Genomic DNA, 115343 nt, shown 5'->3' on the forward strand with positions numbered 1-115343 from the left:
AAGGAAGTGATGCCCGAAGGTCTGCGCGTTCTGGAGACCGCGGCGAAGAAGCACGGAGTGTCCCTTCATTTCGATCATTTCGACTTCTCGTCCTGGGACTATTACGAGAAGCACGGGCAGATGATGCCGGACGATTGGAAGGATAAGATCGGCAAGCACGACGCCATCTATTTCGGCGCGGTCGGCTGGCCGGCCAAGATTCCGGATCACGTCTCGCTCTGGGGCTCGTTGATCAAGTTCCGCCGCGAGTTCGATCAGTATGTGAATCTGCGCCCGGTACGGCTGATGCCGGGCGTGCCGTCGCCGCTGGCAAACCGCAAGCCCGGCGACATCGATTTCTGGGTGGTGCGCGAGAATACCGAGGGCGAATATTCCTCCGTCGGCGGCCGCATGTTCCCGGACACCGACCGTGAGTTCGTGACGCAGCAGACGGTGATGACCCGCATCGGCGTCGATCGCATCCTGAAGTTCGCGTTCGAGCTCGCGCAGTCGCGGCCGAAGAAGCACCTGACCTCAGCGACCAAGTCGAACGGCATCTCCATCACCATGCCCTATTGGGACGAGCGCGTGGAGGCGATGGCGAAGAAGTATCCAAGTGTGAAGTGGGACAAGTACCACATCGACATCCTGACCGCGAACTTCGTGCTGCATCCGGATTGGTTCGACGTCGTGGTCGGCTCCAATTTGTTCGGCGACATCCTGTCCGACCTCGGGCCGGCCTGCACCGGCACCATCGGCATCGCGCCGTCAGGCAACATCAACCCCGAGGGCAATTTCCCGTCGGTGTTCGAGCCGGTGCACGGCTCGGCGCCCGATATCGCCGGGCAGGGCATCGCCAATCCGATCGGCGCAATCTGGTCAGGCGCGATGATGCTCGAGCATCTCGGCGAGAAGCAAGCCGGCAAGTCGATCGTCGAAGCGATCGAGCGCACGCTGGCAGAGCGCACGCTCCGCACCAAGGATCTCGGCGGCAACGCCGACACCACGGCTTGCGGCAAGGCGGTTGCGGATATGGTGGATTAGAGCGCTGCTTTCCCTCCCCCCTTGTGGGGGAGGGTCGCTTCGATGCGAAGCATCGAAGACGGGTGAGGGGTTGTCTCCGCGGAGACAGACCTCTCAATTGTGCATTTCCCTTCGCGGACAGAACCCCTCATCCGGCGCTTCGCGCCACCTTCTCCCACAAGGGGAGAAGGTAAGAGCACCGTGCTCCGCCTCACGACCCCGCGATCTTCTCGATCGCCGCCTGATCCAGCCCGAACTTCTTCCCGGCCTCCAAGATCTCCTGCCAGGTGGTCGGATCGACCGGAATGCCTTCAGCCAGGCGCTTCTGCTTCGTCTCGCGCTCCGGCTCGCCGGCGATCTTCACCTTGTCGACGCCGACGGCGGGCGGTGAGCCGGTGTGCCAGGCGACGAAGCTCTCGACTTCGCGCGCGAGATTCTCCGCGGTGCCGAGCTTGGTCGGATCGATGATGATCGAGAGCATGCCGTTGAGGACGTTGTACTTGCCATCGGACGGGCCCTTGACCACCTGCCCGCCGGAGAGCGCGCCGCCGAGGATTTCGCACACCAGCGCGAGCCCCGACCCCTTGTGCTCGCCGAACGGCAGGATGGCGCCGTGCGGCGGGATCACGGTGTAGCGCGGGTTGGTGGTCGGCTTGCCCTCATTGTCGATGATGGTGCCGGGCTCGAGCTCGACGCCCTTGTTGTGGGCGACGCGGGTCTTGCCCTGCGCGATCCTGCTGGTGGCGAAGTCGAGCACGATGGGGTCCTTGCCCCCGCGCGGGATGCCGACGCAGAAAGGGTTGGTGCCGTGGCGCCCATCGCTGCCGCCCCACGGCGCCACGATCGGGCGCGAGATTACGTTGACGAAGTGAATCGAGACCAGTCCGTGGTCGATGCACTGCTCGGCCCAGTGGCCGATCCGGCCGATATGGTGCGAGTTGGAGAGGCCGACGAGGCACACGCCGTTGCGCTTGGCCCGCTCGGCAGCCAGCTCCATCGCTTCATGGCCGATCACCTGGCCGTAGCCGGTGAGGCCGTCGAGGGTGAGCAGCGGACCGGTGTCGAGCACGATCTTGACGTGCTGGTTCACGGCGAGGCCGCCCGTGGTGACGCTCTGGACATAGCGCGGAATCATGCCGACGCCGTGGGAGTCGTGTCCCTTGAGATTGGCCTCGACCAGATTGGTGGATACGAGCTCGGCCTCGCGGTCCGTGGAGCCGCCGGCCTTGACGATGGCACTGATGGCTTCGATGAGCGGCTGTGCCTTGATGGTGCGATAGTCGGCCATTGTCGGTGCTCTTATCCCTTTACGATTCTACGGCAGTGCTCCCACGCCGCATGAATGAGGTTCTCGCTCGCCTCCGGCGTGCGGAACGCCGAATGCGCCGACAACGTCACGTTCGGCAGTTTCGTCAGAGGATGATCGCCGGGCAGTGGCTCGATGTTGAAGACGTCGAGGCCGGCATGGCGGATGTGGCCCGACTTCAGCGCATCGATCATGGCGGCCTCGTCGACGACGGCGGCGCGGGCGGTGTTGATGAGGATGACGCCCGGCTTCATCTTCGCGATCATCTCGCGGGTGATCATGCCGCGCGTCTCGTCGTTGAGCAGCAGATGCAGCGATACGACGTCTGCTCTCGCCAACACCGTGTCGAGATCGGCGAATTCCACGCCCGGATAGCTCTTCGGCGAGCGGTTCCAGGCGATCACCTTCATGCCGCTGCCTGAGGCAATGCGCGCGACTTCCGCGGCAATGCCGCCGAAGCCGATCAGGCCGAGCGTCTTGCCGGTGAGCTGCATGCCGTCTTCGCGCAGCCAGTTTCCGCCGCGCATCTCTCGGTCCATCATCGCGATGACGCGGGCCGAAGCCCACATCAGCGCGATCGCGCATTCCGCGACCGCCGTGTCGCCATAGCCCTTGATCAGGTGCACGGAGATGCCGAGCTCAGCGAGCTCCTCCGGGTTCATGTAACTGCGTGCACCGGTGCCGAGGAACACGACATGTTTCAGCCCCGCGCACTTCTTTGCGACCTCGGTCGGCAGCGCGGTGTGGTCGACGATCGCGATCTCGGCGCCGTCGAGGATTTCAGGATATTGCTCGGGCTTGATGTCGGGATCCCTGTGGATCCGCACCTTGGGATCGCCGGGCTGCTCCAGCCGATCCATGATCACGGCCAAGGCTTCGTTGGCGTCGACGAAAACTCCGCGCATGACTCTCTCTCCGGTCAGGATGCGACGCCGGCGATCGCCAGCACCGTGTGCATGAGGACATTGGTGCCCGCGGCGCAATCGGGCTGCGTGGCGTCTTCCAGCTCATTGTGGCTGATGCCGTCCTTGCAGGGCACGAACACCATTGCGGCCGGCATGATTGTGTTGAGATTGCAGGCGTCGTGGCCGGCGCCGGAGGTGATGCGGCGAGAGGAGTAGCCGAGCGTCTTCGCCGCGTTCTCGACGGCCGCAATCAACTTGGGATCGAAATGCGTCGGCGGCTTGCGCCAGACCAGGTCGATCTTCACCTCGACCTTGCGGCGTGCGGCGATCTCGGCAATCGCGCTGCGCAGATCGCGATCGAGCGCATCCATGATCGCGCCATCCGCACTGCGGCAATCCATCGTGAAGGCGATCTCGCCGGGAATGACGTTGCGCGACGGGTTTGCGATCACGGCCTCGCCGATGGTGCCGACTGCCTTCGGCCCGTGCTTGCTCGCAATGGCCTCCATCGCCAGCACGATCTCGGACAGCGTCGCCAGCGCATCGCGCCGCAGCGGCATCGGCGTCGACCCGGCATGGCTCTCGAAGCCGGAAATCTTGCCGTCGTACCAAAGTACGCCCTGGCCGGAATCGACGACGCCGATGGTCTTGCCTTCCGCTTCCAGGATCGGGCCCTGCTCAATGTGCAGTTCGACGAAGCAGCCGAGCTTCTGGAACCCGACCGGCTTGTCGCCGCGATAACCGATGCTGTCGAGCGCCTGGCCGACGGTGGTGCCATCGGCATCCTTGCGCGACAGGATGTCGTCGGTGGTGAAGTCGCCGACATAGGCGGCGGAGGCCATCATCGCGGGAGCGAAGCGCGAACCCTCTTCGTTGGTCCAGTTGACGACGCAGATCGGCGCCTCGGTCTCAATGCCGGCGTCGTTCAACGTGCGGATCACTTCCAGTGCTCCGAGCGTTCCCAGAATGCCGTCATACTTGCCGCCGGTGGGTTGCGTGTCGAGATGCGAGCCGATGCCGACAGGCGGCTTCGACATGTCGCGTCCCTTGCGCAGGCCGAACTGCGAACCGAGCGCATCGGTGTACACCTCTAAGCCGGCGTCCTCGCAGGCCTTGCGGAACCAGTCGCGCACCTGCTTGTCCTCCGCGCTCAGCGTCAGCCGCCGCACGCCGCCCTTGGCCGTCGCGCCGAACTGCGCGGTCTCGTGGATGGAGCCCCAGAGGCGGGCGGAATCGATTTGCAAATTGGTGGCGGCTCGGCTCATGCGGTCAGTCTCTCAATTGTCCGGCGCCTGTTTCAATGACGCGCCGGCGCGGGCGCGTCAACTGTAAGGCTGCCCTGCGCAATCTGACATGCAAGCTCTGCGACCCGCTCCACCGCCACGACATCGGGCGAGGCGAGCCAGCTGGCGGTGAATGTCAGCGGCGCGATTTTGAGATCGGTATCGAGCAGTTGCAGCCGCCCGTCCGCGAGCTCGCTCTCGACGATGGCGTCGGGGATCACGGCGATGCCGAGGCCCTCGACCGCCATGTGAATCACGGTCGCAAGCGAGGCGGAGGCGTGCAGCCGGATCGGCGGCAGCTCCGGCCGGTCGAACACTTCGCGCACGACCTCGTAGGGCCGCGTCTTCCGCGGAAATGTAATGATCGGAAACCGCGCGAGCTCGGCCCGCGTGACCGGCCCATGGCCGAGGCCGAGCGATGGGCTGGCGAGAAATCCGATCGGATAGTCGGCGAGAACGCGATTGTGCACCCCGGAGGCCGAGAGCGGACCGACGACGAAAGCGAGCTCGATCTCCTGTGCAAGCAGGCGCGCGGTCAGGTTCGGCGTGATGTCGACCTCGATCTCCAGCGATAGGTTCGGGTAGACTTGGTTCATGCTCTTCACCAGCCGCGGCAGCCAGGTGTGCACGATGGTTTCGGCGACGCCGAGCCGCATCACGCCACGCATCGCCGAGCGGTCGCCGATCTCGGCGATCATCGCGGCCCGTAAGCCGATCAGCTTCTCCGCGTAGACCATCATCTGCCGGCCGCTCGGCGTCGGCGAGGCCACGCGATGGTCGCGATTCAGGAGCTTCACCCCCATCTCGCGCTCGAGCTGGGCGATGCGCTGGGAGATCGCCGGCTGGGTCGTGTTGAGGCGTGCTGCGGCGCCGCGAAAGCTGCCGAGCTTCACAACCCAAAGGAACGTCTCGATCGATCTGAAGTCCAGCATTGGAAGGATTTTCCCGTCCGATAAATGAAATTTATCGATATTGATTAGAAAGGAAGATTAGACTTTATAGCACGCGTGGTGTTGGCTTGTCTTTGTCGAGTTTATAGGCAGGTCGATCCCATGACTGTTTTGGTGGCAGTGCAGCAAACTGAAACGCCCGACACGCTCCCGAGCCGCAAGGCGCGGCTTGCCTACCGCGAGGGGCTGGTCGCCTCCACCGCCGGCGTTGCCCCCGGCTTCATCCAGGGCAATCTGGCGATCCTGCCGGCGGAATATGCCGGCGCCTTTCACCGCTTCTGCCAGCTCAATCCCAAGCCGTGCCCCATCATCGGCATGTCCGATGTGGGCAGTCCGCACATCCCGGCGCTGGGCGCCGATCTCGACATCCGCACCGACGTGCCGCGCTATCGCGTCTGGCGCGACGGCGAGGTCGTGGACGAGCCGATCGATGTGACAAAGCATTGGCGCGACGATCTCGTGACCTTCGTGCTCGGCTGCTCGTTCTCGTTCGAAGAGGCGCTGCTCGACGAGGGCATGCCGATCCGCCACATCGAGCACAATGTGCGCGTGCCGATGTATCGCACCAACATCGCTTGCGGCGAGTCCGGTCCCTTCGCCGGTCCCATGGTGGTGTCGATGCGTCCGTTCAAGGCGGCGGATGCGATCCGCGCGGTGCAGATCACCTCGCGCTATCCGGCCGTGCACGGCGCGCCCGTGCATCTCGGCCATCCGCACCTGATCGGTATCAAGGACATCGCCAAGCCCGATTACGGCGATCCGGTGCCGGTCGCCGACGACGAGATCCCGGTGTTCTGGGCCTGCGGCGTGACACCGCAATCGATCATCAACGCTGCCAAGCTGCCGTTCGCGATCACGCATTCGCCCGGCCTGATGCTGGTGACGGATCTCAAGAACAGGACCATGGCCGTGATTTAGTGGGCAGCGTTTGCTGCTTCTTCGAGCTTTACCGCATCCATCAATCGCTTCATTCGATCAGCCGAAATTCAGTAACAGGGGACTTTGCCATGACGATCACTCGCCGCGACGTATTGTTGGGAGCCACCGCTACGGCCGCGCTGGTGCCGCTGGCCGCCCGCGCACAGACTTCGGAAGTCGTGATCGGCGTGATCTATCCGTTCTCCGGCGGCAGCGCGCAGCAGGGCGTCGACGCGCAGAAGGCCTATGAGACCGCGCTCGAGGTCATCAACAAGGACACCGATTTCGACCTGCCGCTGGCGAAGGGCGAGGGCTTGCCGGGTCTCGGCGGCGCAAAGGTCCGCCTCGTGTTCGCCGACCACCAGGCCGATCCGCAGAAGGGCCGCGCCGAGGCCGAGCGCCTGATCACGCAGGAGAAGGTCTCCGCCATCATCGGCACCTATCAGAGCGCGGTCGCCGTCACCGTCAGCCAGATCTGCGAGCGCTATCAGATCCCGTTCGTCTCCGCCGACAACTCCTCGCCGAGCCTGCACCGTCGCGGCCTGAAATATTACTTCCGCGCCGCGCCGCATGACGAGATGTACTCGGCCGCCATGTTCGACTTCTTCGATGCGTTGAAGAAGAAGGGCACCAAGATCGAGACGCTGTCGCTGTTCCACGAGGACACCATCTTCGGCACCGATTCCGGTAATGCCCAGGCCAAGATCGCCGGCGAGCGCGGCTACAAGATCGTTTCCGACATCAAGTATCGCGCCAACTCGCCCTCGCTCTCGGCCGAGGTGCAGCAGCTCAAGAGCGCGAACGCCGACGTGCTGATGCCCTCGAGCTACACCACCGATGGCATCCTGCTGGTGAAGACCATGGGCGAGCTCGGTTACAAGCCGAACGCGATCGTGGCGCAGGACGCCGGCTTCTCCGAGAAGGCGCTCTACGACGCCGTCGGCGACAAGCTCGAAGGCGTGATCTCGCGCGGCACCTTCTCGCTCGATCTCGCACAGAAGCGCCCGATGGTCGGCAAGATCAACGATATGTTCAAGACGCGGTCGGGCAAGGATTTCAACGATCTCACCTCGCGTCAGTTCATGGGCCTGATCATCCTCGCCGACGCCATTAGCCGCGCCAAGTCGACCGACGGCGAGAAGATCCGCGACGCGCTGGCCGCCACCGACATCCCGGGTGAGCAGACCATCATGCCCTGGAAGCGCGTCAAGTTCGACGAGATGGGCCAGAACAACGACGCTGACCCTGTGCTGCTGCAATATGTCGGCGGCAAGTTCGTCACCATCTTCCCGCCGCAGGCCGCGATCGCCGAAGCGGTCTGGCCGATGAAGTAAGCGGGGAAGCAGGCGAGCAATCGAGATCGTCGCAAGAGCCTCGTCATTGCGAGGAGCGAAGCGACGAAGCAATCCAGACTGTCTCCGCAACGAGATTCTGGATTGCTTCGCTTCGCTCGCAATGACGGAGTAAACGATGTTATTTCGAGCGGGGGACCACCGGTGACAGCCCAAACAATTATCCAAAGTCTCGCGAGCGGCCTTCTCATGGGCCTGCTCTACGGACTGATCGCCGTCGGCCTCGCGTTGATCTTCGGCCTGATGGACGTCGTGAACTTCGCCCATGGTGAGTTCCTGATGATCGCGATGTATGTGAGCTTCTTCCTGTTCACGTTCTTCGCCATCGATCCCTTGCTGTCGGCGCCGCTGGTGGCCGCCGCGCTGTTCGTATTCGGAGCGGTCGTCTATTTGTTGATCGTACGCTTCGCCATGCGGGCCAAGGCCAATGCCGGCATGGTGCAGATATTCTCCACCTTTGGCCTCGCCATCGTGATGCGCGGCCTCGCGCAATTCTTCTTCACGCCTGACTATCGCAGCGTTCCGCAGTCCTGGCTCGGCGGCAAGACGATCTCGATCGCCGGCGTCTTCCTGCCGGAGCCGCAGCTCATGGGTGCGCTGGTTTCGATCCTGGCCTTTGCCGGCCTCTACTTCTTCATCCATCGCACCGATTTCGGTCGCGCGCTGGAGGCCACCCGTGAAGATCCCGGCGCGGTGGCCCTCGTCGGCATCGACAAGAACCGCGTGTTCGCACTCGGCTGGGGGCTTGGTGCCGCGCTGGTAGGCCTCGCCGGAGCGATCATGGCAAGCTTCTTCTATATTTATCCCGACGTCGGCGCGTCCTTTGCGCTGATCGCCTACGTCACGGTCGCGCTCGGCGGCTTCGGCAGCGTGTTCGGCGCTTTCGCCGGCGGGATCATCGTCGGCCTCGTCGAGGCAACCACCGCGCTGGTGCTGCCGCCGTCGCTGAAATCGGTCGGCATTTACGCCGTCTACCTGCTGGTCGTCTTCATCCGGCCGCGCGGCCTGTTCGGATCGATGTGATGGACAAGGATTTTGCCGCGCGGCGCCGCCGCGACCTCATCATCGCCGCGGTGTTGACCGCCCTGGCGGCGCTCGCGCCGCTGCTCATCAAGGACGTCTACGTCCAGAACATCCTGATCCTGACCTTGATGTATGCGGCGCTGTCGCAGAGCTGGAATATTCTCTCCGGCTATTGCGGGCAGATCTCGCTGGGACACGCGCTCTATTTCGGCATCGGCGCCTACACGACCGAGCTGCTGTTCACCAAATTCGGCGTGCTGCCATGGTTCGGCATGCTCGCCGGCGGCGCAGTCGCGGCCGCGATCGCGATGGGGCTCGGCTATCCCTTCTTCCGCCTGCGCGGCCATTACTTCGTGATCGCGACCATCGTTATCGCCGAGATCGGGCTGCTGCTGTTCCAGAACTGGGAATGGGCGGGGGCCGCGATGGGAATCACCATTCCGGTGCGCGGCGACAGCTGGCTGAAGTTCCAGTTCATGCGCAGCAAGCTGCCGTACTTCTATTTCGCACTGGTGCTATGCAGCCTCGCCTGGTTCGTCACCTGGTGGTTGGAGGACTCCAAATGGGGCTTCTGGTGGCGCGCGGTGAAGGACAATCCGGAAGCGGCCGAGAGCCTCGGCGTCGTCGTGTTCAACTCCAAGATGGGCGCGGCTGCCGTCTCCGCTTTCCTCGTTGCCATCGGCGGCGCCTTCTACGCGCAGTTTCTCGCCTATATCGATCCTGAAAGCGTCATGGGCTTCCAGTTCTCGCTGCTGATGGCGTTGCCGGCCGTGCTCGGCGGCATCGGCACCCTCTGGGGGCCCGTGTTAGGAGCGGCCATCCTGATCCCGATGACGGAGCTGACGCGCTCCTATATCGGCGGCTCCGGCCGCGGCGTCGATCTCATCGTCTACGGCACGCTGATCGTGCTGATTTCGCTCGCCCTGCCACAGGGTCTGGTGAGCCTGTTCTCTCGTGCGAAGCGGAAGGGAGCCACGCGATGACCCCGCTGCTTGAAACCCGCGGCGTCTGGCAGCGCTTCGGCGGCCTCGTCGCCAACAGCGACGTCTCGATCTCGGTCGGCCGCGGCGAGATCGTCGGCCTGATCGGCCCGAATGGAGCCGGCAAGTCGACGCTGTTCAATCTCATCGCCGGCGTGCTGCCGCCGACGCAAGGCTCGATCTGGTTCGACGGCGAGGATGTCACCAGCATGCCGGCCGCCGAGCGCTGCCAGCGCGGCGTCGGTCGCACCTTCCAGGTCGTCAAGAGCTTCGAGACCATGACCGTTATCGACAACGTCATCGTCGGCGCTCTCGTGCGCAACACCGTAATGCGCGAGGCACGCCGCAAGGCTCATGAGGTGCTCGAATTTACCGGCCTTGCCGCGCGCGCCAACGTGCTCGCGAGCGACCTCGTGCCGGCCGAAAAGCGCCGCCTTGAAGTCGCGCGCGCGCTTGCAACAGAACCGAAATTGCTGCTGCTCGACGAAGTCCTCACTGGTCTTACGCCGACCGAGGCGCAGACCGGCGTCGCCCTGGTGCGCAAGGTGCGTGACGCCGGCATCACCGTGCTGATGGTCGAGCACGTCATGGAGATCGTGATGCCGCTGGTCGATCGCGCCATCGTGCTCGACCTCGGCAAGGTGCTGGTCGAGGGCAAGCCCACTGAAATCGTTCGCGATCCCAAGGTGATCAGCGCATATCTGGGAGATCGTCATGCTGTCGGTGCGTGAAGTCACGACCGCCTATCAGGGCCTGGTCGCGATCTCCGGGGTCAGCATCGAAGTCGCCAAGGGCGAGATCGTCTGCGTCGCCGGCGCCAACGGCGCGGGCAAGTCGACGCTGCTGAAATCCATCGCCGGCGCCGAGCGCCCGCGATCGGGCACGGTGACGTTCGACGGCAAGCGCCTCGACGGCATGGCGCAGCACCACATCACGGCGACCGGCATCGCCTATGTGCCGGAGAACCGCCGCCTGTTTCCGCGCCTCTCCGTGCGCGACAATCTGCGCCTCGGCAGCTATCTCTATCGCGGCGAGGCCGATCGCGAGAGCCCGCTCGATCTCGTGTTCCAGCTCTTTCCGCGCCTCTCCGAGCGCCTCGAGCAGCGGGCCGAGACGCTATCCGGCGGCGAGCAGCAGATGCTCGCGATCGGCCGCGCGCTGATGACGCGCCCGCGGCTGTTGATGCTGGACGAGCCCTCGCAGGGCATCATGCCGAAGCTCGTCGACGAGATCTTCCAGGCTGTGAAGCGCATCCGCGATGCCGGCATGACCGTGCTGATCGTGGAGCAACGCATGGCGGAGTGTCTCGAGATCGCCGACCGCGCCTATATCCTGCAGACCGGCCGCGTGCTGATGCAGGGCGCGGCAAGCGAGATCAAGGGCAATCCCGACGTGCGCAAGGCCTATCTGGGGCTGTAGCTACAAGCACACTGCCGTAGCCCGGATGAGCGAAGCGATATCCGGGGCAAGTGGTCCCGCATGTCGCTTCGCTCATGCGGGCTACGATTGCGGACCATGCCTTGCTTGAGCCGCGGCCAGCAACACCGCTTCGACGATTGCGTCGAACTCATCCTTTCCGATCGGATCAATTGCGGTCAGTTCATCGTATGTCTTCGTATAGGGAGACCACCAGTGATGGTGTAAGCCAATTTCGTGGAGAACGCGGGCCGCCGCCACTATCTCACTTGGTGTAGGCCGTGCTGGATCGGTCATTCCTCGTGCCCATGCTCCGGCAGCGCCACCCCAAACACCTTCACCAGATCCGTCACCTGCTCGGGCGACAAATACCGCGGGTTCATCCCGCGCAGCAGTAGATACAGCTTCGCCGTCTCCTCCAACTCCTCGGTCGCGAACACCGCTGCTTCCAGCGTATCGCCGGCGACGACCGGGCCGTGATTGGCGAGCAGCACGGATGAGTATTTTCCCGCCAGCCCCCTGATCGCATCCGCGACCGCGGGATCGCCGGGGCGGTAATAGGGCACGAGCGCGGTGGCGCCGCATTTCATCAGATAATAGGCCGTCATCGGCGGCAGCGCGGCGCGCGGGTCGATCTCCGGCAGCATCGACAGCGCAACCGAATGAGTGGAGTGCAGATGCACGATCGCCCTTGCGCTCCCGCGCGTGGCATAGAGTGCATTGTGCAGCGGAACTTCCTTGGTCGGCGCATCGCCCGAAACCAGTCGGCCCTGATCGTCCAGCCGCGACAGTTTTGCGGGATCGAGGAAGCCGAGCGAGGCATTGGTCGGCGTCACCAGCCAGCCGCCGCCGTCCAGCCTGACGCTGATATTGCCGGAGGAGCCGGGCGTCAGCCCACGCTCGAACAGGGACCGTCCGAAGCGGCAAATGTCTTCGCGCAGCAATGTCTCGTTGCTCATGGCCGTCATGTCCGTTTGTCTCACGCTTTGGCAGCGCGGCCAAGCCGTGTTATTCGGTTGGCAAGCTGCCGCAAAGGGTGGCCCTCCGGGAAACGTCGCAAGGATCAGTTGCATGTCCGCCTCCACGTCACAGAATCAGCGCATCGCCGTCATCGGGCTCGGCTCGATGGGGTTTGGCATGGCGACCTCGCTGAAGCGCGCCGGTCATGTCGTCACCGGCTGCGACGTCTCGGCTGAGGCGGTCGCGCGCTTCGTGACGGAGGGCGGCGCGGGCGCCAAGGCGCCGGCTGAGGCTGCCAAGGGCGCCGACATCGTCGTCAGCGTCGTCGTCAATGCCGCGCAGACCGAGACGATCCTGTTCGGCAAGGATGGCGTCGCGGAAACCATGGCCAAGGACAGCGTCTTCCTGTCGTCGGCGACCATGGATCCCGACGTGGCGCGGCGTCTCGCCAAGCAGTTGGAGGCGACCGGCCGGCACTATCTGGATGCACCGATCTCCGGCGGGGCGCAGCGCGCAGCGCAGGGCGAGCTGACGATCCTCGCCTCCGGCAGTCCGGCTGCGTTTGAGAAAGCGCGGCCCGCGCTCGATGCCATGGCCGCAAAGCTCTACGAACTTGGCGATGCCGCAGGCCAGGGCGCCGCCTTCAAGATGATCAACCAGTTGCTCGCCGGCGTGCATATCGCCGCCGCCAGCGAGGCGATCGCGTTCGCGGCCAAGCAGGGGCTCGATATCCGCAAGGTTTATGAGGTGATCACGGCGTCCGCCGGAAACTCCTGGATGTTCGAGAACCGCATGCCGCACGTGCTCGACGGCGATTACACGCCGCGCAGTGCGGTCGAGATCTTCGTCAAGGACCTCGGCATCATCCAGGACATGGCGCGCAGTGCCAGATTCCCGGTTCCGGTCTCCGCCGCAGCACTTCAGATGTTCTTGATGACGGCAGCCGCCGGCATGGGCCGCGATGATGATGCGTCGGTGGCGCGGATGTATGCGCGGGTCACCGGCGTGAAACTGCCCGGCGACAAGTAAGGATAAGAGGATTCCGATGCCCCGTTTTGCCGCCAATCTCTCGATGATGTTCACCGAGGTGCCGTTCCTCGACCGCTTCGATGCCGCTGCGGCAGCCGGCTTCACCGCCGTCGAGTTTCTCTTTCCCTATGAACATCCGGCCGAGGCGGTCGGCGAGCGGCTCAAGCGCAACGGCTTGACTCAGGCGCTGTTCAACCTGCCGCCGGGCGATTGGAATGCCGGCGAGAAGGGCTTTGCGGCACTCCCGTCGCGATTCCCCGAGCTCAAGGCGAGCCTGGAGACCGCGCTGCCCTACGCCAAGGCGACCGGCGTCAAGCGGCTGCATTTGATGGCGGGCATCGCCAACCGTGGCGAGCGCGTCGCGATCGAGGCGTTCTACAAATCGGTGGCGTGGGCCGCCGAGTTCTTTGCGCCGCACGGCATCGACATCGTGCTCGAGCCGATCAATGCACGCAACGTGCCCGGCTATTTCCTCAACGATTTCGGATTCGCGCGCGACCTGATCCAGGAGCTGCGGCTTCCGAACCTGAAACTCCAGTTCGACATCTATCACTGCCAGATCATCCATGGCGACGTCACGATGCGGCTGCGTGAGATGATGCCGGTCATCGGCCACATCCAGATCGCCAGCATCCCCTCGCGCAACGAGCCTGATGGCGAGGAGCTGAACTATCCGTTCCTGTTCGACGAACTCGACCGGCTCGGTTATGCCGGCTTCGTCGGCTGCGAATATAATCCGCGCGGCAAGACCACCGACGGCCTTGCCTGGTTCAAGCCTTATGCGGGAGTGAAGCCGTGACAGTTGCAGCGAAAATATCCCTTGGCTGCATTGCCGACGACTACACCGGCGCCTCCGACCTCGCCAACACGCTGACGCGCGCCGGCCTGCGCACCGTGCAGACCATCGGCGTGCCCGCGGACGATCTCGCGCTGCCCGAGGTCGACGCGGTCGTGGTGTCCTTGAAGAGCCGTTCGATCGAGGCCGGCCTTGCCGTGTCGCGCTCGCGCGCGGCCGAGACGTGGCTGCGCGGCCGCGGCGCAAGCCACGTGCTGTTCAAGATCTGCTCGACCTTCGATTCCACCGATGCGGGCAATATCGGCCCGGTGATGGACGCGCTGCGCGCCGATTGCGGCGAGGCGGCCGTGCTGCTGACGCCGGCCTTTCCGGAGACCGGCCGCACCGTCTACCAGGGCAATCTGTTCGTCGGCGCCGTGCCGCTGAACGAGAGCCCGCTGAAGGACCATCCGCTCAACCCGATGCACGATTCCAACCTGGTGCGCGTGCTGGCGCGCCAGAGCAAGACGCAAATCGGCCTCGTCGACCTCGCCACCGTCACGCGCGGCGCGGATGCCGTGCGGGCGCGGCTGTCCGAACTCGCCGGCAAGGGCATTGGCGCGGCGATCATCGACGCCGTGTTCGATCGCGACCTCGAAACCATCGGCCTCGTCGCTGCCCAGCATCGGTTGTCGGTCGGCGCCTCCGGCATGGGCCTTGGGCTGGCGCGGGCGCTGGTGTCTACAGGCAAGGTCACATCGACCGCGGCGAGCAGCGAGGCGGCGGGGGCAGCGGTCGGCGGACCGGCGGCGTGCCTGGCCGGAAGCTGCTCGCAGGCGACGCTTCAGCAGATCGCCAATGCCGAGCGTGTCATGCCGGTGCTGCATCTCGATCCGGACCGTATTACTACGGGCGAGGACGAGGCGCAGCGCGCACTGGCCTGGGCGAAGCCGCGACTGGCGGACGGTCCGGTCCTGATCGCATCGAGCTCGACGCCGGATCAGGTCGCCGCGCTCCAGGCGCGCCATGGCCGCGACGCGGCCGGTCACGCCATCGAACAGGCGATAGCCGACATTGCCGAGGGTCTGGTGCGGGCCGGCGTCAAGCGCCTGGTCGTTGCCGGCGGGGAAACATCCGGCGCCGTGGTCGACCGGCTGAAGATTCCCGGATTTCTCGTGGGGGTGGAGATCGCAGCCGGCGTCCCGGTGCTGCGTGCAGTCGGTGCTGAAAAGGGCGACATGCTGCTCGCCTTGAAGTCCGGAAACTTCGGCGGGCCGGAGTTTTTCTCCGACGCGCTTGGGCTCATGCGCTGAGCGCAGGGCATTTTTAGCGTCGTGTTCACTTGTTTCAGGCTTCCGTACTCGTACGGAGTCGTCGTTAACGTCCGCTCAGGTGCTCTGGTGTTGGATGTCGGTGCTGCTCCCTTAGGTTGATTCGTAAAGCTTCCGGACGCGCCGCCGCGCCAGCACAAAGAGACTCCATATGCTCGCCACTATTTCCATCCGCGCCAAGATCATCAGTGTCGTGGCGTTCCTGCTGGTCGCGATGGCCGGCATGGGCCTGCTCGCCGTCATGAAGATGCGGTCGATGAATGCCAACACCGTCGACATCACCACGAGCTGGATGCCCAGCGTGCGCGTGCTCGGGGATCTCCGGGCCGGCGTGATCACCTACCGCAATGTGATCCGGGAGCATATGCTGTCGGAAACGCTGGACGAGAAACTCGCGGCAGAGAAGACGCTCGCGACCGTGGTCGAGGCCAACACCAAGTTTCGCAAAACTTACGAAGACATGATCACCTCGCCTGAAGAGCGGGCACTCTACGGTGAATGGTCCAAGCTCTGGGACGAGTACAAGAAGGGCACGCAGGAGGTCATGGCGCTGTCTCGCAAGGAGGCCGGCAAGGTCCCGCACGAGGCGCATGAGCTGAACACCAAGACGGTCAACAAGATCGGGCTTCAGGCCGACGAGGTCCTGCGCAAGGACATCGAGCTCAACACCAAGGGTGGCGACCAGGCCGCGCAGGATGCCGCTGACAGCTATTCCTTCGCTTTCATGTTGGTTTCGATCATTCTTGGCGCCGCCGTGATCATCGGGATCGCCGTCGGCTTCTACCTCGTCCGGGACGTCTCCAGCGGTATCAACTCGATCATCGAGCCGATGCAGGCACTCGGTAAGGGCGAACTTTCCGCCGAAGTCCCGCATCGCGGTGAGAAGACCGAGATCGGCGCCATGGCCGACGTGCTCCAGATCTTCAAGGAAGCGCTGATCGCCAAGAAGGCCGCCGACGAGGCTGCCGCCGCCGATGCCGAAGCCAAGATCGAGCGCGGCCGCCGCGTCGACAACATCACCCGCGAATTCGAAACGATGATCGGCGAGATCGTTCAGACCGTGTCGTCGGCCTCGACCCAGTTGGAGGCCTCCGCCTCGACGCTGACCTCGACCGCCGACCGCTCCCAGCGGCTGGCGACCACGGTTGCCGGAGCGTCGGAGGAGGCCTCGACCAACGTGCAGTCGGTGGCCTCGGCCACCGAGGAGATGGCCTCATCGGTCGGCGAGATCAGCCGTCAGGTGCAGGAATCTGCGCGGATGGCGGGCGACGCCGTCGGCCAGGCGCGCACCACCACCGAACGCGTCAGCGAGCTCTCCAAGGCAGCCTCGCGCATCGGCGACGTCGTCGAGCTGATCAACACCATCGCAGGCCAGACCAACCTGTTGGCGCTGAACGCGACCATCGAAGCCGCGCGCGCCGGCGAAGCGGGCCGCGGCTTTGCGGTCGTCGCCTCCGAGGTGAAGGCGCTCGCCGAGCAGACCGCGAAGGCGACCGGTGAGATCGGCCAGCAGATTTCCGGCATCCAGGCGGCGACCAACGACTCGGTCGGCGCCATCAAGGAGATCTCGTCGACCATCGAGCGTCTGTCGGAGATCTCGTCGGCGATCGCGGCGGCCGTGGAAGAGCAGGGCGCGGCGACCCAGGAGATCGCCCGCAACGTCCAGCAGGCGGCGCAGGGCACCCAGCAGGTCTCCTCCAACATCACCGACGTGCAGCGCGGCGCGACCGAGACCGGCACGGCCTCCTCGCAGGTGCTGTCGGCGGCGCAGATGCTGTCGAACGACTCGAACCGGCTCAAGACCGAAGTCAGCAAGTTCCTGACCAACGTCCGCGCGGCCTAGGCCGGCAGGCACGAAATTCCTGAAAGCGGCGTCCTCGGGCGCCGCTTTTTACGCGGGGGACAGCAGCTTCTGTCATCTTTCGGGCATGAGCTGCATATCTGGAATGCGATTTCGCACTGCGATAGCAGGGAAGTTACCGCACGTGACGCAGCGTCGTTGGCCATTTGTGCGGTCTTCAGGTAAATCAGCCGAGGAACCCGCGGGGGCGGTGTTTCCTGTCCCTGATCTGGAATTGCCCAACGAATGATTGCTCTGGTCCGTATTGCCCTGAGCCGGCCCTACACGTTTGTCGTGCTCGCGCTCCTGCTTCTGATCATCGGACCGCTGGCGGCGCTGCGGACGCCGACCGACATCTTTCCGGACATCCGCATCCCCGTGATCGGGGTGGTCTGGCAATACACCGGCCTGCCGCCCGACCAGATGTCGGGCCGCATCACCACGCCGTTCCAGCGCGCACTGACGACGACGGTCAACGACATCGAGCACATCACCGCCAATTCCTATAACGGCTTTGGCATCATCAAGATATTCTTCCAGCCGAACGTCGATATCCGCACCGCCAATGCGCAGGTCACCGCGATCTCGCAGACGCTGATCAAGCAGATGCCGCCGGGCGCGACGCCGCCTCTGATCCTGAACTACTCCGCCTCCACCGTGCCGATCGTCCAGGTGGCGCTGTCGGGCGACGGGCTGACCGAGCAGAACCTCGCCGATATCGGCATCAACCAGCTGCGAACGCCGCTGGTCACCGTGCCTGGCGCAGCTATCCCGTACCCGTTTGGCGGCAAGCAGCGCCAGGTCCAGATCGACCTCGACCCGACCGCGCTCCAGGCGAGGGGCCTGTCCGGCCAGGACGTCGCCAACGCGCTCGCGGCCCAGAACCTGATCACGCCGGTCGGCACCCAGAAGATCGGGCAGTTCGAATACATCATTCAGCTCAACAACTCGCCGCTGAAGATCGACGAGCTCGGCAATCTGCCGATCAAGACCGTCAATGGCGCGATGGTCTATGTGCGCGACGTCGCGACCGTGCGCGACGGCAACCCGCCGCAGACCAACATCGTCCACGTCGACGGCAACCGCTCGGTGCTCATGATGGTGCTGAAGGCGGGCGCGACCTCGACGCTCGACATCATCGCGGGCATCAAGCAGAAGGTGATCGACGTCAAGGATCAGCTGCCGGACGGGCTCAAGATCGGCTTCATCGGTGATCAGTCGGTGTTCGTCCGCGGCGCCATCGAAGGCGTCGCGTTCGAAGGCGTGATCGCGGCGCTGCTCACCAGCATCATGATCCTGCTGTTCCTCGGCAGCTGGCGCTCGACCGTCATCATCGCGGTCTCGATCCCGCTCTCCGTGCTCGGCGCCATCATCATGCTGTCGGCGATCGGCGAGACGCTGAACATCATGACGCTCGGCGGCCTGGCTCTCGCGGTCGGCATCCTCGTCGACGACGCCACCGTCACGATCGAGAACATCAATTATCATCTGGAGCAGGGCAAGCCGGTCGAGCAGTCGATCCTCGACGGCGCCAACCAGATCGTGACGCCGGCCTTCGTCTCGCTGCTCTGCATCTGCATCGTGTTCGTGCCGATGTTCTTCCTCACCGGCGTGGCGCGCTTCCTGTTCGTGCCGATGGCGGAAGCGGTGATGTTCGCGATGATCTGGTCGTTCCTGCTGTCGCGTACGTTGGTGCCGACCATGGCGAACTATCTGTTGCAGGCACATGTCCATCACGAGGACGGTCCGCCGAAGTCGCGCAATCCCCTGGTGTGGTTCCAGCGCGGTTTCGAGGCTCGCTTCGAGCGTATTCGCGGCGGCTACCACAGTTTCCTCGGGCTCGCGCTCGCGCACCGTCCGGTGTTCGTGATCGGCTTCCTCTGCGTGGTCGGCGCGTCCTTCGCGCTGGTGCCGTTCCTCGGGCGCAACTTCTTCCCCGCGGTGGATGCCGGCAACATCCTGATGCACGTCCGCACCCAGGTCGGCACCCGCGTGGAGGAGACCGCGAACCAGCTCGCCGACGTGCAGAAGGCGATCCGCAAGCTGATCCCGGGCGAGATCGAAACGCTGACCGACAACATCGGCATGCCGATCTCCGGCATCAACATGACCTACAACAACACCGGCGTGATCGGCCCGCAGGATGGCGACATCCAGATCAAGCTAAAGGAAGGCCACAAGCCGACCGAGGAGCATGTGCGCGTACTGCGTGAGCAACTGCCGCGGCTGTTCCCCGGCGTCAGCTTCGCCTTCCTGCCAGCCGACATCGTCAGCCAGATCCTGAACTTCGGCGCGCCGGCGCCGATCGACCTGCAGATCCGCGGCGCCAATCTCAGCGCCAACTTCGCGTATGCCAACAATCTGCTGGCCAAGGTCCGCAGGATTCCCGGCGTCGCCGATGCGCGCATCCAGCAGTCGCCGAACAATCCGACCTTCAACATCGATGTCGACCGCACCCGCGCGCAATATGTCGGCCTGACCGAGCGCGACGTCACCAACAGTCTCGTGGTCAATCTTGCCGGCTCATCGCAGGTGGCGCCGACCTACTACCTTAATCCGGATAATGGCGTGTCCTATTCGATCGTGATGCAGACGCCGCAATATCAGATGGATTCGCTCAGCGCGCTTCAGACGTTGCCGATCACGGCCGCCGGCAATTCGCAGTCGCCGATCCTCGGCGGCATCGCCGACATCAAGCGCTCGACCTCGAGCGCGGTGGTCTCGCAATACGACATCCAGTCGATGGTGCAGATTTTCGCCACGACCTCGGGCCGCGATCTCGGTGCGGTCGCGACCGACATCCGCCAAGTGATCGCCGACACCGCCAAGGAGGTGCCGAAAGGCTCTTCCGTGGTGCTGCTCGGCCAGGTGCAGACCATGAACAGCGCCTTCACCGGCTTGTTGTTCGGCCTGCTCGGGGCGGTCGTCCTGATCTATTTCCTGATCGTCGTGAACTTCCAGTCCTGGTCCGATCCGTTCGTGATCATCACCGCGCTGCCTGCCGCGCTCGCCGGCATCGTCTGGATGCTGTTCGCCACGGAGACGACGCTGTCGGTACCGGCGCTGACCGGCGCCATCATGTGCATGGGCGTTGCCACCGCCAACAGCGTGCTCGTGATCTCGTTCGCGCGCGAGCGCTACGAGGAGCTCGGCGATCCCATCGCCGCGGCGCTGGAAGCCGGCTTCGTCCGGTTCCGCCCGGTGCTGATGACCGCGCTCGCCATGATCATCGGCATGGCGCCCATGGCCTTGGGGCTCGGCGAGGGCGGCGAGCAGAATGCGCCGCTCGGCCGCGCCGTGATCGGCGGCCTGATCTTTGCAACCTTCGCCACGCTGATGTTTGTTCCCGTGGTGTTCAGCATGGTACACAAGAAGCAAGGCGCCAAATCCGCCGCCTCCTTGGAGACCCCGCATGTCGCCCACTGAACCCCGCTCGCCGGTGTCGCACCGGAAACTGGGCCTTTTCGGCGTGGTGGCGCTGATCGCGGCGGGGCTGGTCGTGGGCACCGGCATCCGTGCCCGCGAGGAGCAGGGCTCCAGGCTGAAGGCATGGACCGATGACCAGGCCGTTCCCAGCGTCGCGGTGACGCTGCCCAATGCCAAGGCTCCCAATTCGACCATCGACTTGCCGGGCCGTCTCGAAGCCTATTATCGCGCGCCGATCTTCGCCCGCGTTCCCGGCTATCTCAAAAGCTGGAGCGCCGATATCGGTGCGCGGGTGAAGGCCGGTCAGGTGATCGCAGAGATCGAGGCGCCCGACCTCGACCAGCAACTGCTTCAGGCCCGCGCCGACCTCGCCAGCCAGCAGTCCAGCGCCAGGCTGTCGGAAGCCACCCTCAACCGCCGCAAGACGCTGGTCGCCTCCAATTTCGTCTCCGCGCAGGAGATCGACGAGCGTACCGCCGATCTCTCCAACAAGAACGCGGCGGTTCGCTCGGGCCAGGCCAATGTCGAGCGCCTCGAGGCGCTGGCCGGTTACAAGAAGATCACCGCTCCGTTTGACGGTGTTGTCACGGCGCGAGACACTGACGTCGGTGCGCTGATCAATTCAGGCGGCGGCTCGGGCCCGGCGATGTTCGTGGTCTCCGACATCACCAAGCTGCGCGTCTATATCAACGTGCCCCAGAACTACGTGCCCGCGATCAAGATCGGCGCCAAGGCCGCCATCGTGCTGCCGGAGTATCCGAACCGGACCTTCCAGGCGACGGTGGAGGCTTCCTCACAGGCGGTTGACGTCGCCTCCGGCACGACACGCATGCAACTCGGTCTCGATAATTCCTCAGGCGAGCTGATGCCCGGCGGCTACGCCAGCGTGAAGCTCAGCCTGCAGCGCGACACCGCGCCGCTCAGCATTCCCGCCAGCGCGCTGATCTTCAACGGCAGCGGCCTGCGCGTCGCAACCGTCGGTCCGGACGACAAGGTGCTGTTCAAGCCGGTGACCATCGCGCGCGATCTTGGTAAGGAAATCGAGCTCGCCTCGGGAATTGCAGCGGATGACCGCGTCATCACGGCACCACCGGACGGCCTTTCCGACGGCGACCAGGTCCGCGTCACCGGCGCCAAGGGCAAGCCGGCGACCGCGTCGGAGAAGCAGGCTCCGAAGGGGTAGCTTCGATTTCGTAGGGTGGGCAAAGCGAAGCGTGCCCACCATCTCTCTGCGGTCCTAAAAAGATTGGTGGGCACGGCTCAAGAGCGCCTTTGCCCACCCTACGAGAGCTACGCCACCCGCCACTCCGGCACGCCATCCGCAGCCATCGCGATCTCGCCCAGCGAACCCACCGGCGTCCTGTTCAAGTCGAGCAGATGCGCCAGTGTCGCGGTATCGCTCGCGGGAATTCGCGCCAGTGTGCGCCTGTCATCTTCGGTCCGCAGCATCACCACGCCATGCTCGACATCGCCGCTCCGGCCGTAGAGCACCGTAAAGCTCTCGACCTTGCCCTTGCCTGAGGCCGCCGTGACGAACTCCGGCACCGCGCGCTTGTTGCTGTCTGCCGCCGCCTGCACGCTCGTCTCCTGTGCCAATGCTTCACGCGGCGCCGCCTTCGATACCACCAGCGCATGATGCTTGGTGACGAAGCCGCCCTGGCCGTAGAGCAGGCCGAGCGTTGCGCCGTCGCGCACACGCCGCACCATCGCGCAGGCGGCATGGGTCATGTAGGTGTTGAGCGGCGCACCGAAGAAGGTGAGGCCGCCTGTTACGGTCGGCTTCACGTCCGCACCCAGGCCCAGCGTCCGCCGCGCCATCTTGGGCACGCACGGGAAGCAGCTATAGAGCTCTATCGCATCGAATTTCTTGCCGTCGCCGCCGGCGAGATCCATCACGGCCTTCAAGACGGCGTTCTGCGGATGGCTCTCGTAAAACTGGTCGCGGAGGAGATAGTCGCGCGGTTCTTCCGCCGAGGCGCCGCCGAGTGGATAGACCAGCTTGTCCTCGGCGATGCCTGCCGCACGCGCCTTGGTGAGGCTGGTGAGCAGCAGCGCGCCGCCCATGTTGACGCTCGGGTTGGCAACCATCAGCTTGTTGTAGGGCCAGGCGATCAGGCGGTTGTCCGCCGTCGGCGTCGTGATTTCGTCGGGCGTATAGCGCCGCTTCAGCCAGGCGTTGGGATTTTGCGCAGCGGCCTCGGAATAGCGTGACCAGAGTGTACCCGACTCTGCCATCGCCTCGCGCGGTGTCTGGCCCCAATGGGCGGACGATGCCGCTTCATAGAACGGATAGACCGTCACGGGTCGGAACACGCCGAGCTTCACGGCCAAGGGTTTCTGAAACGCCGCGCCGCGTTTCGGCTCCTCGACGTCATGGGCGAACGGCGTCCATGGCAGCTTCGCGCCGGCGCGCTCCGCCTTGGTCGCTGTCGACTGTGCCTCCGCGCCGCAAACTGCGGCAACACTGCATTCACCCCGCGCGATGCGCTTTGCTGCCTCGTGGATGTAGCGGATCGGGCTCTCGCCGCCGACCGGGCCGTAAGAGCAATGCGAAGGCGAGATGCCGAGCCGTTGCGCCAGCAGCTTTTCCGGATCGCGATAGCGCCAGCTCAGGAAGTTGACGACGTCGAGCGATTGCACCTCGCCGAGCAGCCTTGCGCCGGCATCAGCTTCCGCGCGCAGCAAGGCCTGTTCGAGCAGGTCGAGCGGCTCGAGGCCATCGGTGATCTCCTTGGGACGGTCGATAATCTCGCCGACGCCGACGATGACGGGGATGCGGTCTTCGGGGGTATGTTTCTTATCTGTCATGCTTCAATTCACGATGTGTCAGTTGTTTCGTCATTGCGAACGCAGCGAAGCAATCCAGGGTTTTCCCGCGATGGTAGTCTGGATTGCTTCGCTGCGCTCGCAATGACGGTGCGTGGCAATCACTCCGCCACCAGCGCATTCATGTGCTCGACGGCTTCGGCAAAATCTTCCTTGAATTCCTGCACCACCGCGCCGGCCGATTTCACGCTGTCGATCAGCCCGACGCCCTGGCCGACGAAATAGCTGACGAGATCGCGGGCCTTCGCGTTGCCGCCCGCCGCCGCGCGGTCGATCGCCTTGAAGGCGTCGCGGCTGACGATGCTTTGCAGCGGCATCGGCAATGCGCCGGGGCTCTCGGCTGCGCGGTCCCAGGCGTCGGTCCAGACCGAACGAAGCTGCCGCGCCGGCTTTCCGGTGCGGCCCTTCGAGCGCACCGCATCGCGCGACGATGCCGCGATCATCTTCTCGCGAAAGATCTCCGTGGTCTCGGCCTCGACGGTGGCAAGCCACACCGAGCCGGTCCAGGCGCCGGCCGCGCCCATCGCCATGCAGGCCGCCATCTGCCGTCCGGTCATGATGCCGCCGGCCGCCAGCACCGGCACGTCGCGGATATTCTTGATCGCCTTGATCACCTCCGGCACCAGCACCATGGTCGAGACCTCGCCGCAATGGCCGCCGGCCTCGGTGCCCTGGACCACGAGGATATCGACGCCGGCCGCGACCTGGCGCAGCGCGTGCTCCTTGGCCCCGACCAGCGCCGCGACCGGCACGCCGTGCTTCCTGCCCATCTCGATCATGGCCTTCGGCGGCACGCCCAAGGCATTGGCGATCAGGCGGATCGGGTGCTTGAACGAGACCTCCAGCAGCTCCAACGCGGTCCTGCCATCGAACGGCTGCGGCTGGTTGTCGGCGACCTCGGTGGTCGTGAGTTCGATGTCGTATCCCTTCAGGAGATCGCGTGTGTAGTCGCGATGCGCCTGCGGCACGCGTGCTTCAAGGCTCTTCCAGGTGACGTCCTTCTCGCCCGCAGTCGAGATGTTTTCGGGGATCAGCACATCGATGCCGTAGGGCTTGCCGTCGACGTGATCGTCGATCCATCTCAGCTCGCGCTCCAGCGTATCCGGCGTGTGCACGGTCGCACCTAACACGCCAAATCCGCCGGCGCGGCTGACGGCGGCGACGACATCGCGGCAATGGCTGAAGGCGAGCAGGGGGAAATCGATGCCCAGCATGTCGCAGATCGGCGATTTCATCGTTCCCTCCGGCGGCCTCGCGTTGCTGTCATTGCAATCTTGAGCGAAGGCTCATCGACGCTAGACCATCGTCTTGCGCAATGCCAATCCGGATTTGGCAGCGCATCTTGCGTGCACACGCCGTATTGCGCGAAGCCGTACGCCCGGCTCGACAGATGCGGATTCTCGTGATGCCCGTCCTCGGCAACGTCGGATGCATGACGCGGCCTCGAGGCCCGCGCCGGACGCAGGGCCGGCAGGGCTTGCCATCGGCCGTCCGTGGGCTAATTAATGCAGGCGCATCTTTTTCGCCGGAGCCCTCTCATGACCGACGCCCCCGCCTACGTGCCGCCGAATGTCTGGACCTGGAACAAGGAAAACGGCGGACAGTTCGCCAGCATCAACCGTCCCATTGCCGGTCCCACCCATGACAAGGAGCTGCCGGTCGGCAAGCATCCCTTCCAGCTCTATTCGCTGGCGACGCCGAACGGGGTGAAGGTCACGGTCATGCTGGAGGAGCTTCTGGCGCTCGGCCACATGGGCGCGGAGTACGACGCCTGGCTCATCAAGATCAGCAACGGCGACCAGTTCGGCAGCGGTTTTGTCGACATCAATCCGAATTCCAAGATCCCGGCGCTGATGGACCGCTCCGGCCCGGAGCCGATCCGGGTGTTCGAGTCCGGCTCCATCCTCTTCTACCTCGCGGAAAAGTTCGGCGCGTTCCTGCCGAAGGACATCAAGAGCCGCACCGAGGCGATGTCGTGGCTGTTCTGGCAGATGGGCAGCGCGCCCTATCTCGGCGGTGGCTTCGGCCATTTCTACGCCTACGCGCCGACCAAGATCGAATATGCCATCGACCGTTTCGCAATGGAGACCAAGCGCCAGCTCGACGTGCTCGACCGCCGGCTCGCCGACAACGAATATCTCGCCGGCAGCGAATACACCATCGCCGACATGGCGGTATGGCCCTGGTACGGCGCGCTCGCCAAGGGGCTGGTCTATGGCGCCGGCGAATTCCTCTCGGTGCAGGACTACAAGCACGTGCAGCGCTGGACCGACCAGATCGCCAAGCGCCCGGCCGTCAAGCGCGGCCGCATGGTCAACCGCGTCTCCGGCGATCCCGCCAGCCAGCTCCACGAGCGGCATGATGCCGGCGATTTCGAGACCAGGACGCAGGACAAGATCGAGGCAGCGAAGCCTGCGTGAAGCTATTCGCAGATGTCGTAGGGTGGGCAAAGCGAACCGTGCCCACCACTTCTTGCGATACGATGGTGGGCACGGCGCGCGAAGAGCGCACCTTTGCCCACCCCACGGCTCTTCCCGAGCGGGAAGAGGTAGCGCTCACGCCATGCTCAACTCGTGGCGTCCCACCACCATCCAGTGCACCTCGTCCGGACCATCCGCGAAGCGCAGATGGCGGACATCCTGGTACATTTCGGCGAGCGGGGTCCAGTGCGAGATGCCGGTGGCGCCGTGCATCTGGATCGACTGGTCGATGATCTTGCAAGCTCGCTCCGGCACCATGGCCTTGACCATGGAGACCCAGACGCGGGCCTCCTTGTTGCCGAGCACGTCCATGGCCTTGGCGGCCTTCAGCACCATCAGCCGCATCGCCTCGATCTCGCAGCGCGCCTGCGCGATGATCTGCATGTTGCCGCCGAGATGGGCGATCTTCTTGCCGAATGCTTCGCGGGTGAGGCCACGCTGCACCATCAAATCGAGCGCCTTCTCCGCCTTGCCGATGGTGCGCATGCAGTGATGGATGCGGCCCGGGCCCAGCCGAAGCTGCGAGATCTCGAAGCCGCGGCCTTCGCCGAGCAGAATGTTCTCCTTGGGCACGCGCACATTGTTGAAGCGCATATGCATATGGCCGCGCGGCGCGTGGTCCTGGCCGAACACGTACATGGGGCCGAGCACCTCGACGCCGGGCGTGTCACGCGGCACCAGGATCTGCGACTGCTGCTTGCTCGGCGCCGCATCCGGATTGGTCTTCACCATCACGATGAGGATCTTGCAGCGGGGATCGCCGACGCCGGAAATGTAATACTTCTCGCCGTTGATGACCCATTCGTCGCCGACGAGCTTTGCACTCGTCGAGATGTTCTTGGCATCGGAGGAGGCGACGTTCGGCTCGGTCATGACATAGGCCGAGCGGATCTCGCCGTTCATCAGCGGCTTCAGCCACTTCTCCTTCTGCTCCTTGGTGCCGACGCGCTCCAGCACCTCCATGTTGCCGGTATCAGGCGCCGAGCAGTTCATGCTCTCCGAGGCCAGCGGGCTCTTGCCGAGCTCGGAGGCGATATAGGCGTAGTCGAGATTCTTCAGGCCCTGGCCGGTCTCGTCGTCGGGCAGGAAGAAGTTCCAGAGGCCTTCCTGCTTGGCCTTGTTCTTGGCCTTCTCCAGCACCTCGAGCTGCTTTGGGGTGAAGCTCCAGCGGTCCTCCTTGCCTTCGCCGGCCTTGGCGAACTCGATCGACATCGGCTCGACGGTGTCGCGGATGAACTTCCTGACGTGATCATAGAGCGGCCGGACCTGGTCCGACATCCTGAGGTCGTTGAGCTCGTCGCCGGGATTGAGGGTGTAGTTGGTGGTGCGGGGAATATAGGTGTGTTTTGTCATTGTTCCTCCCGGGGGCGCTGAGATCGTGTTGGACGCGAGAATAGTCGCAGCGTCGCCAAAGTGCGAGCGCGCATTTTTCAACGCGAGCCATGCCATGCGATGGAATATCGCGAGGGCGTTTGAAATGTTGTTTGAATGGGCGGCATTCTCGCTGTCATCGCCCGACTTGATCGGGCGATCCAGTACTCCGAGGCGTATGTGATCTATCGAGAAGCCGCGGCGTACTGGATGCCCCGGTCAAGCCGGGGCATGACAGCGGTCGTTGCGGCTGGCTCAGTTCGCCATCCGATGCATCGCGCAGATCTTGTTGCCGTCGAGGTCGCGCAAATACGCGATATAGAGGTTGACGCCGGGGCCCTGGCGGATGCCGGGAGGATCTTCGCAGGGAATGCCGCCGGCAGCGATGCCGGCCGTATGCCATGCATTGACCTGCTCCGGCGAGTTGGCGGCAAAGCCGATGGTGCCGCCATTCGCAGGCGTCGCCGCTTCGCCGTTGATCGGCTTTGTGACCGAGAACACGCCGGTCTTGGTGATGTAGAAGATGCGATGGCCGTCGACGCGCGCCGGCCGCACCTCGAGCGTGGACAGCAAATTGTCGTAAAAGCCCTTGGCCTTGTCGAGGTCGTTGGTGCCGATCATGACGTGTGAAAACATGTGCTCGTTCCCCTCATTATGAAAATCAAAACGCCGTATAACCGCCGTCGATCACGAACGTATCCGCCGTGTGGTACGACGACGCCTTGCTCATCAGATACACCGCGATGCCGCCGAAATCGCTGGCCTCGCCGAAGCGCCGCACCGGAATTCGCGGCATCACGTTGGCCACGAATTTTTCGTTAGCCATCAGGCCCGACGTCATGTCGCTCTTGATCCAGCCGGGCAGGATCGCATTCGCGGTGACGCCGTGGCGCGCTAGCTCGACGCCGAGCGCGCGGACCAGCGCGTTGATCGCGGCCTTGGTCGCCGCGTAGTGCTCGTTGCGGGCGGTGCCGAAGATCGAGGCGAGGCTCGAGGTCGCCACCAGCCGGCCGAAGGGATCGCCCGCCTCGGCGCGCTGGGTCATGTGTTTTGCGGCCGTCTGGAACGCGTGGAACACGCCGTCGAGATTGGTCGCAAACATTGTGCGCCATTCCTCTTCGGTGCGTTCGATGAAGGAGCGCCGGCCGCCGCCGCCGATGCCGGCATTGGCGAAGCAGCCGTCGACGCGGCCGAATGTGTCCAGCGTGGCCTTCATAGCGGCATTGACCGAGGCCGGGTCGGTGACGTCGCAGACCCGCGCGTCGACCTTGCCGGGCAAGCCCGCCAGGCTCGCGGCAGCGCTGCTGTTCTTGTCAGGATTGCGGCCCCAGATCGAGACGTTGCAGCCCTGGCCGGCGAGCGCCTGCGCGATGCCGAGTCCGATCCCGCCATTGCCGCCGGTGATCACGGCGACCCGTCCTGAAAGGTCGAAAAGGTTCATGGCGCGTTTCCTGTTTTTGCTTGGCGCGCATCAGCCGCTGCGCGCAAGATTGCTTGCTATGCTCCGATCACCATGGACAAGACCGCGCCAAAAATCAAATATGCGCCCCGGCAAAAGCAATTCCGGTCTGCGAAACTGGTGCAGGCCGCAACTCACGAGGAAACCATGCAGTTCAAACACGTCACGCTCGATCTCGATGGTTCGGTCGCGATCCTCAAGCTCGATCATCAGGAGGTGATGAACGCGGTCTCCGTCGACATGCTGGGCGGTCTCGCGGAAGCGCTCGACGCGATCGAGGAAAAGAAGGACGAGGTGCGCTGCGTCGTGCTCACCGGCGCGGGACGGGCGTTCTGCACCGGCGCCAATCTGCAGGGCCGCAATAACCAGTCGAAGAAGACCAAGGCCGGCCTGACGCTCGAGACCGGTTTTCATCCCTTCCTGCGCCGCATCCGCAATCTGCATTGCCCGATCGTGACTGCGGTCAACGGCCCGGCGGCCGGTGCCGGCATGAGCTTCGCGCTGCTCGGCGACATGATTTTATGCGCGCGCTCGTCCTATTTCCTGCAAGCCTTCCGCCGTATCGGCCTCGTGCCGGATTGCGGCTCGACCTGGCTCTTGCCGCGGCTGATCGGCAAGGCACGCTCGATCGAATTGTCGCTGATGGGCGAGCGGCTTCCCGCCGAGAAGGCGCTGGAATGGGGCCTCGTCAACCGCGTCTATGATGACGGCGTGCTGATGGAGGAGGCGATGAAGCTCGCGCGCGACCTCGCCAGCGGCCCGACGGTCGCGCTGTCGCTGATCCGCAAGCTCTATTGGGACAGCCCGGAAAATTCCTTCGAGGATCAGCTCAATCTCGAATTCCAATGCCAGCTCCGCGCCGGCGACACGGATGATTTCCGCGAAGGCGTCGGCGCGTTCCTGGAGAAGCGCCCTGCGCAGTTCAAGGGCAAATGATCGAGCCCGAGCTCTCCCGCAGCGTTGCGCGCTGGTGCAAGGGGGCGACCGGCGTGACCGGCGCGGCCAAGCTGTCCGGCGGCGCCAGCCAGGAGACCTGGCGCTTCGACATCGTGCATCCCGACGGGCCGATCGGTGCGATCTTGCGCCGCTCGCCGAAAGGCTATGGCGCGGCGCCGACGCGCGCGGCGGGTCTTGCCGCCGAAGCGCAACTGATGAAGCTCGCCTATGAGGCCGGCGTGCCGTCGCCGCGCGTGATGCATGTGCTGACGCCGGACGACGATCTCGGCACCGGCTTCATCATGCAGCGCGTCGAGGGAGAAACCATCGCGCGCAAGATCCTGCGCGACGACGAGTTCGCCGCGGCGCGGCCGCTTCTCGCACGGCAGATCGGCGGCGTGCTCGCGAAGCTGCACGGGCTATCAGGCGACAAATTGCCCAAGCTGCGCAGCCGGTCCGCGACCCAGGAGATCGGCGAGTTCGAACGCGATTATCGCAGCCTGGACTGGCCAAAGCCGGTGTTCGAATTGGCGCTGCGCTGGCTGCGCGACCAGGACCCGGGTCCCGCCGGCGAGACGACGCTGGTGCATGGCGATTTCCGCAACGGCAATCTCATCATCGGTGCCGACGGCGTGCGTGCGGTGCTGGACTGGGAGCTCGCCCATCTCGGCGATCCCATGGAGGATCTCGGCTGGGTCTGCGTCAACTCCTGGCGCTTTGGCGAGATCGACAAGCCGGTCGGCGGCTTTGGCTCGCGTGAGGAGCTGTTCGCCGGCTATGAGGCGGCTGGGCGGAAGGTCGATCCATCGCGTGTCAAATTCTGGGAAGTGATGGGCACGCTGCGCTGGGGCATCATGTGCGGCGGCATGATGCAGCGCTTTCGCGAAAGTCCGGACCATTCGATGGAACGCGCCATGATCGGCCGTCGCGCTTCCGAGACCGAGATCGATCTGTTGCGGCTGCTCGCGCCGCGGGGGAGTTGACCATGCAGGACGAGCCGATCCCGATCGAGCTGACCAAGTCAGTCGCCGATTTCCTCCGCAACGACATCACGCCGCTGATCTCCGGCCACCAGGCCTTCAAGCTGCGCGTCGCCATCAACATCCTCGATCTCGTGACACGGCAGTTGACGCGGGAGGAGGGGAGCGATGCTGCGGAGGTGGCGCGGCTGCGCGGGTTGCTCGGCATGGACGGCTCGGTCACGGACCTGAACCGCGCGCTCGCCGAGCGCATCGCCAAAGGCGAGGTCGATCTGGCAACGCCGGGCCTCGCCGAGCATCTGTGGCAGACGACGATGGACAAACTTGCCGTCGACCAGCCGAGTTATGCATCGTACAAGCGCGAGTTGGGGCGAGACGGGTAAGCGGCGCCTAATTCTCCGCGGTCATCGCCCGCGAAGGCGGGCAATCCAGTATTCCAGAGACGGCAGTGATTGGGCTGAGAAGCCGCGGCGTACTGGATGCCCCGGTCAAGCCGGGGCATGACGCCGGTGGTGTTGAGTCGTGACGGGCGGAGAGAGACCGCCCTACTTCCCCACCCATTTCGGAGGTCGCTTCTCCGCAAACGCCTTCGGGCCCTCGATGTAGTCCTGCGAGGCCACCATCGCCTTCACCGCCGGATATTCCCGCTGCTCCTCGATCGCCTGCTCCAGCGACACGCCGAGGCCCTTCTGGATCGCCTGCTTCGAGGCGCGGATCGACATCGGCGAATTCTTGGTGATCATCTCGGCCCAGCGCAGCGCGGCCGTGAGCGCCTCGCCCTGCGGCACCACCTCGTTGACGAAGCCGAGCTCGTGGCCCTCCTTGGCGCTGACATGGCGCGCGGTGAGGATCATGCCCATGGCGCGCTTCAACCCGATCTGGCGCGGCAGCCGGTGCAGGCCTCCGGCAAGCGCGGCCAGCCCAACGCGCGGCTCGGGCAGGGCGAAGGTCGCGTTCTCCGAGGCAATGATGAGGTCGCAGGCCAACGCGATCTCGAAACCGCCGCCCATGGCGACGCCGTTGACCGCGGCAATGATCGGCTTGTCGCAGTCGAAGCGCGCGGTGAGGCCGGCAAAGCCACCCTTGTCCCAGCCGCGCTTGCCGCCGGCCGCCTGCCACTTCAGATCGTTGCCGGCGCAGAACGCCTTGTCGCCGCTACCGGTGACGACCGCGATCCACTGCTCGGGATCGGCGGAGAAATCGTCAAATACCTTTTGCAGCTCGAAATGCGCGTCGGTGTGCAGCGCGTTGTAGACCTCGGGCCGCGACAGTGTGACGATCGTGATCGGCCCCTTGCATTCCACCTTTGAGAACTTCAGCTCCATGGTCGCTCCGCATTTTCTCGTGAAGGAATATTGCGGCCATACTAGCGCGCAGGCGCGTTTCAACACCATCGAATTGCGCGGGCGCGCCTTGCGCCTCTCACACGCCTCGCATTGCTTGACTTGGCGGCGCTCTTCTCACCTTAATCGTGCGAAGTAAAGCTGCGCCCAGCGCCTTAACACAAAACGAAAAGACACCCGGGAGAGAGAGCCGTGGATTTCTCATTGCCTGCCGATCTCGTCGCCTATCTCGCAGAGCTCGACCGTTTCATCGAACGCGAGATCAAGCCGCTGGAGGAAGCCGACGACAACATCCGCTTCTTCGATCATCGCCGCGAATGGGCGCGCACCGATTTCGAGAATGGCGGGCTGCCACGCCACGAATGGGAAGCGCTGCTGCGCAAGGCCAAGGATCTCGCGGACGCCGCCGGCCATCTGCGCTTTCCGGTGCCGAAGCAATATGGCGGCAAGGATGGCTCCAACCTCTGGATGGCCGTCATCCGCGAGCACTTTGCAGCCAAGGGGCTCGGTCTGCACAACGATCTCCAGAACGAGCACTCCATCGTTGGCAATTTCCCTGTCGCGACCATGCTGGATCGCTATGGGCGCGACGACCAGAAGGCGATGATCGATGGCTCCATCAAGGGCAAGTACCGCATCACCTTCGGCCTGACCGAGCCAAATCATGGCTCCGACGCCACCCACATGGAAACGCGCGCGGTGCCGGCGACCCACGACAACGTCAAGGGCTGGATCATCAACGGCGAGAAGATGTGGACCACCGGCATGCACGTCGCCACCCACTGCGCGCTGTTCGCGCGGACGTCAGGCAATGACGGCGACGCGCGCGGTATCACCTGCTTCCTGGTGCCGGCCAAGAGCCATGGCGTGAAGATCGAAGAGTACATGTGGACCTTCAACATGCCGACCGATCATCCCCGCGTCAGCTTCACCGACGTGTTCGTACCGGAGGACGCGCTGTTCGGCGAGGTCGGCCGCGGCCTGTCGCTGGCACAGTGCTTCGTCCACCAGAACCGCATCCGGCAGGCGGCGAGTTCGCTCGGCGCGGCTGTTTATTGCATCAACGAGAGCGTGAAGTATGCGCGCGAGCGAAAACCGTTCGGCAAGGCGCTGGCCGAGAACCAGGCGATCCAGTTCCCGCTGGTCGAGCTTGCGACCCAGGCCGAGATGCTGCGCCTGTTGATCCGCAAGACCGCCTGGGAAATGGACAAGCTCACCGAGGAGCAGATCGAGCGCACGCTCTCCGACCGCGTCTCGATGTGCAACTACTGGGCAAACCGCCTCTGTTGCGAATCCGCCGACCGCGCCATGCAGGTCCACGGCGGCATGGGCTACTCACGCCACAAGCCGTTCGAGCACATCTACCGCCACCACCGCCGCTATCGCATCACCGAGGGCAGCGAGGAGATCCAGATCCGCAAAGTGGCGGGATTTTTGTTCGGTTATATGGGGCCGGGGAAGCATTAGAGGATTGTCGCGAGCGGAGCGATCCAAAGTCTTTCCAAGAGACAGTCTGGATTGCTTCGTCGCAAGGGCTCCTCGCAATGACGGAGGAGAGAGGCGCGCATCTGCCTCCACACCGTCATTGCGAGCGAAGCGAAGCAATCCAGAGATGTCGCCTTGGGCGGAGCTCCCGACGATCGCTTCTCAAAGCGAGCCTAATTGACCCGCCGGTTCTTCCCCGCCCAATACGGCTCCCTCAACTGCCGCCGCAAGATCTTGCCCGACGGATTCCGCGGCAATGCCGGCAGGAACTCCACGCTCTTCGGCGTCTTGAACCCGGCGATGCGCTCGCGGGTGAAGTTGATGATGTCAATGGCGGTCGCTTGCTTGCCGGGCTTCATCACCACCACGGCCTTCACCGCCTCGCCCCATTTGTCGTCGGGTATGCCGATCACGGCAGCTTCCGCAACGTCGGGATGATCGCATAGCGCGCTCTCGACCTCGGCCGGGTAGATGTTCTCGCCGCCGGAGATGATCATGTCCTTGATGCGGTCGTGGATATAGAGATAGCCGTCCTCGTCCATGTAGCCGGCATCACCCGTGCGCAGCCAGCCGTCGCCGCGTAGCGTCGTGGCGGTCGCTTCCGGCAGGTTCCAGTAGCCTGCCATGTTGGAGCCCGAGCGTGTCGCGATCTCGCCGACCTCGCGCGGCGGCAGCGGCTTGCCGTCGACATCGAGGATCGCGATCTCGACACCCGGCAGCGCCTTGCCGGCCGAGCGCATCCGCTCCAGCCCCTCGATATGATCCTCCGGCGGCAGCGCGACGATGGTGCCGGTGGTCTCGGTCATGCCGTACATCTGCACGAAGCCGCATTTGAAGATCTCGATGCATTCCTTCAGCAGCGCTGCCGGAATGGGGGAGGCGCCGTACAGCATGTATTTCAATCGCGAGAAATCGACAGTCCTAGCGCGCGGCTGCCGCACCACGAACTGCATCGCGGCGGGCACCATGAACAGTTTTGTGATGCCGGACTGTTCGAAAAAATCCAGCACTTTTGTCGGATCGAACTCGCGCGCGATCACGCCGCGGGCGCCGTGATAGAGCCCCATCACGCCCCAGCCGGAGCCGCCGATATGGAAGATCGGCATCGCGACCAGCGACACATCGTCGGTCGACCACCGGTTCCACTCGGGCTTGTCCTCGGCATTGCCGGTTTGCACGAGGTTGAGGAAGTTCGCATGCGACAGCATCGCGCCCTTCGGCTTGCCTGTCGTACCCGACGTATAGAGCTGAATCGCGATGTCCTTCGTATCGATCGGCACCTTGGGATCATCGCCACTCTGTGCATTGCGCCACGCCGCAAAGTCAGGCCATTCCGGCGCGCCGCCTTCGGTGGTGATGACGCTGCGCACGCCCGGCAACTGGTCTTTGATCTGGCGGACCTGGGTGATGAACTCAGGTCCCACGAACAGCACGGGCGCCTTGCAGTCGCCAACGATGAAGGCGACCTCCGGGCCCGCGAGCCGCCAGTTCACCGGCGCCATCACCACGCCGGCCTTCATGGCGCCCAGCAGCAGCTCGAAATAGATGTCGCTGTTCTTGCCGAGATAGGCGATGCGCTCGCCGCGTCTCACGCCCATCGCGATCAGCGCATTGGCCACTTTATTCGTCTTGACGTCGAATTCGGCAAAGCTGGTGGCGCGCCCCTCGAACTCGAAGGCGATCGCGTTGCCGCGGCTCGTCGCGCGCTCGCGCACCGTGTCGGCGAGATTGGCCAATGGCTGTGTGGTCATGTTTCTCCCATATCGTCTTGTTCTTATGTCGGAGTGTGGCGTCATCCGCAGGGGAAGACAAGACGGGGGAAGGTACGCCATGGCTTCAAACATTGTCGTCCCGGCGAAGGCCGGGACCCATAACCATCAAACGCAATTTGGCGAAGACTGGCCATGACCAATCTTCGCCAAACAAGATTTGGTGTGTATGGGTCCCGGCCTTCGCCGGGACGACAGCAATTACCCCCGCTTCGCACGATCCTTCTCGTTCTGCGCCATGATGCTCTCGCGCGCGGTTTTCCAGTCGTCGTCGCTCCAGTCGCGGAGCTGGTAGAAATTGCCGCCCATGGCGAGCGCCTGCGCGCCGTCCATGGCGATGGTCTCGCCGGAGATCCAGTCGCAGCCGCCGGAGATCAGGAACACGGCGACGTTCTGCAATTCCTCCATGGTGCCGACGCGGCCCATCGGGTTCATCGCCTTGGTGCGCGCGCCGGCTTCGTCGCCCGGCTTGATGCGCTTGCTCATGCCCTCGGTCGGGATCTCGCCCGGCGCGATCGTGTTCAGCCGGATGCCATAGCGGCCCCATTCGGTGGCGAGCGACATCGTCATCGCATGGATCGCGGACTTGCTCATCGCCGACGGCACCACGTAAGGCGAGCCGTTGCGCACCCAGGTCGTGGTGATCGAGACGACGTTGCCGGGCTGCTTCAACGCGATCCAGCGCTTGCCGACCGCATGCGTCACGTAGAACGTACCGTGCATGACAATGTTGGCGACCGCGTCGAAGCCGCGAGGCGACAGCTCCTCGCTGCGCGAGATGAAATTCCCGGCGGCGTTGTTGATGAGGTCGGTGAGGGGCCCGTCGCGAAAGATGGTCTCGATCATCTCCTCGACCGCGAGCGCGTTGCGGATGTCGACGCCGTGGCTCGTGACGCGGCCGCCATACTCGGCCATCAGCTCGGTCGCGGTCTCGTCGCAGACGATCTTGCGCCGGCCGCAGATGTGCACTTCGGCGCCGAGCTGGAGAAAGCGCGCCGCCATCGACTTGCCGAGCCCGGTGCCGCCGCCGGTCACGAGGATGCGCCGTCCCGCCAGAAGATTTTCCTTGAACATGGCTGTTTCCCCCGCAGTGATTGTCGGTTAATTGATCGATTGACTAAATCCGGCCGCCGTCGTCCTGTAAAGCGGCACCGAACAAGAACAGCCGGGAACCAGGGGAGAATCATCCATGGAAGAGCGCGTCTCGATCTCGATCTCGCAAGGCGTCGCCGACGTGCGCCTGGTGCGCGCGGACAAGATGAATGCGCTGGATCACGCCATGTTCGAGGCCCTTGTCGCTGCAACCGATCGGCTTTCGAAGGAAAAAGGCGTGCGCGTCGTCGTGCTGTCCGGCGAGGGCCGGGCCTTCTGCGCCGGTCTCGACATGAAGCGTTTTGCCGCCATGAAAGAGAAGGGCGGCAACGGAATTCCGGGTGGCGAAAATCGCGACCTCACCAAACGCACGCACGGTCAGGCGAATTTCGCGCAACAGGCGGTGTGGGGCTGGCGCCAGCTTCCGGTCCCCGTGATCGCGGCGATCCAGGGCGTCGCCTTCGGCGGCGGCTTCCAGCTCGCGCTCGGCGCCGACATGCGCTTCCTCACCCCGGATGCGCGGATGTCGGTGATGGAAATAAAATGGGGCTTGGTGCCCGACATGGCGGGCACGCCGATCCTGGCCTCGCTCGTGCGCGATGACATTCTGCGCGATCTCACCTACACCGGCCGCATCTTCTCCGCGCAGGAGGCGATGGCTTACGGTCTCGCCACGCGCATCTGCGACGACCCGCGCGCGAGCGCCCTCGACGTCGCGCGCGAGATCGCGGGAAAAAGCCCCGATGCGATCCGCGCCGCGAAACGCATGCTCAACAATCTCTCGGTCGATCCGGGCCCCGCGCTACTCGCCGAGTCCGTCGAGCAGCAGAAGTTGATCGGCAGCGCCAACCAGACCGAAGCGGTGCGTGCCAATCTGGAGAAGCGCGCGCCGAAGTTTGCGGATTAGCGACTTTCTCCGTCATGACCGGGCTTGTCCCGGCCATCCACGTTCTTGGCCCAAGGCGACAACGCAAGAACGTGGATCACCGGGACAAGCCCGGTGATAACGAGTAACGGACATCGTCGCTAAATAACAAAGAAAAACAAATGAGCGAAACCTCAAATTTCCTGGGCATAGTCTCCGGCGAGCGCAGCCGCTCCCATGCCGAGGTCGCTGATCGCGCCGACCGCATCGCCGCCGGCCTCAGCCAAATCGGCGTCAGGCAGGGCGATTGCGTCTGCATCCTGATGCGCAACGACATCGCCTTCATCGAGGCTGCCTATGCAGCGATGCGGCTGGGCGCCTATGGCGTGCCGATCAACTGGCACTTCAAGCCTGAGGAGATCACCTACATCCTGAACGACACCGGCACGTCCGTGCTGATTGGCCATGCCGACATGCTGCATGCTCTGCGCGACGCGATCCCGAAAGGCGTCACCGTGCTCAGCGTGCCGACGCCGCCGGAGATCCTGTCCAGCTACAAGATCGATCCCGATCATCTGAAGACGCCGGACTTCGCGATCGATTTCGAATCCTGGCTCGTAGAGCACCAGCCCTATGACGGCCCGGTCGTGCCGCAGCCCATGAACATGATCTACACCTCGGGCACGACAGGCCACCCCAAGGGCGTACGGCGCAACGCGCCGACGCCGGAGCAGGCGGCTGCCGGCGAGCGCATGCGCGCGATGATCTACGGGCTCAAGCCCGGCGCCCGCACGATCCTGCCGGGCCCGCTCTATCACTCCGCGCCGAACTCGTTCGGCATTCGCGCGGGAAAACTCGGCGGCGCACTGGTGCTGATGCCCCGGTTCGAGCCCGAGGAATTTCTCGAGCTGATCGAGCGCTACAAGATCGACACCATCTTCATGGTGCCGACCATGTTCATCCGCCTGATGAAGCTGCCGGAGGAGGTGCGCAAGCAATACGACGTCTCCTCGCTCCGCCATATCATCCATGCCGCAGCACCCTGTCCGGCGGACGTCAAGCGCGCCATGATCGAATGGTGGGGGCCGGTGATCTACGAATTCTACGGCTCGACCGAATCCAGCGCCGTCACCTTCGCGACCTCCGAGGACGCGCTGAGGAAGCCCGGCACCGTCGGCAAAATATCGCCCGGCGCCGAGCTACGCTTCATCGGCGATGACGGACGCGTGCTGGGCGTGGGCGAGATCGGCGAGATCTATTCGCGCATGGCCGGGATGGCCGATTTCACCTACCACAACAAGCCGGAGAAGCGCGCCGAGATCGATCGCGACGGCTTCATCACCTCGGGCGACGTCGGCTATATCGATGAAGAGGGCTACGTCTTCATCTGCGATCGCAAGCGCGACATGGTGATCTCGGGCGGCGTCAACATTTACCCGGCCGAGATCGAGTCGGTTCTGCACGCGGTGCCCGGCGTGCATGATTGCGCGGTGTTCGGCATCCCCGATGCCGAGTTCGGAGAAGCGCTGATGGCCGTGGTCGAGCCGCAGCCGGGCATCGCGCTCAACGCCGGCGATATCCGCGCGCGACTGAAGGCGTCGCTCGCCGACTACAAGGTGCCAAAACACATCGAGATCCGCACCGGGCTGCCGCGCGAAGATTCCGGCAAGATCTTCAAGCGCCGCCTGCGCGATCCCTATTGGGAGCAGGCGGGGCGGAAGATCTAGCGGTCGATCTGCGCTTTGCGTGCGTCGATACCATCCTGGCAGGGACGGATTCCGAGCCTATATAGACGGGATCATCGTCTCGCGGATCATCCCATGGCTCCCGTTTCCATCCTGCTCAACCTGCTCTGGATTCTCATCGGCGGCGCCTGGATGGCGCTCGGCTGGCTGGTCGCCGCGGTCATCATGGCGATCACCATCGTCGGCCTGCCCTGGGCGCGGGCCGCGTTCAACATTGCGGTCTACACGCTGATGCCGTTCGGCTCGCGGGCGGTCAACCGCTATGAGGTCACCGGTGTCGAAGATATCGGCACCGGCCCGCTCGGGGTGATCGGCAACATCATCTGGTTCGTGCTGGCCGGCTGGTGGCTGGCGCTCGGCCACCTCCTCACCGCCCTGGCCCTCGCGATCACCATCATCGGCATTCCCTTCGCTTGGGCCCACCTCAAGCTCGCGGGCATCGCGCTCTGGCCGATCGGCAAGGTGATCGTGCCGGCCTAGGGGAGTCGTAAGCGTCCCCGCGGCACATCCTTCGAGACGCCCGCCGTTGGCGGGCCCTCAGGATGAGGGCGGAACACGTGGCTGCACCTGCAACAAATCCCGACGCAGCTCAGCCTTATCCTGAGGAGACCGCGAAGCGGTCGTCTCGAAGGACGAGGCGCTTGCTCGGGTCGTGGGATGGGTAGAGCGCCAGCGAAACCGCAATGCGTCACGTTTCATTGCAACTTTTTCCCGCCTTCATTGTTGACGAGCGGGCGCGAACGCGGCCGCAATGTGCCGCGGCTGGCCCTTGGTTCATTCTTATCGGGAGGCGATTGCATGAAGTGGCTTTGTTTGATCGGCTTTGTGGCGGGGTCAGTTGCTCTAATACCCTCACCCTCTGCTTCGGCGATGCCCGTTGCCAAGCCGGACGCACTGGGCGCGTCTCAGACTGACACCATCGAGGTCAAGGGCGGCCACGGACATGGCGGTGGCCACGGCTGGGGTCATCGCGGCGGCCGTGGTCATCATTACGGCTGGGGCAGAGGCCGAGGCCATCACTATGGCTGGCGGCACCATCACCACTGGTAAGCGTCACTATTGTCCCGAGATCGGAGTGGTGATCACGTTTAATGCGGACCGCGAAGCACATCCGGGAGCTTGAGGACCAACTAAGCTCGTAGGATGGGCTAGAGCGTGAGCGAAACCCATCAAACTGTCCGCCAATGACGAAACATGATGGGTTCGCAAGGGCTCAGCCCATCCTGCACGCTGCGTGCATCAATGGGCATGCTCCCTCAGGGACGAACGCGAATGATCGTATTCCCCTTGCGTCGCCTGGTCGGGTTTAAGGCGGTGACCGCATCGTCGAAGATCGAGATGTTGCCGATGTTTGTCCGCAATCGTCCGTCCCGCACCCGCTGGACGATCTCACTCAGTTGGGCACGATCGGACTCGACGACGAAGTCGACCGCCAGGCCATCAGAGGGCCGCGTCTCGGCCGGCCCCACGATCGTCACCAGTGTTCCTCCAGCTCGGATCAGTGCTGCGGATCGCTTCTGGATGTCACCGCCGATGACATCGAACACCAGATCGACTTTGCCCACGTCCTTCAGGGTGTCGTTGTCGAGGTCGACGAACTCCTCCGCGCCGAAGTCGAGCACTGTCTGACGGTCGGCGGCGCGTCCAGAGCCGATGACGTAGGCGCCGGCCTCTCGTGCGAGTTGCGTCACCATCGACCCGACTGCGCCGGCCGCGCCGTGTGCGAGGACGCTCTGCCCCGCCTGGAGACGGCCATGCTGGAACAGCCCTTGCCACGCGGTTAGGCCCGAGACCGGCAGGCTTGCGCCCACCGTGAAGTCGACGTCGCCCGGGAGCGGCGCGAGATTGCGTGCCTCGATCGCCACATACTCGGCAAGCGTGCCGTCGCGATACCAGTCCGCGAGGCCAAACACCCGCTGTCCTACCGACAACCCCGTAGTGCCATATCCGAGAGCGGTAACCACTCCAGCCAACTCATGCCCAGGGATCGACGGCGTTCGGTCACGCTCGAGGCGATCTGTCCAGGTCGAGGGCCACGTCAACTCGGTCGGAACAAATCCCGACGCATGAACCCGAACAATGACGTCGTTTATCGATGCCTGCGGCTCGGGCCGGTCCACCAGCTTCATCCCGGCCGTTCCCGCGGCCCGTTCCGTTACAACGATCGCCTTCATGGGATTACCTCCTCGGTCATGGTCTCTTGATGCAACTCTTGCTGGCAGCGTAAGCACAAAGGCTATCTACAAACTGCCGGGCAGTGTGGAAGTGTCCGCGATCTGCGCTGTCTGCATTGACCGGTTTGTATTGAGACCGCCGATCGGGTTCGCTTCGGTCGCGGTACTAGCAGCTAGATGCGCGCGCCTGGTCATGAAACCAGTACCAAGATTGCAAATTTTGGCTGTACCAAGCGCATTCAGACGGCGCTTAGCTTGAGCGCGTGGGATGAGTAGAGCGCCAGCGAAACCCATCAAACCGTCCGCCGATGACGAAGCATGATGGGTTTCGCAAGGGCTACGGATCAGGACGACGAGGCGATCCCGTTTTCCAGCAACACTCTGGCTGCCTCGCGGTTAGCCTGGACGATGGCGGAATCACGCGTTGACTGTGCGATCACGAGCGAGCCTTCGAACAGCGATAGGATCTGGATCACGGCCCTTTCGGGTTTGCTCAGTGCCAAGGGCTCAATGAGTGACGCTACGAAGCCGTGCAACTTTGTAAAATACGCTGCGATGGTCGCCTCTACGCCCGGGGAGTTTGCCTCCGGGCCGAATTCGGCCATTCCTTTCGCGAACGGACAGCCGCGGAATGAGGGCGCAAGGAGCGGTCGTTCGAGTGCGTCGAAAACAGCGAGAACGCGCTCCACTGGCGTGAGACCGGCTCGCTCGGTGGAGGTCGAAAGCATCTGAAACCAGACGGCGCTCTTGTAGCGCAGGTAGGTGGCGATGAGGTCGGCCTTCGAGGGAAAGTGCTTGTAGAACGTCATCTTGGCCACGCCGCTTTCGGCGATGATCCGGTCGATTCCGACAGAGTTGATGCTGAACCGGTAAAACAGATCTGACGCCGTCTTCAAAATGCGCTCGCGCGGGGCGAGCGCATCGAGCGGTTGAATATCCACGTCCACGAAATCAAGCAGCGTGCCCATCGATCGCCCTTAACCGAGCCGTTTGCGTCACTGGACAGACTATTCTGTCAATTTAAGGATTGCAAATACATACAGGTCTGTCTATAGCTTCGTCGTGCCTTGGATTTAAGAGAAAGATCGTGAGATGAGCGGAAAAGTTGTGGTTGTGACGGGTTCGAGCAGTGGTTTTGGGAAACTCACCGCCTCGGAGCTCACAAGGCGGGGTCACACGGTGGTTGCTGCCATGCGCGACGTCGCAGGAAGAAATAGCCGTGTTCGCGACGAGCTTGTCGAAGCGGCAAAGGCCGAAGGGCGTGCGCTCCAGGTCCTGGAGATGGACGTTGCCGACGAGCAATCCGTCAACGCCGCGATCGCGGATGTCGTCCGGCAGCACGGCAGGGTCGATGCTCTGGTCAACAACGCGGGAATGATGCCCGTGGGCGTCACGGAAGCCTATACGGTCAAGGATATCGAAGCGCAGTTCGCCGTGAACTTCTTCGGCGCCGTTCGCACCGATCGCGCCGTTCTGCCGCACATGCGGGCCGCCGGCAGCGGCGTCCTCATCCATGTCACGTCGCTCATGGGTCGGGTGGTCTTCCCGTTCTTCGGTGTCTATTCCGCCAGCAAGTTCGCGCTCGAAGCCCTCGCAGAAGCCTACCGCTACGAGCTTTCGAGCTTCGGCGTCGATTCGGTCATCGTCGAGCCAGGCCCGTTCCCGAGCAACCTTCTTCCATCCAGCCCCGAACCCTCCGACCAAGCCGTGCTGAAAACCTATGGCGATGTCGCGGCGATCCCGGGTCAGATCAAGGAGCACTCTAACGATGGAAACGATCCGCAGAATCCGCCACAGCCCCAGCGCGTCGCGAATGCGATCGCGCATCTGGTCGAGGCCACGGAACGGCGGCCTCTGCGGACGGTCGTGATGCCCGAAGGCATGGATTTCGGTGTCCAGCGGCTGAACGAGGCCGTCGCCCCGATTCAGAACGACCTCCTTCGCGCGCTCGGCATGGCGAGCATGATTTGACGGGAAGACGACGAGGAACAAACTTTACAGCAACAGGGTCACCGCGATGGGCGGGCGAAGCGGCAGCATCCGTAGCGAGGACGGGATTATCGAGCTTCCGCTGGCGCTTCCCAAGACGATGGGCGGCAAGGGCGCCGCAACCAATCCGGAGCAACTCTTTGCAGCCGGCCTATTCCGCCAGTTCGCGCATGATCTTGATGAGATCCGACTTGCCCTCGAAGCCGATGCCCGGAACGTCCGGCATGACGATGTGACCGTCCTGAACCCGGACCGAATCCGGGAATCCACCGTAGGGCTGGAAGAGGTCCGGGTAGCTCTCGTTGCCGCCGAGCCCTAGACCGGCGGCGATGTTCAACGACATCTGGTGACCACCGTGCGGGATGCAGCGCGACGGCGACCAACCGTGTTGGGCTAGGACGTCCAGGGTCCGGAGATATTCGACGAGACCGTATGACAGGGCACAGTCGAACTGCAGCCAGTCGCGGTCCGGGCGCATGCCGCCGTAGCGGAGCAGGTTGCGAGCGTCTTGATGCGAAAACAGGTTCTCGCCCGTGGCCATCGGAGCGGGATAGAATTCGGCGACGGCGGCCTGGAGGGCGTAGTCGAGCGGATCGCCAATCTCCTCATACCAGAACAGCGGGTACTGGCGCAGCATTTTGGCATAGGCGATGCCGGTCTCGAGATCGAAGCGGCCGTTGGCATCGACGGCGAGCTTGGCCTGCGACCCGATTTCCTTGAGCACGGCCTCGATGCGGCCGCGGTCCTCGTCGATCGACGCGCCACCGATCTTCATCTTCACGACGTTGTAGCCGCGGTCTAGATAGCCGCGCATTTCTGCCTGCAATGCGGAGTTGTCCTTGCCGGGATAGTAGTAGCCGCCGGCAGCGTAGACGAAGACCCGCGGGTTGGCCTCCTTGCCCTTCATTTCGGCCAGCAGGCGGAAAAGTGGCTTGCCGGCGATTTTTGCGGTCGCATCCCAGATTGCCATATCGAGCGTTCCGACGGCCACGGAACGCTCGCCGTGACCGCCGGGCTTCTCGTTCGACATCATCTTCGCCCAGATGCGATGCGGATCGAGATTGGTACCGTCGTCGTTCAGCAGGCTGACGGGTTCGGCTTCCAGAATGCGGTCGCGAAAGCGCTCCCGGATCAGTCCGCCCTGACCGTAGCGGCCGTTCGAATTGAAGCCGTAGCCGATCACTCGCCGCCCGTCGCGGACGACGTCGGTTACGACGGCGACGAGGCTGGACGTCATCTTCGAGAAATCGATGTAGGCATTCCGGATCGGTGACGAGATTGGCTTGGTCGCCTCGACGACATCTACGATACGCATCGGCATTCTCCGTTTTAAGTTGCTGACTCGGGTTAGTGGGTTGTCTCGGGAAGTTCGTATTCGCCTGTGATGGGCTCCTTGCCATGAAGGCGCATGGCCTCCGCTGCCTGCTTCTGGTCAAAGGCGCCGTCCCACTTGGCGATCGCGATCGTCGCGATCCCGTTGCCGATCAGGTTGGTCACGGCGCGGGCTTCGTTCATGAAGCGATCGACGCCGAGCAGTAGAACGAGCCCGGCTACGGGAACGGTGTGGATCGAAGAGAGGGTCGCGGCGAGCGTCACGAATCCGGCGCCAGCGACGCCAGCGGATCCCTTCGACGTCAGGAGAAGCACGCCCAGCAGGACAATCTGGTCGCCGAAGGAAAGATCGGTGTTCGTCGCCTGGGCTACGAAGATGGCGGCCATGGAAAGGTAGATCGACGTTCCGTCGGCATTGAACGTGTAGCCGGTGGGCAGCACCATGCCGACGACGGTCTTGTCGCAACCGAGCCGTTCGAGTTTGACCAGCATCTGCGGCATCACCGCTTCGGTCGAGCAGGTGCCCAGGACGATGAGGATCTCGTCCTTGAAGTAACGGAAGAACTGCGGCAGCGAAAAACCGGCCCACGTCGCGATGCCGCCGAGCACCACGACGACGAAGAGAATGGTGGTGACGTAGACACCGAGCATCAGATAGCCGAGCGACCAGAGCGTCGCGATCCCGTACTTCCCGATCGTGAACGCGACCCCAGCCCCGGCTCCTAGCGGGGCGAGGCGCATCACCATGGCCACGATCCGGAACAGGGCGTGCAGCAGGATGTCGATCACGTTCACCAGCGGCTTGCCGTAGTCGCCGAGTTGAACCATGGCGATGCCGATCAGCACCGAAATCAGGATGACCTGCAGCATCATTCCCTTGGCGAAGGCCTCCACGATCGTGGTCGGGATGATGTCGAGTAGGAACTGCACGAAACCGTGGTTGCCGTCAGCGGCCTTTACGTAGGCCGAGATCGATCCCGCATCGATGTGGCTGGCGTCGATGTTCATGCCAACGCCTGGCTTGATCACGTTGACGACGACCAGGCCGATCACCAAGGCCAGTGTCGAGACGACCTCGAAGTAGATCAGCGACTTGACACCGATCCGGCCGACTTCCTTGATGTCGCTCATCTTGGCTATGCCGACGACGACCGTACCGAAGATGATCGGCGACAGCAGCATCTTGATCAGTTTGATGAAGCCGTCGGCGAGCGGCTGAAGGCTCGTCCCGACCTGAGGCCAGAGATAGCCCACCAAACCGCCGAGCAGGATGGCAAGGAGGACCTGCACATACAGTTCGCTCAAAAGTCCGAATGATGACGCTTTTCTCAATGTTTTCTCCCCTGATGGCCGCGCTGTGCCGGGCCGTGGATCGGCCTCTATAGCTGTTTGGAAAGGGCCGCTCCGATGTCCGGAACGACTTCCGTCCTGCTGCGGTGTTGTATAGCCTGCAGTGATCCGTAGGCTTCAGGCGGGGAGAAGGCTAATGCTGTTGCCGAGAATAGTTATGCCGATTTGGCATTACCGATGGAGCTGATCTGGTTTGAGGACTATCTGGCTCTCTCCGAAACCTTGAGCTTCTCCAAGGCGGCCGAAGCCCGTCACGTCACCCAGCCGGCCTTCAGCCGGCGTATCCGGGCATTGGAGGACTGGGTGGGGGCGCCGCTATTCGTTCGCACGACGCACAGCGTGACGCTCACGCCCGCCGGGGAGCATTTCCACGGCCAGGCAGAGATCCTGACCAGAGCGCTTCACCAACTGCGCCGCCAGACCCTCGAAGTGGCCGGCCGGGGCGTGGGACCGCTGTCGATCGCGGCGACGCATGTATTGTCGTTCACGTTCTTTCCGAAGTGGGTCCGGAGCAGCGAGAAGATCCTCGCCTTAGGCAATCTTAATCTGGTTTCCGACAGCATGCTGGCGTGCGAGCGGATGATGCTCCGGGGCGACGTGTCGTTCTTGTTATGCCACTACCACCGCAGCATGGGCAGCCGGCTCGATACCAGGCAATTCAAGAGCATTGTCGTAGGGACCGACACGCTACTTCCGCTCAGCGCAGCGGGCACCGGCCGGAAGCCGCGGTGGTCGCTGCAGAGCGACGAGACCATCCCCTACTTGGCCTACAGCCCGCAGTCAGGGCTGGGCCGTATCGTTGCAAGTCAGTTAGCGAAAAGAGACCTGAAGAAGATCTTCACGTCGCATCTCGCCGCGACGCTGCTATCGATGGTCAGGTCCGGAGACGGTGTCGCCTGGCTTCCGCGAACGTTGGCCGAAGACGACATCAAGGCGGGTTCGCTGGTTGCGGCCGGCGATGCCAAGTCCGTAATCCCGATCGAGATACGGCTCTTTCGCCCGTCTGCACGACAGAGTCACGAAGTTGAAGCTCTCTGGTTGGCATTCGAACCTGCAGAGGTCGGCTGAGGAAACATTCGGCTCCCATGGTGACTACTACGCCCACGGTCTTCCGACGCCAAAACACACTACATGCAGGTCAAGGAGCGGCACCGACAAATATTCTGATTGACCGAATTCACAGATTCGGGTAAACCGCAAGACATCCCGGCCCGCTAAAAGGGCGTTTCGCGATCTTCACGATACGTGAGCCGGGATGCGATGGACGCGGCAGCGCCGGCGCGTGACGAGGTGGCAGGGCGGGCTACGCCTGTGAGCCATCGCGATCTGCGCGAACGACCCGGCGCGGTCACAGCGTTTCTTTTCGGCTTCGGGAGCGAGCACGCGCAAGCTTCCGGATGTCCGGGGAGGGACGTCCGCGGACGGCAAAAGCGTGTGGTCCTGACGCCCGGGGTCTGTGCGTCAAGGCTTGCGGTGATGTGCGGCCCGACCGGGTGCGCGCATCGATCATCCGCAAGGCGACGGGGGCAATAGTGCATCGCTCCCCGGGGAGAGCGCGCCATAAGCCGTAAAACCATTGCGCAGGGAAGGCCGGATGTTCCGGCATCACCTGTGGTCACCCCCGCGTGCGTTTTTCGCATGCGGACCCTGGGTGCCAGCCGGCGCCCGGCCTTCCCTGCGCCCTTTTTTCTCGACGAGGGCGAAACGGACAGCAAACTCGGGCGCCCCCCGCCGCGAGACCGCGAATGTATGTCTGCGCCCGTCACCAAGGCGCATTCCCGCCCATGATCGGTGATGTTACCGCGCCGCCCCCAACTTCATCTTGCGCTGCGGCAAAAAACTTGCACACTCGGCTGAGCCGGGCAGTCAAGCGAGCTCGACAAGGGGAGCGAGCCATGTCCCTCCAGACCATATCGTCCGACACCCTCGACCAACGCCCCAACCGCCCCGAGGACGTCCTGGCGCTGGAGGCGGATGCGCGGCTGCGGGACGATATCCGCCTGCTCGGGCGCATCCTCGGCGACACCGTGCGCGACCAGGAGGGTGCCGAATTGTTCGATCTGGTCGAGCGCATCCGGCAGACATCGATCCGATTCCACCGCGATGAGGACCGGCTCGCCCGCCGCGAGCTCGAGCAGATCCTCGACAGCATGTCGACCTCGGAGACGGTGCGGATCGTCCGCGCCTTCAGCTATTTCTCCCACCTCGCCAACATCGCCGAGGACCAGAACAACATCCGCCAGATGCGCGCCAACAAGGGTGGCGGCTCAGGCGTGCTGGCCGAGACGCTCGCCCATGCCAGGGCTGCGGGCATCGGTGCCGATGCCCTGCGCAACTTCTTCAAGAGCGCGCTGGTCAGCCCGGTGCTGACCGCGCATCCGACCGAGGTCCGCCGCAAGAGCACCATGGACCGCGAGATGGAGGTCGCAGCCCTGCTCGATCGTCGCGAGCGCGTCGCGCTGACGGCGGAGGAAGCTGCCGCAAGCGACGAGCAGCTCCGCCGCGAGGTGCTGACGCTGTGGCAGACCAATCTGCTGCGCCGGACCAAGCTCACCGTGCTCGACGAGGTCGCCAACGGCTTGTCGTTCTACGATTACACGTTTCTGCGCGAGGTGCCGCGGCTGGTCAACACGCTGGAGGACCGGCTGGAGGAGGGCGGCGAGCAGGCGGCCGGCGAGCTCGCCTCGTTCCTGCGCATGGGCAGCTGGATCGGCGGCGACCGCGACGGCAATCCCTTCGTCACCGCTGACGTGATGCGCGGCACGCTGCGGCTGCAGTCGAGCCGGGTGATGCAGTTCTATCTCAATGAGTTGCACGTGCTCGGCTCGGAATTGTCGATCGCGGCGCATCTCGCCGACGTCTCCGAGGAGCTGCGCACGCTGGCGGAGCGCTCGCCCGATACCTCGCCGCATCGGAGCGGCGAGCCGTATCGTCTTGCGGTCTCCGGCATCTATGCGCGCCTGACCGCAACGGCCGAAATGCTTCAAGTCGAGATCACGCGCCGGCCGGTCGGCAAGGGCGCGCCGTATGACAGCGTCGGGGAGTTCAAAGCCGATCTCGACGTGCTGCACCGCTCGCTGATCTCCAACAACGCCGGCGTGATCGCCCGCGGCCGGCTGCGGCTGCTGCGCCGTGCGGTGGACTGCTTCGGCTTCCATCTGGCGCGGCTGGACATCCGGCAGAACTCGGCAGTGCACGAGCGCACCATTGCCGAGCTGATGGATGCCGCCAATCCCGGCATGTCGTATCTTGCGCTCGGCGAGGACGCCCGCATCTCGCTGCTCACCAACGAGCTGCGCTCGACGCGCTCGCTGGTGTCGCCGTTCGTCAAATACAGCGACGAGACCATGGGCGAGCTCAACGTCTTCCATGCCGCAGCAGAAGCGCATGCGAAGTTCGGCTCGGACGCCATCCCCCAATGCATCATCTCGATGTGCAAGAGCATGTCCGACATGCTCGAGGTCGCGGTGCTGCTCAAGGAGGTCGGACTCGTTCATCCCTCCGGGCGCAGCGCCATCAACATCGTGCCGCTGTTCGAAACCATCGAGGATCTGCAGGCTTCCAGCGCCATCATGGACCGCATGCTGTCGCTGCATGATTACCGCCGGCTGGTCGACAGCCGCGGCAGCGTGCAGGAGGTCATGCTGGGCTATTCCGACTCGAACAAGGACGGCGGCTTCGTCACTTCGGGCTGGGAGCTCTACAAGGCCGAGATCGGCCTCGTCGACGTGTTCGAGCGCCACGGCGTGCGCCTGCGTCTGTTCCATGGCCGCGGCGGTTCGGTCGGCCGCGGCGGCGGCCCGAGCTATGATGCCATCATCGCCCAGCCCGGCGGCGCGGTGAACGGCCAGATCCGCATCACCGAGCAGGGCGAGATCATCTCGTCGAAATACTCCAACGCCGAAGTTGGCCGCAACAATCTGGAGATCCTTGCCGCCGCGACTCTGGAGGCGAGCCTGTTGCATCCGCGCCAGAGCGCGCCGCGGCGCGAATATCTGACCGCGATGGACGAGCTTTCAAGTCTCGCCTTCAAGGCCTATCGCGGCCTCGTCTACGAGACCGACGGCTTCGTCGATTATTTCTGGGCCTCGACCGTCATCAATGAGATCGCGACGCTGAACATCGGCAGCCGTCCGGCCTCGCGCAAGAAGACCCGTGCGATCGAGGACCTTCGCGCGATCCCCTGGGTGTTCTCCTGGGCGCAATGCCGCCTGATGCTGCCGGGCTGGTACGGCTTTGGCAGCGCGGTCGAGCAATGGATCGCGGAGCATCCCGACAAGGGCATGCCGTTCCTCAAGGAGCTCTACAAGGAATGGCCGTTCTTCCGCATGCTGTTGTCGAACATGGATATGGTGCTGGCCAAAAGCTCGATCGCGATCGCGTCGCGCTATGCCGAGCTCGTGCCCGACGAAGCTCTGCGTGAAAAAATCTTCGGCCGCATCCGCCGCGAATGGCACTCCTGCATCGAGACGCTCTTGGACATCATGGGCCAGGACCGCCTGCTCCAGGGCAACCCGCTGCTGGAGCGCTCGGTGCGCCACCGCTTCCCCTATCTCGACCCGCTCAACCATGTGCAGGTCGAGCTGCTGAAAGAGCATCGCGCGCAGAACCCGGATGAGCAGGTGCTGCGCGGGATTCAGCTCACGATCAACGGGATCTCGGCGGGGCTGAGGAATACGGGTTGAGAAGCGAGTAGCGAACCGTACGGTTCGCTACTCGCTTCTCTATTAATCGCTCACGGCTTCATCGCGCCCTGCACACTGGTGTAGACGGCATAGAGCGATGTCGAGCCACAAATATAGAGCCTATTTCGCTGCTGACCGCCGAAGCACAAATTAGCGACGGTTTCCGGAATATGAATCTTGCCCAGCAACTCGCCGGAGGGCGTGTAGCAGCGTACGCCGTCTTCGCTTGCGTCCCCCCAGCCCACCGAGCACCAGACGCGTCCTTCGGCGTCACAGCGGACGCCATCGGTGATGCTCGGTTTCGGCATCTCTGCGAACACCTTGCTGTTCGACACCTTTGCCCCGGCGACGTCGAGATCGAACACGCGGATATGCGACGGGTTGTCGGGCCCATCCGTGAAGCCGGTGTCGCAGATGTAGAGCTTCTTCTCGTCCGGCGAGATGGCAAGCCCGTTCGGCTCGACAAAGTCGTCGACGACGACCTTGACCTCTCCAGACTTCGGATCGACCCGGTAGACGTTCTTCTTCTCCTGCTCGGGCTCGGCCTTGATTCCTTCGTAGAAACCGCCGATGCCGTAGGCGGGATCGGTGAACCAGATTGCGCCATCGGCCGTCACGACCGCATCGTTGGGCGAGTTCAGTCGCTTGCCATTGAACTTGTCGGCGATGATGGTGATCGAGCCGTCGAGTTCGGTGCGCGTCACGCGCCGACCGCTGTGCTCGCACGTGATCAGGCGTCCTTCACGATCAATCGTGTTGCCGTTCGAGTTCATTGAGGGCTGGCGATAGACACTGACGTGGCCGTCGTCCTCCGAGAAGCGCATGATCCGATTATTCGGAATGTCGCTGAACAGCAGGTATCGCCCGGCCGCGAAATATACTGGCCCCTCGGCCCAGCGGAAGCCCGTTGCGACTCGCTCGACGGCCATGGTGCCGGCAAAGGCGGGAAAGCCGGGGGGCCCAAACGATGGCGGCCCCTTCTTGGCCGATTCCAAATGGGCGTCCGGGTAGCGGCTGCCTGGCAGCGGCCCCAACGGCAGCGGCGCGGTCGATCTTGTCGGTGCACCCGTCTGGCCCAAGGGCGTTACGGACGCCCCCAGGGCTGCGGTCATGGTGACGCCCGTCGCCGCAACTGCCGCTGCCGCACCCTTCAACAGGGTGCGGCGCGCGAGAACAGGCTCATTGACGTCGGTGGAGATGGTCAGTGGGTTTGTCATAGTCGCCTCCCATTTTTTTGTTTGGGAGAAAACTGTCCGCCTGCAATCGGGCGTAAAGCGGGCGATCCCCGGCTGGACAACCGGAGATCGCAATGCAGCAAAGGTGGAATTCGCTTACACGGGATCCCAAGGGAAGATGTCGGCGGAGCGGTCGAGCTTGTAGAACGAACCTTTCAGCGCCGGCATGCCGTGTTCCGCGATCGATTGCGGCGTCCAACCTTCGCTCCGGTGCACCGAGCGCAGCGGACGGTTCTGGCTGAACAGGAACAGCTCGTTCATGCGTGCGCCAAAGATCTGCCCGGAGACGTCCTTGGCGGCGTCGGAGAGCAGATAGGCGCAGACCGGCGCGATCTTCTCCGGTCCCATCTGCTTGATCTTCTCGACGCGCGCCTTCTCGGCTTCGGTCTCGGTCGGGATGGTGCCGATCATGCGGGTCCAGGCGAACGGCGAGACGCAGTTGGAACGGACGTTGAAGCGGCCCATGTCGAGTGCAATCGACTTCGACAGGCCGACGATGCCGAGCTTGGCGGCGGCGTAATTGGCTTGGCCAAAGTTGCCGATCAGGCCCGAGGTCGAGGTGAAGTGAACAAAGGAGCCGCTCTCCTGCTCGCGGAAGATCCGCGCCGCGGCGTGGCTGACGTAGAACGAGCCCATCAAATGCACCTTGATGACGGCCTCGAACGCTTCCACGCTCATCTTGTGGAAGATCATGTCGCGCAGGATGCCGGCATTGTTGACCACGCCGTCGAGCCGGCCGAAATGATCGGTCGCGGTCTTCACGATCTTGCTGGCGGGGATGGCTTCGGCCACCGACTCGAAATTGGCGACGGCGGTGCCGCCGCGCTTCTTGATCTCCTCGACCACCTCCTCGGCGGGCGCGGCGCTGGTGCCGGCGCCGTCAGCGGCGACGCCGGGATCGTTGACGACGACCTTGGCGCCTTCACCAGCGCAAAGCAGCGCGATCTCCCGCCCGATGCCGCGGCCTGCGCCGGTAACGATGATGACCTTGTCTTGCAGTGATTTGCTCATGTGGATTACCTCTCGTTCGTAAACACGATCGTGCCCGACGCGGCGAACATGCCGCCGACGCCGTGGCACACCGAAATCTTCGCGTTGGCGACCTGCGCCGGCGCAATGCCGCGCATCTGGCGGACGCTCTCCTGGAGCGCGTACATGCCGTACATGCCGGAATGCATGTAGCTCAATCCGCCGCCATTGGTGTTGAGCGGCAGCTTGCCGCCCGGGCGCGTGTTGCCGTCGGCGATGAACTTGCCGGTCTCCTCGTGCGGCATGAAGCCGAGATCGCCGAGGCCGAACAGCGGCAGATGCGCAAACGCGTCGTAGATCATGAGATGATCGACGTCCTTATGTGCAATGCCGGCCTCCCTGAACGCCAGCGGTCCCGCGGTCTTGAACGCGCGCGAGGAATTAAAAGTCTCCATCTGGCTGACCATCGGCGTCTCCACGCTCTCGCCGGTGCCCATGATGTAGACCGGCTTGCGCGGAAAATCCTTGGCACGGTCCGCCGAGGTCAGGATCAGCGCGCCGCCGCCGTCGGTGACGAGGCAGCATTGCAGCAGGCGGAAGGGATAGGCGATCATGCGCGAGTTGAGGACGTCTGCGACCGTGATGGGATCCTTCATCATCGCGCGCGGATTCTTCGCCGCCCATTCCCGCTGCACCACCGCGACCGCGGCGAGCTGCTCGTGCGTGATGCCGTAAGTCTTCATGAAGCGCAGCACGGGGATCGGGAACATGCTGGGCGGGCCGTAGACGCCGAATGGCGCCTCGAACTGGCCTTGCAGGCTGTCGGCGGGGATCGAGCGCGGCGCCTTGCCGATCATCGACTTGCCGCTCTCGGCATGGGTGATCAGCACGGTCTTGCAGAGGCCGGCCTCGATCGCCGCGGCGGCATGGCGGACGTGCAGCATGAAGGAGCAGCCGCCGACCGAGGTACCGTCCACCCAGGTCGGCTTGATGCCGAGATAGTGGCAGACCTGCTGCGGTGTCTCGACGGCGGTGGCGAAGCCGTCGATGTCCGACAGCTTCAGGCCGGCATCGGCAATGGCATTGAGCGCCGCATCCGCGTGAAGCTGGAGCTGCGAGGCGTTGGGAATGACACCGAGCTCGGTGGTCTCGGCCGCGCCGACGACGGCAACCTGATTGCTGCGCATGGGCTTACCCCTTCGCCGGACGGAATACGGGGAGGGTGATCTTGTCATCGAGCGCCTCGAAGGCGACCTCGAGCTTCATGTCGAGCTCGAGCGCCTCCGGCATCTGCGGGCAGTCGATGATGTTGCTCATCATCCGCGGTCCCTCGGCAAGTTCAACCACGGCGATCGCGTAAGGCGGCGTGAAGCCGGGCGCGGCGGGACGATGGTTGATCACGTAGCTGTAGAGGAAGCCCTTGCCACTCGCCTTGAAGATGCTGACCTTGCGCGAGGCGCAGGACGGGCAGAACGGGCGCGGCGGAAAATAGACATGCGCGCAGGCGTCGCAGCGCTGCAGGCGCAACTCACCCGCCTTGGTACCGTCCCAGAAATGCTGGGTCTCGGGCGTCGGTTTCGGTCGCGCGCGCTGCGGTTCGGCCATCTCGGCAGGTCCTCCCAAGGCCAAGCTGAGCCCGGCTGTTGCGATCTTGATGCGACAATCGACCATGGCGCGTCAACGGTCCAGCAATGCGCATGCATGCCATCATGCGCACAATGCTTGTGTCGAAGTGAGGCAGCGCTATACATTGCGCGCAAATATTCCGTGAGACAGACATGCCCGATTTTCCGACAGTGACGAAGCTCGCCGAAGACCTCGAAAGCGGCCGCACCACCTCCCGCAAGCTGGTCGAGGCTTGCATCGCCAAAATCGCCGATCCGGCCGGCGAGGGGCAGCGTGCCTTCATCCATGTCGACAAGGATGCCGCGCTTATGGCGGCCGATGCGATGGACGGTTTGCGCAAGGTGAAGGCGGCGCCGTCGCGCTACGCCGGTATCCCGGTCTCGATCAAGGATCTCTTCGACATCAAGGGCCAGGTGACGCGCGCCGGCTCCCGCGCGCTCGACGATTCCTCCCCGGCCGAACAGGATGCCCCCACGGTGGCGCGGCTGCGCAAGGCCGGCTTCGTCGTGATCGGGCGCACCAACATGACCGAGTTCGCCTATTCCGGCATCGGCATCAATCCGCATTACGGCACGCCAAAGGGCGTCTGGAACCGGGCCGAGGGCCACGTGCCCGGCGGGTCGTCCTCGGGCGCCGCGGTTTCCGTGCTCGACGGCATGGCGCATGGCGCGCTCGGCACCGACACCGGCGGCTCCTGCCGGATTCCGGCGGCCTATAACGGCATCGTCGGCTACAAGCCGACGCAGCGGCGCGTGCCGCTCGACGGGGCTGTGCCGCTGTCGTTCTCGCTCGACAGCATCGGGCCGCTGGCACGATCGGTCAGTTGCTGTGCCATTCTCGATGCCGTGCTTGCGAACGAGCCGATCGCCCCGCTGAAGCCCCGGCCCGTCAAGGGCATGCGGCTGGCGGTCCCGACCACGATCGCGCTCGACGACCTCGACGCGGCTGTGGCCGGGACATTCGAGCGTGCGCTCAAAAGCCTTGCCGATCACGATGCGATCATCGAGCGCATCGAGATGGCCGAATTCCACGACATCGGGCCGATGAACGCCAAGGGCGGCTTTGCGGCTTCCGAAAGCTATGCCTGGCATCGCTACCTCCTCACGTCCAAGGGCGACGTCTACGATCCCCGAGTCTCCGTGCGCATCATGCGTGGTGAGGCGCAGAGCGCGGCGGACTACATCGATCTTCTCCACGAGCGCCGCTCGCTGATCGCCCGCGTCAATGCGCGCATCGCGCCCTATGATGCGCTGGTGCTGCCGACCACCGCCAACACGCCGCCGAAAATTTCGGATCTTGCCGACGACAAGGCGTTCACCAGGGAAAACCTGCGGGCGCTCCGCAACTGCACCCTGATCAACATGATCGACGGCTGCGCCATCTCGCTGCCTGCGCATCGCGAGGGCGAGATTCCGGTCGGCCTGATGCTGGCGGGCGCGGGCGGATCGGACCGCCGTATCTTCGAGCTTGCTGCCGGCATGGAGGCCGTAATTCGTGTTTGACCTGACTTTCACCGTTGACGCCCAGGACACCACCACGCCGCTGACGCTGGCGATCGACCAGATGGTCATCGCCGGCTGGACCGGCCGCGATCCGGTCGCGCGCGACAAGCACATTGCCGAGCTGCAGGAGATGGGTATCGCCCCGCCGGCCTCGACGCCGATCTACTATCGCGCCTCGGCACGACGGCTGACGATGGAAGACAGCATCGAATGCACCGGCGGCGATTCCTCTGGCGAGGTCGAGTTCGTGCTGATCGGCTGGCAGGGTCGCCTTTTCGTCGGGTGCGGTTCCGACCACACCGACCGCAAGGTCGAGGCCTATAACGTCACGGTGTCCAAGCAGATGTGCGACAAGCCGATCGCATCCACGCTGTGGGAGCTCGAGGACGTCATCGGCCACTGGGACAGGATGATCCTGCGCTCCTGGGCCACGATCGAGGGCGAGCGCGTGCTCTATCAGGAGGGCACGCTCGATGCGATGCTGCCGGTCGCCGACCTGATCGCGCGTGGCTTCGAGGGAGGGAAATTTCCCGACGGCTGCGCCATGTTCGGCGGCACGTTTGCGGCGAAGGGCGGTATCCGCCCCGCCGACCGTTTCGATTTCGAGCTGGAAGACCCGGTGCTGAAGCGCACGATCAAGCACGGCTATGACGTGGTGACGCTGCCCGTGAGGGGCTAAGGTCTCTCCGCCGTCATTGCGAGCGGAACTCTCTCCGCCGTCATTGCGAGGAGCCCTTGCGACGAAGCAATCCAGGCTGGTTCCGCGGGGGGATTCTGGATTGCTTCGCTCCGCTCGCAATGACGGGGAGAGAGACGGAAATCGGGTGGTAGAGGACGGGGCGGTCTTGCGAAGGTCAGAGCCATGACAGCAACAGCACGCAAATCGCCTCATAAGTCAGCCACGGACCCCGCCGCCCGCGTCGATGCCCTCGACTGGCCCCAGATCACCGGCGAACTCGACACCCAGGGCTGCGCGCTCCTGAAAGGCCTGCTCACGCCGGACCAGTGCCGCGCCGTCGCCGCGCTCTATCCCCACGACGCCAACTTCCGCAGCCGCATCGTCATGGGCCGCCATGGCTTCGGTCGCGGCGAGTACAAATATTTCTCCTACCCGCTGCCTGACCTGATCGCGCAGTTGCGCCCGACGCTCTACGCGCATCTCCAGGGTGTCGCCAACCGCTGGAACGAGGCTATGGGGATCGACATCCGCTACCCGGCCGAACACGCGGCGTTCCTGAAGCGGTGCCACGAGGCAGGCCAAGCGCGACCGACGCCGCTGCTGCTGCAATACGAGGCCGGCGATTTCAACTGTCTGCATCAGGACCTCTATGGCGAGCACGTGTTCCCGTTGCAGGTCGCGATCCTCTTGTCGGAGCCCGGCCGCGATTTCACCGGCGGCGAGTTCGTGCTGACCGAGCAGCGCCCGCGCATGCAGTCCCGCGCCGAAGTGGTTCCGCTCGCGCAGGGCGACGCCGTGGCCTTCGCTGTGCATCACCGCCCGGTGCAGGGGACACGCGGCACCTACCGCGTTAATCTCCGCCATGGCGTCAGCCGGGTCAGGTCCGGTCAGCGCCACACACTAGGTGTGATCTTTCACGATGCGAAATAAAACGCTGCCACTGATGGCGGATTTGTTCGATAGCGTTGCCGAAGCCCAGCCGTCGCGCGAGGAGATCGCCGACGGCGCCGTTCTGCTGCGCGGCTTCGTCAAGCCGATCGAGAGCGAGTTGATCGAAGCGGTGCGCGCCATCGTGGCGCAGTCGCCGTTCCGCCGCATGACCACGCCCGGCGGGCATCTGATGTCGGTCGCCATGACCAATTGCGGCGAGCGCGGCTGGATCACCGATCATACCGGCTATCGCTATGATCCCATCGACCCGCGGACCGGGGCGCCGTGGCCGGCGATGCCGCCGGTGCTCCGCGATCTGGCGTTGCGCGGCGCGGAGCAGGGCGGCTTTGCCGGCTTCGCGCCCGACGCGTGCCTCGTCAACCGCTACGAGCCCGGCACGCGGCTGTCATTGCATCAGGACAAGGACGAGCTGGATTATTCAGCGCCGATCGTCTCGGTCTCGCTCGGGCTGCCTGCGACGTTCCTGTTCGGCGGCCTGGCACGCAGCGACAAGCCGCGCCGCTTCCGCTTGGTCCATGGCGATGTCGTGGTCTGGGGCGGGCCGTCACGGCTCGCCTATCACGGCGTCGCGCCGCTGGCCGACGGTGAACATGCGTTGCTGGGGCGGAAGCGGATCAATTTGACGTTCCGAAAGGTCCGCTGACGCGTTTCCTCGCAGCCGCCGCTCGTCTAAGCTTCCGGCGGGGGAGACGGCGATATGGCGACCACACAGCTCTCGGCCGGCACTGGCGCGGCCAACCGTACCGGCTTGTATCTGGCCGTGCTGCAACTGGCGTTCACGCTTGGCTGGACCACCTACGTCATCTATCTGCCAAAGCTCGCGGCTGAGGTCGGCGTCGCGCCATCAGCCGTCATCCTCATCCTGATGCTGGACCAGGCGATCTTCACCATCGCCGACACCGCGATGGGGATCGCCGCCGACAAGATCGCTCCCCATCTCGGCAGGCTAGGCCTGTTCGTCGGGCTCGTGGCCGCGATCTCCTGCGGCGCGTTCGTCGCGCTGCCCTTCGTCGCAGGACGCGGGGTGGCCGCGCAGGGGTGGTTCATTGCCCTGATCGTGGTCTGGTCGATCACCTCGTCCGCGCTGCGCGCGCCGCCGCTGACCCTGCTCGGCAAATACCGCGCCCGGCCGCAGGTGCCGTTCCTCGCCGCGCTCGCGATGCTCGGCTATGGCGTCGCCGGCGCAGTCTCGCCCTATCTCGGCGTGGTGCTGCGCGAGCACGATGCGCGGCTGCCCTTCGTGATATCGAGCGCAGTGTTGCTGTTGACCGCGCTCGGACTGTCACGGATCGAGCACGAGGTGGCCCGCGACACCGCGCCGCCGACACCGCCCGAAGCGGCAAAGCCGCTTGGCCTCGTGCCGATCGCCTTCATCGTCGCCATGGTGGCGCTCGCGCTCGGTTATCAGTTGCACTTTGCTCTGAACAGCGCGCCGTTCTACCTGCGCTTTGCCAAGCCGGATGAGCTGCAATGGCTGATGCCGGTGTTCTGGATCGGTTTCAACATTGCCATGTTTCCGGCAAGCCTCGTCGCCAAGCACCGTGGCGGCGTGATCGTGATGGGCGCGGCCGGACTGCTTGGAGCGGTCGCGATTGCTGCGGCCGAATTCGCCGGCAGCCTCAACACGCTGATCGTCGCGCAGTTTCTCGCCGGAGCAGCGTGGGGCTGCATGCTGATGAGCGCGATCTCGGCTGCGTTGGCCATCGGCTCGACCGGCGCGGAGGGGAAGGTGACCGGCCTCGTCTTCTCGGCGCTGGCACTCGGGACCTTGGCACGAATGGCGGCGGTCGCCGGCGGCTTGCAGAAAGTGCCTGACTACGCGCCGCTGCTGCACTGGGCCCCGGTCGCCTGCTGGGCGGTCGCAGGCGCGGGCCTGCTGGTGATCGCGGCGGCGCGGCTACAGGGCGGCGTTCACCTCAAGGCTTCGGCGGGTGGATGAACGCCCAGGGGCTCACTTCCGAATCCCTGGTCACTTCGATCGAGATCAGATACGGCCCGCCATGGGCGAGCGCCTTCTCCATCGCCGCCTTGAACTGGTCCGGCGCAGTGACGCGCGCTGATGCGACGCCAAAGGACTCCGCCAGCTTGACGAAATCCGGGTTGACCAGATCCGAGGCCACCACGCGGCCGTCGAAGCGCTCGCGCTGGTCGCGGCGGACATTGCCGTAGGCGTTGTTGTTGAACACCAGCGTCACCACGCCGATGTTGAACTGCACGGCGGTGGCGAGCTCCTGCACGCCGAACATGAAGCCGCCGTCGCCGGTGATCGCCACCACCGGCTTGTCGGGATTGGCGACCTTGGCGCCGAGCGCGGTCGGGAAGCCCGAGCCGAGTGTGCCCTGATAGCCTGATGTGATGAAGGTGCGCGGCTCGTAGATCGGAAAACCGTACCAGGAGGCGAAACCGAACTGCGACAATTCATCTGTCACGATCGCGTTCGCCGGCAGCACCTCGCGCAGGATGTTGAGATATGCCATCTGCGGCTGGATGCGCTGGATCTCGGCTTGCGCCGTCGCAGCAGCCCCGCGGATGTCGCCCCGCCGGCCGCTGGTCCTGGCATAGCCGGCCTTCGTCACGGCGGTGACCAGATCGGCCGCGCCGGCCTTGGCGTCGGCGACGATAGCGACATCGGAGGCGAGCCGGCGCATCTCGGCCGGATCGATATCGACACGAATGGATTTCAGCCCCTTCGGCTGATACGGCCAGCGGAAGCCCGACGCCGGCAGTTCGGCGCGCGTGCCGATTGCGATCATCAAATCGGTTGTCGGCCACAGCTTGTAAGCTGCCGCCATGGTCAGCCCAAGCTCATGCGCGTTGGAGACGATGCCGCGGCCGCTGCGGAAGGCGACGACAGGCGCGTCGATCATCTCGGCGAGTTCGAGAATCTCCTCGCGCGCCTCGATCGCGCCGCTGCCGACGAAGATCATCGGCGCCTTGCTGTTCTTGATCAGCGCGGCCGCCTGCTTGATCATATCAGGGTCGGGCTGCGGTGCGGGCAGCGGCTCCAGCACTTGCGCAGCCGCGGTGTCGGCGCGCTGGGTGAAGACGTCCCAGGGCATCTCGACCGAAGCGGGGCCACGCCGTCCGGACGTCATCTCCTGGAAGGCGCGCGCGACGGTGGTCGGCGCGTTGCCGGGATATTCGATCCGATCCGCCCATTTCACATAGGTGCGCAAGGTCGCGAGCTGGTCCGGCATCTCGTGCAGATGGCCGCGGCCCTTGCCCAGAAACTGCGTCGGCACCTGGCCGGTGACGCACAGCACCGGCTCGTTGCAGCCGAAGGCGGTGAGCAGCGCGGCGCTGGCGTTGAGCACGCCGGGACCCGGCACCACGCTGAACACGCCGGGCCTGCCGCTGGAGCGCGCATAGCCGAACGCCATGTAGCCGCAAGCCTGCTCATGCCGCGCGCCGATCACCTTGAGCTGGGCCTGGTGGAACGCGTCGAACAGGCCGTAGACCTGGGCGCCGGGCAGGCCGAATACAGTATCGACGCCATGGGCGACAAGGCCGCTTACGATCGCTTCGCCGCCGGTGAGGGTAGTCATGGCACTATCCATTCCGATTATTGTTCAGGCTTCGTCGACGACGCCGTTGCGTAAAGATCCGATGCCCTCGGCCGCGACTTCGATAACATCGCCGGGCTTCAGATAACGCGGCGGATCGAACCGCGCACCGGCGCCGGTCGGCGTGCCCGTGACGATGATATCGCCGGGAACGAGCGTTGCGAAGGTCGAGATATAGCTGATGAGATAGCGGAACGGGAACATCAATCGGCTGGTGCGGTCGTCCTGCCGCAGCTCGCCGTTGACATGCGTGGTGAGGCGGATGCCGGCGACTTGCGATTCCTGTGTGTAGGGCACCAGCCACGGGCCGAGGCTGCCGCTGGAATCGAAGTTCTTGCCCTGCGTGACGTTGAACTTGGCATGGCGCAGCCAGTCGCGCACCGAGCCTTCGTTGCAGAGCGTCAGCGCAGCGATGTGATCGAGCGCAGCACTTTCCGGGATGTGCCGGCCGGCCTTGCCGATCACCAGCACGATCTCTCCCTCATAGTCGAGCTGCGCGGAGGCGCGCGGGCGCACCAGCGGTGTGTCGTGGCCGACGAAGGAGCGCGGCGAGCGCATGAACATGCTCGGATATTTCGGCGCGTCCTGGCCGTCCTTGTACTCGGCATTGCGGTCGGGATAGTTGACGCCGATGCAGATGATCTTTTCCGGCGCGGGCACCGGCGGCAGCCAGATGATGTCACCGAGCGCGTGGTCGGGCGTGCGGCCGGCGGCCTCTTCCGCGAAGCTCGCGAGCTTTCCTGCCGCGATCACCTCGCGCAGCGTCGGATAGTCCTTTGCGTGGCGCGCGGAGAGATCGACAATGCCGCCGTCCACGACGGCGCCGTACTTCGTTGCACCCTTGACGGAATAGGTAGCGATGCGAGGGAGGTTCATCGCTTAATCCGCCACCAGCACGTCGGCCACGAAGTTCGGCTCACGCACGGCTTGGCCAGCGAACGGCGAGCCCTGCTCGAACCAGGAGCGCGGGGCGGGCGCGCCCCACAATGTCTGGCGGCGCGGATCTCGCAATGACCAGCGCAGCGGCTCGTGGTCGTGATCGCCGGTGAAATAGTCGCTGGTGTAGAGCTCGAGCCGGTGTCCATCGGGGTCGCGGACGTAGAGGAAGAACGCATTCGAGATGCCGTGCCGGCCCGGGCCACGCTCGATGTTCTTGACGAAGCCTTGCGAGGCCATGACGTCGCAGAGATGGATGATGTTCATCGCCGTCGGCGTCCAGTACGCGAAGTGGTGCAGCCGCGGGCCCTTGCCGTTGGTGATGGCAAAATCGTGGACATTGCCCTTGCGATGCATCCAGGCCGCGGCGATGCGCCCGTTCGGTCCGTCCTCCTCGGCGTATTCGGTGAGGCGAAAGCCGAGCCGGGCATAGAATTCGACGGTGTCCTGCACTTCGGCGGCGAACACGTTGAAATGGTCGAGCCGCTGCGGATGGCAGCCCCTGTAGAGGTCGTAGCGGCGCAGCAGGTGCGGCCGCCGGTCCATCGACGCATACAGCTCGATCTGGAAGCCGAAGGGGTCGGTGAATTGCAGCGTGCGGCCCTGGAAGGGCTGATCGACGAAGGCGTAGCCAAGGCCGTTCTCGGACAGGAACTTCGCGGCCTTGTCCAGATCCCCGTCGTTGCCAACTTTGAAACCGAGCCGGTTGCAGGCAGGCGCCGCCGCCTTGCGCAACACCAGCGAGTGATGCTGGTGCTCCTCGGCGGCGCGCAAGTAGACGACCTTGTCGTCGGCGTCCTCCACATGCAGGCCGACAACGCTTTCATAGAACTCGCGGCTGAGCTTCAGGTCGGTGACGTCCAGCACGGCGTGGCTGGAGCGGATGATGTTGAACGGCGGCTCGAAGATATGTTGCGGTACGGGCATTGCGTTTCCCCTCTCCAGACCCTGCCATTCCCCGTCCGCGCTCCGCGCGCCGAGGAACCGCGGGCGTTAGATTCCCAGCTTCTGAATCTTGTGCGTGCCCCGCGCCAGCGAGACGTGCTTGGTTTCCATGTAGAAATCGAACGAGTAATCGCCGCCGTCGCGGCCGATGCCCGAGGCCTTCATGCCGCCGAACGGCGTCGGCAGATGCCGGACGTTTTCCGAGTTCAGCCAGATCATGCCGGCTTCCAGCGCATCCGCGACACGCAACGCGCGGCCGACATCGTTGGTCCAGACATAGCCGGTCAGGCCGTAGCGGATGTCGTTGGCGATCTCGATCGCGTCTGCTTCGTCCTTGAAGGGCAGCACGGTGAGGAAGGGGCCGAACACCTCTTCCTGCGCCACGCGCATCTTGCCGTGTGCGCCGGTCACCAGGGTCGGCTCGACATAATGTCCGCCGCCGGGGCCGTCATAGGCCTTGCCGCCCACGGCGATCGTCGCGCCGTCCTGGCGTGCGACGTCGAAATAGGAGCACACCTTTGCCAGGTGACGCTCGTGGATCAGTGGCCCGATCTCGGTTACGGGATCGAGGGGATGGCCGACCTTCAGGGCTTTTACGCGCGCCGTGAGTTTCTCGGTGAACTTCTCGGCGATGCCGGCCTGGATCAGCAGGCGGCTCGACGACGTGCAGCGCTCGCCGTTGAGCGAGTAGATCATGAACACGACCGCATCGAGCGCGCGGTCGAGATCGGCGTCGTCGAACACGATCACCGGGTTCTTGCCGCCGAGCTCGAAATGCACGCGCTTCAGCGTGGGCGCGCCCTGAACCATGATCGCGGATCCCGTCGAGCTTTCGCCGACGAAGCCGATCGCCTTGATGGCGGGATGCTCGGTCAACGCCTTGCCGGCCTCTTCGCCAAAACCGTGGACGGTGTTGAGCACGCCGTCGGGCACGCCGGCTTCCTTGACGAGCTTTGCGAGGATAGCCGCCGTGACCGGCGACCACTCGGCCGGCTTGTGCACGACGGTGCAGCCGGCGGCGAGGGCAGGGGCGATCTTCCAGGTCGAAAGCATGAACGGTGTATTCCACGGCGTGATCACGCCGACCGGGCCGATCGGCACGCGCGTCGAGACGTTCCAATGCTCGTCGCTCGGCGTGTTCTGGCCGTCGCGCGCCTCGCCGCATCGATCGGCAAAGAAGCGGAAATTTTCGGCGGCGCGGATCGCGGCCTTGGCCATGAAGCGATAGGCCTGGCCGGTGTCGATGCATTCGAGCACCGCGATGTCCTCGGCGTTGTCCTCGATGGCGTCGGCGACCCGATGCAGCAGCTTCTTCCGCATCGCCGGCGCCATGTCGCGCCAGGACTTGAAGGCGAGGGCGGCAGCGGTGGCGGCGCGATCGACATCCTCGGCATTGCCGCGTGCGACGCTTGCGAGTATCGCGCCGTCGACCGGCGATTTCGTCTCGAACGTCTCGCCAGAGATCGACGGCACGATCTTGCCGTCGATCATATGGCCGATGCCGTCGGCGCGCAGCGTCTTCAGCAGCGGTGCGATGCGGTCGCGATTGGCCTGGAACACATCGGTTTTCGGCGTGGGCTTATCCATGGGCGGCCTCCGCTTTCAGGGCGTCGTGGATGTTGTTGCGCTTCCAGCTCGTATCCTTGTCGTTGATCTGCATGTCGAACGAGAGGGCGAATTTCGAGCTTGCGAAGACGGGATCGAGATGCCGGGAGAGCGCCTCGAAGACATGCTCGCCGGCCGTCTTGCGGGTTGGCAGATCGCGGCCCTCGCCGATGCGCAGCACCATGTCGAGAAAGCCGTAGTCTTGCCGCGCGTCGGCGATGGCATAGTGCTCGCATTTGACGGCGCGGACGCGGATGCCGCCGAGCGGGAAGATGCCGGTCTCGACCGCCGCCTTGCGCACCACCTCACACGCCGCGCCGATGTCGAGGCGGTCGTCGAGATTGGCCGAATATTCGATCGTGAAATGCGGCATCGCGGTTTCACTCCCTGTTTTCTTGTTCGTCTAGGCGAAGTAGCAGCTCACCGAGCCGTAGGCGCCATAATCGGCCTGGATTGTGTCGCCCTTGCGGGTCTCGATCGGACGGATGAAAGAGCCGGCGAGCACGATTTGTCCGGGCTCGAGCGCAAGGCCGAGCGGTGCGATCTTGTTGGCGAGCCAGGCAACGGCCGTGGCGGGATGATTGAGCACGCCGGCGGCAAGGCCGGTCTCTTCGAGCTGGCCGTTCTTGAAACACAACGCACCGATCCAGCGCAGATCGGCGTCAAGCGGGCGGATCGGCCGTCCGCCGAGCACGATGCCGGCATTCGCCGCGTTATCGGCGATGGTATCGAAAATCTTTCGCGTCGCCTTGGTCTGGGGATCGACGCGCTCGATCCGCGTGTCCAGAATCTCCAGCGCCGGCACCACGAAGTCGGTGGCGTTGAGCACGTCGAACAGCGTGCAGTCGGGGCCCGCGAGGCGCTTGCTCATGACGAAGGCAAGCTCGGCTTCCACGCGCGTGGCTATGAAGCGCTCCGTCGGGACGAGGCCACCATCGGCGAAGAACATGTCGTCGAGCAACACGCCGGAATCCGGCTCGTTGATGCCGAGCGCGCTCTGCATCGCCTTCGAGGTCAGGCCGATCTTGTGTCCCCTGACGATGCGCCCCTCGGCAATCTTGACGTCGACCCAAGCCTTCTGAATCGCGTAGGCGTCAGCGATGCCGATGTCGGGAAAGTCCTGCGAGAGCTGCCGGATCTGTGTACGGGTCTTTTCCGCCTGGTGCAGACGGTTCGCGCAAGCTCGGATATCGTCGTTGGAAAGCGCCATTTGTGATCTTACAAATCGTGGTGCGGGAAGATACTTAACATGTTAAGTGAATGCGTCAATCGCAAATTGGCTTGCTGCACTGCAAACGTTTTTTGGCTTGAAGGGGCGTCATGGTGAAGAGACCGGCTGATCCCGCGAACGCAAGCGAGCCCGCCGTCCGGCAGGTGCCGATGCGCGACTTCTCGCGCTCGCTACCGATGTCGCTTCTGCGGGCGCGCGAAGCGGTGATGCGGCAATTCCGTCCATCGCTGCGCGAGCATGGCCTGACCGAGCAGCAATGGCGCATTCTGCGCGCGCTCGCGGCGATCGACACGGTCGAGGTCACGGAACTGGCGCGCACCGCGTTCCTGCTCGGACCAAGCCTGTCGCGCATCCTGCGTGATCTGGAGGCGCGCAACCTGATCGAGCGCAAGACCGCCAAGGCGGACCAGCGCCGCAGCATGGTCTCGATCTCGGAAAAGGGCGTGAAGCTGATGGCCTCCGTGGCGCCGTCCTCCGAAGCGATCTATGCGGAGATCACGCGACGCTTTGGCGCACGCAAGCTCGTCGAGTTGCAGGAGATGCTCGGCGAGCTCGAACAAAGTCTCGCAGGGCTCGGCGCGGGCGAGGAGGCAAGTGCCGAGGAGTGAAAGCAGATATGCGCAAGCGCGTAGCGACAGCAATGGACATTGACGCGCTTTTTCGCTCAAGTGCCGCTCAAGCCGATCACTGGAAAATCGGCGCCGAGGTAGAGGCAAACAGACCCTCATGGTCACCGTCCAGGTTCAGAAGCTGATCGACTTCGTCACCGAGGTCTTCGCGCATGCGCAGTCGTCGCCCGACGAAGCCCGGCGCATCGCCACCTACCTGACCACGGCGAATCTGACCGGCCATGACAGCCACGGCGTGATCCGCGTCCCCGTCTATATTCGCTGGCAGAAGTCCGGCGCGGTCGTGCCCAACCAGAACGCCGAATTGGTGCTCGACACGCCCTCGCTCGCGGTGATCGACGGCAAGTTCGGCTACGGCCAGACCGTGACGCCGCAAGCGGTCCGGATCGGCATCGAGAAGTGCAGGAAGGCGGGACTTGCCGCAGTCGCGCTACGCAATGCGGGCCATATCGGCCGCGTCGGCGATTGGGCCGAAATGGCCGCCGCAGAAGGGCTGATCTCGGTGCATTTCGTCAATGCCGCGGGCTCGCTGCTGGTGGCGCCGTTCGGCGGCGTCGAGAAACGGCTCTCCACCGCGCCTTATTGCGTCGGCATTCCGCGCGAGGGCCAAGACCCGATCGTGCTGGACTTCGCAACCTCGGTCGTGGCCGAGGGCAAGGTGCTGGTCGCGAGCCGCGGCGGCAAGAAGCTGCCGAAGGGCGCGCTGGTCGATGCCGACGGCAGACTGAGCGAGGAGCCGGCCGTGCTCTACGGCCCCTACACGCCGGACGGGCCGCGCGACCACACCAAGGGAACGGGCGCGATCCGAGCGTTCGGCGAGCACAAGGGCTCGGGCCTTGCCTTCATGTGCGAGCTGCTCGGCGGGGCGTTGACCGGAACCGGGGCCACGTCCGGCGGTCGGCGCTTCGCCAACGGCATGCTGGCCTTCTACATCGATCCGAAAGTGGTCGATACCTCCCATGTCTTCGACGCAGAGGTGTCGCGCTATGCGGACTTCATCCGTGCCACCAAGCCGGTGGCCGGGGTCGATCAGGTGCTGATTCCCGGCGACCCCGAGCGGAAAACCAGGGCTGAGCGGACCCAGAACGGCGTCCCCTTGCCGGATGACACCTGGGCGGCAATAGTGAATACGGCCCGCGAGGTCGGCGTCAGCGAAGTGAGCATCCAGAGGGCGACCGCATAGGTCTTGCGTCATTGCGAGCGTAGCGCGGCGCGCCAGTTCGCGGTAACAGCGGGGCTGTGCTGTCGCGGCGCTCGTCATGGTGACGAAGGTCCAAACAACGACGACTTAAACAATAACGGTCCAAAACAAGAAGGAAGGCAACGTGGCGAACAAGGTCAAGGAAATCTGGAAGTCGGGCAAGGCCGTGGTCAACGCGTGGCTCGCGATTCCCTCCGGCTTCTCGGCCGAGATGATCGCGCAGTGCGGCTTCGACAGCGTCACCGTCGATATGCAGCACGGCGTGCAGGATTATCTGTCGATGGTGCAGTGCTTCCAGGCGATGGACAAGCATCCGATCACGCCGATGGTCCGCGTGCCCTGGAACGAGCCCGGCATCATCGGCAAGGTGCTCGATGGCGGTGCCTATGGCGTGATCTGCCCGATGGTCAACACCCCGCAGGAAGCCAGGAACCTCGTTTCCTATGCCAAGTACCCGCCAAAGGGCGTCCGCTCCAACGGCCCGATCCGCGCCGGCATGTACGGCACCGCGGGCTCCTACCAGAAGACGGCCAACGACGACATCGTGCTGCTGCCGATGATGGAGACCAAAACCGCGGTCGAGAACATGGAAGCGATCTTCGACGTCGAAGGCATCGACGGCGTCTATATCGGTCCGTCCGACCTCGGCTTCTCCTACGGCCTCGAGCCGAAGCTCGATCGTACCGAGCCGGAGATCCTCGCGATCTACGAGAAGATCATCAAGGAGTGCGGCAAGCGGGGCCTCAACCCGGGCATCCATTGCAGCGGCGCCGAAGGTGCCGCGCGCGCCATCAACATGGGCTTCAAGCTGGTGACGCTCTCGAACGAGGTCGGCCTGATGACGACCTACGCTAAGATGCAGGTGAATGCCACGCGGAAGGATTCCGGCGGCAAGGCCTGAGAACTCGCGAATGGCGAATGGGGAGTAGCGAATGAGCTGCTCCCCTTTTCCATTCGCCACTCGCTACTCACTATTCGCCCTAAGGAGACTCCCATGACCATCAGCCCCGTCATTCGCCTGCATCCCGATGATGGCGTGCTGATCGCGCGCGCAAGCTTGCCGCCGGGAACATTGGTGGCCGACGGCGTGACCACGGTCGAGCGCATTCCTTCCGGTCACAAGGTCGCGATCAAGCCGATCGCAGTCGGGGAGCCGGTGATCCGCTATGGCCAGATCATCGGCTTCGCGACCACACCGATCGCGCCGGGCCAGCACGTGCACGTGCAGAACTGCGGCATGGGCGATTTCGCCAAGGACTATGCTTATTGCGCCGACGTCAAGCCGACGCCGAATTTCGAGCTGCCGGCAAGCTTCGAAGGCATCCGCCGCCCGGACGGCCGCGTCGCCACGCGCAACTATATCGGCATCCTCACCTCGGTGAATTGCAGCGCGCATGTCGCAAGCCTCGTCGCCGACGTCTTCAAGAAGAATCCGTTCACCGGCGACAATCCACTGGCCGACTTCCCCAATGTCGACGGCGTGGTTGCGCTGACCCACAAGACCGGCTGCGGCATGACACAGAACGAGCCCTTAGCGCTGCTCCGCCGCACGCTCGGTGGCTATGCGCGGCACGTGAACTTCTCCCACGTCATCGTGCTCGGCCTCGGCTGCGAGGTGAACCAGATCGGCGGCTTGATGGAGGAGCAGAAGCTCGCCGGCCGCCTGCGCGCGATGGACATCCAGGAGGTCGGCGGCACCCGCAAGACGGTGGAAGCCGGCATCGCCTTCGTGCGCGAGGCACTCGCGGAGTCCAACAAGGTCAGGCGCGAGTCCGTTCCGGTCAGCGAATTGACCGTGGCGCTGCAATGCGGCGGCTCGGATGGCTATTCCGGCGTTTCCGCCAATCCGGCGCTGGGTGCGGCCAGCGATCTCATCGTACGTCACGGCGGCACCGTGATCCTGTCGGAGACGCCGGAGACTTATGGCGCCGAGCATCTGCTCACGCGCCGCGCCGTCAGCCGCGAAGTCGGCGAGAAGCTGGTCGATCTCATGCGCTGGTGGGACGAATACACCACGCGCGAAGGCGCCGAGATGAACGCCAATCCGAGCCCGGGCAACAAGGCCGGCGGTCTCACCACCATTTTGGAGAAGTCGCTCGGCGCGATGGCGAAGGCCGGCACCACCAATCTCGTCGAGGTGCTGCGCTACGCCGAACCCATCACCAAGAAGGGTTTCGTCTTCATGGACACGCCCGGCTACGATCCCGTTGCCGCGACGGGGCAGGTCGCCGGCGGCGCCAATCTGGTCTGCTTCACCACGGGCCGCGGCAGCGTGTTCGGCTGCAAGCCGGCGCCCTCGATCAAGCTCGCGACCAACACGCCCATGTACAAGCGCATGGAAGAGGACATGGACGTCAATTGCGGCACCATCCTCGAAGGCGAGGAGAGCGTCCAGCAGTGCGGCCAGCGCATTTTCGATCTCATCCTCAAGACCGCGTCCGGACAGCCGACCAAGAGCGAGAGTTTTGATTTCGGCGGCGCCGAGTTCGCGCCGTGGGTGCTGGGCGCGACGATGTAATTCCTCGTTGCGCGTCGGCGGTAACCCTGCACGGCAAGCGACGCTCCTAAGTAATGATACGGAGCCGTCAAGTGAACACGGGGGTTCCCGCGGTCACACCTGATTAACATCTTCTGCCGTAATCCCTTGGGAGGATGCGAACTCCACTCATGTGGGGCGTTCGCCCTTCGTGAGGATTCGTCGACGATGACGCGTGCGATACGGCCGACCGGCGTGGAACATCTCCTCGGTGAGGAGGAGCTGATCGTGTCGAAGACCGATCTCAAGGGCCGCATCACCTACGCCAACGATGTCTTCATCCGCATGGCGAAGTACTCGTGGGAGGAGCTGATGGGCGCCCCCCATAGTCTGATCCGCCACCCTGAGATGCCACGCTCCGTCTTCAAGCTGCTGTGGGACACGCTTCAGTCCAGGCAGGAGATCTTCGCCTACGTCGTCAACCTCGCGAGGGACGGCAGTCATTACTGGGTGTTCGCCCACGTCACGTCGACATTCGACGAGCGTGGCAATATCGTCGGCTATCACTCCAACCGTCGCAGACCCGATCCGGCGCAGATCGAGCGCATCAAGCCGATCTACAAGGCGCTGTGCGCGGAAGAGGCGCGGCACGCCAATGCCAAGGACGGCATGCATGCGAGCTTCGAGGCGATGGCCGGGCTGCTCAAGCAACAGGGTGTCGGCTACGATGAATTTGTGCTCTCTCTCTAAGGCGCAGGGAGCGACCGCGCTCGCATCCGTTCTTGCCGTCGTTGCGTTCGTGCTCTCGCTCGCCGGTGCGACCGGAATTTCCGGTGCGGCGTTGCTTGGCGCGACGGTCGTGCTGCTCGGTTATGCCGTCTGGTGCCAGCATCGCACGGGGGTGGCCGTCGACGAGATGGCAGACGTATGCCGCAAGGCCGCACGTGGCGACCTTGAGGCGCGCATCCTCAGCATCCGCCAGCCCGGACTGATCGGCGCCATTCAGAAGTCGATCAACGACATGCTCGACATCACCGATGCCTATTTGCGGGAAGCCTCGGCGTCGATGGACTATGCAAGCCGCGGCAAATATTTCCGCAAGATTCTCGCGCGCGGATTGCCCGGTTCGTTCCGCCGTTCAGCCACCGTCATCAATTCCGGCACCGACAGCCTCGGCCGTCGCCTGGTCGAGATCGCGGACCTCGCAAAGCAGTTCGGCACGCATCTCGACCAGGTCGCCGGCACTCTGATGGGCGCGGCGACCGATCTCGAATCAGACGCCGGCCAGATGGCGGCGGCGGCCGAGAAGACCAGCCGGCAGACCTCCGCCGTGCTCAGTGCGTCCGACCAGGCCTCGCGCAACGTCGCCACCGTCGCCGGCGCCGCGGAGCAACTCGCATCATCGATCGCCGAGATCGGCCGCCAGGTGGCGGGCTCGACCACCAGCACGGGGCGGGCGGTGAACGAAGCCAATCGTGCCGGCAGCGAGATCCGCACGCTTGCGGACGCGGCGATGCGGATCGGCGACGTGGTCAAGCTGATCAGCGCGATCGCCGAGCAGACCAACCTCCTGGCGCTCAACGCCACCATCGAGGCCGCGCGGGCAGGCGAGGCCGGCCGCGGCTTCGCCGTGGTCGCATCCGAGGTCAAGAGCCTCGCCAACCAGACCGCGAAGGCGACCGAGGAGATCAGCGCCAAGGTCGGCGAGATGCAGCAATCGACCACCAATTCGGTCGCCGCCGTCGAGGCGATTGCGCAGACCATTACCGAGATCAACGGCATCACCGCCTCGATCGCGACCTCGATCGAGCAGCAGGGGCTCGCCACCCGGGAGATCGCCCGCAACGTCCAGGAAGCCTCGGCCGGCACCGCGCAAATGTCCGCCAACGTCACCGGCATCAGCGAAGCCGCCGCCGACACCGGCCGTGTGGCGAGCCGCGTCAACAGCGCCTCCGAACGCGTCCATGGCGAGGTCGAGACGCTCCGGCGCGAGGTGACGCAGTTTTTGCAGCGGCTGACGTCAGCGGCGTAGGACATCGCGGAGAGGACGCGCATTCTTCCCCTCTCCCCTTGTGGGAGAGGGTGGCTCGCAGCGTTTGCGGCGAGACGGGTGAGGGTCTCTCTCCGCGCGCACCTCTCACGCCGGAATCGCGGAGACGTACCCCTCATCCGGCGCTTCGCGCCACCTTCTCCCGCAAGGGGACAAGGAAGAAAGCGACCGCCCGCACCTTGCGTAGGCACCCTTTGCCCGTTGTTAGTGCTTGATCGAGGTCACCAGCGGTGTTCTGCTCAAAAAAGCTGCTGGAGTACCGCACCCCGTGTCGATCTACGTCGCATTACACCACGTCACGCACTACAAATACGACCGCCCGATCGATCTCGGCCCGCAGACCATCCGTCTGCGGCCGGCGCCGCATACTCGCACGCCGATCCTGAGCTATTCGCTCAAGGTCACGCCGGCCAATCATTTCGTGAACTGGCAGCAGGATCCGCTGGGCAATTGGATCGCGCGTTACGTCTTCCCGGAGAAGACGACCGAGCTCAAGATCGAGGTCGATTTCACGGCGCAGATGACCACGGTCAATCCGTTCGACTTCTTCGTCGAACCCTATGCCGACAGCTTTCCGTTCGAATATACGCAGGATCTCAAGACCGAACTCGCGCCTTATCTCGAGACCGTCAAGCCCGATCGGCTGTTTGCGAAATATCTCGACACGATCCCGCACGAAGCCCCGAACACCGTCAACTTCCTTGTCGATCTCAACCGGGAGCTGCAGAAAAGGATCGGCTACGTCATCCGCATGGAGGCGGGCGTGCAGACGCCGGAGGAGACGCTCTCCTCCGCGGCCGGCTCGTGCCGCGACTCCGCCTGGCTTCTGATCCAGACCTTCCGGCACCTTGGTCTCGCCGCCCGTTTCGTCTCGGGCTATCTGATCCAGGTCCGTCCCGACATCGATCCGATCGAGGGGCCGCCGGAGGTCGAGAACGATTTCACCGATCTGCACGCCTGGGCCGAGGTCTACCTGCCGGGCGCGGGCTGGATCGGCTTCGACGCGACCTCGGGCATGCTTGCGGGCGAGGGCCACATCCCGGTCGCCGCGACGCCGCACTACCGCTCGGCGGCGCCGATCTCCGGCGGCGCGGGCTTTGCCGAGGTCGAATTCGCCTTCGACATGAGCGTCAAGCGCATTCGCGAGGCGCCGCGCATCACAAAACCATTCTCGGACGAATCCTGGATACGGCTCAACGATCTCGGCGAGCAGGTCGACGGCGATCTTGCGGCGCAGGACGTGCGTCTGACCATGGGCGGCGAGCCGACCTTCGTCTCCGTCGATGATCTCGAAGGCGCCGAGTGGAACACGGACGCGGTCGGTCCGACCAAGCGCGGGCTCGCCGACGATCTGATCCGCCGCATGCGCGCGCGTTTCGGACCCGGGGGCCTGCTGCACTTCGGTCAGGGCAAATGGTATCCCGGCGAAAGCCTGCCGCGCTGGGCCTTTGGCCTGTACTGGCGCAAGGACGGCGTGCCGATCTGGAAGAATGCCGACCTCATCGCCAGCATCGAAAATCCGCGGCCGGCGCAGGCCAAGGACGTACAGGCGTTCGTGGAAGGCGCGGCGCTGCGGCTTGGTCTCGATCCCGGCTACATCATGCCGGCCTATGAGGACACCGCGTACTGGCTGCAGAAGGAATCCGAGCTTCCCGTCAACGTCGATCCCTCCGATTCCAAATTATCCGATCCGGAGGCCCGCGCGCGGATGGCGCGGGTGTTCGAGCAGGGGCTCAACAATCCTCGCGGCTTCGTGCTGCCGGTACAGCGCTGGAATGCGGCGCCACGTTGGCGCAGCGAGCGGTGGCAGCTCCGGCGCAGTCATCTGTTCCTGATGCCGGGGGACTCGCCGCTTGGCCTGCGCCTGCCGCTGGACTCGCTCGGCTATGTCCCGCCCGATCAATACCCCTACATCGTCGAGCGAGATCCGATGGAGGCCCGCGGCAAGCTGCCCGTGTTCAGCCTTCCGGCGCGTCCGGACTCGCCGGAGCGGCTCGAGCCCGAAGAGCTCAACACCTCCGTGCCGGTCCGCACCGCGATGTCGGTCGAGGTCCGCGACGGCGTGCTCTGCGCCTTCATGCCGCCGGTCGAGCAGATCGAGGATTATCTGGAGATGATCGCGGCGCTCGAAGCGACCGCCGAGGAGATGCAGCTCCAGGTCCATGTCGAGGGTTATCCGCCGCCGTTCGATCCGCGTGTCGACGTCATCAAGGTGACGCCCGATCCCGGCGTGATCGAGGTCAACGTCCAGCCGGCAAAGAACTGGCGCGAGGCGGTCGACATCACCGTCGGGCTCTATGAGGATGCCGGCAAGACACGCCTCGGCGCCAACCGCTTCCTGGTCGACGGCCGCCACACCGGCACCGGCGGCGGCAATCACGTCGTGGTCGGCGGCTCGAGTCCGCAGGACTCGCCGTTCCTGCGCCGGCCTGATCTGTTGAAGAGCCTGGTGCTGCACTGGCAGCGGCATCCGGCGCTGTCCTATTTCTTCTCCGGCCTGTTCATCGGCCCGACCAGTCAGGCACCGCGCATCGACGAAGCCCGCCACGACAGCATTTACGAGCTCGAGGTTGCGCTCACGCACGTGCCGCCGCCGCGCGTTCAGGCGCCGCTGTGGCTGGTGGATCGCTTGTTCCGGCATCTCCTCGTCGACATCACCGGCAACACCCATCGCGCCGAGATCTGCATCGACAAGCTCTATTCACCGGACGGCACGACCGGCCGCCTCGGCCTGGTCGAATTCCGCGCGCTCGAAATGCCGCCGGATCCGCGCATGTCGCTGGCGCAGCAGCTGCTGATCCGCGCGCTGATCGCAAAATTCTGGCGCGAGCCGCAACAAGGCAAGTTCGTGCGCTGGGGCACCGCGCTGCATGATCGCTTCATGCTGCCGCACTTCATCTGGGAGGATTTCCTCGAAGTGCTGACCGAGTTGAAGCAGTCCGGCTATCCGTTCGAGCCTGAATGGTATCTGGCCCAGCTCGAATTCCGCTTCCCCGCTTTCGGCCGTATCCATCATGGCGGCGTGACGCTGGAGCTGCGGCAGGCGCTGGAGCCCTGGCACGTGCTCGGCGAGGAGGGATCGGCCGGCGGCACCGTGCGCTATGTCGACTCATCGGTCGAGCGGCTCCAGGTCAAGGCGGAGGGGTTCGTCGAGGGCCGCCATATCGTCACCTGCAACGGCCGCCGCCTGCCGATGACCGCCACCGGCCGCTCCGGCGAAGCCGTGGCCGGCGTCCGCTTCAAGGCCTGGCAGCCGGCCTCAGGCCTGCATCCGACCATTCCCGTTCACGCGCCCCTGACCTTCGATCTTATTGACACCTGGAACGGCCGCTCGCTCGGCGGCTGCGTCTATCACGTCGCCCATCCCGGCGGCCGCAGCTACGACACCAAGCCGGTCAACACCTACGAGGCCGAGGCGCGGCGGCTGGCGCGCTTCCAGGACCACGGCCATACGCCGGGCCCGATGCAGCCGCCGCCCGAGGAACGCACAAATGAGTTTCCGCTGACCCTCGACTTGCGGACCCCGCTCCTGCAATGAGTATGATGCGGGGGGCAGGGAGAGGCGCATGGCCGAGGGCGCAGCCGAAGAGGACGACAAGGCGGGTAAGGCGCAAGGTCAACGCAATGGCCAGCGCGAAGGCCAGCGCCGTTTCGCGCAATGGGTCCGCGACTACAGGCGCCTGCCCGGCATCCCCGACGAGTTTCTCGGCCCGGACGGCAAGCCCCGCGCGGTCTGGAGCCGCTTCTTCGATGCCTTCGGCGCGCTCGCGCCCGACGAGGTCGAGCGGCGGTTCGGCATGGCCGACCGTCATCTCCGCGAGGCCGGCGTCACCTATCGCGCGCCCGGCGAGAGCGCGGACCGGCCCTGGTCGATCAGCCATCTGCCGCTGCTGATCGACGAGGCCGACTGGAAGCAGCTGTCCGATGGCATCACCCAGCGCGCCGAGCTGCTCGAGCTCGTGCTGCGCGACATCTATGGCGAGGGCCGCCTCGTCGCCGAAGGCGCGCTGCCGGCGGCCGCGATCGCGGGCAGCCCCGAATATCTCCGCCCCGTCTGCGGCGTGCCGCCGCCGGGCGGGCGCTATCTCTCGCTCTATGCCGCCGATGTCGGCCGCGGGCCCGACGGCCGCTGGTGGGTGCTCGGCGACCGCACGCAGGCACCTTCCGGCGCGGGCTATGCGCTGGAGAACCGCCTGGTGCTCTCGCGCGCCTTCTCGGATCTCTACAAGTCGATGAACGTGCCGCGCGTCGCGCCGTTCTTCGAGGCGTTTCGCGACAGTCTTCGGGCGCGCGCCGACCGCGACGAGCCGCGGATCGGCGTGCTCACGCCGGGCAGCTTCAGCGAGACCTATTTCGAGCACGCGACGCTGGCGCGCTATCTCGGCTTCCTGCTGGTCGAAGGCGACGATCTCGCCGTCAGCGACAACCATATCCACATCCGCACGGTTGCGGGCCTCAAGCGGCTCGACGTGCTGCTGCGCCGTGTCGATTCCAATTCGCTCGACCCGCTCGAGCTCGAAGCCTCCTCGCGGCTTGGCGTCCCCGGGCTTATCGACGTGCTGCGCAAGGACGGCGTCGTCGTCGCCAACATGCCGGGCTCGGGCGTGCTGGAGGCGCGCGCGATGCTCGGCTTCCTGCCGGCGCTGAGCCGCCGCCTGCTTGGTGAAGAGTTGAAGATGCCGCACATCGCGACCTGGTGGTGCGGCCAGCGCTCGGCGCGCGACGAGGTGCTGTCGCGGCTCGACGAGGTCGCGATCGAAGGCGCCTATCGGCGCGGCGTTCCCGGTTTCGACAGCAACGGTCCGGTGCTCGCGAGCGAGCTCGATGCCGCCGGCCGCCGGCGCCTGAGCGACGCGATCGCTGCGCGCGGCATGGACTATGTCGGCCAGGAGGTGGTTCGGCTCTCGACCATGCCGGTATGGGAGCAGGGGCAGATCACGTCCCGTCCCTTCGTGCTGCGCGTGTTCGCAGCCGCGACGCCGGACGGCTGGGCCATCATGCCCGGCGGCTTCTGCCGGATCGCCGAGCAGCCGGATGCGCGCGCGGTGTCGATGGGCGACGGCGCGCGTTCCGCCGACGTCTGGGTGGTCTCGGACAAGCAGGTCTCGACCGCGACGCTGCTGCCTGCGGTTGACAAGGTGCGCATCCGCCGTATCGCCGGAGTGCTGCCGAGTCGCGCCGCCGACAATCTGTTCTGGCTCGGCCGCTATCTCGAACGCGCCGAGGCGACCCTGCGGCTGGTGCGGGCGCTGGGCTCGCCGAGCGGGCCCAACAAGGGCACCGCGGCCTCGCTGCAATCGGCCGAGCGTATCCAGCGCCTGCTGGTGACCTGGGGCGCGATCTCACAGACCTCGCGTGCGGCGCCCGGCCGCATCGTTGCCGAGGCGCTGCAGAGCCCGGAGCGTTTCGGCTCGGCACTGTCGCTGGTCCGCGCGGCCCAGCGCACGGCGACCTCCTTGCGCGAGCGGCTGTCGCCCGATGCCTGGCAAGTCATCACCGAGATGGTCGAGCGGCTGGCCGTCGAGGTCGAGGACGACGACAGCGTGCTGAGCGCGGCCGAGCTGACGTTGCAGGAGCTCGCGAGCTTTGCCGGCCTTGCGCATGAAAACATGAACCGCGCCGCCGGCTGGCGCTTCCTCGATATCGGCCGCCGCACCGAGCGCGCCATCAACACCACGCGCTTTGCCCGGCAGTTCGCCTATGACGAAGCCGGCGACGAGGATCTCGATATCCTGCTGACGCTGGTGGATTGCCAGATCACCTACCGCTCGCGCTATCTGCTGGCGCCGATCCTTGCGCCGGTGCGCGACCTCGCCGTGCTCGACAGCTACAATCCGCGTTCGGTGGCGTTCCAGGTGACGGCGCTGAACGAGCATATTGCTGCGCTGCCGAGCCTGAAGGAGCACGGCCTGATCGAGAAGCCGCAGCGGCTTGCGGTCGCGCTGCAGGCGATGCTCGCGACCGCGGAGGCCGAGAGGATCGAGGTCAAGACGCTGTTCGCACTGGAGCAGGATCTGCTCAGCCTCGCCGAGGCAGTCGGGCAGCACTACTTCCCGCACGGCCCCAATGCCAGCCGGCCGGAAAAGCTGACGGGGCTGGCGTGATCTACGACATCCGTCACGTCACCACCTACGAATATGAGAGCCCGGTCAGCTTCGCCCGCTGCACGCTGCGGCTGGAGCCGAGGAGCGGCCATGGCCAGGAGCTGATCTCGCACAAGGTCGAGATCCGTCCGCGTCCCGCGGAGCGTAGCGTCCGGCGCGATTTCTTCGGCACCCTGACCGAGAGTGTGGTGATCGAGGCCGCGCATCGCACTCTGCGCATCGATTCCCGCTCTCGCGTGAAGGTGTCGCGCCAGCCGCCGGCGCGCGACGCTGCCAGTCCGGGCTGGGAGAGCATTCGCGGCATCGCCTTCGAGGCGACGAGCCTCGGGCCGTCCTCGCCGGTCGGCTATGTCTTTGCGAGCCCGCTGGTGCCGGTGCTGGGACCCGTCAGCGCCTATGCCGCGGAAAGCTTCGCGGCCGGCGCGGGCATCCTCGCCGGGGCGGTCGATCTGATGCATCGCATTCGCACCGAATTTCGATACGACCCCAAGGCGACGGTGATCTCGACGCCGCTCGACGAGGTCTTCGTCAAGCGCCATGGCGTCTGTCAGGATTTTGCCCATGTGATGATTGCGGGCTTGCGCGGGCTGGGACTGCCCGCGGCCTATGTCAGCGGATATTTGCGCACCATTCCGCCGGCGGGCCAGCCGCGCCTGCAGGGCGCCGATGCCACCCATGCCTGGGTGTCGCTGTGGTGCGGGGAGGAGCTTGGCTGGGTCGATTTCGATCCGACCAACGACCTTATGGTCGCTGGCGACCATATCGTGCTCGCGGTCGGCCGCGACTTTTCCGACGTTTCGCCGGTCGACGGCATCATTGTCGGCTCGCCGAAGCAGAAGCTCAACGTCGCCGTCGACGTGCTGCTGGTGGAATGATTGCGGCTTTGCCGCTACGGAGCCGTCGGCGCCATGGATGTACTGAGTTGTAACCGCAATCTTATGTTGCGTGGCACAACAGCAATATATTTCCGTGTTGTCGTCCCAGGATTTGGTCAGTCGGCCCAAGATGGGCTATGCTGGCGCTTGCGTCGAGGACGAGAATGAGACGTCGGTAGTTGGCGTGGGACACCACCGACAGACGGGGCTGCATCCATGATCACGTTACCGAGACTGGCGGCTGAATCCCTTGAGAAGACGCTAGGTTCGTTCATGCGCCGCAGGTACGGCGATTCTCCGGCAAACATCGTCGAGAGCGCGACCCGTACCGCTATGGAATGCATCGGAAACAGCGACGCGCTCTATCATAATGTCGAACATACGATGCTGGTCACGCTCGCGGGTCATTCCATCCTGAGCGGCCGGTATCTTCATATTCATCTCTCGGCCGAGGATTACGTCCACGTCCTGATCGCCTGCCTTGCGCACGATATTGGCTATGTCCGTGGCTTGTTCGAGGAAGATGACGAGGACGGTTTTGTGGTCGATGCGGCAGGCAGCAAGGTCTCGCTGCCCCGCGGCTCATCAGATGCCAGCCTGATGATGTATCACGTCGACCGTTCCAAGCTCTACGTCATGCGCCGGCTGCAGCATATTCCCGGACTTGATCCAGAGCGGATCGCACGCGCCATCGAGGGCACCCGCTTCCCGGCCCGCGAGGGCCAGGAATACGACGACGACGCCTCGATCCTGCGCGCTGCCGATTTCATCGGGCAACTCGGAGATCCCAACTATCTGCGCAAGGCCAACGCGCTCTATTACGAATTCGAAGAAGTCGGCATGAACCGCCAGCTCGGCTACGATTCGCCGGCCGACATCGTGAACCGCTATCCGCAGTTCTATTGGAATAGCGTCGCACCGCACATTCAAACCGAGATCGGCTATCTCAACAAGACCGAGATTGGCCGGCAGTGGATCGCCAACCTCTACAGCAACGTGTTCCGCGCCGAGCGTGACATCACGTTGTCCGGGCCGCAAAAATAGCTTCGCTTTGTGATGCGACAAAAAACGGTCACCACCGATATCCTCGACATCGCCTATCGCGAATACGGTGCGCCGGACGGCTGGCCCTGCATCATGGGCCACGGCTTTCCCTACGACGTGAACGCCTATGCCGAGACCGCGCCGATCATTGCGCAAGCGGGTGCGCGGGTGCTGGTGCCCTGGCTGCGCGGCTACGGGCCGACGCGGTTCCGCTCCGCTGCGACGTTGCGCTCCGGCGAGCAGGCGGCGTTGGGCGCCGATCTCCTGGCCTTCATGGATGCGCTTGGAATTTCGCGCGCGGTGGTCGGCGGTTACGACTGGGGCGGGCGCGCGGCCTGCGTGGTCTCGGTGCTGCATCCGGAGCGCGTGATCGCCCTCGTCTCCGGCAATTCCTACAATATCCAGAACATTGCGCGTTCGATGGAGCCGGCTTCGCCACCGGAGGAGGCGGCGCTGTGGTATCAATATCTCTTCCACAACGAGCGCGGCCGCCGCGCGCTGGAGCGTAACCGGCGCGGTTTTGCGCGCCAGCTCTGGTCGATGTGGTCGCCGACATGGGCCTTCGACGACGCGACGTTCGAGACCAGCGCCATCTCGTTCGACAATCCTGATTTCGTCGATGTCGTGATCCACTCCTATCGACATCGTTACGCACTGGTCACGGGCGATCCCGCCTATGCAGCGATCGAGGCGAAGCTCGCCGCGCAGCCGCCGGTCCGTGTCCCGACCATCGCGATCGACGGCGATAGCGACGGCGTCAATTCCGGCACGGCCCATCACGCGGGCAAGTTCGAAGGCTTTTTCGAGCGGCGCGTCTTTGCAGGGGCCGGCCACAATTTGCCGCAGGAGCGGCCGGCCGAATGGGCCCAGGCCGTGCTCGATGTGCGGAAAGCGGCCTCATAGAGCCGGATTTCTCGTCCCGCTGTCTTGCCGCTCTCACAGCTTCCAATTTTTCCTGATCCCGGGAACCTTTTCCGATCGCAGCCGTCCAAGCTGTGGGCCGCCTTCTGTATGCGGTTCGTTGCAGGGGAGTTTTCGATGAAGACGCAAACGCGCAGGCTGGAACGTGTCGCGGTCGCGCAGGCGCCGAGCGAGCGGCCTGAGAGGGCGGAGGTCGAGCAGGCGATCCGCACCATGATCCGCTGGGCCGGTGATGACCCCGCGCGCGACGGTCTGCGCGATACGCCGGACCGGGTCGCGCGCGCCTTCGAGGAGTATTTCTCCGGCTATGCGCAGGATCCGACCGAAATCCTGCAAAAGACCTTTGAGGAGATCGAAGGCTATGACGAGATGATCGTCCTGCGCGGCGTTCGCTTCGAAAGCCATTGCGAGCACCACATGGCACCGATCGTCGGCCGCGCCTGGGTCGCTTATATCCCGCAAGGGCGCGTCGTCGGCATCTCCAAGCTCGCGCGTCTCGTCGACATCTACGCCAAGCGGCTTCAGATCCAGGAGAAGATGACCGCGCAGATCGCCAACACGATCAACGATGTGCTGAGGCCCGAAGGCGTCGGGGTCATCATCAAGGCAACGCATCACTGCATGACCACGCGCGGCGCGCACAAGCCCGGGACCGATCTCGTCACCAGCCGCATGCTCGGCGTGTTCCGCGACAATGCGTTGACGCGCCAGGAGCTGCTGGGGCTGGCCAATTCGGACGATTGATCCGCGACGGCTCAAGGAGGCAACGCCATGACCGAGGACAAGAAGCCTAGCGGACCCGACTTGAGCCGAGGCGTGACGCTCGCCGCGTTCAAGGACAGCAAATTGCTCGGCCATGTCGGCGAGGAAGACGTCCTGCTGGTGCAGGCCGGCAGCGAGATCTTTGCGATCGAGCCGACCTGCAGCCACTATCACGGACCGCTTGCGGAAGGACTGGTGGTTGGCGACACCATCCGCTGTCCCTGGCATCATGCCTGCTTCTCCTTGCGGTCAGGCGAGGCGACCCGTCCGCCGGCGCTGAACGCGCTGGCGGTGTGGGAGGTCTCGCGCGATCAGGACAAGATCGTCGTTCAGCGCAAGCGCGAGATGCCGAAGCCTCCGGCGCCTCACCGGACGGCGCCAACGCCGGAAAAATTCGTCATCATCGGCGGCGGCGCGGCGGGTTTCGCGGCGGCGCAGACGCTCCGTCGCGAGGGCTTTGCCGGCGCCATCACCATGCTCAGCAATGACAGCGCGATGCCGGTCGACCGGCCCAATCTTTCCAAGGATTACCTCGCGGGCAACGCGCCGGAGGATTGGCTGCCGCTGCGGGGCGAGGACTATTATCGGGACGCCGGCATCGATCTCAGGCTCAACACGAATGTCGCCGCGATCGAGGCGAAGACGCGCAACGTGACGCTGGGCAACGGCGACAGGCTGCCGTTCGACCGGCTGCTGCTCGCGACCGGCGCCGAGCCGGTCAGATTGCAGATTCCGGGGGCCGACCAGCCTCATGTCCACACCCTGCGCTCCGTCGCCGACAGCCGCGCCATCATTGAGGCGGCCGGCAGCGCCAAGCGTGCGCTGGTGATCGGCGCCAGCTTCATCGGCCTGGAAGTTGCGGCCTCCTTGCGGGCACGCAAGATCGAGGTCCACGTGGTCGCGCCGGACGAACGGCCGATGCAGAAGGTGCTCGGTCCCGAGATGGGCGACTTCGTGCGCGCGCTGCATGAGGAGAATGGCGTCAACTTCCACCTCGAGGACACGGTGGAGAAGCTGGACGGCACGCGCGCCACGTTGAAGAGCGGCGGCGTGATCGAGGCCGACCTGGTCGTGGTCGGCATCGGCGTCAAGCCGCGCCTCGCGCTTGCCGAGCAGGCAGGGCTTGCGGCCGATCGGGGCGTCAGCGTAAGCGAATATCTGGAGACCAGCATAGCCGGTATCTTTGCGGCCGGGGACATCGCGCGCTGGCCCGATCCGCATTCGCGGCAAACTATCCGCGTCGAGCACTGGGTGGTGGCGGAGCGGCAGGGCCAGACCGCGGCCCGCAACATGCTCGGCAAGCGCGAGCGCTTCGAGGCCGTGCCGTTCTTCTGGTCGCAGCACTATGACGTGCCGATCAACTATGTCGGCCACGCCGATAGTTTTGACGACATCGCGATCGACGGCAGCATTTCCGGCAAGGACTGCCTGCTGAAGTATCGCAAGGGCGGCCGTGTCCTTGCGATTGCTTCAATTTATCGCGATCTCGACAATCTCAAGGCCGAGCTGGAGATGGAGCGGACACGCGGCTGAGGCACGCATCCGGTCTTGATTTGCGTCAATGGTGCTGCCCGCGAGGGCGGCTGCGCACCGGCTGATCAGCAACTCGACGCAAGACCGCCTTGTGGAACTCCGCTGATCTGATGTGCTGGCAAAAAGCAGCACGTCGCGCCTTCCGAGTCGTGGCGATCATCACCGGGGAGAAACCATGAAAGCCGCTTTGGTCCTGGCTGCAGCGCTGGCTGCCTGCCTGTCCACGCCTGTCTCCGCGCAAAAATCCTACGGTCCGGGCGTCAGCGACACCGAGATCAAGATCGGCAACACCATGCCCTATAGCGGCCCCGCATCGCCGCTCGGCATCACCGGCAGGGTGATCTCGGCCTATTTCGACGAGGTCAACGAGAAGGGCGGGATCAACGGCCGCAAGCTCAATCTCCTGTCGCTCGACGACGCCTTCTCGCCGCCGAAGACCATGGAAGCGGCGCGCCGGCTGGTCGAGGGCGATGGCGTCGCCTTCATCTTCGCGACCATGGGCACCGCGCCGAGCTCGGCGATTGCGAAATATCTCAACAGCAACAAGGTGCCGCAGCTGTTTCTGATCAGCTCGGCCTCGAAGTGGAACGACCCGGCCAACATGCCCTGGTCGATGGCGCTGCCGTGGGCGCCGAACTACACCAGCGAGGCGGCCATCGACGTCGCCTATGCCCGCGCCAAGAACCCGAATGCGCGCTTCGCGGTGCTCTATCAGAACGACGACGCCGGCAAGGAATATCTGCGCGGCGTCAAGGAAGCGCTTGGTGCCGACGCCGACAAGGCGATCGCGATGGCGTCGAGCTTCGAGGTCGCCGACCCCACCGTCGATTCCCAGGTGCTGACTCTCGCGAACACCAAGGCCGACGTGTTCATGATCTATTCGGTGACGCCGCGCGCCTGCGCCCAGGCGATCCGGAAAGCGCATGAGGTCGGCTGGCAGGCAACGCGCTTCCTCGCCTCGGGCTGCGCCAACAAGGCAACCGTGATGGTCCCGGCTGGCCTCGATGCCGGCAAGGGCGTGCTCTCGCTCGGCTCGCTCAAGCCGTTCGTCGAGGCGCCAAAGGACGATCCGGCGATGACGGCCTATATCGACTTCATGAAGAAGCGCCTGCCCAATGCCGACGTCAACAACGTCGCGGGTCTCTACGGTTACACCGTCGCCGAGGCGTTGGTCGTCTTGCTGAAGCAGTGCAAGGACAATCTGACGCGTGAGAACATCATGGCGCAGGCGGCCAATTTGAAGAACGTGCCGCTATCGCTGCTGATGCCCGGCATCACGCTCAACACCACGCCGCAGGATTTCCGCCCGATCAAGGACGGCTATATGCTTCAGTTCAACGGCAACGACTGGATCGTCGCGAGCGAGCTGCTGCGCGGCATGTGAGGGACTGCGAAGCGAGCGGCTGCAGAGACGGTGCACCCTCTCCCCTTGTGGGAGAGGGTGGATCGCCGCGAAGCGGCGAGCCGGGTGAGGGGTCTCTCTCCGCGAGTCGTCTCTACATTTGAACTCGCGGATACAACCCCTCATCCGGCCCATAGCCGAAGCTTTGCTTCGGCGTTCTTAGGAACGCCGGTCGAAGGCCGCCTATGCCACCTTCTCCCGCAAGGGAGAAGGGAAGAGGAGAACACCATGGATTTTCACCACTCCGAACGTTCGCTCGAGCTGCAGGAGCGTGTCCGCCGGTTCATGCGGACGCATGTCGAGCCGGTCGAGGAGCTCTACTACGAGCAGGTGAAGCCGGAAGCGACACGCTACAGGACGCCGCAGGTCCTTCAGGACCTGAAACGGCTGGCGCGCGAGCAGGGGCTCTGGAACCTGTTCCTCTCCGGCGAGCACGGCCAAGACCCTAACAACACTGGCTTGACCAATCTCGAATACGCGCCGGTGAAGGAAATCATGGGCCGCATCCTCTGGGCGCCGGAGGTGTTCAATTGCTCGGCGCCCGATGTCGGCAACATGGAGGTGCTGGCCAATTACGGCACGCCGGCACAGCAGGAGCGCTGGCTGAAGCCGCTCCTGGAGGGGCGCATCCGCTCCGGCTTCTCGATGACGGAGCCGCAGGTCGCCTCCAGCGATGCCACCAACATTCAATGCGAGATCAAGCGCGACGGCGGCGACTACGTCATCAACGGCCGCAAATGGTTCACCTCGGGCGCGATGAACGAGGATTGCGAGATCCTGATCGTGATGGGCAAGACGGCGCCCGACGATCCCGACCGCCACCGCCAGCAATCCATGATCCTGGTGCCGAGAGCGACGCCCGGCGTGCGCATCGTCCGCGACATGCTCACTTACGGCTATGACGACGCGCCGGTCGGCCATCCCGAGATCGTCTACGAGAACGTTCGCGTGCCGGCCGAGAACATCCTGCTCGGCGAGGGCCGCGGTTTCGAGATCGCGCAAGGCAGGCTCGGTCCCGGCCGCATCCATCATTGCATGCGGCTGATCGGCTGTGCCCAGCGCGCGCTGGAATTGATGTGCCAGCGCGCCGTCTCCCGCACGGCCTTTGGCAAGCCGCTCGCAGAGCAGGGCTCGGTGCGCGAGGACATCGCGCACTCATTCTGCGAGATCGCGCAGGCGCGGCTCTTGACGCTGCAAGCCGCCGACAGGATGGACCGCGAAGGCAACAAGGCCGCGCGCGACCTGATCGCGGCCGCCAAGATCGTGGTGCCAAGCATGGCCGCCCGCGTGATCGACCGCGCCATCCAGATCCACGGCGCCGCCGGCGTCTCGCAAGACACATTCCTCGCGCGTGCCTACGTCTACGCCCGCTTCATCCGCATCGGCGACGGACCGGATCAGGTGCATCTGGCCGCGGTAGGGAAGGAGCTGATCAAGCGCGGCGGGGTGATGGCCGGGTAGGACCGTTACCGGACGTCCCCCGTTGCTGCGGGAACCTGGGTCGTGAACCAGCTTAGGAACGTCCTTGGACGGTCGCGATTGTCGCTGGCAGTTGGCGCGCTGCCCAGCGCGAGCGCTGGAGATCGTCCGCGTGCAGGAGAGCAATCATCCGACAAACGGTCCGGCCGTCCCCGCGGATAATGAGCTGCTGCGTCTCGTATTCGAGAGCGCGACGGACTTTGCTATCTTCACGATAGACCCGAACGGCATCACCACCAGCTGGAACCCCGGCGCCGAGCGGTTACTCGGGTACAAGACCGACGAAATCATCGGAGAATCGGCGGACGTGATCTTTCCCGCCGAGGAGGGTGGTTTTGAGGCGGCAGCCGAAGAACGACGCAGCGCGTTAGCTCAGGGCCGCGCCGAGGACGAACGCTGGCAGATGCGCAAGGACGGCACCCGGCTCTGGGCTTCGGGCCTGTTGATGCCGCTGGCGGAGCGCGACGCGGGTTTCGTGAAGATGTTGCGCGATCGGACCAGCCAGCACCGTGCTGCGGAGCAGCTCGCGCAAAGCGAGGAGCTGTTCCGCGTTCTCGCCACCAATTTACCCCAGCTGGTTTTCCGCTCAAAAATTGATGGTGAGCGCACTTGGGCCAGCCCGCAATGGACCATCTTCAGCGGTCTGAGCTTCGCTGATAGCATCGGTTTCGGTTGGCTTGACGCGATCCATCCGGATGATCGCGAAGAGACCCAGGCGGCCTGGCTCGAAGCGCGCGCCAAGGGCGAGTATTACGTCGAGCACCGCGTCAGGCGTTCCGCCGACAGAGACTTCAGGTGGCATCAGACCCGCGCGGTACCGATGAAAGTCAGTTCGGATGCAGACGCTGTCGATTGGGTCGGCACGATGACGGACATCCACGAACTGCGCGTGCTTCAAGATCGGCAGAAGGTTCTCTTGGCCGAACTGCAGCACCGCAGGCGCAATCTGCTCGGGGTCGTCCAATCACTTGCCCGGCAGACGATCAGATCGAGCCCGTCCCTGGACGACTTTGCAGACGACTTTGAAAGCAGGTTGGGCGCCCTCTCCAGGGCTCAGGGTTTGCTCGCGCAAAGCGACAATCGGCCGATTGAACTCGGTGATCTGGTCAGGGCCGAATTGGAGGCGCACGCCAGTGCCGACGTGGAGAAGGTGACGACCGAGGGGCCGGCGGCGCCGTTGCCGGCGATGTCGGCGCAATCGATGGCTCTCGCGCTGCATGAGCTCGCCACGAATGCGGTAAAATACGGCGCCCTCGGCCAACCCTCAGGCCGGCTGACGGTGCGATGGGAGGTCAAGAACGATCAATCCAGGCGGCAAGCAACCGTGGTATGGTCCGAAAGCGGGGTTGCCATGCCTGAGGGCGGGCCGGCGAGAAAAGGCTACGGAAGCGAATTGATCGAGCGAGCACTTCCTTATCAGCTCGGCGCCAAAACGAAGCTTCGGTTCGAACCTGACGGCGTCCACTGCGAAATCGCCGTGCCGCTCGCGAGCGAGGAGAAGCGTGATGACTGAGTCGCAATCACTACTAGGCCGGCGGCTCCTCGTCGTCGAAGACGAGTACATGATCGCCGCCGACCTGGCCCGTGCGCTGGAAGATCGCGGCGCTGAGGTCATTGGGCCGGCGGGCTCGGTCGAGGACGCCCTGAATCTGGTTGCGGCCGAACAGCGGATAGATGGCGCCGTCCTGGACATCAATCTTCGCGGCGAACGCTCCTATCCGGTTGCCGACGCACTTCGGACGCGCGGGGTGCGGTTCGTGTTCACCACCGGTTATGACGCTTGGGCGATTCCGGATGCTTATGCAGCCGTGCCACGTGTCGAAAAGCCGGTTAACATCAAGGCGCTCAGCGGACTGTTCTCGATCGATCAATCGGACGAGAAACCGCGGACGCTCTAGCCGCGCCCGTTGCGGGGCAAGGCCGCGATCCCACTCCCTGCTGCGTTCCCGGCCTGCAAGATAGGTCGGATGATCGCTTGCCGCGTTCGCGCGGCAGCGTAGCAGATTTGCCGTTACAATCCGATCAAGCGGAGCGGGTGATGGAGTAGGGGCGATCTCTTCTTCGTTTGAGAGGGTGCACGCCTGTGCAGCAGTGTATCTGCGTTGATCGCTTCTGCGGAAAGGACGGTCGATGGGAAAGAAGAGAAGGTCGGACAGGCGAGTGGAACAATCAATCTGATTGTGAGCGCCGCGGAACTCATGTGGCCGCGCCATTTCGCCGTGGCCTCTTCTTGTCACGCTGTTGACGCAATGTCCGTCTTAGACGGCGACAACTAAAAACACCGTTTGGAACCATTCTGGTTCCTGCAATGGTTCCGCAGCCGGGGTTGGCTCGACCTGTAAACATCGCGAACCCGAACGCTTCCGCGTTTGCTTGATGATGTTTTGAGGCATCGGAACCGGACAATCGAAAATCACAGGAGATATGATGGTGTTCCGATCCAGCGCCGCAATTTGCGGCGCCGTGGTTGCGCTTGCCGTTTCCGTTACTGTTGCTCGATGCGAAGCCGCTGGAGTTCACTCAAGCGCTGTCGTCAATGTCGCTTCCGGGGAAGCGATCGTCGGCGCGGCGTCCACGTACAATCCGTTCAAGCCGGGCAAAGAGGAGGGCGGCCCGAAGACAGCCTCCGGCGAGCGCTATGATCCCTCAGTCTGGTCGGCCGCCATCAAAACGAGTTTGCGTAAGAAATTCGGTGGAGTCCAGTTTGGCGCGAAGCCGAAATACGCCCTCGTAGAGGCCGTCGGCAAGAAGGTCATCGTCAAGATAAATGACGTGGGACCGCTAAGGCCTGGCCGCATCATCGACCTCAACGAGCGGACGATGCGCCATTTCGATCCGGGCCTGCAGCGCGGGGTCATTCCCGATGTAAAGGTGCGGCCGCTTGCCGGCGGCGATTGGACCCCCGGGCCGGTTGGCTGAACCGTCGCACCAGAAGGTCGCGCAGCACGGTCCTTTGTATGTGACTGAGGGAGTGCCAGGACGCACGGGCCTCGAGCCGGATCCGATGTCGGCAGGAAGGAAGGCCTTTCGGGTTTGCTGCGCGCCTGCAGCAGCCATGTCTCCGCGTATAAACTGCTAGCCGGCCGTGATCTTCGAAATCCGGCCTTCAGCGACTGTGCCAAGGGAGTCCACACCCGTCGCCTCTATGCAGAGTTTAAGCGCCCCGCCCAGAGTTGCAGCAGCCAGATCCGCCTTGGCGCCTTCCCGCAGATTTTCCAGCGCCGCTGGGTCGATGTCCTTCATCCAGCAACCCAGAATGATTGTAGCCTTCGGCAATTTACGGCGAAGCCGTCGCACCGAGTAACGCATATGGGCCGGGCTGCTTGCATCCATATAGACGAGGCAGACAATGGCGACCCCATCGGTCTCCAGCCGGAAGATATTCGCCGTCGACAACGCTTCCGCTGCCTCGACTCTGGCCGACAAGCCATGCGCTCCGGTCAGTTGAGCCAGCATGATCGCAGCGGCTTCGTCGATCGGATTTCGCCCGGCCACGCAGAGCACGGGATGTTCGCCTTGCCATTCAGTGGGCAAGTCCTCCTTGCGCAGCACCCGCAGACCCTCATAAGGCGCATCCTCAGCCACGCCTTCTATGGCAGATGTAGCTTCGACATCTGTGGTCGGGCCGACCTTCGGCGGCGGACGCTCATCCTGCTCCGAAATGTTATTGGCAAATTCCTGGACCGCATCCCTGATTTTAGCCAGCCGGTCGGGATCCAGAGCGCCGCGCTCGGCATCCGCTTGAGCCAGCTGCAGTCCTCGCAAGGCGACTTCGTCGTAATAAGAGCTGAGAGATCGCTCCTTCAAGAACTCCTCGGCTTTTGCAGATGCTTCGGTCGGGTCGCCGGCGAGCATCCGCTGATAGAATATCTCGGGCGGAGAGAGCGCTGGTCGGTCTCCAAACATGACGTCCAGGAACTCCAGGCGCTCGACATGGCGGCCCAGGACGACCAGACACACCGTAAGGGGTGTTGCCAGAACGAGGCCGATCGGACCCCAGAGCGCCGTCCAGAACGTCGCGGAAGCGACAACGGCCACCGGCGACAGTCCGGTGCTGTGTCCATAGACCATCGGCTCCAGCACATGGCCGACGACGGGCTCCACCACCACGAACAGCGCGATCGTCCACAGCAGCATCGTCCAGGTTGGATCGACCGCAACCGCGAGAGCGAGAGGGAAGGCGGCGGCGATGACCGCCCCAATGTAAGGCACGAAGCGCAGCACTGCCGCCAGAATGCCCCACAGGATCGCGCTTGGAACGCCGATCAGCCAGAGACCGATTCCGATGATGATGCCGAAGCCCCCGTTCACGAGAAGCTGGATAAGGAAAAGCCGGCTGAGGCGGCTCGCCGCGTCATCAAGGGCAGCCGTGGTGCGCTGCAGGTCATCCGAACCGGCCAGCCTGATCAGACGATTACGAAGATCCTCGCGCTGAAGCAAAATGAAGATCACGAATATGACGATGATCCCGGTCGTTGCGAGCGGATGAAGCAATGGTGAAATCAGCGTTTGCAAGCTCTCCAGCGCGCCGGGATCGGGCTGAAGCACTTCCACAGGAACGGGCTTCGGCGGGACCGCTTTCGGAGCTGCTATGGTCCCCAACGAATTCGCGGCCTCCTTGGGCTTGTCGAGTTCTTTGCTGAGGTCCTTCAACATGCTGGAAGCCCGCTCGAGCGTGCCCCGACCGGCCGTGGTCTCACGGAAGGATTGGATCTTCTCGCTTATTGTGGACTGATATCGCGGCAAATCGCCGGCCAGCTGGGCGAGTTGGGTAGCGAGCAGACTGCCCATCGCAAATATGAACGCGAAGGCGATCACGACCACGCTCACCACAGCCAAACTGCGTGGAATGCGCAGTCGCTGAACCAGTCGAACCAGAGGCGCCAGCACGAAGCTGAGCAAGACGGCCAGCGCTATCGGAATGATGATCTCGCGACCATAATACAGCACCATGACAATGATCGCGGCGAGAATGGCCATCGCCACGGCGCTCAATAGAGAAATCAGTTCTTCCGGTGTTCGTGCTTTGAATGGCTGCCTGATCACAGCTCCTCGCTAGGCCGGGAAAAGCGGCGAGTTTGTTGACGTCCAGTGAGTTCAAAAAAGCCGCGGATTGCTCCGCGGCTTCTGCATTCACAGGATTCGTATCTCAGTAGCGGTCGGTGCCGATCCCGACGCTCACGCCGGGAGCACGGAAGCCGATGCCGCTGCGCTCTTCATAGCCGCGCCGCTCGATGTAGCGCTCGCGAGGCGCATATCCGTAGGAATCGCGCCCATCGCGGATGATAACACGGCGCTCGCCGCGCTCGCGCCAGCAACGACCGTCTTCATTGCAGACCATGCGCACGTTTTGAACGTTGCTGTCCGGAGCGGCGGAAAGGTTGGGGGACAGCGGGGCTGCAGCAGCAGCGGTCACGAGAAGGGTGGTTGCTGCGGCCGCCAGAGCGGCTGTGAAAAATTTCATGGTGTTCTCCAAATGTGAGGTGTCAGTGAGGCAATAGACTGGGAACCCAATGGTTCCATGGCTGAACAGATATCGTCAGCTGCCGCCACTCTGTTCGCAGGCATCCCGTGCCCGAAAGACAGATCAACTCGCTATGATTGGCGATTATGACTTGGAAGATGGGATTGCGGAGAGAGCCATCGCGCGGTCTCTATGAAGATCGGCTTCGAGATCCTGGACGATGTCGTGGAGCAGAACGGCGGCAATCGGATCGGTCACCTCTCGCTCCAACGCCCGGTAGCGCAAGATCAGGACCTCCTGTTCGTCGAATTGGCCGTCTGCAGACATGCTGTAATTCCCTCCGCATACCGACGCAGAGGCGGCTGGATAGTTTCGCTAAAAGTTCTGGATCATTGTCTATGGGGCATCAAGCGACGAGAGGCGGCCTCAGCCGGCCTTCGGCTTTCCACGATCTGCCGGCCCCCAGCGCGGAAAGCTCCAACATTGACATCATGCCCCTGTTTTGCCCGACAGAGCAAATGGATTCGCAAAATCCGCAAAAAGTAACGCCGATGGCCAAGCCATTGAAATCGCTGTCCCCGGCTACTGTGCATGGGGTTGTTTTCGCGTTTTATTGATAGAGCGACCCCAGCGCCGCCGGTGGACGTCCCGTCATCCGGCCTTGGCGATGCGGCCGTCCGCTGCGCCCGAGCGCAGGTTCTGGAAGAACTTCTCCACCTCGCGCGACAGCGTCTCCGCCGTCTCGGTCACGCTGCTCGCAGCCGTCAGCACCGAGGAGGCCGCCGTATCGGTCTCGCCAATGGCGTCGCGGAGCGAGCTGATGTTGGCGACGAGGGTCTCGTTGCCTTGGGCCGCCGATTGCGCGTTGGACGAGATCTCGCGCGTGGCGGCATCCTGCTGGCCGATGGCGCCGGCGATCGCCGAGGTGACGTCGTTGATCTCGCGCACCGCGCCGCCGATCTCGCGGACGGCATCGACTGCGTTGCGGGTGGAGGACTGGATCATCGAGACGTTCTCGCTGATGTCGGCGGTCGCCTTCGCGGTCTGTCCTGCGAGCGCCTTGACTTCGTGTGCGACGACGGCGAAGCCGCGACCGGCATCGCCGGCGCGCGCGGCCTCGATGGTGGCATTGAGCGCGAGCAGATTGGTCTGCTCGGCGATCGCCTGAATCAGGCTGAGCACGCCGTCGATGCGTTGCGTGGCTGCAGCCAGGCTCTCGATCTCGGCGATGGATTTCTCGGTGCGCTGGCCGGTCTGCTCGACCGCGCTGGCGGATTGCCGCACCTGCCGGCCGATCTCCACCACCGACGCCGACAGCTCCTCGGCCGCGCCTGCCACCGCCGTGACGTTGTGCGAAGCCTGCTCGGTGGCGTTCGCCGCCGTGCCGGCGCGGCTGCTCGCGTCCGCGGTGACGCGGGTGATGGTCTGCGCTGTCTCGCGCATCACGGAGGCGTTGTCGCTGAGGCCGCGCATGATCGCGCCGATCGCCTCGCGAAACGTGTCGACGGATTGTTCGATGTGGCGGGCGCGCTCTTCGCGCGCGGCGGAGTCCTGCGAGACCTGTGAGGCGAGGTTGCGGTTACGCGCCATCGCGTCCTGGAAGATCTGGATCGCGCGGGCCAGTGCACCGATCTCGTCGGCGCGGTGGCTGTGGGGCACCACGACGTTCTCGGCGCCGTCAGCGACCTGCTTGATGGTCGCGGTGATGGCGGAGAGGGGGCGTGCGATCGAGCGGGCGATGATGACGATGCCGATCACGACGAGCGCGAGCGCCACGCCGGCGAGGCAGGTCAGGACGAGGGACAGGATGCGATTGGTCTCGGTCTCGTGCGCGATTTGCCTCGCGCGCTCGGCATAGACCTTGGACAGCCCCTCGAGATCCTTGTTCAGCGCCGAACGCACGGTGCGGTTGGCGTCGTTGTCGCCCCATTCGCGGCCCGCGGCCGCATTGATCTCGACGCCGCGGCGCACCAGCTCCTTGCGAAACTCGACGAACTGCTCGATGCGCTTCTTGAAGGTGGCGAACTGCTCGGCATCGTCAGCCTTGACGATGGTCTCCCAGCGCTTCACGACGTCAAGGATCTGGGTGTTGAACTTGAGCAGGCCCTCGCCGTATTTCTTCACCACGGCGGGCTCGGTCGACATGTAGACGCCGCGCGATTCCATCACGACCGCATAGACCAGCGAGTTGACCCGCTCGACGTTCAGCGCGGCGGCGTTCGCAGTCTCGATCGCGCTCGTCAGGTCGGCACCGCGGCGGCTGTTGTAATCGGACAGCATCGCGATCGCGGCCGTGAGCAACGCGAACAGCGCGAAGATGGCGTAGAGCTTGTTGGCAAGCGTGAAGCGGCCGGCGAGGCCGGTGGCATTCCCAGGTCGGTCAGTTGTCATGGTTTTCAGGGGCCCGAATGGCCGGGAGCGGCCGGAGAGCGCGGTCGTGCAAATGATTGCAAAACTATGCAGAATGAAGATGGACGCGGCGTTAACGCCGGGTTTGGCCCCCTTTGCCCTCGGCCGAAAGAAAGGTAGATATTTCAGCGTCTTGATCTGAAGGTATAGTCTTGGGATCGCCCTGGAGTCGGCCTCTGGCCGACGAACCCCGGAGAGACCTTTGGTCTACCGCCACACCATCGACGCCACGACCTACACGTTCCCGGATTTGCGCGACCTGCTCGCCAAGGCGACGCCGCCGCGCTCCGGCGACCGGCTGGCCGGGATCGCCGCCGCCAGCGCCGAACAGATGATCGCGGCGCGGATGGCGCTGGCTGACGTCCCGCTCGGGCAGTTCTTGCAGGAAGCCGTCATCCCCTATGAGACGGACGAGGTCACCCGCCTCGTCATCGACAGCCACGACGCCAAGGCCTTCGCGCCGGTGGTTTCGCTGACGGTCGGTGCCTTTCGCGACTGGCTGCTGTCGGACGCCGCAACGCCCGAAATCTTGCGGAAGTTAGGAGGCGGCATCACCCCGGAGATGGCCGCCGCGGTCTCGAAGCTGATGCGCAACCAGGATCTGATCCTGGCGGCGCGGAAATGCCAGGTCACCACCGCTTTCCGCAACACCATCGGCCTGAAGGGCCGGATGAGCACCCGGCTCCAGCCCAACCATCCCTTCGACGACGCCAGGGGCATCACCGCCTCCATCCTCGATGGCATCCTGCTCGGCGCCGGCGATGCCTGCATCGGCATCAACCCGGCGAGCGACGACCCGGCCATGATCGGCCAATTGCTGCGGCTGCTCGACGAGGTCATCGCGCGGCTGAAGATCCCGACCCAGGGCTGCGTGCTGACCCATGTTACCACGACGCTTTCGCTGATCGGGCAGGGGGCGCCGGTCGACCTCGTGTTCCAGTCGGTCGCCGGCACTGAGGCTGCCAACCGCAGTTTTGGCATCGACCTTGCGCTTCTGAAGGAGGCGCAGGAGGCCGGCCTGTCGCAGAAGCGCGGTACGGTTGGCCAGAACGTGATGTATTTCGAGACTGGGCAGGGATCGGCGCTGTCGGCCAATGCCCATCACGGCGTCGACCAGCAGACCTGCGAGGCGCGCGCCTATGCGGTCGCCCGCGCCTTTGCGCCCCTTCTGGTCAACAGCGTGGTCGGCTTCATCGGCCCGGAATATCTCTACGACGGCAAGGAAATCATCCGGGCCGGGCTGGAAGATCACTTTTGCGGCAAGCTGCTCGGCCTGCCGCTCGGCATCGACATCTGCTACACCAATCACGCCGAGGCGGACCAGGACGACATGGACAATCTGCTGACGCTTCTGTCGGCCGCCGGCGTCACCTTCATCATGGGCGTTCCCGGCGCCGATGACGTCATGCTGAACTATCAGTCCACGTCTTTTCACGACGCGCTCTACGTCCGCGACGTCTTCGGTCTGCGCCGCGCACCGGAATTCGACGACTGGCTGGTGGGGTCCGGCATTGCGAGCCCAGATTTCCGTCTTGCCGGCGATGCAGGCCTGCTGCCCGATTTTGCGTCACGGCTGATCGCGTGACGCGGCGGAGGCGCCCGGCGGCCGGAGGAAACCATTGGTGCCCTAGGGAATTAGGCTCATGCCACAATATTGAGAAATTCCGGCGGCAGCACTACGCTATGTGCTTGTCTGGCAATTTCCGCGGCTAAGTCGAGCGTGGCGGGGGAGCTTTGATGCGAGCTGAAAGTAACGGGACGTCCCGGCGGATTCTCTGCGTGTTTCCGCGATACACATCGTCGTTCGGGACGTTCGAGCATTCTTACCCCCTGACCGATGGCGTCCGCGCCTTCATGCCGCCGCAGGGACTTTTGCTGCTCGCGGCCTATTTGCCCAAGGAATGGCAGGTCAAATTCGTCGACGAGAACCTTCGCCGCGCGACAAGGGAAGAGTTCGAGTGGGCCGAGGCGGTCTTCGTCAGCGGCATGCACATCCAGCGCCAGCAGATGAACGATATCTGCCGCCGCGCCCACGAGTTCGATCTGCCCGTCGCGCTCGGCGGTCCCTCCGTCAGCGCCTGCCCGGATTACTATCCCTCCTTCGACTATCTCCATGTCGGCGAACTCGGCGACGCCACCAATCAGCTGCTCGAAATCTTGTCGCGCGATACCACGCGTCCGGAAGCGCAGGTGGTGCTGACCACCAAGGACCGCGTGCCGATGACGGAGTTTCCGATCCCGGCCTACGAGCTCGCCGACGTAAAGAAGTACTTCCTCGGCAGCATCCAGTATTCCAGCGGCTGTCCCTATCAATGCGAGTTCTGCGACATCCCCGGCCTCTACGGCCGCAATCCGCGCCTCAAATCGCCGGAGCAGATCATCGCCGAGCTCGACCGCCTGCGCGAATGCGGCATGACCGACACGGTCTATTTCGTCGATGACAATTTCATCGGCAACCGCAAGGCGGCGCTGGACCTCCTGCCGCATCTAATCGAATGGCAGAAGAGGACCGGCTACATGGTGCGGCTCGCCTGCGAGGCGACGCTCAACATCGCCAAGCGGCCGGAAATCCTCGAGAAGATGCGCGAGGCCTATTTCGTCACCATCTTCTGCGGCATCGAGACGCCCGACCCCGATGCGCTGAAGGCGATGCACAAGGACCACAATATGATGGTCCCGATCCTCGAGGGCGTGCAAACCATCAACTCCTACGGCATGGAGGTCGTGTCCGGCATCATCATGGGGCTCGATACCGACAAGCCCAACACGTCGGAGGCGCTGCTCGCCTTCGTCGAGGACTCCCGGATTCCGCTGCTCACGATCAATCTGCTTCAGGCACTGCCGAAGACGCCGCTGTGGGACCGTCTGGAGCGCGAGGGGCGCCTGGTCGAGGACGACGGCCGCGATTCCAATGTCAACTTCCTGTTGCCCTATGACGACGTCGTCGCGTCCTGGAAGCATGCCATGGCCGTCGCCTACGAGCCCGAGAAGGTCTACGCGCGCTTCCAGTATCAATGCGACCACGTTTACGTGCACCGCCTGAAAATGCCGACGCCGGACGAGATGAAGACCTGGCCCAACATCAGGCGCGGCCTCGTCATGCTGCGAAACATCTTCTGGAAGGTCGGCGTGCTCGGCGACTACAAGCGCGTGTTCTGGAAGTTCGCGCTGGGCCGCATCAAGCGCGGCGACCTCGAGGGCCTGATCGGCTGCACCCTGATCGCGCACCATCTCATCACTTTTGCGCGGGCGGCCTCGACCGGCCAGCAGAACGCCTCGAACTATTCGATCCGGCTACGCGAGGCTTCCGTCCCCGCCGAATGACACAACATGTCTGATCCGGCCCTCCCGCGTCGTCCGACCCTCGATCTGCGGTCGCTTACCCCCGCGCGCGTCGCGCTCGGGCGCAGCGGCGCGAGCCTGCCGACGCGGGCACTGCTCGATTTCACGCTGGACCATGCCCGCGCGCGCGATGCCGTGCATGCCGTCTTCGATGCGCCGCGGCTGGTCGCGGATCTCCGCGCGCTTGGCCTCGTCGTCACCGCGGCGAACAGCCGGGCGGTCGATCGCAGGGACTATCTGCGGCGGCCCGACCTGGGCAGACGGCTCGATGCCGGATCAATCGAGGCCCTGGCGCGGAGCGCCTCGGAGCCGTGCCAACTCGCGGTCGTGATTGGCGATGGGCTGTCGGCGGCGGCGGTCCACGCCCATGCGGCCGCGCTGATGATGCGTTTGCTGCCGTTGCTCGCAGCCGACGATGGTGTCGCGATCGGCCATGTCGTCGTCGCCTCAGGCGCGCGCGTCGCGCTCGGTGACGAGATCGGCGCCATTCTCGACGCGCGCATGGTCGCGACGCTGATCGGCGAGCGGCCGGGCCTGTCGGCGCCCGACAGTCTCGGCGCCTATCTGACTTTCGCCCCGAAGCCGGGCCGCACCGATGCCGAGCGCAATTGCGTGTCGAACATCCACAAGGCCGGGTTGAGCTATGACGAGGCGGCCTTCAAGATCGCCTGGCTGGTCCGCGAGGGGCTCGCGCGGGAAGTGAGCGGTGTGGCGCTGAAGGACGAGAGCGCGGACCGTCCGCCGCGTCGAATTGGCACGGCTTTGCCCGAATGAAGGGCATTAAGGCAAAATCGCCACATCTTGATCGATTCGGCCACACTCCGCCTGCTTGCGAGAAGGGTGATTGACCTGCTAAACCCCTCGCGGCGATTTTCTGCGCATTTTCAAAGGGCAAGCCTCCCATTGGTATGGCATTTTCAAGCCGTTCGCGGGGCGCGACAAGCTCACAGACCCGAGCCGATTTAGGAACTGGACAAGGCATGCTCGAAAAGCACAGCGAGAGTGAGGTTCATGTCGACAAGGTCGAGCAGGGACCTGCGTCCTCGATCGCCTTCGGGCTGGAGCGCATTGGGCTGTTCGCAGTCCGGGCGCCCATCGTCTCCTGCATCGTCCTGCTCTTCCTGATCGTCGGCGCCGTGTTCGGCATTCACCGGATCAAGATCGACGATTCGCTGTCGCAGCTGTTCCGGTCCAACACGCCGGAATTCCGCCAGTACGAAGCGGTGACCAAGAAGTTCCCAGCCGAGGAATTCGACGTCCTCGTCGTGGTCGAGGGCAAGACCCTGCTGGCGCGGAACAACCTCGAGAAGCTGCGCGACTTCGTCACCGACATGCAGCTGGTCGAGGGGACGCGCGGACTGGTCTCGCTGTTCTCCGCGCGTCAGGCGCCGGCGCCGGGCAAGCTTCCCGCCGCGCTGTTCCCGCCCGAGCTGCCCGAGGGCGCGGCCTATGACAAGTTCATCGAGGGCGTCAAAGCCAACGAGATCATCCGCGGCAAGCTGTTGTCCGAGGACGGCACGCTGGCGCTGATCGTGCTGTCGCTCGATCCGGAGGTGGTCGCCTCCAATAAACTGACCAAGACCGTCGCCGACATCCGCGCGCTGATGAAGGAAGACCTCGGCGACACCGGGCTCAACGTGCAGCTTTCCGGCGTGCCGGTGATGCAGCTCGAGATCCGCAATGCGGTCGAGCGCGACGGGCTCACCTACAACATCCTCGGTATTCTCGCCGGCTGTGTCATTGCCATCATCTTCTTCCGCAAGATCTCGTTCATGGTGGCGGCGGCGTTCCCGCCGATGATCGCGATCCTGCTGGCGCTCGGCGCGCTCGGCTGGGCCAATTTCAACCTCAACATGTTCCTGAACGTGATGACGCCGCTCATCATGGTCATCAGCTTCTCGGACTCGATGCAGCTCACCTTCGCCGCGCGCGACCGGCTGATCGCGGGCCAGGACAAGTTCACCGCATTCAAGAACGCGGTGCTGGTGGTGGGACCGGCCTGCGTGCTGACGCACGGCACCGCCGGCATTTCCTTCATCGCGCTCCAGTTCTCCGACTCCGATCTGATCCGCAAGTTCGGCGAGGCGGGTCTCGCCGCCACCATCATCGCGCTGGTCGCGGTGTTGTCGCTGGTGCCGGTGTTCGGCGTGCTGTTGGTGCGCAACGAGAAGGTCTTTGCAACCAAGTTCCAGACTGCGGATGCCGGCGTGCAGGCGCTGCGTAATTTCTGCTACTGGATCGCGGTGCGCATGGTGGGCCGTCCCGGCCTGTTCAGCCTGATCGCGGTGCTGTTCGTGGCGGGCCTCGGCGTCATCTACGCCAATCTGGAGCCGCGCTACCGGCTCGCCGACCAGGTGCCGGACAAGCGCCAGGCGGTCGCCGCCAGCGACCGGCTCGACGCCAAGCTCACCGGCGCCAACCCGGTCAACGTTCTGATCCAGTTCCCCAAGGGTGAATCGCTCTATTCGCCGGAGACGCTGCAGACCATCGCCGACGTGCACGCGACGGTGGAGAAGGCAGCCGGTGTCGGCAATGTCTGGTCGGTCGAGACCCTGCGCCGCTGGCTCGCGGACAAGGCCGGCAGCGCCGACGTCGCGACCCTGAAGGAATATGTCAGCGTCATTCCGGAGCATCTGGTGCGTCGGTTCATCGATGCCGAGCAGGACGCCGTCGTGGTCGCAGGTCGCGTGCCGGACAAGGATTCCAGCCAGCTCCTGCCGATCGTCGACAAGCTCGATACCGAGCTCGACGCCGTCCGCAAGAAACATCCCGGCTATGAAGTGGCGGTCACGGGTCTTGCCGCGATTGCCGCGCGCAACTCGGCCGGCATGATCGAGAAGCTCAACCGCGGGCTCACCGTCGAATTCGCGCTGGTCGCGATTTTCATCGGCCTGGCCTTCCGCTCCTGGGTGGTGATGTTCGCCTGCATCCTGCCGGGCATCTTCCCCGTCGTGATGTCGGGAACGGTGCTGTGGGCGATGGGTGAGGGACTGCAATTCGCCAGTGTCGTGGCTCTGACCGTTTCGTTCGGCCTCGGCTTAAGCGCCACCATCCACTTCCTCAACCGCCTCAGGCTCGAGAGCAAGCCGGGCGTCGGCTCGGCGCTCGCGGTGGAGCGCGCGACCGTGCTGGTGGGCCCGGCATTGATCCTGACCACGCTGGTGCTCGCCTGCGGTCTCGTCGTCACGGTGTTCTCCGACCTGCCGTCGCTACGGCTGTTCGGCTGGCTCAGCGCCTTCTCGATGGTCATGGCGCTCGTCGCCGATCTCTTCATCCTGCGGCCGACGGCGATGTGGCTGATCAATCTGCACGCCAAGCTTCAGGGCACCGACAAGCCGGCGATCTGACCGGTTTCATTCATCAGACATGCAATCGGTGCGGTCCGGACGATCGCGCCGCGTCTCCGAAAAACAACAAAGCCCCGGTTCGCGAGAACCGGGGCTTGCTGCTTTCGAAGCGGTAAGAGCTGTCAGCCCTTCGTCATCGTGATGTTGACGCCGCGAATCTCGCCCTTGGACGAGATCTGCACCGTCTGCTTGGTGCCATTGGTGCGCAGCGACAGATTGGCGGCAAAGCCGTTGGCCTCGACGAACACCTCGATCTGGCCGCCACCGGCGGTGCCCTGGAGATTGCCGAAGATGTTGCGGTTAGTCTCGCTCCAATTGCCGGAGATCCGCTCGCCCTGGCTGGTCACGTCGCTGGTGAGGTCGAACTTGTAGCTGTCGGACGCGCAGTGCAGCGCCTGCTTGAGGCTGAGACCGGTGCCGGCAACCTTGTAGTCGGCCTTGCAGCGGATGCGCTCGGTGGAGCCGTCGGACAGCGACACCGTACCCGTGCCGGTCCACGCGCCCTCGAAACCTGCAAACGGTCCGGACGACTGAGCCTGACTTGTCGAAACCGAGAAGAGCAGCACAGCGCCGATGCCGGCCGCCTTGATTGCCAGTTCAGATCGCCCAAAGAACTTCATCTTCAAAATATCCCGTTTTGGAACGACGTCCGCTTGTCACTAAGAACGTCTCGCCACATCGAAGGTTTAGTGTTCCGAGCCTGTGTCAGGTTCAATGGCCGGCCGCCCACATGTCGGCATCGCGAAGCGCGTATGCCATGGGTAGCCTCCGTATTCTCTGCGTTTCGGCATGTTTCTGGCGCCCAAGGCGGGATGGAGAGATGCAGCTCTGCAACAGGTGCGCAGCAAAACGCAGCGCACGTGGATTATGACGTAGTATCAGTCTCTTACATTTGCCAGAGAAGGCGCAGGGAAGACCTGATTTGGTGGACGTGGCGCCAATTTGGCCGCATTTGCCAGTGCTTGTGCCTTCTCCGAGGCCGCTACTCCCGCGGCGACTTGCCATCAGAACAATCCGTTCCGGTCGTCGCCCAGTGCTGCCCGGGATAGGTGCGATTCTGCCGTCAGAATGAAGGAATACAATGCGTAAGCTTCTCGTCGCTCTCACCTTGCTGTCGGCCTCCCTCTCGACTGCAGCGTTCGCCCAGCAAGGGCGCGGCACCGACGCCGAGCAGAAGGCCTGCTCGCGCGATGTGCAGAAGCTCTGCCGTCCGGTCATCGACCAAGGCGATTTCACCATCCTGGCCTGCCTCAAGGAGAACCGGGCCAAGATCTCTCAGGCCTGCGACCAGGTCCTGAAGAACCATAACCAGTAAGCTCGGCCACTGGCCCACAAAAAGGCGGCCTTTTGGGCCGCCTTTTCGGACCTGATCCGCGAAGGGCAGCCATCGAGAGACAGGATTGGTTTTGCGGCCGTATTCCCCTATATGGGGGCCGCGGCGGCATCGCCGGCACGGGCTAGCGCGAGCGAAAAAGCCCTTCCTGTCCAAACGATTGTAGACCAGCCCTCGATGACCTCTGCGAGCGAATTGCGATCCGGCAAGGGTGAGCGCGACGAGAATTTCCCCGTCGCGTCCTGGATCATTCATCCGCGTCATCGCGCGCTGATCCTGGCGTATTACAATTTCGTCCGCACCGCCGACGACATCGCCGACCACGCCACGCTGCCGCCGGATAAGAAGCTCGCTTATCTCGACCTGCTCGAGGCGGAATTGCTCGGCACCGGCGACACCCAGGCCGAGGCCGTCAGATTGCGGCACGCACTGGCCGAACGTGGCATGGCGCCGCGCCACGCGCTCGACGTGCTCATCGCGTTCCGTATGGACGTGACCAAGTTGCGCTACGAGAATTGGGACGAGGTCATCCATTATTGCCGCTACTCGGCGATGCCGGTCGGCCGCTTCATGCTCGACGTCCATGGTGAGAGCACCTCCACCTGGGCCGCGTCGGATGCGCTCTGCGCAGCGCTGCAGATCAACAACCACCTTCAGGATTGCGGCAAGGATTTCCGCGAGCTCAACCGCGTCTATCTGCCGCGCGACGCGTTGGCCGCGAGTGGCGCCTCGGTCGAGCAGCTCGGACTGGCGCAGTCGCCGCCGGCGATGCTGGCCTGCCTTCAGGCTCTCGCCGTGCGCAATGAAGCGCTGCTGGACGAGGGCAGGTCGCTCAGCGCGGAAATCAGGGATTTCCGCCTCGGCGTCGAGGTCTCGGTGATCCAGGCCTATGCCGACCGCATCGTGCGCCTCTTGAAGGTGCGCGATCCCTTGCGCGAGCGCGTGCACCTGAACAAGCTCGAGCTCCTCACCTTCAGCCTCGCCGGCATGATCGGCGAAGTCGGCCGCCGCGCGGTCGGACGCAAGGCCATTTCCAGACCGGGGGCTGCACATGACGCTTGAGGCGACCTCGCCCAGCGCCAATTATGGCTCGACCGCATCCGGCAGTTCGTTCTACGCCGCGATGCGCATCTTGCCGCACGACCAGCGCGAAGCGATGTTCCAGATCTACAGCTTCTGCCGGCAGGTCGACGACATCGCCGATTCCGACGGTCCGCGCGACGAGCGGCTCGCCGCGCTTCAGGCGTGGCGCAACGACATCGATGCGCTCTACCAGGGCAATCCGCCGCCGCGGCTGAAGGACTACGTCGCCTCGGTGAAGACCTTCGGCCTCAAGCGCGAGGATTTCCTCGCGATCGTCGACGGCATGGAGATGGACGTGCCGCAGGACATCCGCGCGCCCGACATGGCGACGCTGGATCTCTATTGCGATCGCGTCGCGAGCGCCGTGGGGCGGTTGTCGGTCCGGGTCTTCGGCCTGCCGGAAGAAGACGGCATCGAGCTCGCCCATCATCTCGGCCGCGCGCTCCAGCTCACCAACATCCTGCGCGACATCGACGAGGACGCGGGCCTCGGCCGGCTCTATCTGCCGCGCGAAGCGCTGCTGCATGCCGGCATCACCTCCAACGATCCGGACCGCGTGATCGTCGAGCGCGCGCTGCCGAAGGTCTGCCTGCCGCTGGCGCAGCGCGCAAAGGTGTATTTCGAGAAGTCGGACGAGATCATGAACCGCAACCGCCGCCGCGCGGTGCGCGCGCCGCGGATGATGTCGAAATACTATCATGCCATTCTGGATCTCCTGATCGCGCGCGGGTTCAACGCGCCGCGCGAGCCGGTGCGTGTGTCGAAGGTCACACGCATCGCCATCCTGCTCCGTTACGCTCTCATCTGATGCAAAAAACAGCTCACATCATCGGTGCTGGAATCTCCGGCCTTTCCGCCGCCGTGCGGCTTGCCAATGCCGGCTTCAAGGTCGCCGTGCACGAGGCGACGCAGCAGGCCGGCGGCCGTTGCCGTTCCTATTTCGACGGCGCCACCAATCTCACCATCGACAACGGCAACCATCTGCTGCTGTCCGGCAACAGTCATGCGCGCGCCTATGCGCGCTCGATCGGCACCGAGGCGGGCCTCGTCGGTCCGGAGCGCGCGCAGTTTCCCTTCGTCGATCTCAAGACCGGGCAGCGCTGGCAGATCGACCTCGGCGACGGCCGGCTCCCGACCTGGGTGCTCGACGAGAGCCGCCGCGTCCCCGACACTGGGCTGACCGATTATCTGAAGCTGGCGCCGCTGATCTGGGCATCGGAAGAGACGCTGGTCGGCAAGTCAATTCCGTGCGAAGGCGTCCTCTATCAGCGCCTGGTGCAGCCGCTGCTGCTCGCGGCGCTCAACGTCGATCCCCCCGAAGGCTCGGCGGGGCTCGCCGGCGCGATCGTGCGCGAGACGCTGCTCGCCGGCGGGCAGGCCTGCCGTCCCCTGATCGCACGCGACGGGCTCAGCGCGGTACTGATCGAGCCTGCCGTGACGTTCCTGCAGGAGCGCGGGCACAGCGTTCAGCTCGGCCATGAGCTGCGCTCGTTTGCGACCCATGACGGCAAAGTCGGCGCGCTGAATTTCGGCGGCGAGGATGTGATCCAGATCGGCGCGGGCGATGTCGTCGTGATGGCGGTGCCGCCGCGCGCTGCCTCCAACCTGCTGCCGGGCCTGAAGACGCCGACCGAATTCCGCGCCATCGTGAATGCGCATTTCCGCGTCGAGCCGCCGGCGGGATCGGCTCCGATCCTCGGTGTGATTGGCGGCGTCGTGGAATGGCTGTTTGCGTTCCCGAACCGGCTGTCCGTCACCATCAGCAACGGCGACCGTCTGGTCGACATGCCGCGCGAGGAACTCGCGCAGGCGATCTGGAACGACGTCTGCAAGGCGGGCGGTGTTTCCGGCGAGCTGCCCCCCTGGCAGATCGTGCGCGAGCGCCGCGCCACATTTGCGGCGACGCCGGCGCAGAATGCCCTGCGTCCAGGGCCGGTCACTGCGCTGAAAAACCTGTTTCTTGCAGGCGATTGGACTGCTACGGGATTGCCTGCAACCATCGAGGGATCGGTCCGATCCGGTGATCGCGCCGCCGATCTGGTTCTGGCCGCCAAGGGATAGTGACAGGCGGCCCTGACGGGCATTTGTCCCGGTCAATTTCGGCCCATTCAATCGACTATCGGAGCAATCGAGCGAGATGGATTCCGTGAACGCGACCAGCCGCGAAGCCCAAGAATTCAGGAACTTGGAATCGAGCATTGCGTCGGCCACCGAAGGCGTCCTCGGCTTCCAGCAACCCGACGGCCATTGGGTGTTCGAGCTCGAGGCCGATGGCACGATTCCGGCCGAATACGTCCTGCTGCGCCATTATCTCGCCGAGCCGGTCGATTCCGTGCTCGAAGCCAAGATCGCCAATTATCTTCGCCGCGTGCAGGGCGCCCATGGCGGCTGGTCGCTGGTGCATGACGGCGAGTTCGACATGAGCGCCAGCGTCAAGGCGTATTTCGCGCTGAAAATGATCGGGGATTCCATCGACGCGCCGCACATGGTGCGTGCGCGCGAGGCGATCCATTCCCGCGGCGGCGCCATTCACAGCAATGTCTTCACGCGCTTCATGCTTGCGATGTTTGGCGTCGTGACCTGGCGCGCGGTACCGGTGCTGCCGATCGAGATCGTGCTGCTGCCGTTCTGGTCGCCGTTCCACATCAACAAGATCTCCTACTGGGCGCGCACCACCATGGTGCCGCTGATGGTGCTCGCAGCGCTGAAGCCGCGCGCGAAGAATCCGAAGGGCGTCGGCATCGACGAGCTGTTCCTGCAGGATCCGCGCTCGATCGGCATGACCGCCAAGGCGCCGCACCAGAGCATGGCCTGGTTCGTGCTGTTCCGCGCGCTCGACAGCATTTTGCGCGTGGTCGAGCCGATGTTTCCCAAGAGCCTGCGCAAGCGCGCGATCGATGCCGCGCTCGCCTTCACCGAGGAGCGGCTGAACGGCGAGGACGGCATGGGCGCGATCTATCCGCCGATGGCCAACATCGTCATGATGTACGACGCGCTCGGCAAGGACGAGAACTTCCCGCCGCGCGCGATCACGCGCCGGGGTATCGACAAGCTGCTCGTGATCAAGGACGACGAAGCCTATTGCCAGCCCTGCGTCTCGCCGGTGTGGGACACGACGCTGACCGCCCACGCGCTGCTCGAAGCCGGCGGTGACAAGGCGGTGCCGGCGGCCAAGCAGGGTCTCGACTGGCTGATCCCGAAGCAGGAGCTCGAGGTGAAGGGCGACTGGGCGGTGAAGCGGCCCGACGTGCGCCCGGGCGGCTGGGCCTTCCAGTACAACAATGCCCATTATCCCGATCTCGACGACACTGCGGTGGTCGTGATGTCGATGGACCGGATGCGCCGGGAGCACGGTGCGACCGGCTATGACGCCGCGATCGACCGTGCCCGGGAGTGGATCGAAGGCATGCAGAGCGACGACGGCGGCTGGGCTGCCTTCGACGTCAACAATCTCGAATATTATTTGAACAACATCCCGTTCTCGGACCATGGCGCGCTGCTCGATCCGCCGACCGAGGACGTCACCGCGCGCTGCATCTCGATGCTGGCCCAGCTCGGCGAGACCGCGAAGACCAGCAAGCACGTCGCGGACGGGATCGCCTACCTCCGCAAGACCCAGCACCCCGAAGGGTCCTGGTACGGCCGCTGGGGCATGAACTTCATCTACGGAACCTGGTCGGTGCTGTGCGCCCTCAACATGGCCGGCGTCCGCCACGACGATCCGATGATGCGCAAGGCGGCCGGCTGGCTGGCCTCGATCCAGAACCAGGACGGCGGCTGGGGCGAGGATGCCGTCAGCTACCGGCTGGACTACCGGGGCTGGGAGGCCGCCCCCTCGACCGCCTCGCAAACGGCATGGGCCTTGCTTGCCCTCATGGCTGCTGGCGAGGTTGATCACCCGGCCGTCGCCCGCGGGGTGGAGTACCTGATTGCAACACAGAACGAAAAAGGACTGTGGGACGAACAGCGGTACACCGCCACAGGCTTTCCCCGTGTATTCTATCTACGATACCATGGTTATCCGAAGTTCTTCCCGCTGTGGGCATTGGCGCGGTATCGGAACTTGCGGAACACCAACAGCAGGGTGGTAGGGGTCGGAATGTGACTTTGGGGACGGGGGACTATCTTACCGCGGGTCAAACCGTTGATCCGCGGCCGATATTGATCGTGACTGGACTGGTTCAGGAGGCCCGAATCGCGGCCGGGCCCGGCATGGCGGTCATTTGCTCATCGAGCAGCCCGACCCAGTTGCGGGCGCTGTTGACGGTGCTGGATCCCGAGACGATTCGCGGTGTGATCTCCTTTGGCGTGGCCGGCGGGCTCGACCCGACGCTGCGCTCCGGCGACGTCGTGCTGGCGACCGAGGTGCTCGCGGGCGATACCCGCTGGGCCGCTGGCCTCTCGCTCGGCGACGACCTGATCGACCGCCTGACGTCCGGACGCCGCCGCGTGGTGCGCGGCAGCCTCGCCGGTGCCGAGGAAGTGGTCACGGGGCGGTCCTGCAAGGCGGCGCTGCATTCGGAGACGGGAGCGGCCGCCGTCGACATGGAAAGCCACATCGCGGCCGCCTACGCCGCCGAGGCCGGCTTGCCGTTCGCCGCGGTCCGCGTCATCAGCGATCCCGCCCATCGCGCGCTGCCGGCGCTCGCCCGCGCCGCGATCAAGCCGAACGGCCAGATCGACGTGCTGGCCGTGCTGCGCGGCATCGCGCGCAACCCGACCGCGCTGCATGGACTGGTCTCGACCGGCCTCGACTTCAACCGCGCGCTGCGCTCACTTCGCGGCTGCCGCGACTTCCTGATCGGCACCGAGCTGGTCGAGAGCGAGGCCCTGGTCTCAGAGGCAGCCTGAGCCGGTTCTGCGATCATTAAAAACCAAAAGGCCCGGTCGCCATTGGCGATCGGGCCTTTTCTGTTTCAGTGTGCGTCACTCGGATGGAGCGGAGCGCAATCCGACGACTTCAACGCGGAGGACCGTCCCGGATTTCGCTTGCGCTCCATCCGGGCTACAGGGCATCGCGCTTACGCGGCGGTCGAAGCCTTCCGTGCCGCCTTCTCCTGCGCGGCGGCGGCCTCGTCCTTGCGGATCTCCGACAGGCGCTTCTGCACTTCCGCCGAGAAGATGTACTGCGCCGGGCGCTGCTTGCTCATGTCGATCTCGGGGGCCATAGGGCCCGTGGTCCTGACGCCGCGCAGCGACACCCACATCGCCTTCAGCGGGTTGTTGATGGCTGCGGTCGCCGCCGTCGGTTCGTAGCCGCAATGGGCCATGCAGTCGGCGCACTTCTCGTACTTGCCGGTGCCGTAGGTTTCCCAATCGGTGGTGTCCATCAGTTCCTTGAAGGTTTTGGCGTAGCCTTCACCGAGCAGATAGCAGGGTTTCTGCCAGCCGAAGATGTTGCGCGCGGGCATGCCCCAGGGCGTGCACTCGTATTCCTGGTTGCCGGCGAGGAAGTCGAGGAACAGGCCGGAATGCATGAAATTCCACTTCTTGCCCTTGCCCATCGCGAAGACGTCGCGGAACAGCTTCTTGGTCTTGGTGCGGTTGAGGAAGTGCTCCTGGTCGGGCGCGCGCTCATAGGCGTAGCCGGGCGACATCGAGACGCCGACACCGAGCTCGACGGTGAGGTCGAGGAATTTCGCGATCTCCTCGGCCGGATGGCCGTCGAAGATGGTGGCGTTGACGTTGACGGTGAAGCCGCGGGCCTTGGCCGCCTTGATCGCGGAGACGGCGCGGTCGAACACACCCTTCTGCGACACGGCCTTGTCGTGGTGCTCCTTCAGGCCGTCGAGATGCACGGAGAAGAACAGATAGGGCGAAGGCTCGAACAGATCGAGCTTCTTCTCGAGCAGCAGCGCGTTGGTGCAGAGCGAGACGAACTTCTTGCGCGCGACGAGGCCGCGCACGATCTCGCCGATCTCCTTGTGGATCAGCGGCTCGCCGCCGGGAATGGCGACCATCGGCGCGCCGCACTCGTCGGCCGCGTCCCAGCACTCCTGTGCGGTCATGCGGCGGTTGAGGATCGCGTCCGGATAGTCGATCTTGCCGCAGCCGACGCAGGCGAGGTTGCAGCGAAACAGCGGTTCCAGCATCAGCACGAGCGGATAGCGCTTGCGGCCAAGCAGCTTCTGCTTGATCAAATAGCCGCCGATACGCATTTCCTTGAAGAAGGGGATAGCCATTACAAGTTTCTTTCTGGGCTTGAAATTCGGGTGGGTCAGCTCGCAGCCAGTTGGGCCGGAAGCCGGAATTCGATGTTTTCCTCGCGGCCCGGAAGCACCGAGACCTTGACCGGTCCGATCCGCCGCATCGCTTCGATCACGTCATCCACGAGTACCTCGGGCGCCGAAGCGCCGGCCGTGACGCCGACGATCCTGGCATCTTTCAACCACTCCGGATTGAGCGCGCTGCCGTCGGCAATCAGATAACTCGCGACACCGGCCTCAGTGCCGATTTCGCGGAGCCGGTTCGAATTCGAGCTATTGGCAGCGCCCACCACCAAGATCACGTCGACCAGCTTGCTCAAGTCCCTTACCGCAGATTGGCGGTTCTGTGTCGCATAGCAGATATCCCGGATATCCGGGCCTTGAATATCTGTAAAGCGGGCTTGCAGGGCCGAAATGATGTCTTTTGTGTCATCCACCGACAGGGTGGTCTGGGTGATATAGGCCACTGGCGTATCCGCCGGCAGCTCAAGGGCCTTAACCTCTTCAACGCTTTGGACCAGCAGTACGGGGGCGGGAACCTGGCCCATCGTACCCTCGACCTCGGGGTGGCCGGCATGGCCGATCAGGATCAGGGTGCGGCCCCTGGCGATGTAGCGCTTCCCCTGATTGTGAACTTTCGTGACCAAGGGGCAGGTGGCATTGAGCACCGGAAGGTCGCGCGCAGCGGCCTCTTCCTCGACGCTCCGGGCGACGCCATGGGCGCTGAAGACCGTCACGGCCTTGGGCGGCACCTCCGACAGCTCCTCGACGAAGATCGCACCTTTGTTTTTCAGGCTCTCGACGACGTACTTGTTGTGCACGATCTCATGGCGCACGTAGACGGGCGGGCCGTACTTCTCCAGCGCCCGTTCCACGATCTCGATCGCACGCACCACTCCCGCGCAAAAGCCGCGCGGTTGCGCCAGATAAACTTCCATTGGACGCCCATCACGCAAGTTGCACCAATCCGCTCTCAAGTTCAGGGGACACCCCGATACGAACCAATGAGTTGCAATATCCGCACCATGGGTTCGCGCACGCGGTAGCCGCCCACCCCTGCCGGGCCCCGGTGCATGGAGGCGCAGTACTTTGTGTCAAAAAATCGGCAGTAAGGAAAGGTGGAATGAACTTTGGTTCCGTGCCGGATCAGTTTCGCGGTATTATAGTAGAGAATGCCCGTGGCAGCGAAGTGGCGACATTTGTGCGCACGCTTCGTCACTTTCCCGCCTCAACTCCTCGGCTATACCGACGGCCCGCATGATTTTGCCATGGTCTTCCGCCGTTTACCTCGAACCTTCTGACGGCGATAACCACTCAAAACAGCAATAGGTTTCGGCCGGGAACTCCGTTAAACAGCGGGCGTTTCCGGCAAGCTGTTAACCGCAGAAAGAAAAGTAGTGCTGCAAAGCGTCGTCGTTGCCATCGTCAGGGCCTGCACCCGGTTTGCCTCCCTCGTCGTCGTTCTCGGGCTCCTGCTGGCGGTGGGGGCGGGCTATTACACGTCCCAGCATTTCGCCATCAACACCGACATCAATTCGCTGATTGCCCAAAATCTGGACTGGCGCCAACGCGACCAGCAGTTCGATCGCGCCTTCGACCGCGATGCGACGATTACGGCGGTGGTCGAAGCCAAGACGCCGGAGATGGCGACCGCGGCGTCGGACGCGCTGTATGCCAAGCTGAAGGACAACAAGACCGAATTCCAGTCGATGCAGCAGCTCGGCACCGGCGAGTTCTTCGAAAAGAATGGTCTGTTGTTCCTGCCGACAGAGGAAGTCGCCAAGGTCACCGGCCAGTTCGAATCCGCCGCGCCGCTGATCGAGATCATGGCGGGCGATCCCTCGATCCGTGGCCTGACCGGCGCGCTGGAAACAGGACTTGCCGGCGTCAAGCGCGGGCAGGTCAAGCTCGACAACACCGAACGGCCCTTCAACCAGATCGCGCAAACGGTCGAGACCGTACTCAACAAGGGCAATGCGACGTTCTCCTGGCGCCAGCTCGTCAGTGACGAGCCGCTGACGGATTCGGACAAGCGCGCCTTCATCGAGTTCAAGCCGATCCTCGACTACAACGCACTGGAGCCCGGCAAGGGCGCCACCGATGCGATCCGCAAGGCCGCAGCCGATCTGGATTTTGCCACCAAATACCAGGCGCGGGTCCGGCTGACTGGACCGGTCCCGATCGCCAACGAGGAATATGCAACCGTCCAGGAAGGCGCCGTCGTCAACGGCATCGGCACGGTCCTCGTCGTGCTGCTCATCCTGTGGCTGGCGCTGCATTCGGCGAAGATCATCTTCGCGGTGTTCGTCAATCTCTTCGTAGGTCTTGCGCTGACAACCGCCGCCGGCCTAATGATGGTGGGCTCGCTCAATTTGCTGTCGATCGCGTTCGCCGTGCTGTTCGTCGGCCTCGGCGTCGATTTCGGCATTCAGTACAGCGTCCGCTATCGCTCCGAGCGCTACAAGCACAACGATCTCTCGGGGGCGCTGATCCTCGCTGCCAAGCGCTCGGCTATTCCGTTATCGCTGGCGGCAATGGCGACCGCGGCCGGCTTCCTCTGCTTCATCCCCACCGACTACAAGGGAATCGCCGAACTCGGCCAGATCGCCGGCGTCGGCATGCTGGTCGCGTTCCTCACCAGCATCACCGTGCTCCCGGCGATGCTGAAGCTGTTGAACCCGCCCGGTGAAAAAGAGCCGGTCGGCTATGCCTTCCTGGCGCCGCTCGATCACTTCCTGGAGAAGCACCGCGTGCTGGTCGTCGGTGGCACGATGTTTCTGGCGGTCGCCGGCCTGCCGCTGCTCTATTTCATGAAGTTCGACTTCAACCCGATGAACCTGCGCAACCCCAAGGCAGAGTCGATCGCGACCTTCCTCGATTTGCGCAAGGATCCCAACACCGGCGCCAATGCCATCAATGTGATGACCACGTCGGAAGAGCAGGCAAGGCAGGTGGAGGCAAAGCTGGAGAAGGTGCCGGAGGTGTTGCGCGTGATGTCGCTCAACAGCTTCGTTCCTGAAGACCAGCCGCCGAAGCTGAAGCTGCTCGCGCAGGGCGCCAAGGTGCTGAACCCCGCGCTCAATCCCGACCAGATCGACGCCGCGCCGTCGGACAAGGAAAACGTCGATGCGCTGAAATCCTCGGTCGACAATCTGCGCCGGACCGCAGGCGATGCGAAGGGCCCGGGAGCGGTCGCCTCGCGTCGGCTCGCGGACGCGCTGGAAAAGCTCGCCAATGGCGACGAGGCCACGCGGAACAAGGCGCAGGACGTGTTCGTCGCGCCGATGAAGATTGTGTTCGACCAGCTCCGGAACGCGATGCAGGCCGAGCCGGTCACCCTGAAGTCATTGCCGGCAGATCTCGTCAGCGCCTGGAAGAGCAAGGACGGCATCATCCGCGTCGAGGCGCTGCCGAAGGGCGATCCCAACGACAACGACACGCTGCGCAAATTTGCGGCGGCGGTACTCGTTGCCGAGCCGACCGCGATCGGCGGTCCGGTCTCGATCCTGAAATCCGGCGACACCGTGGTGAAGGCGTTCATCCATGCCGGAATCTATGCGCTGCTGGTGATCGGCCTGTTGCTGTGGGTCACGCTGCGCCGGTTCGTCGACGTGCTGATGACGCTGGTGCCGCTGCTGGTGGCCGGCGCGGTGACGCTCGAGATCTGCGTGCTGATCGGCTTGCCGCTCAACTTCGCCAATATCGTCGCGTTCCCGCTGCTGCTCGGCGTCGGCGTGGCCTTCAAGATCTACTATGTCGTGGCTTGGCGCTCGGGCAGGACAAACCTGCTCCAGACCAGCCTGACGCGCGCGATCTTTTTCAGCGCGCTGACAACGGCGACCGCGTTCGGCAGCCTTTGGCTGTCGAGCCATCCCGGCACGTCCAGCATGGGCAAGCTGCTCGCGCTGTCGCTGGTGACGACGCTTGCCGCCGTGCTGCTGTTTCAGCCCGCCCTAATGGGCAAACCCCGCAATCTCAGGGAGTAGGCAGATGTCGCCGACCTGGTCGGCGGCGCCCTTCTGACCGGGTTTGGCAGTGCCGGTGGCCTTCGGAGCTGCGGGCGCAGCCTGCGCCGCTGTAGCGCCCGTCGTTGCCGGGGCTTTCGGCGCCGCGCCGGTGGGCTTCGGCGCGCCTTTAGCCATGGCGTTGGCGGGGCTCAAGGGAATCGGGGGGCTGACCCGGGTCCAGGTCTCGCCACCGCACAGGAACCCCATCACGCAGCCCTTGATCTCGAGCTGGTCAGTGCCAACCGGCGTGATGGTCGCGCTGTAGAGCTGGCCGTCCTTGGCGTTGTAGACCTGACCTTCCCATTGATCGGCGCCGGGCTTCTTCTTCATGTCGATCAGGGTCGCCATGCCCAGCGTAGGGCGGGTCTTTTTCGACGCGTCCGGATTGTTCTCGTCGCGGCCACCGGGCTGTTTTTCCCAGGAAACCGCGCCCCACATGCTGCCATTGCATTGGGCGACACGAATGTTGGCGACGCCGTCGGCAACCCGCCAGTCGCCGGTCGGATCGGCGGCGAGCGCCGGGTTCAGGCAGGTGTAACCGCCAGCCAGTATTAGTCCGGTGTAAAGGGCTAAACGCATGATAGTTCCTTGGCAGTGCAACATGGTCTAAAGCTCTGCTTGCGAAGATGGTCCGAAAAAGGGCAAAAGGCCGCACAGATCGTTTTCAGCGACGTTCCGTTTTCAGTTGACGAGACGGCCCTCAACCGAAGTATGTAGCGGATGCACAGCCCAAATCCAGACATGTCTCAGCTGTTCGCGGACCGCCAGGCCCAGCGCAGCGCCCTGCATAATCGGCATCTGAACGAGCAGTTCGTTCGGGTCCTGAAGACCATCGGCTACGATGTCGGCTTCCAGAAGGGGCAGGGACAGTACCTCTACGACCGCGACGGGGCGCGCTATCTCGACCTCTTGTCCGGTTTTGGCGTGTTTGCGATCGGGCGCAATCATCCGGTCATGCGCGAGGCGCTCAAGAGCGTGCTCGATGCCGACCTGCCCAACCTTGTCCAGTTTGACGTCTCGGTGCTTGCCGGCGTGCTGGCCGAGCGGCTTTTGAAGTACGTCCCCTATCTCGACAAGGCGTTCTTCGCCAATTCCGGCGCCGAATGCGTCGAAGCGGCGATCAAGTTCGCCCGCGGCGCCACCGGCCGTCCGGGCATCGTCTATTGTGCCCACGGCTATCACGGCCTGACCTATGGCGCGCTGTCGCTGACGGGTGATTCGAACTTTCGCACCGGCTTCGAGCCGCTGCTGCCGGGCTGCACCTCGATCCCGTTCAACGATCTCGCCGCGCTCGAAGAGGCGCTGGCCTCGCGCGAGGTGGCGGCCTTCGTCGTCGAGCCGATCCAGGGCAAGGGCGTCAACATGCCCACCGACGAGTTCCTGCCGGGTGCGTCCGCGCTCTGCAAGAAATACGGCACGCTGTTCGTCGCCGACGAGATCCAGACCGGCATGGGCCGCACCGGCCGCTTCCTCGCGGTCGAGCACTGGAATGTCGAGCCCGACATGGTGCTGCTGTCGAAGTCGCTGTCCGGCGGCCATGTGCCGGTCGGCGCGGTGCTGACGCGCAAGAGCATCTTCGACAAGATCTTCAACCAGATGGACCGTGCAGTCGTGCACGGCTCGACTTTCTCCAAGAACGACCTGGCGATGGCCGCGGGCATCGCCACGCTCGACGTCATGGAGTCCGAGAAGCTGATCGAGTCCGCCGCCAAGCGCGGTGCCGAGCTGCGCCTCGCGCTCACGCGCATGGTGCCCGGCTACGAGCTGTTGAAGGAAGTCCGCGGCAAGGGTCTGATGATCGGCGTCGAGTTCGGTCCGCCGAAATCGCTGCGGCTGCGGGCGTCCTGGAACGTGCTGGAGGCGGCCAACAAGGGTCTGTTCTGCCAGCTCATCACCGTGCCGCTGTTCAAGGACCACAAGATCCTCACGCAGGTTGCCGGCCACGGCAGCCACACCATCAAGCTTCTGCCGCCGCTCACCATCACCGAGGAAGATTGCGGCTGGATCGAGCGCGCCTTCGACGACGTCATCGCCGGCAGCCACAAGGTCCCCGGCGC

96 protein-coding genes (2 of these 96 cut by a window edge) are annotated in these 115343 nt (G+C 64.3%); 60 read left to right on the forward strand and 36 right to left on the reverse strand.

The genetic code is table 11. The annotated features are described in order from the left end of the window. A protein-coding gene (locus IVB41_RS01075; RefSeq protein WP_247425941.1) for a tartrate dehydrogenase crosses the window boundary here: on the forward strand, positions 1-1023 show its 3' portion. The gene continues 51 nt to the left of window position 1, outside the view; the window shows 1023 of its 1074 coding nt (coding positions 52-1074); its start codon lies beyond the left edge, outside the window; it ends in the stop codon at positions 1021-1023. 190 nt (positions 1024-1213) lie between these two features. Here IVB41_RS01075 and IVB41_RS01080 read toward each other — a convergent pair whose 3' ends face one another. From IVB41_RS01080 to IVB41_RS01095, 4 genes are read right to left on the reverse strand one after another with little or no spacing between them, the layout of a single operon-like run. Beyond that, a complete protein-coding gene (locus tag IVB41_RS01080; protein ID WP_247425943.1) occupies positions 1214-2290 on the reverse strand; it encodes a malate/lactate/ureidoglycolate dehydrogenase in 1077 nt (358 codons plus the stop codon). Positions 2291-2301: 11 nt separating this feature from the next. Then, positions 2302-3213: an NAD(P)-dependent oxidoreductase gene (locus tag IVB41_RS01085; protein ID WP_247425945.1), complete on the reverse strand. Its 912-nt coding sequence runs from the start codon at positions 3211-3213 to the stop codon at positions 2302-2304. Positions 3214-3227: 14 nt separating this feature from the next. Beyond that, positions 3228-4478, reverse strand: coding sequence for a Zn-dependent hydrolase (locus IVB41_RS01090; RefSeq protein WP_247425947.1), 1251 nt, complete (start codon positions 4476-4478; stop codon positions 3228-3230). A 32-nt stretch (positions 4479-4510) separates the two neighbouring features. Beyond that, entirely contained in the window at positions 4511-5428 is a 918-nt protein-coding gene (locus IVB41_RS01095; RefSeq protein ID WP_247288607.1) for a LysR family transcriptional regulator, read from the reverse strand. A gap of 120 nt (positions 5429-5548) precedes the next feature. Here IVB41_RS01095 and IVB41_RS01100 point away from each other — a divergent pair, with 120 nt between their 5' ends. The 6 genes from IVB41_RS01100 to IVB41_RS01125 all read left to right on the forward strand — a co-directional run bounded on the left by IVB41_RS01100 (position 5549) and on the right by IVB41_RS01125 (position 11138). Further along, positions 5549-6364: a putative hydro-lyase gene (locus IVB41_RS01100; protein ID WP_247425949.1), complete on the forward strand. Its 816-nt coding sequence runs from the start codon at positions 5549-5551 to the stop codon at positions 6362-6364. 89 nt (positions 6365-6453) lie between these two features. Then, a complete protein-coding gene (locus IVB41_RS01105; RefSeq protein ID WP_247425951.1) occupies positions 6454-7698 on the forward strand; it encodes an ABC transporter substrate-binding protein in 1245 nt (414 codons plus the stop codon). 162 nt (positions 7699-7860) lie between these two features. Continuing rightward, complete coding sequence (locus IVB41_RS01110) at positions 7861-8739, forward strand: branched-chain amino acid ABC transporter permease (RefSeq protein WP_026233279.1); 879 nt, start codon at positions 7861-7863, stop codon at positions 8737-8739. Next, positions 8739-9722: a branched-chain amino acid ABC transporter permease gene (locus IVB41_RS01115; RefSeq protein WP_247425953.1), complete on the forward strand. Its 984-nt coding sequence runs from the start codon at positions 8739-8741 to the stop codon at positions 9720-9722. Before IVB41_RS01110 ends, IVB41_RS01115 begins: the two co-directional genes overlap by 1 nt. After that, positions 9719-10450, forward strand: a complete 732-nt coding sequence (locus IVB41_RS01120; RefSeq protein WP_007593737.1) for an ABC transporter ATP-binding protein — start codon at positions 9719-9721, stop codon at positions 10448-10450. The genes IVB41_RS01115 and IVB41_RS01120 overlap by 4 nt, the downstream gene beginning before the upstream one ends. Beyond that, the gene (locus tag IVB41_RS01125; protein ID WP_027568941.1) at positions 10434-11138 is read left to right on the forward strand and encodes an ABC transporter ATP-binding protein; all 705 of its coding nucleotides are present in this window, start codon (positions 10434-10436) and stop codon (positions 11136-11138) included. Before IVB41_RS01120 ends, IVB41_RS01125 begins: the two co-directional genes overlap by 17 nt. 81 nt (positions 11139-11219) lie before the next feature. Here the strand turns inward: IVB41_RS01125 and IVB41_RS01130 are convergent, their stop codons facing one another. Together IVB41_RS01130 and IVB41_RS01135 are read right to left on the reverse strand one after the other, a co-directional pair. After that, on the reverse strand, positions 11220-11432 hold the full coding sequence (locus tag IVB41_RS01130) for a hypothetical protein (protein WP_247399450.1): 213 nt from the start codon (positions 11430-11432) through the stop codon (positions 11220-11222). After that, entirely contained in the window at positions 11429-12103 is a 675-nt protein-coding gene (locus tag IVB41_RS01135) for an aldolase (RefSeq protein ID WP_247399449.1), read from the reverse strand. Before IVB41_RS01135 ends, IVB41_RS01130 begins: the two co-directional genes overlap by 4 nt. Positions 12104-12206: 103 nt before the next feature. On the opposite strand from IVB41_RS01135, the gene ltnD reads away from it, so the two are divergent. The 6 genes from ltnD (at position 12207) to IVB41_RS01165 (ending at position 21679) form a co-directional block, all read left to right on the forward strand. After that, on the forward strand, positions 12207-13124 hold the full coding sequence (ltnD, locus tag IVB41_RS01140; protein WP_247425955.1) for an L-threonate dehydrogenase: 918 nt from the start codon (positions 12207-12209) through the stop codon (positions 13122-13124). Positions 13125-13140: 16 nt separating this feature from the next. After that, the gene (gene otnI, locus IVB41_RS01145) at positions 13141-13923 is read left to right on the forward strand and encodes a 2-oxo-tetronate isomerase (protein WP_027516788.1); all 783 of its coding nucleotides are present in this window, start codon (positions 13141-13143) and stop codon (positions 13921-13923) included. Further along, positions 13920-15212, forward strand: a complete 1293-nt coding sequence (gene otnK / locus IVB41_RS01150; RefSeq protein WP_247425957.1) for a 3-oxo-tetronate kinase — start codon at positions 13920-13922, stop codon at positions 15210-15212. Before otnI ends, otnK begins: the two co-directional genes overlap by 4 nt. A gap of 169 nt (positions 15213-15381) precedes the next feature. Next, a complete protein-coding gene (locus tag IVB41_RS01155) occupies positions 15382-17073 on the forward strand; it encodes a methyl-accepting chemotaxis protein (protein WP_027568945.1) in 1692 nt (563 codons plus the stop codon). A gap of 243 nt (positions 17074-17316) precedes the next feature. Further along, a complete protein-coding gene (locus IVB41_RS01160; RefSeq protein WP_247399438.1) occupies positions 17317-20496 on the forward strand; it encodes an efflux RND transporter permease subunit in 3180 nt (1059 codons plus the stop codon). Continuing rightward, complete coding sequence (locus tag IVB41_RS01165) at positions 20483-21679, forward strand: efflux RND transporter periplasmic adaptor subunit (RefSeq protein ID WP_247425959.1); 1197 nt, start codon at positions 20483-20485, stop codon at positions 21677-21679. The genes IVB41_RS01160 and IVB41_RS01165 overlap by 14 nt, the downstream gene beginning before the upstream one ends. A gap of 107 nt (positions 21680-21786) precedes the next feature. Here the strand turns inward: IVB41_RS01165 and IVB41_RS01170 are convergent, their stop codons facing one another. Both IVB41_RS01170 and IVB41_RS01175 read right to left on the reverse strand, forming a co-directional pair. After that, the gene (locus tag IVB41_RS01170) at positions 21787-23304 is read right to left on the reverse strand and encodes an acetyl-CoA acetyltransferase (RefSeq protein WP_247425961.1); all 1518 of its coding nucleotides are present in this window, start codon (positions 23302-23304) and stop codon (positions 21787-21789) included. Between the two features lie 119 nt (positions 23305-23423). Then, on the reverse strand, positions 23424-24557 hold the full coding sequence (locus IVB41_RS01175) for a nitronate monooxygenase (protein ID WP_247425964.1): 1134 nt from the start codon (positions 24555-24557) through the stop codon (positions 23424-23426). Positions 24558-24860: 303 nt separating this feature from the next. Here IVB41_RS01175 and yghU point away from each other — a divergent pair, with 303 nt between their 5' ends. After that, positions 24861-25742, forward strand: a complete 882-nt coding sequence (gene yghU, locus IVB41_RS01180) for a glutathione-dependent disulfide-bond oxidoreductase (RefSeq protein WP_247425966.1) — start codon at positions 24861-24863, stop codon at positions 25740-25742. Positions 25743-25877: 135 nt separating this feature from the next. Here yghU and IVB41_RS01185 read toward each other — a convergent pair whose 3' ends face one another. The 3 genes from IVB41_RS01185 to IVB41_RS01195 all read right to left on the reverse strand — a co-directional run bounded on the left by IVB41_RS01185 (position 25878) and on the right by IVB41_RS01195 (position 28614). Continuing rightward, positions 25878-27155: an acyl-CoA dehydrogenase family protein gene (locus IVB41_RS01185; protein ID WP_027516797.1), complete on the reverse strand. Its 1278-nt coding sequence runs from the start codon at positions 27153-27155 to the stop codon at positions 25878-25880. A 273-nt stretch (positions 27156-27428) separates the two neighbouring features. Next, positions 27429-27809, reverse strand: coding sequence for a VOC family protein (locus IVB41_RS01190; protein ID WP_247399420.1), 381 nt, complete (start codon positions 27807-27809; stop codon positions 27429-27431). A 25-nt stretch (positions 27810-27834) separates the two neighbouring features. Continuing rightward, positions 27835-28614, reverse strand: a complete 780-nt coding sequence (locus IVB41_RS01195) for an SDR family NAD(P)-dependent oxidoreductase (RefSeq protein ID WP_027568953.1) — start codon at positions 28612-28614, stop codon at positions 27835-27837. Positions 28615-28779: 165 nt separating this feature from the next. On the opposite strand from IVB41_RS01195, the gene IVB41_RS01200 reads away from it, so the two are divergent. From IVB41_RS01200 to IVB41_RS01210, 3 genes are read left to right on the forward strand one after another with little or no spacing between them, the layout of a single operon-like run. Next, positions 28780-29568, forward strand: a complete 789-nt coding sequence (locus IVB41_RS01200) for an enoyl-CoA hydratase/isomerase (protein ID WP_027568954.1) — start codon at positions 28780-28782, stop codon at positions 29566-29568. Continuing rightward, positions 29565-30551, forward strand: a complete 987-nt coding sequence (locus tag IVB41_RS01205) for a phosphotransferase family protein (protein WP_247425968.1) — start codon at positions 29565-29567, stop codon at positions 30549-30551. The genes IVB41_RS01200 and IVB41_RS01205 overlap by 4 nt, the downstream gene beginning before the upstream one ends. 2 nt (positions 30552-30553) lie before the next feature. Continuing rightward, complete coding sequence (locus IVB41_RS01210) at positions 30554-30931, forward strand: DUF6285 domain-containing protein (RefSeq protein ID WP_247425970.1); 378 nt, start codon at positions 30554-30556, stop codon at positions 30929-30931. Positions 30932-31093: 162 nt separating this feature from the next. Here the strand turns inward: IVB41_RS01210 and IVB41_RS01215 are convergent, their stop codons facing one another. After that, positions 31094-31873: an enoyl-CoA hydratase-related protein gene (locus IVB41_RS01215; protein ID WP_247425972.1), complete on the reverse strand. Its 780-nt coding sequence runs from the start codon at positions 31871-31873 to the stop codon at positions 31094-31096. Positions 31874-32083: 210 nt separating this feature from the next. On the opposite strand from IVB41_RS01215, the gene IVB41_RS01220 reads away from it, so the two are divergent. Beyond that, positions 32084-33358 carry an acyl-CoA dehydrogenase family protein gene (locus tag IVB41_RS01220; protein WP_247425974.1) on the forward strand — a complete coding sequence of 425 codons (1275 nt, stop codon included), beginning with the start codon at positions 32084-32086 and terminating at the stop codon, positions 33356-33358. 191 nt (positions 33359-33549) lie between these two features. On the opposite strand, the gene IVB41_RS01225 is transcribed toward IVB41_RS01220, so the two are convergent. Further along, a complete protein-coding gene (locus IVB41_RS01225; RefSeq protein WP_247425976.1) occupies positions 33550-35127 on the reverse strand; it encodes a fatty acid--CoA ligase in 1578 nt (525 codons plus the stop codon). 219 nt (positions 35128-35346) lie between these two features. After that, positions 35347-36219 (reverse strand): SDR family oxidoreductase, encoded by an 873-nt coding sequence (locus IVB41_RS01230; protein WP_027568960.1) that lies wholly within the window; start codon positions 36217-36219, stop codon positions 35347-35349. Positions 36220-36334: 115 nt separating this feature from the next. On the opposite strand from IVB41_RS01230, the gene IVB41_RS01235 reads away from it, so the two are divergent. The 4 genes from IVB41_RS01235 to IVB41_RS01250 all read left to right on the forward strand — a co-directional run bounded on the left by IVB41_RS01235 (position 36335) and on the right by IVB41_RS01250 (position 39970). Continuing rightward, the gene (locus IVB41_RS01235; RefSeq protein WP_247425977.1) at positions 36335-37144 is read left to right on the forward strand and encodes a crotonase/enoyl-CoA hydratase family protein; all 810 of its coding nucleotides are present in this window, start codon (positions 36335-36337) and stop codon (positions 37142-37144) included. 140 nt (positions 37145-37284) lie between these two features. Then, positions 37285-38829, forward strand: a complete 1545-nt coding sequence (locus tag IVB41_RS01240; protein ID WP_247425979.1) for an acyl-CoA synthetase — start codon at positions 37285-37287, stop codon at positions 38827-38829. Positions 38830-38922: 93 nt separating this feature from the next. Continuing rightward, positions 38923-39327, forward strand: coding sequence for a YccF domain-containing protein (locus IVB41_RS01245; protein WP_027568963.1), 405 nt, complete (start codon positions 38923-38925; stop codon positions 39325-39327). Positions 39328-39790: 463 nt separating this feature from the next. Next, entirely contained in the window at positions 39791-39970 is a 180-nt protein-coding gene (locus IVB41_RS01250; protein WP_027568964.1) for a hypothetical protein, read from the forward strand. Between the two features lie 133 nt (positions 39971-40103). Here the strand turns inward: IVB41_RS01250 and IVB41_RS01255 are convergent, their stop codons facing one another. Together IVB41_RS01255 and IVB41_RS01260 are read right to left on the reverse strand one after the other, a co-directional pair. Next, on the reverse strand, positions 40104-41021 hold the full coding sequence (locus IVB41_RS01255) for an NADP-dependent oxidoreductase (RefSeq protein WP_247425981.1): 918 nt from the start codon (positions 41019-41021) through the stop codon (positions 40104-40106). Between the two features lie 344 nt (positions 41022-41365). Then, complete coding sequence (locus IVB41_RS01260; RefSeq protein WP_247425983.1) at positions 41366-41989, reverse strand: TetR/AcrR family transcriptional regulator; 624 nt, start codon at positions 41987-41989, stop codon at positions 41366-41368. A 124-nt stretch (positions 41990-42113) separates the two neighbouring features. On the opposite strand from IVB41_RS01260, the gene IVB41_RS01265 reads away from it, so the two are divergent. Then, entirely contained in the window at positions 42114-42992 is an 879-nt protein-coding gene (locus IVB41_RS01265) for an SDR family oxidoreductase (protein ID WP_247425985.1), read from the forward strand. A gap of 169 nt (positions 42993-43161) precedes the next feature. Here the strand turns inward: IVB41_RS01265 and IVB41_RS01270 are convergent, their stop codons facing one another. Further along, positions 43162-44325: a mandelate racemase/muconate lactonizing enzyme family protein gene (locus IVB41_RS01270; protein WP_276576667.1), complete on the reverse strand. Its 1164-nt coding sequence runs from the start codon at positions 44323-44325 to the stop codon at positions 43162-43164. Positions 44326-44357: 32 nt separating this feature from the next. Beyond that, positions 44358-45674, reverse strand: a complete 1317-nt coding sequence (gene dctA / locus IVB41_RS01275) for a C4-dicarboxylate transporter DctA (RefSeq protein ID WP_247425989.1) — start codon at positions 45672-45674, stop codon at positions 44358-44360. 195 nt (positions 45675-45869) lie between these two features. Between dctA and IVB41_RS01280 the strand changes: the two genes are divergently transcribed. Together IVB41_RS01280 and ppc are read left to right on the forward strand one after the other, a co-directional pair. Continuing rightward, entirely contained in the window at positions 45870-46760 is an 891-nt protein-coding gene (locus IVB41_RS01280; protein WP_247425991.1) for a LysR family transcriptional regulator, read from the forward strand. 827 nt (positions 46761-47587) lie between these two features. Beyond that, the gene (gene ppc, locus IVB41_RS01285; protein WP_247425993.1) at positions 47588-50377 is read left to right on the forward strand and encodes a phosphoenolpyruvate carboxylase; all 2790 of its coding nucleotides are present in this window, start codon (positions 47588-47590) and stop codon (positions 50375-50377) included. Positions 50378-50427: 50 nt separating this feature from the next. Here the strand turns inward: ppc and IVB41_RS01290 are convergent, their stop codons facing one another. The 4 genes from IVB41_RS01290 to IVB41_RS01305 all read right to left on the reverse strand — a co-directional run bounded on the left by IVB41_RS01290 (position 50428) and on the right by IVB41_RS01305 (position 54186). Beyond that, a complete protein-coding gene (locus IVB41_RS01290; RefSeq protein WP_247425995.1) occupies positions 50428-51594 on the reverse strand; it encodes an SMP-30/gluconolactonase/LRE family protein in 1167 nt (388 codons plus the stop codon). Between the two features lie 114 nt (positions 51595-51708). Further along, entirely contained in the window at positions 51709-52623 is a 915-nt protein-coding gene (locus IVB41_RS01295; protein ID WP_247288650.1) for an SDR family oxidoreductase, read from the reverse strand. A gap of 5 nt (positions 52624-52628) precedes the next feature. Beyond that, the gene (locus tag IVB41_RS01300; protein ID WP_027568973.1) at positions 52629-53768 is read right to left on the reverse strand and encodes a thiolase C-terminal domain-containing protein; all 1140 of its coding nucleotides are present in this window, start codon (positions 53766-53768) and stop codon (positions 52629-52631) included. 4 nt (positions 53769-53772) lie between these two features. Then, complete coding sequence (locus tag IVB41_RS01305) at positions 53773-54186, reverse strand: Zn-ribbon domain-containing OB-fold protein (protein WP_247288652.1); 414 nt, start codon at positions 54184-54186, stop codon at positions 53773-53775. Between the two features lie 173 nt (positions 54187-54359). On the opposite strand from IVB41_RS01305, the gene IVB41_RS01310 reads away from it, so the two are divergent. From IVB41_RS01310 to IVB41_RS01330, 5 genes are all read left to right on the forward strand, one after another. Beyond that, on the forward strand, positions 54360-55709 hold the full coding sequence (locus tag IVB41_RS01310; RefSeq protein ID WP_247425997.1) for an amidase: 1350 nt from the start codon (positions 54360-54362) through the stop codon (positions 55707-55709). Beyond that, the gene (locus IVB41_RS01315) at positions 55702-56388 is read left to right on the forward strand and encodes a DUF2848 domain-containing protein (RefSeq protein ID WP_247425998.1); all 687 of its coding nucleotides are present in this window, start codon (positions 55702-55704) and stop codon (positions 56386-56388) included. The genes IVB41_RS01310 and IVB41_RS01315 overlap by 8 nt, the downstream gene beginning before the upstream one ends. Before the next feature lie 183 nt (positions 56389-56571). Then, entirely contained in the window at positions 56572-57318 is a 747-nt protein-coding gene (locus IVB41_RS01320) for a 2OG-Fe(II) oxygenase (protein ID WP_027568977.1), read from the forward strand. 10 nt (positions 57319-57328) lie between these two features. Then, a complete protein-coding gene (alkB, locus tag IVB41_RS01325; protein WP_247426183.1) occupies positions 57329-57982 on the forward strand; it encodes a DNA oxidative demethylase AlkB in 654 nt (217 codons plus the stop codon). Between the two features lie 54 nt (positions 57983-58036). After that, positions 58037-59278, forward strand: a complete 1242-nt coding sequence (locus tag IVB41_RS01330; protein ID WP_027568979.1) for an MFS transporter — start codon at positions 58037-58039, stop codon at positions 59276-59278. On the opposite strand, the gene IVB41_RS01335 is transcribed toward IVB41_RS01330, so the two are convergent. The 6 genes from IVB41_RS01335 to hpaH all read right to left on the reverse strand — a co-directional run bounded on the left by IVB41_RS01335 (position 59256) and on the right by hpaH (position 65598). After that, positions 59256-60884 (reverse strand): thiamine pyrophosphate-dependent enzyme, encoded by a 1629-nt coding sequence (locus IVB41_RS01335; RefSeq protein WP_247425999.1) that lies wholly within the window; start codon positions 60882-60884, stop codon positions 59256-59258. The two genes, IVB41_RS01330 and IVB41_RS01335, sit on opposite strands and share 23 nt — an antisense overlap. Before the next feature lie 24 nt (positions 60885-60908). Then, on the reverse strand, positions 60909-61778 hold the full coding sequence (locus tag IVB41_RS01340) for a fumarylacetoacetate hydrolase family protein (RefSeq protein WP_247426001.1): 870 nt from the start codon (positions 61776-61778) through the stop codon (positions 60909-60911). A 3-nt stretch (positions 61779-61781) separates the two neighbouring features. Then, on the reverse strand, positions 61782-62765 hold the full coding sequence (hpaD, locus tag IVB41_RS01345) for a 3,4-dihydroxyphenylacetate 2,3-dioxygenase (RefSeq protein WP_027568982.1): 984 nt from the start codon (positions 62763-62765) through the stop codon (positions 61782-61784). 66 nt (positions 62766-62831) lie between these two features. Next, positions 62832-64370, reverse strand: coding sequence for a 5-carboxymethyl-2-hydroxymuconate semialdehyde dehydrogenase (gene hpaE, locus IVB41_RS01350; RefSeq protein ID WP_247426003.1), 1539 nt, complete (start codon positions 64368-64370; stop codon positions 62832-62834). Next, positions 64363-64761, reverse strand: a complete 399-nt coding sequence (locus IVB41_RS01355) for a 5-carboxymethyl-2-hydroxymuconate Delta-isomerase (protein WP_247426006.1) — start codon at positions 64759-64761, stop codon at positions 64363-64365. The genes hpaE and IVB41_RS01355 overlap by 8 nt, the downstream gene beginning before the upstream one ends. A 30-nt stretch (positions 64762-64791) precedes the next feature. Then, complete coding sequence (gene hpaH, locus IVB41_RS01360; protein ID WP_247426008.1) at positions 64792-65598, reverse strand: 2-oxo-hept-4-ene-1,7-dioate hydratase; 807 nt, start codon at positions 65596-65598, stop codon at positions 64792-64794. A gap of 110 nt (positions 65599-65708) precedes the next feature. On the opposite strand from hpaH, the gene hpaR reads away from it, so the two are divergent. From hpaR to IVB41_RS01450, 18 genes are all read left to right on the forward strand, one after another. Continuing rightward, positions 65709-66227, forward strand: coding sequence for a homoprotocatechuate degradation operon regulator HpaR (hpaR, locus tag IVB41_RS01365; RefSeq protein ID WP_027568986.1), 519 nt, complete (start codon positions 65709-65711; stop codon positions 66225-66227). A gap of 118 nt (positions 66228-66345) precedes the next feature. Continuing rightward, a complete protein-coding gene (locus IVB41_RS01370; protein ID WP_247426010.1) occupies positions 66346-67431 on the forward strand; it encodes a malate/lactate/ureidoglycolate dehydrogenase in 1086 nt (361 codons plus the stop codon). 142 nt (positions 67432-67573) lie between these two features. Further along, positions 67574-68350, forward strand: a complete 777-nt coding sequence (locus IVB41_RS01375) for an HpcH/HpaI aldolase/citrate lyase family protein (RefSeq protein WP_018456947.1) — start codon at positions 67574-67576, stop codon at positions 68348-68350. Between the two features lie 93 nt (positions 68351-68443). After that, positions 68444-69967 carry a UxaA family hydrolase gene (locus tag IVB41_RS01380; RefSeq protein WP_027568988.1) on the forward strand — a complete coding sequence of 508 codons (1524 nt, stop codon included), beginning with the start codon at positions 68444-68446 and terminating at the stop codon, positions 69965-69967. Positions 69968-70153: 186 nt separating this feature from the next. Beyond that, on the forward strand, positions 70154-70675 hold the full coding sequence (locus tag IVB41_RS01385) for a PAS domain-containing protein (protein WP_247426012.1): 522 nt from the start codon (positions 70154-70156) through the stop codon (positions 70673-70675). After that, complete coding sequence (locus IVB41_RS01390; protein ID WP_247426014.1) at positions 70653-71957, forward strand: methyl-accepting chemotaxis protein; 1305 nt, start codon at positions 70653-70655, stop codon at positions 71955-71957. Before IVB41_RS01385 ends, IVB41_RS01390 begins: the two co-directional genes overlap by 23 nt. Before the next feature lie 286 nt (positions 71958-72243). Beyond that, the gene (locus tag IVB41_RS01395; RefSeq protein WP_247426016.1) at positions 72244-75513 is read left to right on the forward strand and encodes a transglutaminase family protein; all 3270 of its coding nucleotides are present in this window, start codon (positions 72244-72246) and stop codon (positions 75511-75513) included. A 28-nt stretch (positions 75514-75541) separates the two neighbouring features. Continuing rightward, a complete protein-coding gene (locus IVB41_RS01400) occupies positions 75542-78079 on the forward strand; it encodes a circularly permuted type 2 ATP-grasp protein (RefSeq protein WP_247288679.1) in 2538 nt (845 codons plus the stop codon). Then, entirely contained in the window at positions 78076-78954 is an 879-nt protein-coding gene (locus tag IVB41_RS01405; RefSeq protein WP_247426018.1) for a transglutaminase family protein, read from the forward strand. The genes IVB41_RS01400 and IVB41_RS01405 overlap by 4 nt, the downstream gene beginning before the upstream one ends. A 216-nt stretch (positions 78955-79170) precedes the next feature. Beyond that, a complete protein-coding gene (locus IVB41_RS01410; RefSeq protein WP_027568994.1) occupies positions 79171-79998 on the forward strand; it encodes a metal-dependent phosphohydrolase in 828 nt (275 codons plus the stop codon). A 12-nt stretch (positions 79999-80010) separates the two neighbouring features. Further along, positions 80011-80901: an alpha/beta fold hydrolase gene (locus tag IVB41_RS01415; protein WP_247426020.1), complete on the forward strand. Its 891-nt coding sequence runs from the start codon at positions 80011-80013 to the stop codon at positions 80899-80901. Between the two features lie 135 nt (positions 80902-81036). Next, positions 81037-81663: a GTP cyclohydrolase I FolE gene (gene folE / locus IVB41_RS01420; protein ID WP_018456940.1), complete on the forward strand. Its 627-nt coding sequence runs from the start codon at positions 81037-81039 to the stop codon at positions 81661-81663. Between the two features lie 27 nt (positions 81664-81690). After that, positions 81691-83214 (forward strand): FAD-dependent oxidoreductase, encoded by a 1524-nt coding sequence (locus IVB41_RS01425; RefSeq protein WP_247426022.1) that lies wholly within the window; start codon positions 81691-81693, stop codon positions 83212-83214. Between the two features lie 175 nt (positions 83215-83389). Further along, positions 83390-84598: an ABC transporter substrate-binding protein gene (locus IVB41_RS01430; protein ID WP_247426023.1), complete on the forward strand. Its 1209-nt coding sequence runs from the start codon at positions 83390-83392 to the stop codon at positions 84596-84598. Between the two features lie 246 nt (positions 84599-84844). Further along, on the forward strand, positions 84845-86077 hold the full coding sequence (locus tag IVB41_RS01435; RefSeq protein ID WP_247426025.1) for an acyl-CoA dehydrogenase family protein: 1233 nt from the start codon (positions 84845-84847) through the stop codon (positions 86075-86077). A gap of 130 nt (positions 86078-86207) precedes the next feature. Further along, a complete protein-coding gene (locus IVB41_RS01440; RefSeq protein ID WP_247426027.1) occupies positions 86208-87608 on the forward strand; it encodes a sensor histidine kinase in 1401 nt (466 codons plus the stop codon). Further along, positions 87601-87993, forward strand: coding sequence for a response regulator (locus IVB41_RS01445; RefSeq protein ID WP_197031184.1), 393 nt, complete (start codon positions 87601-87603; stop codon positions 87991-87993). The genes IVB41_RS01440 and IVB41_RS01445 overlap by 8 nt, the downstream gene beginning before the upstream one ends. A 529-nt stretch (positions 87994-88522) precedes the next feature. After that, the gene (locus tag IVB41_RS01450) at positions 88523-89014 is read left to right on the forward strand and encodes a septal ring lytic transglycosylase RlpA family protein (RefSeq protein WP_027568999.1); all 492 of its coding nucleotides are present in this window, start codon (positions 88523-88525) and stop codon (positions 89012-89014) included. A 156-nt stretch (positions 89015-89170) separates the two neighbouring features. Here IVB41_RS01450 and IVB41_RS01455 read toward each other — a convergent pair whose 3' ends face one another. The 4 genes from IVB41_RS01455 to IVB41_RS01470 form a co-directional block, all read right to left on the reverse strand. Next, on the reverse strand, positions 89171-91075 hold the full coding sequence (locus tag IVB41_RS01455) for an AI-2E family transporter (protein WP_247426029.1): 1905 nt from the start codon (positions 91073-91075) through the stop codon (positions 89171-89173). Between the two features lie 169 nt (positions 91076-91244). After that, the gene (locus tag IVB41_RS01460) at positions 91245-91559 is read right to left on the reverse strand and encodes a hypothetical protein (protein ID WP_247426031.1); all 315 of its coding nucleotides are present in this window, start codon (positions 91557-91559) and stop codon (positions 91245-91247) included. Between the two features lie 144 nt (positions 91560-91703). Further along, positions 91704-91886, reverse strand: a complete 183-nt coding sequence (locus tag IVB41_RS01465; protein ID WP_247426033.1) for a hypothetical protein — start codon at positions 91884-91886, stop codon at positions 91704-91706. Between the two features lie 324 nt (positions 91887-92210). Next, positions 92211-93950 (reverse strand): methyl-accepting chemotaxis protein, encoded by a 1740-nt coding sequence (locus IVB41_RS01470; RefSeq protein ID WP_247426035.1) that lies wholly within the window; start codon positions 93948-93950, stop codon positions 92211-92213. A gap of 220 nt (positions 93951-94170) precedes the next feature. On the opposite strand from IVB41_RS01470, the gene IVB41_RS01475 reads away from it, so the two are divergent. From IVB41_RS01475 to IVB41_RS01490, 4 genes are all read left to right on the forward strand, one after another. Further along, positions 94171-95553: an ethanolamine ammonia-lyase subunit EutB gene (locus IVB41_RS01475; RefSeq protein WP_247426037.1), complete on the forward strand. Its 1383-nt coding sequence runs from the start codon at positions 94171-94173 to the stop codon at positions 95551-95553. Positions 95554-95705: 152 nt separating this feature from the next. Further along, positions 95706-97292 (forward strand): B12-binding domain-containing radical SAM protein, encoded by a 1587-nt coding sequence (locus IVB41_RS01480; protein WP_247426040.1) that lies wholly within the window; start codon positions 95706-95708, stop codon positions 97290-97292. Between the two features lie 6 nt (positions 97293-97298). Beyond that, positions 97299-98084 carry an ethanolamine ammonia-lyase subunit EutC gene (eutC, locus tag IVB41_RS01485; RefSeq protein ID WP_247426042.1) on the forward strand — a complete coding sequence of 262 codons (786 nt, stop codon included), beginning with the start codon at positions 97299-97301 and terminating at the stop codon, positions 98082-98084. A 206-nt stretch (positions 98085-98290) separates the two neighbouring features. Then, positions 98291-100657, forward strand: a complete 2367-nt coding sequence (locus IVB41_RS01490) for an RND family transporter (protein WP_247426043.1) — start codon at positions 98291-98293, stop codon at positions 100655-100657. Between the two features lie 122 nt (positions 100658-100779). Here IVB41_RS01490 and IVB41_RS01495 read toward each other — a convergent pair whose 3' ends face one another. Continuing rightward, the gene (locus IVB41_RS01495) at positions 100780-101277 is read right to left on the reverse strand and encodes a hypothetical protein (RefSeq protein ID WP_027516853.1); all 498 of its coding nucleotides are present in this window, start codon (positions 101275-101277) and stop codon (positions 100780-100782) included. Between the two features lie 461 nt (positions 101278-101738). Here IVB41_RS01495 and IVB41_RS01500 point away from each other — a divergent pair, with 461 nt between their 5' ends. The 6 genes from IVB41_RS01500 to IVB41_RS01525 all read left to right on the forward strand — a co-directional run bounded on the left by IVB41_RS01500 (position 101739) and on the right by IVB41_RS01525 (position 107924). After that, the gene (locus IVB41_RS01500) at positions 101739-101972 is read left to right on the forward strand and encodes a hypothetical protein (RefSeq protein WP_007593627.1); all 234 of its coding nucleotides are present in this window, start codon (positions 101739-101741) and stop codon (positions 101970-101972) included. A gap of 195 nt (positions 101973-102167) precedes the next feature. Further along, a complete protein-coding gene (gene hpnC, locus IVB41_RS01505) occupies positions 102168-103052 on the forward strand; it encodes a squalene synthase HpnC (RefSeq protein ID WP_247426045.1) in 885 nt (294 codons plus the stop codon). After that, positions 103042-103881 (forward strand): presqualene diphosphate synthase HpnD, encoded by an 840-nt coding sequence (hpnD, locus tag IVB41_RS01510; RefSeq protein WP_247359919.1) that lies wholly within the window; start codon positions 103042-103044, stop codon positions 103879-103881. Before hpnC ends, hpnD begins: the two co-directional genes overlap by 11 nt. Then, a complete protein-coding gene (hpnE, locus tag IVB41_RS01515; protein ID WP_247359918.1) occupies positions 103881-105134 on the forward strand; it encodes a hydroxysqualene dehydroxylase HpnE in 1254 nt (417 codons plus the stop codon). Before hpnD ends, hpnE begins: the two co-directional genes overlap by 1 nt. Positions 105135-105210: 76 nt before the next feature. After that, positions 105211-107178, forward strand: a complete 1968-nt coding sequence (shc, locus tag IVB41_RS01520) for a squalene--hopene cyclase (RefSeq protein ID WP_027569011.1) — start codon at positions 105211-105213, stop codon at positions 107176-107178. Then, positions 107175-107924: a phosphorylase gene (locus tag IVB41_RS01525; RefSeq protein WP_247359916.1), complete on the forward strand. Its 750-nt coding sequence runs from the start codon at positions 107175-107177 to the stop codon at positions 107922-107924. The genes shc and IVB41_RS01525 overlap by 4 nt, the downstream gene beginning before the upstream one ends. Positions 107925-108094: 170 nt before the next feature. On the opposite strand, the gene hpnH is transcribed toward IVB41_RS01525, so the two are convergent. Then, positions 108095-109255, reverse strand: a complete 1161-nt coding sequence (gene hpnH, locus IVB41_RS01530; protein ID WP_027569013.1) for an adenosyl-hopene transferase HpnH — start codon at positions 109253-109255, stop codon at positions 108095-108097. Positions 109256-109290: 35 nt separating this feature from the next. After that, a complete protein-coding gene (ispH, locus tag IVB41_RS01535) occupies positions 109291-110217 on the reverse strand; it encodes a 4-hydroxy-3-methylbut-2-enyl diphosphate reductase (RefSeq protein ID WP_027516858.1) in 927 nt (308 codons plus the stop codon). A gap of 459 nt (positions 110218-110676) precedes the next feature. Here ispH and IVB41_RS01540 point away from each other — a divergent pair, with 459 nt between their 5' ends. Then, entirely contained in the window at positions 110677-113265 is a 2589-nt protein-coding gene (locus IVB41_RS01540) for an MMPL family transporter (protein ID WP_027569015.1), read from the forward strand. Here the strand turns inward: IVB41_RS01540 and IVB41_RS01545 are convergent. Then, a complete protein-coding gene (locus IVB41_RS01545; RefSeq protein WP_247426047.1) occupies positions 113233-113865 on the reverse strand; it encodes a DUF2147 domain-containing protein in 633 nt (210 codons plus the stop codon). The two genes, IVB41_RS01540 and IVB41_RS01545, sit on opposite strands and share 33 nt — an antisense overlap. Positions 113866-114006: 141 nt before the next feature. Between IVB41_RS01545 and hpnO the strand changes: the two genes are divergently transcribed. After that, positions 114007-115343, forward strand: the 5' portion of a protein-coding gene (gene hpnO / locus IVB41_RS01550; protein ID WP_247426049.1) for an aminobacteriohopanetriol synthase HpnO. Its footprint extends 55 nt past the window's final position; the window shows 1337 of its 1392 coding nt (coding positions 1-1337); the start codon lies at positions 114007-114009; its stop codon lies beyond the right edge, outside the window.

The sequence above is a fragment of the Bradyrhizobium sp. 44 genome, from assembly GCF_023073095.1.
Lineage (GTDB): Bacteria > Pseudomonadota > Alphaproteobacteria > Rhizobiales > Xanthobacteraceae > Bradyrhizobium.

What these genes read in the sequence shown, in the direction of transcription:
- IVB41_RS01115 (WP_247425953.1), top strand. Translation starts at nt 8,739, where the DNA reads ATGGACAAGGATTTTGCCGCGCGGCGCCGCCGCGACCTCATCATCGCC.
- IVB41_RS01210 (WP_247425970.1), top strand. Translation starts at nt 30,554, where the DNA reads ATGCAGGACGAGCCGATCCCGATCGAGCTGACCAAGTCAGTCGCCGAT.
- IVB41_RS01380 (WP_027568988.1), top strand. Translation starts at nt 68,444, where the DNA reads ATGACCATCAGCCCCGTCATTCGCCTGCATCCCGATGATGGCGTGCTG.
- IVB41_RS01490 (WP_247426043.1), top strand. Translation starts at nt 98,291, where the DNA reads ATGCTCGAAAAGCACAGCGAGAGTGAGGTTCATGTCGACAAGGTCGAG.
- hpaR (WP_027568986.1), top strand. Translation starts at nt 65,709, where the DNA reads ATGGTGAAGAGACCGGCTGATCCCGCGAACGCAAGCGAGCCCGCCGTC.
- IVB41_RS01430 (WP_247426023.1), top strand. Translation starts at nt 83,390, where the DNA reads ATGAAAGCCGCTTTGGTCCTGGCTGCAGCGCTGGCTGCCTGCCTGTCC.
- IVB41_RS01225 (WP_247425976.1), bottom strand. Translation starts at nt 35,127, where the DNA reads ATGACCACACAGCCATTGGCCAATCTCGCCGACACGGTGCGCGAGCGC.
- folE (WP_018456940.1), top strand. Translation starts at nt 81,037, where the DNA reads ATGAAGACGCAAACGCGCAGGCTGGAACGTGTCGCGGTCGCGCAGGCG.
- ltnD (WP_247425955.1), top strand. Translation starts at nt 12,207, where the DNA reads ATGTCCGCCTCCACGTCACAGAATCAGCGCATCGCCGTCATCGGGCTC.
- IVB41_RS01185 (WP_027516797.1), bottom strand. Translation starts at nt 27,155, where the DNA reads ATGACAAAACACACCTATATTCCCCGCACCACCAACTACACCCTCAAT.
- IVB41_RS01260 (WP_247425983.1), bottom strand. Translation starts at nt 41,989, where the DNA reads ATGGGCACGCTGCTTGATTTCGTGGACGTGGATATTCAACCGCTCGAT.
- IVB41_RS01495 (WP_027516853.1), bottom strand. Translation starts at nt 101,277, where the DNA reads ATGAAGTTCTTTGGGCGATCTGAACTGGCAATCAAGGCGGCCGGCATC.
- IVB41_RS01135 (WP_247399449.1), bottom strand. Translation starts at nt 12,103, where the DNA reads ATGACGGCCATGAGCAACGAGACATTGCTGCGCGAAGACATTTGCCGC.
- ppc (WP_247425993.1), top strand. Translation starts at nt 47,588, where the DNA reads ATGTCCCTCCAGACCATATCGTCCGACACCCTCGACCAACGCCCCAAC.
- IVB41_RS01090 (WP_247425947.1), bottom strand. Translation starts at nt 4,478, where the DNA reads ATGAGCCGAGCCGCCACCAATTTGCAAATCGATTCCGCCCGCCTCTGG.
- IVB41_RS01165 (WP_247425959.1), top strand. Translation starts at nt 20,483, where the DNA reads ATGTCGCCCACTGAACCCCGCTCGCCGGTGTCGCACCGGAAACTGGGC.
- IVB41_RS01240 (WP_247425979.1), top strand. Translation starts at nt 37,285, where the DNA reads ATGAGCGAAACCTCAAATTTCCTGGGCATAGTCTCCGGCGAGCGCAGC.
- IVB41_RS01450 (WP_027568999.1), top strand. Translation starts at nt 88,523, where the DNA reads ATGGTGTTCCGATCCAGCGCCGCAATTTGCGGCGCCGTGGTTGCGCTT.
- IVB41_RS01190 (WP_247399420.1), bottom strand. Translation starts at nt 27,809, where the DNA reads ATGTTTTCACACGTCATGATCGGCACCAACGACCTCGACAAGGCCAAG.
- IVB41_RS01310 (WP_247425997.1), top strand. Translation starts at nt 54,360, where the DNA reads ATGCCCGATTTTCCGACAGTGACGAAGCTCGCCGAAGACCTCGAAAGC.
- IVB41_RS01340 (WP_247426001.1), bottom strand. Translation starts at nt 61,778, where the DNA reads ATGAACCTCCCTCGCATCGCTACCTATTCCGTCAAGGGTGCAACGAAG.
- hpnE (WP_247359918.1), top strand. Translation starts at nt 103,881, where the DNA reads ATGCAAAAAACAGCTCACATCATCGGTGCTGGAATCTCCGGCCTTTCC.
- shc (WP_027569011.1), top strand. Translation starts at nt 105,211, where the DNA reads ATGGATTCCGTGAACGCGACCAGCCGCGAAGCCCAAGAATTCAGGAAC.
- IVB41_RS01370 (WP_247426010.1), top strand. Translation starts at nt 66,346, where the DNA reads ATGGTCACCGTCCAGGTTCAGAAGCTGATCGACTTCGTCACCGAGGTC.
- yghU (WP_247425966.1), top strand. Translation starts at nt 24,861, where the DNA reads ATGACCGACGCCCCCGCCTACGTGCCGCCGAATGTCTGGACCTGGAAC.
- otnI (WP_027516788.1), top strand. Translation starts at nt 13,141, where the DNA reads ATGCCCCGTTTTGCCGCCAATCTCTCGATGATGTTCACCGAGGTGCCG.
- IVB41_RS01300 (WP_027568973.1), bottom strand. Translation starts at nt 53,768, where the DNA reads ATGCGCAGCAATCAGGTTGCCGTCGTCGGCGCGGCCGAGACCACCGAG.
- IVB41_RS01460 (WP_247426031.1), bottom strand. Translation starts at nt 91,559, where the DNA reads ATGAAATTTTTCACAGCCGCTCTGGCGGCCGCAGCAACCACCCTTCTC.
- IVB41_RS01100 (WP_247425949.1), top strand. Translation starts at nt 5,549, where the DNA reads ATGACTGTTTTGGTGGCAGTGCAGCAAACTGAAACGCCCGACACGCTC.
- eutC (WP_247426042.1), top strand. Translation starts at nt 97,299, where the DNA reads ATGTCTGATCCGGCCCTCCCGCGTCGTCCGACCCTCGATCTGCGGTCG.
- IVB41_RS01230 (WP_027568960.1), bottom strand. Translation starts at nt 36,219, where the DNA reads ATGTTCAAGGAAAATCTTCTGGCGGGACGGCGCATCCTCGTGACCGGC.
- IVB41_RS01470 (WP_247426035.1), bottom strand. Translation starts at nt 93,950, where the DNA reads ATGACAACTGACCGACCTGGGAATGCCACCGGCCTCGCCGGCCGCTTC.
- IVB41_RS01245 (WP_027568963.1), top strand. Translation starts at nt 38,923, where the DNA reads ATGGCTCCCGTTTCCATCCTGCTCAACCTGCTCTGGATTCTCATCGGC.
- IVB41_RS01445 (WP_197031184.1), top strand. Translation starts at nt 87,601, where the DNA reads ATGACTGAGTCGCAATCACTACTAGGCCGGCGGCTCCTCGTCGTCGAA.
- IVB41_RS01160 (WP_247399438.1), top strand. Translation starts at nt 17,317, where the DNA reads ATGATTGCTCTGGTCCGTATTGCCCTGAGCCGGCCCTACACGTTTGTC.
- hpnH (WP_027569013.1), bottom strand. Translation starts at nt 109,255, where the DNA reads ATGGCTATCCCCTTCTTCAAGGAAATGCGTATCGGCGGCTATTTGATC.
- hpnD (WP_247359919.1), top strand. Translation starts at nt 103,042, where the DNA reads ATGACGCTTGAGGCGACCTCGCCCAGCGCCAATTATGGCTCGACCGCA.
- IVB41_RS01170 (WP_247425961.1), bottom strand. Translation starts at nt 23,304, where the DNA reads ATGACAGATAAGAAACATACCCCCGAAGACCGCATCCCCGTCATCGTC.
- IVB41_RS01105 (WP_247425951.1), top strand. Translation starts at nt 6,454, where the DNA reads ATGACGATCACTCGCCGCGACGTATTGTTGGGAGCCACCGCTACGGCC.
- IVB41_RS01480 (WP_247426040.1), top strand. Translation starts at nt 95,706, where the DNA reads ATGCGAGCTGAAAGTAACGGGACGTCCCGGCGGATTCTCTGCGTGTTT.
- IVB41_RS01130 (WP_247399450.1), bottom strand. Translation starts at nt 11,432, where the DNA reads ATGACCGATCCAGCACGGCCTACACCAAGTGAGATAGTGGCGGCGGCC.
- IVB41_RS01155 (WP_027568945.1), top strand. Translation starts at nt 15,382, where the DNA reads ATGCTCGCCACTATTTCCATCCGCGCCAAGATCATCAGTGTCGTGGCG.
- hpaH (WP_247426008.1), bottom strand. Translation starts at nt 65,598, where the DNA reads ATGGCGCTTTCCAACGACGATATCCGAGCTTGCGCGAACCGTCTGCAC.
- IVB41_RS01435 (WP_247426025.1), top strand. Translation starts at nt 84,845, where the DNA reads ATGGATTTTCACCACTCCGAACGTTCGCTCGAGCTGCAGGAGCGTGTC.
- IVB41_RS01250 (WP_027568964.1), top strand. Translation starts at nt 39,791, where the DNA reads ATGGCGGTGGCCACGGCTGGGGTCATCGCGGCGGCCGTGGTCATCATT.
- IVB41_RS01255 (WP_247425981.1), bottom strand. Translation starts at nt 41,021, where the DNA reads ATGAAGGCGATCGTTGTAACGGAACGGGCCGCGGGAACGGCCGGGATG.
- IVB41_RS01280 (WP_247425991.1), top strand. Translation starts at nt 45,870, where the DNA reads ATGGAGCTGATCTGGTTTGAGGACTATCTGGCTCTCTCCGAAACCTTG.
- IVB41_RS01400 (WP_247288679.1), top strand. Translation starts at nt 75,542, where the DNA reads ATGGCCGAGGGCGCAGCCGAAGAGGACGACAAGGCGGGTAAGGCGCAA.
- IVB41_RS01415 (WP_247426020.1), top strand. Translation starts at nt 80,011, where the DNA reads ATGCGACAAAAAACGGTCACCACCGATATCCTCGACATCGCCTATCGC.
- IVB41_RS01390 (WP_247426014.1), top strand. Translation starts at nt 70,653, where the DNA reads ATGAATTTGTGCTCTCTCTCTAAGGCGCAGGGAGCGACCGCGCTCGCA.
- IVB41_RS01195 (WP_027568953.1), bottom strand. Translation starts at nt 28,614, where the DNA reads ATGAACCTTTTCGACCTTTCAGGACGGGTCGCCGTGATCACCGGCGGC.
- hpaE (WP_247426003.1), bottom strand. Translation starts at nt 64,370, where the DNA reads ATGGATAAGCCCACGCCGAAAACCGATGTGTTCCAGGCCAATCGCGAC.
- hpaD (WP_027568982.1), bottom strand. Translation starts at nt 62,765, where the DNA reads ATGCCCGTACCGCAACATATCTTCGAGCCGCCGTTCAACATCATCCGC.
- IVB41_RS01410 (WP_027568994.1), top strand. Translation starts at nt 79,171, where the DNA reads ATGATCACGTTACCGAGACTGGCGGCTGAATCCCTTGAGAAGACGCTA.
- IVB41_RS01330 (WP_027568979.1), top strand. Translation starts at nt 58,037, where the DNA reads ATGGCGACCACACAGCTCTCGGCCGGCACTGGCGCGGCCAACCGTACC.
- IVB41_RS01175 (WP_247425964.1), bottom strand. Translation starts at nt 24,557, where the DNA reads ATGAAATCGCCGATCTGCGACATGCTGGGCATCGATTTCCCCCTGCTC.
- IVB41_RS01500 (WP_007593627.1), top strand. Translation starts at nt 101,739, where the DNA reads ATGCGTAAGCTTCTCGTCGCTCTCACCTTGCTGTCGGCCTCCCTCTCG.
- IVB41_RS01085 (WP_247425945.1), bottom strand. Translation starts at nt 3,213, where the DNA reads ATGCGCGGAGTTTTCGTCGACGCCAACGAAGCCTTGGCCGTGATCATG.
- IVB41_RS01235 (WP_247425977.1), top strand. Translation starts at nt 36,335, where the DNA reads ATGGAAGAGCGCGTCTCGATCTCGATCTCGCAAGGCGTCGCCGACGTG.
- IVB41_RS01125 (WP_027568941.1), top strand. Translation starts at nt 10,434, where the DNA reads ATGCTGTCGGTGCGTGAAGTCACGACCGCCTATCAGGGCCTGGTCGCG.
- IVB41_RS01425 (WP_247426022.1), top strand. Translation starts at nt 81,691, where the DNA reads ATGACCGAGGACAAGAAGCCTAGCGGACCCGACTTGAGCCGAGGCGTG.
- hpnC (WP_247426045.1), top strand. Translation starts at nt 102,168, where the DNA reads ATGACCTCTGCGAGCGAATTGCGATCCGGCAAGGGTGAGCGCGACGAG.
- IVB41_RS01385 (WP_247426012.1), top strand. Translation starts at nt 70,154, where the DNA reads ATGACGCGTGCGATACGGCCGACCGGCGTGGAACATCTCCTCGGTGAG.
- IVB41_RS01295 (WP_247288650.1), bottom strand. Translation starts at nt 52,623, where the DNA reads ATGAGCAAATCACTGCAAGACAAGGTCATCATCGTTACCGGCGCAGGC.
- IVB41_RS01270 (WP_276576667.1), bottom strand. Translation starts at nt 44,325, where the DNA reads ATGCGTATCGTAGATGTCGTCGAGGCGACCAAGCCAATCTCGTCACCG.
- IVB41_RS01205 (WP_247425968.1), top strand. Translation starts at nt 29,565, where the DNA reads ATGATCGAGCCCGAGCTCTCCCGCAGCGTTGCGCGCTGGTGCAAGGGG.
- IVB41_RS01545 (WP_247426047.1), bottom strand. Translation starts at nt 113,865, where the DNA reads ATGCGTTTAGCCCTTTACACCGGACTAATACTGGCTGGCGGTTACACC.
- IVB41_RS01265 (WP_247425985.1), top strand. Translation starts at nt 42,114, where the DNA reads ATGAGCGGAAAAGTTGTGGTTGTGACGGGTTCGAGCAGTGGTTTTGGG.
- IVB41_RS01305 (WP_247288652.1), bottom strand. Translation starts at nt 54,186, where the DNA reads ATGGCCGAACCGCAGCGCGCGCGACCGAAACCGACGCCCGAGACCCAG.
- IVB41_RS01335 (WP_247425999.1), bottom strand. Translation starts at nt 60,884, where the DNA reads ATGACTACCCTCACCGGCGGCGAAGCGATCGTAAGCGGCCTTGTCGCC.
- ispH (WP_027516858.1), bottom strand. Translation starts at nt 110,217, where the DNA reads ATGGAAGTTTATCTGGCGCAACCGCGCGGCTTTTGCGCGGGAGTGGTG.
- IVB41_RS01355 (WP_247426006.1), bottom strand. Translation starts at nt 64,761, where the DNA reads ATGCCGCATTTCACGATCGAATATTCGGCCAATCTCGACGACCGCCTC.
- IVB41_RS01095 (WP_247288607.1), bottom strand. Translation starts at nt 5,428, where the DNA reads ATGCTGGACTTCAGATCGATCGAGACGTTCCTTTGGGTTGTGAAGCTC.
- IVB41_RS01200 (WP_027568954.1), top strand. Translation starts at nt 28,780, where the DNA reads ATGCAGTTCAAACACGTCACGCTCGATCTCGATGGTTCGGTCGCGATC.
- IVB41_RS01290 (WP_247425995.1), bottom strand. Translation starts at nt 51,594, where the DNA reads ATGACAAACCCACTGACCATCTCCACCGACGTCAATGAGCCTGTTCTC.
- IVB41_RS01080 (WP_247425943.1), bottom strand. Translation starts at nt 2,290, where the DNA reads ATGGCCGACTATCGCACCATCAAGGCACAGCCGCTCATCGAAGCCATC.
- IVB41_RS01320 (WP_027568977.1), top strand. Translation starts at nt 56,572, where the DNA reads ATGACAGCAACAGCACGCAAATCGCCTCATAAGTCAGCCACGGACCCC.
- IVB41_RS01455 (WP_247426029.1), bottom strand. Translation starts at nt 91,075, where the DNA reads ATGGCCATTCTCGCCGCGATCATTGTCATGGTGCTGTATTATGGTCGC.
- IVB41_RS01215 (WP_247425972.1), bottom strand. Translation starts at nt 31,873, where the DNA reads ATGGAGCTGAAGTTCTCAAAGGTGGAATGCAAGGGGCCGATCACGATC.
- IVB41_RS01465 (WP_247426033.1), bottom strand. Translation starts at nt 91,886, where the DNA reads ATGTCTGCAGACGGCCAATTCGACGAACAGGAGGTCCTGATCTTGCGC.
- IVB41_RS01120 (WP_007593737.1), top strand. Translation starts at nt 9,719, where the DNA reads ATGACCCCGCTGCTTGAAACCCGCGGCGTCTGGCAGCGCTTCGGCGGC.